89 protein-coding genes are annotated in these 108,475 nt (G+C 70.7%); 62 read left to right on the forward strand and 27 right to left on the reverse strand.

What is annotated here, in order from left to right; all coding sequences use genetic code 11:
- Window positions 1-158: 158 nt before the first annotated feature.
- The 4 genes from LHA35_RS13650 to LHA35_RS13665 are packed head-to-tail and all read right to left on the reverse strand — an operon-like array spanning window position 159 to window position 6,053.
- Window positions 159-1,010, reverse strand: a complete 852-nt coding sequence (locus LHA35_RS13650) for a UPF0280 family protein (RefSeq protein WP_226608828.1) — start codon at window positions 1,008-1,010, stop codon at window positions 159-161.
- Window positions 992-2,506: a 6-hydroxynicotinate reductase gene (locus LHA35_RS13655; protein ID WP_226608829.1), complete on the reverse strand. Its 1,515-nt coding sequence runs from the start codon at window positions 2,504-2,506 to the stop codon at window positions 992-994. The genes LHA35_RS13650 and LHA35_RS13655 overlap by 19 nt, the downstream gene beginning before the upstream one ends.
- Window positions 2,503-5,193 (reverse strand): molybdopterin-dependent oxidoreductase, encoded by a 2,691-nt coding sequence (locus LHA35_RS13660; RefSeq protein ID WP_226608830.1) that lies wholly within the window; start codon window positions 5,191-5,193, stop codon window positions 2,503-2,505. The genes LHA35_RS13655 and LHA35_RS13660 overlap by 4 nt, the downstream gene beginning before the upstream one ends.
- Window positions 5,190-6,053 carry an FAD binding domain-containing protein gene (locus LHA35_RS13665; protein WP_226608831.1) on the reverse strand — a complete coding sequence of 288 codons (864 nt, stop codon included), beginning with the start codon at window positions 6,051-6,053 and terminating at the stop codon, window positions 5,190-5,192. The genes LHA35_RS13660 and LHA35_RS13665 overlap by 4 nt, the downstream gene beginning before the upstream one ends.
- Before the next feature lie 136 nt (window positions 6,054-6,189).
- Here LHA35_RS13665 and LHA35_RS13670 point away from each other — a divergent pair, with 136 nt between their 5' ends.
- From LHA35_RS13670 to LHA35_RS13720, 11 genes are all read left to right on the forward strand, one after another.
- The gene (locus LHA35_RS13670) at window positions 6,190-7,389 is read left to right on the forward strand and encodes an amidohydrolase family protein (protein ID WP_226608832.1); all 1,200 of its coding nucleotides are present in this window, start codon (window positions 6,190-6,192) and stop codon (window positions 7,387-7,389) included.
- A gap of 188 nt (window positions 7,390-7,577) precedes the next feature.
- Entirely contained in the window at window positions 7,578-8,162 is a 585-nt protein-coding gene (locus tag LHA35_RS13675) for an amino acid synthesis family protein (RefSeq protein ID WP_226608833.1), read from the forward strand.
- Window positions 8,163-8,635: 473 nt separating this feature from the next.
- Window positions 8,636-9,412, forward strand: a complete 777-nt coding sequence (locus LHA35_RS13680) for an ABC transporter ATP-binding protein (RefSeq protein WP_226608834.1) — start codon at window positions 8,636-8,638, stop codon at window positions 9,410-9,412.
- 50 nt (window positions 9,413-9,462) lie between these two features.
- Entirely contained in the window at window positions 9,463-10,155 is a 693-nt protein-coding gene (locus LHA35_RS13685) for an ABC transporter ATP-binding protein (protein WP_226608911.1), read from the forward strand.
- 71 nt (window positions 10,156-10,226) lie between these two features.
- The gene (locus LHA35_RS13690) at window positions 10,227-11,465 is read left to right on the forward strand and encodes an ABC transporter substrate-binding protein (protein ID WP_226608835.1); all 1,239 of its coding nucleotides are present in this window, start codon (window positions 10,227-10,229) and stop codon (window positions 11,463-11,465) included.
- A gap of 19 nt (window positions 11,466-11,484) precedes the next feature.
- Window positions 11,485-12,714 carry an ABC transporter substrate-binding protein gene (locus LHA35_RS13695; protein ID WP_226608836.1) on the forward strand — a complete coding sequence of 410 codons (1,230 nt, stop codon included), beginning with the start codon at window positions 11,485-11,487 and terminating at the stop codon, window positions 12,712-12,714.
- 91 nt (window positions 12,715-12,805) lie between these two features.
- Window positions 12,806-14,035: an ABC transporter substrate-binding protein gene (locus LHA35_RS13700; RefSeq protein WP_226608837.1), complete on the forward strand. Its 1,230-nt coding sequence runs from the start codon at window positions 12,806-12,808 to the stop codon at window positions 14,033-14,035.
- A gap of 60 nt (window positions 14,036-14,095) precedes the next feature.
- Complete coding sequence (locus LHA35_RS13705; protein ID WP_226608838.1) at window positions 14,096-15,325, forward strand: ABC transporter substrate-binding protein; 1,230 nt, start codon at window positions 14,096-14,098, stop codon at window positions 15,323-15,325.
- 24 nt (window positions 15,326-15,349) lie between these two features.
- Window positions 15,350-16,576 (forward strand): ABC transporter substrate-binding protein, encoded by a 1,227-nt coding sequence (locus LHA35_RS13710; protein ID WP_226608839.1) that lies wholly within the window; start codon window positions 15,350-15,352, stop codon window positions 16,574-16,576.
- A gap of 102 nt (window positions 16,577-16,678) precedes the next feature.
- A complete protein-coding gene (locus LHA35_RS13715) occupies window positions 16,679-17,563 on the forward strand; it encodes a branched-chain amino acid ABC transporter permease (protein ID WP_226608840.1) in 885 nt (294 codons plus the stop codon).
- A gap of 2 nt (window positions 17,564-17,565) precedes the next feature.
- Window positions 17,566-18,564, forward strand: coding sequence for a branched-chain amino acid ABC transporter permease (locus LHA35_RS13720; RefSeq protein WP_226608841.1), 999 nt, complete (start codon window positions 17,566-17,568; stop codon window positions 18,562-18,564).
- A 133-nt stretch (window positions 18,565-18,697) separates the two neighbouring features.
- On the opposite strand, the gene LHA35_RS13725 is transcribed toward LHA35_RS13720, so the two are convergent.
- Together LHA35_RS13725 and LHA35_RS13730 are read right to left on the reverse strand one after the other, a co-directional pair.
- Entirely contained in the window at window positions 18,698-19,837 is a 1,140-nt protein-coding gene (locus tag LHA35_RS13725; RefSeq protein ID WP_274707790.1) for an alpha/beta fold hydrolase, read from the reverse strand.
- 66 nt (window positions 19,838-19,903) lie between these two features.
- Window positions 19,904-20,491, reverse strand: a complete 588-nt coding sequence (locus LHA35_RS13730; RefSeq protein WP_226608842.1) for a cysteine dioxygenase family protein — start codon at window positions 20,489-20,491, stop codon at window positions 19,904-19,906.
- Window positions 20,492-20,559: 68 nt separating this feature from the next.
- Between LHA35_RS13730 and LHA35_RS13735 the strand changes: the two genes are divergently transcribed.
- The 3 genes from LHA35_RS13735 to LHA35_RS13745 all read left to right on the forward strand — a co-directional run bounded on the left by LHA35_RS13735 (window position 20,560) and on the right by LHA35_RS13745 (window position 23,982).
- Complete coding sequence (locus LHA35_RS13735) at window positions 20,560-21,045, forward strand: cupin domain-containing protein (protein WP_226608843.1); 486 nt, start codon at window positions 20,560-20,562, stop codon at window positions 21,043-21,045.
- Window positions 21,046-21,788: 743 nt separating this feature from the next.
- Window positions 21,789-23,075 carry an NCS2 family permease gene (locus LHA35_RS13740; protein ID WP_226608844.1) on the forward strand — a complete coding sequence of 429 codons (1,287 nt, stop codon included), beginning with the start codon at window positions 21,789-21,791 and terminating at the stop codon, window positions 23,073-23,075.
- 241 nt (window positions 23,076-23,316) lie between these two features.
- Window positions 23,317-23,982, forward strand: a complete 666-nt coding sequence (locus tag LHA35_RS13745; protein WP_226608845.1) for a polysaccharide deacetylase family protein — start codon at window positions 23,317-23,319, stop codon at window positions 23,980-23,982.
- 36 nt (window positions 23,983-24,018) lie between these two features.
- Here the strand turns inward: LHA35_RS13745 and LHA35_RS13750 are convergent, their stop codons facing one another.
- Entirely contained in the window at window positions 24,019-24,222 is a 204-nt protein-coding gene (locus LHA35_RS13750) for a hypothetical protein (protein ID WP_226608846.1), read from the reverse strand.
- A gap of 103 nt (window positions 24,223-24,325) precedes the next feature.
- Window positions 24,326-25,390 (reverse strand): NAD(P)H-dependent flavin oxidoreductase, encoded by a 1,065-nt coding sequence (locus LHA35_RS13755; protein ID WP_226608847.1) that lies wholly within the window; start codon window positions 25,388-25,390, stop codon window positions 24,326-24,328.
- A gap of 162 nt (window positions 25,391-25,552) precedes the next feature.
- On the opposite strand from LHA35_RS13755, the gene LHA35_RS13760 reads away from it, so the two are divergent.
- Window positions 25,553-25,981, forward strand: a complete 429-nt coding sequence (locus tag LHA35_RS13760) for an organic hydroperoxide resistance protein (protein WP_226608848.1) — start codon at window positions 25,553-25,555, stop codon at window positions 25,979-25,981.
- A gap of 89 nt (window positions 25,982-26,070) precedes the next feature.
- On the opposite strand, the gene LHA35_RS13765 is transcribed toward LHA35_RS13760, so the two are convergent.
- The 3 genes from LHA35_RS13765 to LHA35_RS13775 form a co-directional block, all read right to left on the reverse strand.
- The gene (locus LHA35_RS13765) at window positions 26,071-27,246 is read right to left on the reverse strand and encodes an aminotransferase (RefSeq protein WP_226608849.1); all 1,176 of its coding nucleotides are present in this window, start codon (window positions 27,244-27,246) and stop codon (window positions 26,071-26,073) included.
- A 39-nt stretch (window positions 27,247-27,285) separates the two neighbouring features.
- Window positions 27,286-27,498, reverse strand: a complete 213-nt coding sequence (locus LHA35_RS13770; RefSeq protein WP_226608850.1) for a hypothetical protein — start codon at window positions 27,496-27,498, stop codon at window positions 27,286-27,288.
- A gap of 690 nt (window positions 27,499-28,188) precedes the next feature.
- A complete protein-coding gene (locus LHA35_RS13775) occupies window positions 28,189-29,394 on the reverse strand; it encodes a CaiB/BaiF CoA transferase family protein (RefSeq protein WP_226608851.1) in 1,206 nt (401 codons plus the stop codon).
- A 379-nt stretch (window positions 29,395-29,773) separates the two neighbouring features.
- On the opposite strand from LHA35_RS13775, the gene LHA35_RS13780 reads away from it, so the two are divergent.
- From LHA35_RS13780 to LHA35_RS13815, 8 genes are all read left to right on the forward strand, one after another.
- Entirely contained in the window at window positions 29,774-32,215 is a 2,442-nt protein-coding gene (locus LHA35_RS13780; protein WP_226608852.1) for a glycogen/starch/alpha-glucan phosphorylase, read from the forward strand.
- Between the two features lie 36 nt (window positions 32,216-32,251).
- The gene (gene glgC / locus LHA35_RS13785; protein WP_226608853.1) at window positions 32,252-33,523 is read left to right on the forward strand and encodes a glucose-1-phosphate adenylyltransferase; all 1,272 of its coding nucleotides are present in this window, start codon (window positions 32,252-32,254) and stop codon (window positions 33,521-33,523) included.
- Window positions 33,524-33,525: 2 nt separating this feature from the next.
- Window positions 33,526-34,956, forward strand: coding sequence for a glycogen synthase GlgA (gene glgA, locus LHA35_RS13790; protein ID WP_226608913.1), 1,431 nt, complete (start codon window positions 33,526-33,528; stop codon window positions 34,954-34,956).
- Window positions 34,949-36,970, forward strand: coding sequence for a glycogen debranching protein GlgX (gene glgX, locus LHA35_RS13795; RefSeq protein WP_226608854.1), 2,022 nt, complete (start codon window positions 34,949-34,951; stop codon window positions 36,968-36,970). The genes glgA and glgX overlap by 8 nt, the downstream gene beginning before the upstream one ends.
- Window positions 36,971-37,189: 219 nt before the next feature.
- The gene (locus LHA35_RS13800; protein WP_226608855.1) at window positions 37,190-37,957 is read left to right on the forward strand and encodes an ABC transporter ATP-binding protein; all 768 of its coding nucleotides are present in this window, start codon (window positions 37,190-37,192) and stop codon (window positions 37,955-37,957) included.
- A complete protein-coding gene (locus LHA35_RS13805) occupies window positions 37,954-38,820 on the forward strand; it encodes an ABC transporter permease (RefSeq protein WP_226608856.1) in 867 nt (288 codons plus the stop codon). Before LHA35_RS13800 ends, LHA35_RS13805 begins: the two co-directional genes overlap by 4 nt.
- Window positions 38,817-40,169, forward strand: a complete 1,353-nt coding sequence (locus LHA35_RS13810; RefSeq protein WP_226608857.1) for a cytosine deaminase — start codon at window positions 38,817-38,819, stop codon at window positions 40,167-40,169. Before LHA35_RS13805 ends, LHA35_RS13810 begins: the two co-directional genes overlap by 4 nt.
- A 22-nt stretch (window positions 40,170-40,191) precedes the next feature.
- Window positions 40,192-41,340, forward strand: coding sequence for an aminotransferase class V-fold PLP-dependent enzyme (locus tag LHA35_RS13815; protein ID WP_226608858.1), 1,149 nt, complete (start codon window positions 40,192-40,194; stop codon window positions 41,338-41,340).
- A gap of 58 nt (window positions 41,341-41,398) precedes the next feature.
- On the opposite strand, the gene LHA35_RS13820 is transcribed toward LHA35_RS13815, so the two are convergent.
- The 3 genes from LHA35_RS13820 to LHA35_RS13830 form a co-directional block, all read right to left on the reverse strand.
- Window positions 41,399-41,986, reverse strand: a complete 588-nt coding sequence (locus LHA35_RS13820) for an NAD(P)H-dependent oxidoreductase (protein ID WP_226608859.1) — start codon at window positions 41,984-41,986, stop codon at window positions 41,399-41,401.
- A gap of 46 nt (window positions 41,987-42,032) precedes the next feature.
- Window positions 42,033-43,052, reverse strand: coding sequence for an ABC transporter substrate-binding protein (locus tag LHA35_RS13825; RefSeq protein ID WP_226608860.1), 1,020 nt, complete (start codon window positions 43,050-43,052; stop codon window positions 42,033-42,035).
- A gap of 201 nt (window positions 43,053-43,253) precedes the next feature.
- Window positions 43,254-44,081, reverse strand: a complete 828-nt coding sequence (locus LHA35_RS13830; RefSeq protein ID WP_226608861.1) for a TauD/TfdA dioxygenase family protein — start codon at window positions 44,079-44,081, stop codon at window positions 43,254-43,256.
- A 340-nt stretch (window positions 44,082-44,421) separates the two neighbouring features.
- Between LHA35_RS13830 and LHA35_RS13835 the strand changes: the two genes are divergently transcribed.
- Entirely contained in the window at window positions 44,422-44,715 is a 294-nt protein-coding gene (locus LHA35_RS13835) for a hypothetical protein (protein WP_226608862.1), read from the forward strand.
- Between the two features lie 452 nt (window positions 44,716-45,167).
- Here the strand turns inward: LHA35_RS13835 and LHA35_RS13840 are convergent, their stop codons facing one another.
- The gene (locus LHA35_RS13840) at window positions 45,168-46,220 is read right to left on the reverse strand and encodes a glycosyltransferase family 2 protein (RefSeq protein WP_226608863.1); all 1,053 of its coding nucleotides are present in this window, start codon (window positions 46,218-46,220) and stop codon (window positions 45,168-45,170) included.
- A 355-nt stretch (window positions 46,221-46,575) separates the two neighbouring features.
- Here LHA35_RS13840 and LHA35_RS13845 point away from each other — a divergent pair, with 355 nt between their 5' ends.
- Genes LHA35_RS13845 through LHA35_RS13860 form a run of 4 tightly spaced genes read left to right on the forward strand, consistent with a single transcriptional unit; the run spans window position 46,576 to window position 51,621 of the window.
- Window positions 46,576-48,039 carry a UbiA family prenyltransferase gene (locus tag LHA35_RS13845; RefSeq protein WP_226608864.1) on the forward strand — a complete coding sequence of 488 codons (1,464 nt, stop codon included), beginning with the start codon at window positions 46,576-46,578 and terminating at the stop codon, window positions 48,037-48,039.
- Window positions 48,040-48,058: 19 nt separating this feature from the next.
- Window positions 48,059-49,426: an FAD-binding oxidoreductase gene (locus LHA35_RS13850; RefSeq protein ID WP_226608865.1), complete on the forward strand. Its 1,368-nt coding sequence runs from the start codon at window positions 48,059-48,061 to the stop codon at window positions 49,424-49,426.
- Window positions 49,423-50,175, forward strand: coding sequence for an SDR family NAD(P)-dependent oxidoreductase (locus LHA35_RS13855; RefSeq protein ID WP_226608866.1), 753 nt, complete (start codon window positions 49,423-49,425; stop codon window positions 50,173-50,175). Before LHA35_RS13850 ends, LHA35_RS13855 begins: the two co-directional genes overlap by 4 nt.
- Before the next feature lie 15 nt (window positions 50,176-50,190).
- Window positions 50,191-51,621, forward strand: a complete 1,431-nt coding sequence (locus tag LHA35_RS13860) for an oligosaccharide flippase family protein (protein WP_226608867.1) — start codon at window positions 50,191-50,193, stop codon at window positions 51,619-51,621.
- Between the two features lie 202 nt (window positions 51,622-51,823).
- Here LHA35_RS13860 and LHA35_RS13865 read toward each other — a convergent pair whose 3' ends face one another.
- Both LHA35_RS13865 and LHA35_RS13870 read right to left on the reverse strand, forming a co-directional pair.
- A complete protein-coding gene (locus LHA35_RS13865) occupies window positions 51,824-52,777 on the reverse strand; it encodes a glycosyltransferase family 2 protein (RefSeq protein WP_226608914.1) in 954 nt (317 codons plus the stop codon).
- 300 nt (window positions 52,778-53,077) lie between these two features.
- Entirely contained in the window at window positions 53,078-54,697 is a 1,620-nt protein-coding gene (locus tag LHA35_RS13870) for a hypothetical protein (RefSeq protein ID WP_226608868.1), read from the reverse strand.
- 325 nt (window positions 54,698-55,022) lie between these two features.
- On the opposite strand from LHA35_RS13870, the gene LHA35_RS13875 reads away from it, so the two are divergent.
- The gene (locus LHA35_RS13875; protein WP_226608869.1) at window positions 55,023-56,303 is read left to right on the forward strand and encodes an MmgE/PrpD family protein; all 1,281 of its coding nucleotides are present in this window, start codon (window positions 55,023-55,025) and stop codon (window positions 56,301-56,303) included.
- A gap of 85 nt (window positions 56,304-56,388) precedes the next feature.
- Here LHA35_RS13875 and LHA35_RS13880 read toward each other — a convergent pair whose 3' ends face one another.
- Window positions 56,389-57,363: a Bug family tripartite tricarboxylate transporter substrate binding protein gene (locus tag LHA35_RS13880; protein ID WP_226608870.1), complete on the reverse strand. Its 975-nt coding sequence runs from the start codon at window positions 57,361-57,363 to the stop codon at window positions 56,389-56,391.
- Window positions 57,364-57,443: 80 nt separating this feature from the next.
- Window positions 57,444-58,775: an NAD(P)H-dependent oxidoreductase gene (locus tag LHA35_RS13885; RefSeq protein ID WP_226608871.1), complete on the reverse strand. Its 1,332-nt coding sequence runs from the start codon at window positions 58,773-58,775 to the stop codon at window positions 57,444-57,446.
- Window positions 58,776-58,958: 183 nt separating this feature from the next.
- On the opposite strand from LHA35_RS13885, the gene ltnD reads away from it, so the two are divergent.
- The 16 genes from ltnD (at window position 58,959) to LHA35_RS13970 (ending at window position 78,931) form a co-directional block, all read left to right on the forward strand.
- The gene (gene ltnD, locus LHA35_RS13890) at window positions 58,959-59,855 is read left to right on the forward strand and encodes an L-threonate dehydrogenase (RefSeq protein WP_226608872.1); all 897 of its coding nucleotides are present in this window, start codon (window positions 58,959-58,961) and stop codon (window positions 59,853-59,855) included.
- A gap of 532 nt (window positions 59,856-60,387) precedes the next feature.
- Entirely contained in the window at window positions 60,388-61,806 is a 1,419-nt protein-coding gene (locus tag LHA35_RS13895) for a hypothetical protein (protein ID WP_226608873.1), read from the forward strand.
- Window positions 61,807-61,913: 107 nt separating this feature from the next.
- The gene (locus LHA35_RS13900) at window positions 61,914-62,750 is read left to right on the forward strand and encodes a flagellin (RefSeq protein WP_226608874.1); all 837 of its coding nucleotides are present in this window, start codon (window positions 61,914-61,916) and stop codon (window positions 62,748-62,750) included.
- A 133-nt stretch (window positions 62,751-62,883) separates the two neighbouring features.
- On the forward strand, window positions 62,884-63,246 hold the full coding sequence (locus LHA35_RS13905; RefSeq protein ID WP_226608875.1) for a flagellar biosynthesis regulator FlaF: 363 nt from the start codon (window positions 62,884-62,886) through the stop codon (window positions 63,244-63,246).
- Between the two features lie 4 nt (window positions 63,247-63,250).
- Window positions 63,251-64,678, forward strand: coding sequence for a tetratricopeptide repeat protein (locus tag LHA35_RS13910; RefSeq protein WP_226608876.1), 1,428 nt, complete (start codon window positions 63,251-63,253; stop codon window positions 64,676-64,678).
- 52 nt (window positions 64,679-64,730) lie between these two features.
- Window positions 64,731-67,214 (forward strand): tetratricopeptide repeat protein, encoded by a 2,484-nt coding sequence (locus tag LHA35_RS28655; RefSeq protein WP_264185538.1) that lies wholly within the window; start codon window positions 64,731-64,733, stop codon window positions 67,212-67,214.
- Window positions 67,215-67,276: 62 nt separating this feature from the next.
- A complete protein-coding gene (locus tag LHA35_RS13925) occupies window positions 67,277-68,419 on the forward strand; it encodes a methyltransferase C-terminal domain-containing protein (protein ID WP_226608877.1) in 1,143 nt (380 codons plus the stop codon).
- A 339-nt stretch (window positions 68,420-68,758) separates the two neighbouring features.
- On the forward strand, window positions 68,759-69,964 hold the full coding sequence (gene egtB / locus LHA35_RS13930) for an ergothioneine biosynthesis protein EgtB (RefSeq protein WP_226608878.1): 1,206 nt from the start codon (window positions 68,759-68,761) through the stop codon (window positions 69,962-69,964).
- Window positions 69,965-70,052: 88 nt separating this feature from the next.
- Window positions 70,053-71,009, forward strand: a complete 957-nt coding sequence (gene egtD / locus LHA35_RS13935) for an L-histidine N(alpha)-methyltransferase (protein WP_226608879.1) — start codon at window positions 70,053-70,055, stop codon at window positions 71,007-71,009.
- 91 nt (window positions 71,010-71,100) lie between these two features.
- On the forward strand, window positions 71,101-71,835 hold the full coding sequence (locus LHA35_RS13940) for a glycerophosphodiester phosphodiesterase (protein WP_226608880.1): 735 nt from the start codon (window positions 71,101-71,103) through the stop codon (window positions 71,833-71,835).
- A 274-nt stretch (window positions 71,836-72,109) separates the two neighbouring features.
- Window positions 72,110-74,449: a tetratricopeptide repeat protein gene (locus LHA35_RS13945; RefSeq protein WP_226608881.1), complete on the forward strand. Its 2,340-nt coding sequence runs from the start codon at window positions 72,110-72,112 to the stop codon at window positions 74,447-74,449.
- Window positions 74,446-75,216: a glucose-1-phosphate cytidylyltransferase gene (rfbF, locus tag LHA35_RS13950; RefSeq protein ID WP_226608882.1), complete on the forward strand. Its 771-nt coding sequence runs from the start codon at window positions 74,446-74,448 to the stop codon at window positions 75,214-75,216. The genes LHA35_RS13945 and rfbF overlap by 4 nt, the downstream gene beginning before the upstream one ends.
- Window positions 75,217-75,218: 2 nt before the next feature.
- A complete protein-coding gene (gene rfbG / locus LHA35_RS13955) occupies window positions 75,219-76,280 on the forward strand; it encodes a CDP-glucose 4,6-dehydratase (protein WP_226608916.1) in 1,062 nt (353 codons plus the stop codon).
- Window positions 76,277-77,527, forward strand: a complete 1,251-nt coding sequence (locus LHA35_RS13960; RefSeq protein ID WP_226608883.1) for a class I SAM-dependent methyltransferase — start codon at window positions 76,277-76,279, stop codon at window positions 77,525-77,527. The genes rfbG and LHA35_RS13960 overlap by 4 nt, the downstream gene beginning before the upstream one ends.
- Window positions 77,524-78,051: a dTDP-4-dehydrorhamnose 3,5-epimerase family protein gene (locus tag LHA35_RS13965; protein ID WP_226608884.1), complete on the forward strand. Its 528-nt coding sequence runs from the start codon at window positions 77,524-77,526 to the stop codon at window positions 78,049-78,051. Before LHA35_RS13960 ends, LHA35_RS13965 begins: the two co-directional genes overlap by 4 nt.
- Window positions 78,044-78,931, forward strand: a complete 888-nt coding sequence (locus LHA35_RS13970; RefSeq protein ID WP_226608885.1) for an NAD-dependent epimerase/dehydratase family protein — start codon at window positions 78,044-78,046, stop codon at window positions 78,929-78,931. The genes LHA35_RS13965 and LHA35_RS13970 overlap by 8 nt, the downstream gene beginning before the upstream one ends.
- Here LHA35_RS13970 and LHA35_RS13975 read toward each other — a convergent pair.
- The gene (locus LHA35_RS13975; protein ID WP_226608886.1) at window positions 78,918-79,529 is read right to left on the reverse strand and encodes a TetR/AcrR family transcriptional regulator; all 612 of its coding nucleotides are present in this window, start codon (window positions 79,527-79,529) and stop codon (window positions 78,918-78,920) included. The two genes, LHA35_RS13970 and LHA35_RS13975, sit on opposite strands and share 14 nt — an antisense overlap.
- A gap of 318 nt (window positions 79,530-79,847) precedes the next feature.
- Here LHA35_RS13975 and LHA35_RS13980 point away from each other — a divergent pair, with 318 nt between their 5' ends.
- From LHA35_RS13980 to LHA35_RS14030, 11 genes are read left to right on the forward strand one after another with little or no spacing between them, the layout of a single operon-like run.
- Complete coding sequence (locus LHA35_RS13980; RefSeq protein WP_226608887.1) at window positions 79,848-80,672, forward strand: ABC transporter ATP-binding protein; 825 nt, start codon at window positions 79,848-79,850, stop codon at window positions 80,670-80,672.
- On the forward strand, window positions 80,669-82,576 hold the full coding sequence (locus tag LHA35_RS13985) for a long-chain fatty acid--CoA ligase (protein ID WP_226608888.1): 1,908 nt from the start codon (window positions 80,669-80,671) through the stop codon (window positions 82,574-82,576). Before LHA35_RS13980 ends, LHA35_RS13985 begins: the two co-directional genes overlap by 4 nt.
- Window positions 82,577-82,581: 5 nt before the next feature.
- Complete coding sequence (locus tag LHA35_RS13990) at window positions 82,582-83,475, forward strand: branched-chain amino acid ABC transporter permease (protein WP_226608889.1); 894 nt, start codon at window positions 82,582-82,584, stop codon at window positions 83,473-83,475.
- A 4-nt stretch (window positions 83,476-83,479) separates the two neighbouring features.
- Complete coding sequence (locus tag LHA35_RS13995) at window positions 83,480-84,547, forward strand: branched-chain amino acid ABC transporter permease (protein WP_226608890.1); 1,068 nt, start codon at window positions 83,480-83,482, stop codon at window positions 84,545-84,547.
- A gap of 21 nt (window positions 84,548-84,568) precedes the next feature.
- Window positions 84,569-85,861, forward strand: a complete 1,293-nt coding sequence (locus tag LHA35_RS14000) for an ABC transporter substrate-binding protein (RefSeq protein ID WP_226608891.1) — start codon at window positions 84,569-84,571, stop codon at window positions 85,859-85,861.
- Window positions 85,862-85,865: 4 nt separating this feature from the next.
- Window positions 85,866-86,705, forward strand: a complete 840-nt coding sequence (locus LHA35_RS14005) for an ABC transporter ATP-binding protein (RefSeq protein ID WP_226608892.1) — start codon at window positions 85,866-85,868, stop codon at window positions 86,703-86,705.
- Window positions 86,696-87,940 carry a phenylacetate--CoA ligase family protein gene (locus LHA35_RS14010; protein ID WP_226608893.1) on the forward strand — a complete coding sequence of 415 codons (1,245 nt, stop codon included), beginning with the start codon at window positions 86,696-86,698 and terminating at the stop codon, window positions 87,938-87,940. The genes LHA35_RS14005 and LHA35_RS14010 overlap by 10 nt, the downstream gene beginning before the upstream one ends.
- Window positions 87,940-89,565, forward strand: a complete 1,626-nt coding sequence (locus LHA35_RS14015) for an acyl-CoA synthetase (RefSeq protein ID WP_226608894.1) — start codon at window positions 87,940-87,942, stop codon at window positions 89,563-89,565. The genes LHA35_RS14010 and LHA35_RS14015 overlap by 1 nt, the downstream gene beginning before the upstream one ends.
- Complete coding sequence (locus tag LHA35_RS14020) at window positions 89,565-90,740, forward strand: isovaleryl-CoA dehydrogenase (protein WP_226608895.1); 1,176 nt, start codon at window positions 89,565-89,567, stop codon at window positions 90,738-90,740. The genes LHA35_RS14015 and LHA35_RS14020 overlap by 1 nt, the downstream gene beginning before the upstream one ends.
- A complete protein-coding gene (locus tag LHA35_RS14025; RefSeq protein ID WP_226608896.1) occupies window positions 90,737-92,344 on the forward strand; it encodes a carboxyl transferase domain-containing protein in 1,608 nt (535 codons plus the stop codon). The genes LHA35_RS14020 and LHA35_RS14025 overlap by 4 nt, the downstream gene beginning before the upstream one ends.
- A gap of 5 nt (window positions 92,345-92,349) precedes the next feature.
- Window positions 92,350-94,311, forward strand: coding sequence for an acetyl/propionyl/methylcrotonyl-CoA carboxylase subunit alpha (locus LHA35_RS14030; RefSeq protein ID WP_226608897.1), 1,962 nt, complete (start codon window positions 92,350-92,352; stop codon window positions 94,309-94,311).
- Between the two features lie 220 nt (window positions 94,312-94,531).
- Here the strand turns inward: LHA35_RS14030 and LHA35_RS14035 are convergent, their stop codons facing one another.
- The 6 genes from LHA35_RS14035 to LHA35_RS14060 form a co-directional block, all read right to left on the reverse strand.
- Window positions 94,532-95,089: a DUF2585 family protein gene (locus LHA35_RS14035; protein WP_226608898.1), complete on the reverse strand. Its 558-nt coding sequence runs from the start codon at window positions 95,087-95,089 to the stop codon at window positions 94,532-94,534.
- Window positions 95,090-95,122: 33 nt separating this feature from the next.
- Entirely contained in the window at window positions 95,123-95,575 is a 453-nt protein-coding gene (locus tag LHA35_RS14040; protein WP_226608899.1) for a hypothetical protein, read from the reverse strand.
- A gap of 256 nt (window positions 95,576-95,831) precedes the next feature.
- Complete coding sequence (locus LHA35_RS14045) at window positions 95,832-96,209, reverse strand: DUF805 domain-containing protein (RefSeq protein WP_226608900.1); 378 nt, start codon at window positions 96,207-96,209, stop codon at window positions 95,832-95,834.
- Between the two features lie 109 nt (window positions 96,210-96,318).
- Window positions 96,319-99,555, reverse strand: a complete 3,237-nt coding sequence (locus LHA35_RS14050; protein WP_226608901.1) for an error-prone DNA polymerase — start codon at window positions 99,553-99,555, stop codon at window positions 96,319-96,321.
- 43 nt (window positions 99,556-99,598) lie between these two features.
- Window positions 99,599-101,125 carry a Y-family DNA polymerase gene (locus tag LHA35_RS14055; protein ID WP_226608902.1) on the reverse strand — a complete coding sequence of 509 codons (1,527 nt, stop codon included), beginning with the start codon at window positions 101,123-101,125 and terminating at the stop codon, window positions 99,599-99,601.
- A gap of 218 nt (window positions 101,126-101,343) precedes the next feature.
- Window positions 101,344-102,126, reverse strand: a complete 783-nt coding sequence (locus LHA35_RS14060; protein ID WP_226608903.1) for an ImuA family protein — start codon at window positions 102,124-102,126, stop codon at window positions 101,344-101,346.
- 158 nt (window positions 102,127-102,284) lie between these two features.
- Between LHA35_RS14060 and LHA35_RS14065 the strand changes: the two genes are divergently transcribed.
- From LHA35_RS14065 to LHA35_RS14080, 4 genes are all read left to right on the forward strand, one after another.
- Window positions 102,285-103,352, forward strand: a complete 1,068-nt coding sequence (locus LHA35_RS14065) for a cysteine synthase A (RefSeq protein WP_226608904.1) — start codon at window positions 102,285-102,287, stop codon at window positions 103,350-103,352.
- A 117-nt stretch (window positions 103,353-103,469) separates the two neighbouring features.
- Window positions 103,470-104,165 (forward strand): serine O-acetyltransferase, encoded by a 696-nt coding sequence (gene cysE, locus LHA35_RS14070; protein ID WP_226608905.1) that lies wholly within the window; start codon window positions 103,470-103,472, stop codon window positions 104,163-104,165.
- 292 nt (window positions 104,166-104,457) lie between these two features.
- The gene (locus tag LHA35_RS14075; RefSeq protein WP_226608906.1) at window positions 104,458-105,078 is read left to right on the forward strand and encodes a DUF4412 domain-containing protein; all 621 of its coding nucleotides are present in this window, start codon (window positions 104,458-104,460) and stop codon (window positions 105,076-105,078) included.
- Between the two features lie 71 nt (window positions 105,079-105,149).
- Entirely contained in the window at window positions 105,150-105,581 is a 432-nt protein-coding gene (locus tag LHA35_RS14080) for an OsmC family protein (protein ID WP_226608907.1), read from the forward strand.
- Between the two features lie 70 nt (window positions 105,582-105,651).
- Here LHA35_RS14080 and LHA35_RS14085 read toward each other — a convergent pair whose 3' ends face one another.
- Window positions 105,652-105,864: a DUF1127 domain-containing protein gene (locus LHA35_RS14085; RefSeq protein ID WP_226608908.1), complete on the reverse strand. Its 213-nt coding sequence runs from the start codon at window positions 105,862-105,864 to the stop codon at window positions 105,652-105,654.
- Window positions 105,865-105,999: 135 nt separating this feature from the next.
- On the opposite strand from LHA35_RS14085, the gene LHA35_RS14090 reads away from it, so the two are divergent.
- Window positions 106,000-106,878: a LysR substrate-binding domain-containing protein gene (locus LHA35_RS14090; protein ID WP_226608909.1), complete on the forward strand. Its 879-nt coding sequence runs from the start codon at window positions 106,000-106,002 to the stop codon at window positions 106,876-106,878.
- Window positions 106,879-106,961: 83 nt separating this feature from the next.
- Window positions 106,962-107,927 carry a tripartite tricarboxylate transporter substrate binding protein gene (locus tag LHA35_RS14095; protein WP_226608910.1) on the forward strand — a complete coding sequence of 322 codons (966 nt, stop codon included), beginning with the start codon at window positions 106,962-106,964 and terminating at the stop codon, window positions 107,925-107,927.
- Window positions 107,928-108,475: the final 548 nt, after the last annotated feature.

Raw genomic sequence — 108,475 nt, forward strand, 5'->3', positions numbered from 1 at the left:
CTTCACGGGCGGCAGCAGCGGTGCGATGGCCGCCCAGAGGTCATCAGGTACAAGGGGCTTCGCCATACCCCACACAACGCGCCAAAGCGCGTTTTGTTGGATGATCTAAGCGGGACCAATCTCCCGGACCCACCCGCCAGGCCGGAAGCCGGCCCGGGTCAGCAAGCCGGCAGGAAACACCCATCTCCCACGGCACGCATCGCATCCTTCACCACCAGCAGCGCGCCATGGATCAGGCCGCGTTGCAGCAGCGTCTCGGCCGACCTATCGCCGGCATCGAGTGCCGCCTCGATCACCGCCCGTGGTAAGAGGCCGACCTGGATGGTGACCGGCAACGCACCGAGGTCGCTATCGGGATCCAGCGAGTTCGCCGGTGCGCGGTGCACCGCCGGATGCTCGGCATCCACCGCATTGGCGATCACGGTCGCTGCCGCATCGGCCTGCGCTGCGGTTGCTGCCAGCACCGTCACCGCATCCGCGATGCCGCGCGAGAAGCTGCGGCCCGGCCAGCCCGAAGTGGCGATGCCGCGCACCGGATCCGCGGCGGCAATGCGCACCAACCCCTCTGGCACGGCCCGCACCAGGCTCGGCACCAGCCCGATGCGCAGCACCTGGCCCGGCGCCAGGAAGAGCGCGATGTCCCCGCCATTGTTCACATGCGCCGCCGCCAGCCCGGGGGTGGGGGCGATCGCCTCCAGTACCTCTTCCGCCACCGCACCGGCGACCGCTGCCATGGGCGTGATGGTGTCCCGCCGGAAAGGCCAGACGGCGGCAGCCATCCGCCGCGCGACGGGGCCGCGGACCGGCGGTGGATCGGCCTCCACGGGCTGGCGCAACAGCGGCAACTCCGCAACCAGGGCGGCGAGCAGCCCCTCGAAGGCGCTCGTGGCGCGTGCGCGGGCCTCGGCGATGGCGGCGCGCGTGCCATCCAGGCCGATGACCAGGTCGATCGGTCCTTCCTGCAGGTGCAGCCGCCCATCGGGCAGGAGGGCTATGTGGGCGTCGGCCATGGGTTCTGCAAACACCAGGGCGCCTGCCGCGCCGAATCGCCATAGGTCGCCAGCACGCGTTCCAGCGGCACGGCGTGGTCCACATGCCCACCAAGCCGGGCATAGAGGTCGGCACGCAAGGTGAATTCGATCGGGGCGACCAGAGCCGGCGTCGGCACATGGCCGAAGGCGCCTTCCGGCACGCGCAGCACATCCGCCATGATGGTGATGCCGCCGCCGGGCCAGAGGAAGCAGGGGGCGCCGCCGATGGTCACGCGAACCAGGCTGCGCTGCACCTCCCGCGTCAGCAGCACCGGATTCTCCGTGACGCCGGCGCGCAGGGACCCGCCGGCGCCCGCCATGAAGAGGATGGAGGTGAGCGCCGGCTCGCAATTCTCCCCGATACGCTCGACGGTCCTGATCACCGCCTCGGGCGCCTTCGCCGGGACCGGCCGCAGCGTCTCGTCCAACTCGGCATAGAGGAAATCCTCGCCTGTCGTGCTGGTCAGCAGCAGGCGCAGGCCCGGCCAGGCCAGTTTCGGGTCGATGCTCTCGATGACGCAGAGCGGGTCGGTGATATCGGTCCCGCCCCAGCCCGTGCCAGGATGCGCCACCTGGAAATACCGCCCAGGGGTGGAGCGGCGACCACGCACGCGGATGCCGGTGGGTGGCACGTCCAGGCACTTCCCGGCCTGGTGCTCGGACAGCACGCCGGTGATGTGGTCATCCACCACGATCACCTCGTCCACATGGCCGTGCCATTGCTGGGCGAAGATGCCGATGGCGGCGCTGCCGCAGCCGACCCGCATGCGCTGTTCCGGCACGCCGTTCACGATGGGCGCGCGGCCCGCCTGCAGCACGAGTCTTGCGCCGCCGTCGATCGCCACCTCGACCGGTTGCTTCTCGCAGAGCGCGAGCATGGCGGCGCAGGTGACGTTGCCCTCCTTCTTGCTGCCGCCGGTCAGGTGCCGCACGCCGCCTAGGCTCAGCATCTGGCTGCCGTATTCGGCCGTGGTGACATGGCCGATCTGCTCGCCATCCACGCGCACCGCCGCCGTCTCCGGCCCCAGATGCCGGTCGGTGTCGATCTTCACCTTCAGCCCGCAATAGCTGAAGATGCCTTCGGTCACGACGGTGACCGTGTCCACGCCCTCATGCCTCGAGGCGACGATGAAGGGCGCGGGCTTGTAGTCCGGATAGGTGGTGCCGGCGCCGATGGCGGTGACGAAGGTCTGCGGCGGCGGGGCGATCCCGCCATCCCAGTCCTCGGCCTTCTCCAGGAAGGGCACGGTCTCGCCGCCGGCCTCCACCGTGCGCGTCATCAGCACCAGCGGGTCGGTCCGCACCAACTCGCCGTCCCGGTTGGCGTAGCGGCTGCAGGCGCCGGCGCGGCCCGGGCGGATGCGGCAGAGCACGGGGCAGGCGTCGCAGCGGACAATGCCCTCATGGCCCTCGCGCGCGCCGAAGATCGTCGTGCGGTCACGCGCGCGGGATGATGCTTCCCGGTCGGTGCTCATCGCCCGATCGCGTCCAGCACGCGGTGGGGCAGGGCGGGAATTCGCATGATCGTGGCTCCCGTCGCGTCGCGGATGGCGGAGAAAATCGCCGGCGCCGTCGGCACCAGCGCGGGCTCCCCGATTCCCTTGGCACCGAACGGGCCGAGGGGCTCGCGCTCCTCCACCAGGATACACTCGATCTCCGGCACGTCGCCGACGGTCGGGATCAGGTAGTCGTGCAGGTTCTCCGTCCGGCCCGGCAGGTATTCCTCCATCAGCGCGAGCCCGATCCCCTGGGCGATGCCGCCATGGATCTGCCCTTCGACCAAAGTTGGGTTGATGGCGCGGCCGACGTCATGCGCCGCGACGATGCGGCGGAGGTGCACGGTGCCCAGTTCCATGTCCACCGACAGCGCCGCGACCTGGGCCGCGAAGCCATAGGTGGCATAGGGAATGCCCTGGCCGTTGGCGTCCAGCGGCACGGTCGGCGGATCGAAGCGGCCAATCCCTTCCAGCGGCGCCTCCAGCGCCAGCGGGCGGCCATCCACCAGCAATTCGCTGCCGTCCCATGCCAGCTTCGCTTCCGGTCCGGCATTGGCCCGCAGCAGAACGGCGTCGCGCAGGGCCTTGCCGGCCGCCGCCGCGGCGCGGCCACTCACGAAGGTTTGGCGGGAGGCACTGGTCTTGCCGGCATCGGCCGTCAGGTCCGTATCGCCCAGCACCAGGCGGAAACCGCCGGCCGGCAGCCCCAGCGCATCGGCCGCGATCTGCAGCAGCACCGTGGTGCTGCCCTGGCCGATATCGACCGCGCCATTGTGGAACACCAGCCCGTCCGGCCCAAGGGTGACCCGCATGGTGGAGGGGTTGGACATGCCGGTATTGCCGATGCCGTACCACATGCAGGCGATGCCGACGCCGTGCCGCCGCACGCCGCCGCGGGCATTGGCGGCCGCGGCCTCCGCGCGCAGCGCCTGCCAGCGCGGCCGCAGCGCATCGAGGCAGGCGACCAGCCCCACCGAATGCTCCAGCACCTGCCCCGTTGCCGTGGTGTCGCCGGCCCGCAGCGCGTTCAGGGCGCGGAACTCCAGCCGGTCCAGGCCGACCGAATCGGCCAGGCGGTCCCACAGCGCCTCCTGCGCGATCGCGGCCTGCGGCACGCCGAAGCCGCGAAAAGCGCCGGAGGGCGGGTTGCTGGTGAGGATCGCCCGCGCCCGGCTGGCAACGGCAGGCACGCGATAGGGCCCCATGGCATGCACCGGCACCCGCCCGGCGACGGTCGGGCCCCAGCTTGCATAGGCGCCGGTGTCATAGAGTCCCTCGAAAGCGAAGCCGGTCAGCCGCCCCGTCGCGTCGCAGCCGGCCCGCGCCGTGATCCGCGCCGGGTGGCGCTTGGTGCTGGAGACCATGCTCTCGCTTCGCGGCAATACCGCACGCACCGGCCGGTCCAGCAGCCAGGCGGCGACCGCCAGCATGGGCTGGATGGAGACATCCAGCTTGCCACCGAAGCCGCCGCCGCAGGCCGAGGGGATGATCCGGACGGCAGCCTGCGGGATACCGAGGACGCCGGCGACTTCCTCAAGGTCCATATAGGGGGCCTGGGTGCAGGCGAAGACCTCCACCCGCTGGCCGATGCGCCGGGCCCAGCCTGCCTCCGGCTCGATATAGGCGTGCTCGACGAAGCTGGTCTCGATCCCGATCGCCGCGACATGCACGCTGGCGGAAAGCGCGGCCTCGGCGTCGCCCGAGACGACACGGCCAGTGGTCAGCACATTGTCCGGCCAGCGCGCGTGCAGTGCCTCGCCGCCCGGCGCGCCGTCCAGCGTGACGGGCTCCAGCACCTCCCAGGTAATCGGCAGTTCGTCGAAGCGGATGGCATCAAGGGTCGCGCGGTCGCTTACCAGGGCGCAGAGGCAGTCGCCGCGGTACCGCGCCTCGCGCTCGCAGAAGACGGGCTGGTCCTTGATGTCCGGATAGATGCCGAAGCCGTTCCGTCCCGGGATATCGGCTGCGGTCAGCACACGGATGAGGCCCGGATGCCGGGCCAGCAGCGGCGCCCAGTCCCCGAAGGCGAAGCGCGCGCGCGGATAGGGGCTGCGCACCGCGCGCAGCCAGAGCGAACCGGCGGGCGCCGCATCCGCGCCGAAGCGGTCGGCGCCGGTCACCTTCGCCAGGCCATCCGCCCTCGGCATGCGGCTGCCCACGGCGCAGCCCGCAGCCGGCATGATCGGTGGACGCCCGTCTTCCAGGAAGCCATGCGCCGCCAGCACCGCCTCCAGGATCTTGCGGTAGCCGGTGCAGCGGCAGAGCACGCCGCCCAGCGACGCCATCGCCTCCGCCTCGGTCGGGCGCGGGTTGGCGGCCAGCAACTCGGTCGCGGCCATCAGCATGCCGGGCGTGCAGATGCCGCATTGCGCCGCGCCATGGTGCAGGAAGGCGCGCTGGAGCGCGGCGCCCATCGCCGTCGCCGCCAAGCCTTCCACCGTCGTCACGCTCCGCCCCTCCGCCTGGGCCAGCGGCACCAGACAGGCGCAGACCTGCACGCCATCCAGCAGCACCGTGCAGGCGCCGCAATCGCCGGCGTCGCACCCCACCTTGGTGCCGGTCAGGCCCAGCGCATCGCGCAGCACGCTGGTCAGCCGGGTCTCGCCCGGGGCCGTAACCGCCCGCGCCGTGCCGTTCACCGAGAGTAGGGTTGCCTGCGCCGTCATGCCGCCCTCGCCTCCGCCGGTGCCGAGAGCGCGCGCCGCAGCAGCACCAGGGCTGTATGCCGTCGGTAACCGGCCGTTGCCCGGACATCGTCGATGGGTGAGAGCGGCGCCAGGTGCTCCGGCTGCGGTATGGCAGCCGCGGCCTCCACCGGCAGTCCGGTCAGGGCCGCCTCCAGCGCCGGCAGACGCTGCGCGACCGGTGAGCAGGCGCCGATCGCGACCCGCGCCCGGGCGATGCGCCCGTCCGTCGCCTCGACCACCACGGCCACCATGACGATGGAGATGACCAGATAGGCCCGGGCACCCAGCTTCTCGAACCGCGCCCGGGCGCCGGGCGTCGCCTTCGGCACGATCACCGCCGTGGCGATCTCATCCGGCGCCCGCCCCGTCTGCCGGTTGCCGAGAATGAAGTCGCGCAGCGCCAGGCGCCGCGTGCCGCGCCGGCCCGCCAGTTCCACCTCCGCGTCCAGCGCCAGCAGAGCCGGTACGCCATCCGCGGCGGGGGAGGCGTTGCAGAGATTGCCGACCAGCGTCCCCCGGTTCTGGACCTGCGCCCCGCCCACCTGTGCCGCCGCCTGGCGCAGCGCGTCGAACCAGCAGGGCAGGGCCGCATCCCGCAGCGCGGCCCAGGTCACCAGCGCGCCGATGCGGTGATGGTCCGCCCTCTCCTCGATCCCGGCCAGTTCCGGCAGGGCCGAGAGATCCAGCAGGGGGCGGTCGCTGGGCTGCATCCAGGCCTCGCCCGCGGCGCGCGCCGGGTACACATCGGTGCCGCCCGCCAGCAGGAGGGGCGGCCTGGGCGCTTCGGCGAGCAGCGCCAGCGCCTCCTGCAGGCTGGTGGGGCGGCGGTAGGCGGTCATCCCATCAGCATGCACCGGTCCGGCCGCGAATCCAGACCTCTCTGCGGTGGGCTGCCGCAAAAACAACGGACCGTGCCGGGCTATGCCGCCGCCCGGGGCCTCGATAGGCTTCCGGCTCCCGAAGGAGGGTGCGGCGATGGCGGTGGAGCAGTCTGCGGGACCGGCGAAGGGCAGGACCCTGGTGCGGAACATCGGCCTGCTGCTCTCGGGCGACCTGGCTGCGCCGGTGCTGGAGGCGGATGCGATCCTGATCGAGGGTGGCAGGCTCGCCGGCCTTGGCCGCGGGGCCGAACTCGCCGGCCGCGGCCCCTTCGACGCCGTGATCGACGCGCATGGCTGCGCCGTCTCCCCCGGCCTGGTGGACAGCCATGTCCACCCCGTCTTCGGGGACTGGACCCCGCGGCAGAACCAGATCGGCTGGGTCGAGAGCTTCCTGAACGGCGGGGTGACCACCATGATCTCGGCCGGCGAGGTGCACCTGCCCGGCCGCCCCAGGGACATTACCGGCCTCAAGGCGCTGGCCATCACCGCGCAGCGGGCCTTCTTCAACGCCCGCCCAGCGGGGGTGAAGGTGCTGGCGGGCGCGCCGGTGCTGGAGAAGGGCATGGTCGAGAGCGACTTCGCCGAGCTCGCCGCTGCCGGCGTCACCCTGCTCGGTGAGGTCGGCCTCGGCTCGGTCAAGGCCGGCTACGAGGCGCGGGAGATGGTGGCCTGGGCCCGCAAGCACGGAATCCAGAGCACCATCCATACCGGCGGCCCCTCCATTCCCGGCAGCGGCCTCATTGACAAGGACACGGTGCTGGAGGCGGACGCCGACATCATCGGCCATATCAATGGCGGGCATACCGCGTTGCCGGAGGGGCATGTCTGCGAGCTCTGCGAGCGGAGCACGCGGGCGATCGAGATCGTCCATAACGGCAATGAGAGGGTGGCCATCGCCGCCGTGCAGGCGGCGCGCGATCTCGGCCAGCTCCACCGCGTCATCCTTGGCACCGACAGCCCGGCAGGGTCGGGCGTGCAGCCGCTCGGCATCCTGCGGATGATCGCGCTGCTGTCCTCGCTCGGCGGCATCCCGGCGGCGCAGGCCATCGCGCTTGCCACGGGCAACACCGCCCGTATCCGCAATCTGGATGCCGGGATCATCGAGCCGGGCCGCGCCGCCGACCTGGTCTTCCTCGACCGGGCGCAGCACACGGCGGGGCGGGACCTGCTGCACAGCATCGAGCTGGGCGACATTCCCGGTATCGGCGCGGTGATGATCGATGGCGCCCTGCGCTGCGGCCGCAGCCGCAATACCCCGCCGGCGGAGCGGGTGCCCGAGCTGCTCGGCCACTGAATGCGGCAGAGCCCGTGGGCCGCGCGGGCCTGCGCACCTCCGCGGCATGACACGCATGGCGGGCCAGGTGGGCCGGCCGGCGCGACCCGATGGCCGGGCGCCGCGATGCCCGGCCAGACTTGCCGCCCGGCACGGCTGGCGAGGGCCGGCCGGGCGCGGCAAGCTCGTGCATCGGAAAGGAGCCACCCATGCCCGCCGTCATCCGCAAGCTGGTCACCATCCTGGACGAGACGCGGCGCGAGATGCGCCGGGACCTCTCCCCGCCGATTCGCCGCGCCGTTGCCTGCGCGGTCATAGAGAACCCCTTCGCTGGCCGGTTCGAGGCGGATCTCTCCGAACTCATCGGGCAGGGAGAGGAACTCGGTGCCCTGTTGGCGGAGCGCGCCATCGCCGCCCTCGGCATTCCGGGCGAGCGGGTGGAGAGCTTCGGCAAGGCTGCGGTGGTGGGCGAGGCGGGAGAGCTGGAGCATGCCGCGGCGCTGCTGCACCCGAAGATGGGCGCGCCGGTGCGCGCCGCACTCGGGAAGGGGCCGGCGCTGATCCCCTCGGCCAAGAAGGCGGGCGGGCTGGGCACCGCCATCGACGTGCCGCTCGGGCACAAGGATGCCGCCTTCGTGCGCAGCCATTTCGACGCGATCGAGGCGCGGGTGCCGGACGCGCCGCGAGCGCATGAAATCCTGCTCTGCCTGGCATTGACCGATGGCGGGCGGCCGCTGCCCCGCATCGGCGGCCTCGGCAAGGACCAGATCGAAGGACGCGACGGCCTCCGCTAGGGGGCCTGGTGCGAACGGCCATGGCCGGTGCGCAACGCAACACGTCCGGCGGGGGTGCGACGGTGAGGCGTTCAGCCCCGGACGCAGGCCGCCGCCGGCCCCGCCCCGCGACCGGATGCGGGGAGCGTGACCCGCGGGACTGCCGGTCTGGGACGGACCGGCTGGTCTGCGCCACGGTCTGACGGGCGCGCGAGAGGCGGGGAGGGCCCTCGCCGGGTGGTTCCTCGCAGGGTTTCGCACGCCTGTCCCGGGCTGCTCGCCATGCCGAATCCGGGCCCCTCCCTTGCATTGCGAGCGAGGGACAGCCATACCTTGCCGCAACGACGGACGGTATTCCGCGCCTCTGCCGCACCAGGACGGTGCCGGGATTGCGGGATGCGTCAGAAACCGCTCACGCGCATTCCGGTCTTGGGACTGATCGGGCTTTCAGGCCCGGGATGCAGGGGGCTGCCGCAATTGGGAGAACGATCCGGGTGTCCGACATCCTCCTGGAAACGAACGGGCTGACCAAGGAATTCATGGGCTTCGTCGCGGTTGGCGACGTGTCCCTGAAGATCCGTCGCGGCAGCATCCATGGTCTGATCGGCCCGAATGGCGCCGGCAAGACCACATGCTTCAATCTTCTTACGAAGTTCCTGCCGCCGACGCGCGGCACCATCACCTATGATGGGCGTGACATCACCGGCATGAAGCCGGCCGAGGTGGCGCGGCTGGGCCTGGTCCGCAGCTTCCAGATCTCGGCAGTCTTCCCGCATCTGACGGTGCTGGAGAATGTTCGCATGGCGCTGCAGCGGCAGCGGGGCGGCAGCTTCGATTTCTGGCGCTCTGATTCGATACTGAGGCGCTATGATGACCGGGCGCGCGCGCTGCTCGCCGATGTCGGCCTGACCGGTTACGAGCGCCTGCCGGCCGGCGAACTGCCCTATGGCCGCAAGCGGGCGCTGGAGATCGCCACGACCCTGGCGATGGAGCCGCAGATGATGCTGCTTGATGAGCCGACGGCCGGCATGGCCCATGAGGATGTGGACCGAATCGTGGCGCTGGTAAAGCGCGTGGCGGTCGGCCGCACCGTGCTGCTGGTGGAGCACAACCTCAAGGTGGTCGCTGGTCTCTGCGACACCATTACCGTGTTGACCCGGGGTCGTGTGCTCGCAGAAGGCGACTACCAGAGCGTCGCGAGGAACCCCGAAGTCATTGCCGCCTATCTCGGCACCGAAGCTCACACCGTTACCGAGGGAGTGCCGGTCTGATGTCCGCGACCCTGGAAGCGACCCGTTCCGCCGTCGCCAGCGGCCAGGCCATGCTCGAGGTGAAGAACCTCGAGGCCTGGTATGGCGAGAGCCACGTCCTGCACGGCGTCGGCATCGATATCCGCCCGGGCGAGGTGGTAACGCTGCTTGGCCGCAATGGCGCCGGCAAGACCACCACGCTGCGCGCCATCATGGGCCTGGTCGGCAAGCGCACCGGCAGCATCATGTTCAATGGGCGCGAGATGATCAACGAGCGCTCGGACATCATCGCCCGGGCCGGCATCGGCTACTGCCCGGAGGAGCGCGGCATCTTCGCGACCCTGACGGTGACCGAGAACCTGATGCTGCCGCCGGTGGTGAAGCCGGGCGGCCTCGACCTCGACACCATCTACACGTTGTTCCCGAATTTGAAGGAGCGCGCGAACAGCCCGGGCACCAAGCTCTCGGGGGGTGAGCAGCAGATGCTGGCGATTGCCCGCATCCTGCGCACCGGCGCGAACCTGCTGCTGCTAGACGAGCCCTCGGAAGGGCTCGCCCCGGTCATCGTGCAGCAGATCGGCCGGACGATCCGCGAACTGAAGCAGCGCGGCTTCACCGTGCTGCTGGTCGAGCAGAATTTCCGCTTCGCGCAGACGGTCGCCGACCGGCACTACGTCATGGAGCATGGCCGGGTGGTGGACATGGTCGCCAATGCCGACCTCGCCGCCTCCATGGACCGGCTGCATGAATACCTGGGCGTCTGACAAGGGCGACCGGGAGACCGCACCGAATGCCGCCAGAAGAAGCGGCTTCAGATGGGAGGAGAGCAGGAGACATGACGAGCACCATTGACCGGAGATCAGTCCTGAAAGCCGCGGCGGCGCTGCCTGCCGCGGGCGGGCTGCCTTGGCGGAGCGCCAGGGCGCAGGCGGCAAACACCATCAGGATCGCGCTGCTCTGCGACTTTTCCGGCACCTATCGCGACGTGACGGGGCCGACGGAACTCGCCTGCATCCGCCAGGCCGTGGCGGAGTTCAGCAGCCGCGGCTTCAATATCGAGGTCGTCTTCGGCGACAACCAGAACAAGCCGGATGTCGGCTCCAACCTCACCCGCGGCTGGATCGACCGCGACGGGGTGGATTGCATCGTGGATGGTGGCGCGTCCTCCGTGGCGCTGGCCGTCAACGACGTGGTGCGCGAGAAGAACAAGGTCTTCCTGAATACCTCCTCGGCCACCTCGGATCTCACCGGCAGCAAGTGCTCGCCGAACACGGTGCACTGGACCTACGACACCTGGATGCTGGCGCGCTCGACCGGCGGCGCCACGGTGAAGGCAGGCGGGGACAGCTGGTACTTCATCACCGCGGACTACGCCTTCGGCCACGCGCTGGAACGCGACACGGCGGGCTTTGTCCGCGCGCAGGGCGGCAAGATCCTCGGCCAGGTGCGCACGCCCTTCCCGGGCACCACCGATTTTTCCTCCTTCCTGGTCCAGGCGGCGGCAGCGCGGCCGAAGGTGATCGGCCTGGCCAATGCCGGATCGGACACCATCAACTGCATCAAGCAGGCGGCCGAGTTCGGGGTCGGCCGGCGCGGCATCAAGCTCGCCTCGCTGCTGATGTTCCTGCCGGACGTGCATGCCATCGGTCTGCAGACGGCGCAGGGGCTGATCTGCACCGAGACATTCTATTGGGACCTGAACGACCGTACCCGCGCCTTCACCCGGCGGGTGCGGCCGAATATCAGCGTGCCGCTCTGCATGAATCACGCCGGCGGCTATGCCGCGGTGCTGCACTACCTGAAGGCCGTGGCCGATATGGGGGTGGCCCAGGCCAAGGCCAGCGGCGTCGAGGCGGTGAACCGCATGAAGGCGATGCCCTGCGACGACGACTGCTTCGGCCAGGGCACCATCCGCCCGGACGGCCGCAAGCTGCACCCCGCCTATCTCTTCGAGGTGAAGAGCCCGGCCGAGAGCCGCGGGGAGTGGGACTACTACAAGCTGCTGCAGACCACCCCGGGGGAGGAGGCCTTCCGGCCACTCAACGAGGGCGGCTGCAGCTTCGTGCGAAGCTAGCCAACCGGAGATGCCGGACATGACCCTTGACCGCCGCACCCTGATCACCGGGACCGCCGCCACCGCGGCCCTCGGTGGCCTGCCATTGCGCCCGGCGCGCGCCCAGGCCGCCACGATCAAGATCGGCGTGCTCAACGATCAGTCCGGCGTCTACCGCGACATCTCGGGTCCCACCTCCGTCGCCTGCGTGCGGCAGGCGGTGCAGGATTTCGGCAGCCGCGGCTTCAATGTGGAAGTGGTTGCCGGAGACCACCAGAACAAGCCCGATGTCGGTTCCAACATTGCCCGGCAATGGCTGGACCGGGATGGCGTGGATGTCATCGTCGATGTGCCGAACAGCGCGGTGGCGCTGGCGGTGAACGGCGTGGTGCGGGAGAGGAACAAGGTCTATCTGAACAGCACCGCGGCAACCGCCGACCTCACGGGCCCGCAGTGCAGCCCGAACACGGTGCACTGGACCTACGACACCTGGATGCTGGCGCGCAGCACCGGCGGCGCCATGGTGAAGGCGGGCGGCGACACCTGGTACTTCATCACCGCCGACTATGCCTTCGGCCATGCGCTGGAGCGGGACACCGCGAATTTCGTCAGGGCACAGAACGGCCGCGTGGTCGGCGCCGTGCGGCATCCGCTGAGCAACACCGACTACTCCTCCTTCCTGGTGCAGGCCCAGGCCTCCCGCGCCAAGGTGATCGGCCTGGCGAATGCGGGTGCGGATACCATCAACACGGTGAAGCAGGCGGCCGAGTTCGGCCTGACGCGGCGCGGCACCAAGATCGCCGTGCTGCTGATGTTCATCAACGACGTGCACGGCCTCGGCCTGCAGGCGGCGCAGGGGCTGGTCTGCACCGAGACCTTCTACTGGGATCTCAACGACCGCACCCGCGCCTTCACCAACAAGGTCAGGCCGCACCTGGCGGGCAACATGCCGGCGATGTCGCATGCCGGCTGCTATTCCGCAGTGCTGCACTACCTGAAGGCCGCGGCCGATATGGGCGTGGCGCAGGCCAAGGCCTCCGGCACCGAGGCCGTCGCGCGCATGAAGGCCATGCCGACGGATGACGACTGCTTCGGCGCCGGCTCCATCCGCGCGGATGGGCGGAAGATCCATCCCTCCTACCTCTTTGAGGTGAAGAGCCCGGCCGAGAGCAAGGGCGCCTGGGACTACTACAAGCTGCTGCAGACCACGCCGGCGGAGGAGGCCTTCCGGCCGCTGGCCGAGGGCGGCTGCCCGCTGGTCCGCAGCTGATGCGGCTTGGGGGTGGCCGACAAACGGCCGCCCCCGATCGAACGGACCGGGAATACCCGGCCGGACAACAGGGATGACGGAGACGACGAAGATGGCATTGGGACGCAGGACGCTGCTTGCCACGGGGGCCGCCGCCGGCGCGGTGACGGCCCTGCCGAGGTTGTCGCGCGCGCAGGCGGCGAACACCATCCGCATCGGCGTGATGAACGACATGTCGGGGACCTACCGGGACAATACCGGCCCTGGCTCCGTCGCCTGCGCGCAGCAGGCCATCGCCGAGTTCGGCCAGCGTGGCTTCAATGTCGAGCTCATCTTCGCCGACCACCAGAACAAGCCGGATGTCGGGGTGAACTTGGCGCGGCAGTGGTACGATCAGGGGATCGACCTGATCCTCGACATCCCGACCAGCTCGGTCGGCCTCGCCGTCAACAACGTGGCGAAGGAGAAGAACAAGGTCGCCATCAATGTCGGCTCAGCGACCAGCGACCTGACCGGCGCGCAATGCAACCCGTCCGGCATCCATTGGGCCTACGACACCTACATGCTGGCGAAGTCGACCGGCGGTGCGACGGTGAAGGCGGGCGGCGATACCTGGTTCTTCATCACCGCCGACTACGCCTTCGGCCATGCGCTGGAGCGGGACACGGCCAATTTCGTCCGCGCCGCCGGCGGCCGCGTCCTCGGCCAGGTGCGCACACCCTTCCCGGCGACGAGCGATTTTTCCTCCTTCCTCGTGCAGGCGCAGGCGACGCGGCCGAAGGTGATCGGCCTGGCGAATGCCGGTTCCGATACCATCAACTGCGTCAAGCAGGCAGCGGAGTTCGGCCTGACGCGGCGCGGCATCAAGCTCGCCTCGCTGCTGCTCTTCATCACCGATGTGCACAGCATCGGGCTGCAGACCGGGCAGGGGCTGGTCTGCTCGGAGACCTTCTACTGGGATCTCAATGACCGCACCCGGGCCTTCACGCGCCGGGTGCTGCCGAAGATGCCGAACCTCTACCCCAACATGATCCATGCCGGCTGCTACTCGGCCGTGCTGCACTATCTGAAGACGGTGGCCGATATGGGCGTCACCGCCGCCAAGGGCCCGGGCGCCGAGGTGGTGAACCGCATGAAGGCCATGCCGACGGATGACGACTGCTTCGGCGCCGGCTCCATCCGCGTGGATGGGCGGAAGATCCATCCCTCCTATCTCTTCGAGGTGAAGAAGCCGGAGGAGAGCAAGGGCCCCTGGGACTACTACAAGCTGCTGCAGACCACGGCGACAGAGGAAGCCTTCCGGCCGCTGGCCGAGGGCAACTGCCCGCTGGTCCGCAGTTGACCTGATGATTTTCGCGGCGCGGGAAATGTCTCGCGCCGCGTGTGGCGAGGAGAAGTCTGAATGTCGCTTACCCGTCGCGGCCTCATTGCCGCGTCCGTCGGTACCACCATGATGCCGGCCCTGCCGCGGCTCTCCCGCGCGCAGGCCGCCAATACGATCCGGATCGGCGTGCTCAATGACCAGTCCGGCGCTTACCGCGACATCAGCGGGCCCTATGGCGTCGAGTGCACCCGGCAGGCGGTGGCGGAGTTCGGCAACAAGGGCTTCAATATCGAGGTCATCACCGCCGACCACCAGAACAAGCCCGATGTCGGCGTGAACATCGCCCGGCAGTGGTACGATCAGGGCGTCGACATGATCCTCGACGTGCCGACCAGTTCGGTCGGCCTGGCGGTGAACAACGTCGCGCGCGAGAAGAACAAGGCCTACATCAATACCGGCTCGGCCACCTCCGACCTCACCGGCGCACAGTGCAGCCCGAACACGGTGCACTGGATGTACGACACCTACATGCTGGCGAAGTCGACCGGCGGCGCCATGGTGAAGGCGGGCGGGGATAGCTGGTTCTTCATCACCGCCGACTACGCCTTCGGCCATGCGCTTGAGCGGGACACGACGACCTTCGTCCGCGCCGCAGGCGGCCGCGTGGCGGGCAGCGTGAAGTATCCCTTCCCCGCGACCTCCGATTTCTCCTCCTTCCTCGTGCAGGCGCAGGCGTCCCGTGCGAAGGTCATCGGACTGGCCAATGCCGGCGCCGACACCATCAACAGCATCAAGCAGGCAGCCGAGTTCGGCGTCACCCGCCGCGGCGTGAAGCTGGCGGCGCTGCTGATGTTCCTGCCGGACGTCCATGCCCTCGGCCTGCAGACCGCGCAGGGCCTGGTCCTGACCGAAAGCTTCTACTGGGACCTGAACGACCGCACCCGCGCGGTGTCCGAGCGGCTGCGCCCGAGGCTGAAGGATGTCCGGCCGAACATGGCCTCGATCGCCAATTACTCGGCGACGCTGCACTACCTGAAGGCGATCGCCGATATGGGGGTTGCCGCATCCAAGACTTCGGGCGTCGAGGTCATCAACCGCATGAAGGCGATCCCCTGCGACGACGACGCCTTTGGCGCGGGCCGCATCCGTGAGGATGGCCGCAAGCTCTGCCCTTCCTACCTCTTCGAGGTGAAGAGCCCGGCCGAGAGCAAGGGCGCCTGGGACTACTACAAGCTGCTGCAGACCACCCCGGCCGAGGAAGCCTTCCGCCCGATGAATGAGGGCGGTTGCAGCCTCGTCAGGTCATAGGCCATCCATAAGGGAGGAACGGACATGTCGATCCAACGACGCGATCTGCTGGCCGCCGGCGCTGTCACCGCGCTCGGCGGGCTGCCCCGGGCCCGTGCCCAGGGCACGCAGACCATTCGCATCGGTGTGATCACGGACATGTCCGGTCCTTACCGGGATACCACCGGGCCGGGCAGCGTCGTGCTCACCCAGCAGGCGGTGCAGGACTTCCTGGGCGGCGGGCGCGGCTTTCAGGTGGAGGTGCTGCAGGCCGACCACCAGAATAAACCGGATGTCGGGGCCAATATCGCGCGGCAGTGGTTCGACCAGGGCGTCGATGCGGTGGTCGACCTGCCGACCTCCTCCGTCGCGCTCGCGGTCAACCAGATCGCGCGGGAGAAGAACAAGGTCCATCTGAACTCCGGTGCCGCGACTTCGGACCTAACCGGCGCGCAGTGCAGCCCGAACACGGTGCACTGGACCTACGACACCTACATGCTGGCGAAGTCGACCGGTGCCGCCATCGTCAAGACCGGTGGCGATAGTTGGTTCTTCATCACCGCCGATTATGCCTTTGGCCATGCGCTGGAACGCGACACGGGCAATTTCGTCCGCGCCCAGGGCGGGCGCGTGCTGGGCAATGCCCGCTATCCCTTTCCGGCGACCACGGATTTCTCCGCCTTCCTGCTGCAGGCCCAGGCCAGCCGCGCCAAGGTGCTCGGCCTCGCCAATGCCTCGACCGATACGGTGAATTGCATCAAGGGCGCGCGCGAGTTCGGCCTGCATCGCTCTATGAAGCTCGCGGCCCTGCTGATGGGCGTGGTGGATGTGAAGTCGCTCGGGCTCGAATCCGGGCAGGGCTTGCTGCTGACCGAGAGTTTCTACTGGGACCTCAACGACCGCACCCGGGCGCTGACCCAGCGCGTGCGGCCGAAGAACCAGGACCGTCCGCCGGCGATGGTGCCGGCCGGGTGCTACGGCGCCACGCTGCACTACCTGAAGTCCGTGGCCGATATGGGCGTCGCCGCGGCCAAGGCCAGCGGGGTCGAGGCGGTGAACCGCATGAAGGCCATGCCCTGCGACGACGATGCCTTCGGCCAGGGGACTATCCGCGCCGATGGCCGCAAGATCCATCCGGGCTACCTGTTCGAGGTGAAGACCCCGGGCGAGTCCCGCAATCCATGGGACCTCTACAAGGTTGTCGCCACCACCCCGGGCGAGGAAGCCTTCCGGCCGCTCGCCGAAGGTGGCTGCCCGCTGGTCCGCAGTTGAGCCGTGCCGCATGGCTGCGCCGCTGCGCCTGGATCCTTTCCCTGCGGCCGCCCATCCGGGCGGCCGTTCCCGCCTTAGCAACTGAGGACCGAGACGACCCGCATGGACGAAATATTCGGCATCCCCGCGCCGCTGCTCTTCGGGCAGCTGCTGCTCGGCCTGATCAACGGCGCCTTCTATGCGATGCTCTCGCTTGGCCTCGCGGTGATCTTCGGCCTGCTCAACATCGTCAACATGGCGCATGGCGCCCAGTTCATGATGGGCGCCTTCGCCGCCTGGATGCTGCTCGCCTGGGGCGGCATCGGCTACTGGTGGGCACTGCTTCTCTCGCCGCTCATCGTGGGCACGATCGGCGTCATCCTGGAGAAGCTGTTCATCAGTAAGCTCTACAAGCTGGACCACCTCTACGGCCTGCTGCTGACCTTCGGCCTCGCCCTGATCATCGAGGGCGTCTTCCGTAATGAGTTCGGCTCTTCCGGCCTGCCCTACCGCATTCCGGCCGAGCTTTCGGGCGCCTGGGATTTCGGCTTCATGTTCATGCCGGTCTATCGTGGCTGGGTGGTGGTGGCGGCGCTGGTGCTCTGTTTGACCACCTGGTTGCTGATCGAGAAGACCCGGCTTGGCGCCTATCTCCGCGCCGCGACCGAGAATGCCGCGCTGGTGCAGGCCTTCGGCGTCAACGTGCCGCGCATGGTCACGCTGACCTATGGCGCGGGCGTGGCGCTGGCCGCCATCGGCGGCGTGCTGGCTGCGCCGATCTACTCGGTGAACCCGCAGATGGGCTCGAACCTCATCATCGTCGTCTTCGCAGTGGTGGTCATCGGCGGCATGGGCTCGATCCTGGGCTCCATCCTCACCGGCTTCACCCTCGGCATCGTGGAGGGCCTGACCAAGGTCTTCTGGCCGGAAGCCTCCGCCACCGTCATCTTCGTCATCATGGCAATCGTGCTGCTCGCACGTCCTGCCGGCCTCTTCGGGAGGAAATGAGCATGGCCGCCGACACCACCTCCATCACCGCCAGCGCGCTGCCGGATCCTGCGCAGGAAGCCGGCGGCGCCTGGGGCTTCACCCGGGCGCAGCTCGGGGCGCTGGGTGTGCTCATCGTGTTCCTCGCGGTGGCGCCCTTCATGCTCTACCCCGTCTTTCTGATGAAGCTGCTCTGCTTCGCCCTGTTCGCCTGCGCCTTCAACCTGCTGATCGGCTATGTCGGGCTTCTGAGCTTCGGCCATGCCGCATATTTCGGCATGGGCGGCTATCTGGCAGGACATGCGGCGAAGGTCTGGGGGCTGACGCCGGAACTGGCGATCATCGTCGGGGCCGTGACGGCCGGCCTGCTGGGCACCATCGCGGGCTGGATCGCCATCCGGCGGCAGGGCATCTACTTCGCCATGATCACCCTGGCACTGGCGCAGATGGTCTACTTCTTCTGCGTGCAGGCGCCCTTCACCGGCGGCGAGGACGGTATCCAGGCCATCCCGCGCGGCAGTCTCTTCGGCGTGATTCCGCTCGACCAGGACATGACCATGTACTGGCTGGTGGCGGGGATCTTCCTGGGGGCCTTCCTGCTGATCCACCGGATCATCCACTCCCCCTACGGCCAGGTCCTGAAGTCGATCCGCGAAAACGAGCCGCGCGCCACCTCGCTCGGCTACCGGACCGATGACTACAAGCTGCTGGCCTTCATTCTCTCCGCCACGATCGCGGGCACGGCCGGCGCGACCAAATCCATCGTCTTCGGCATCGCCACGCTCACCGATGTGCATTGGTCCATGTCCGGCGAAGTGGTGCTGATGACGCTGGTCGGCGGCCTAGGCACGGTCTTCGGGCCGGTGATCGGCGCCGCGGTCATCGTGACCATGCAGAACTACCTGGCGGAGATGGGCGCCTGGGTGACGGTGATCCAGGGTGTGATCTTCGTCACCTGCGTGCTCGCCTTCCGGCGCGGCCTGGTCGGCGAAATCGCGGCCATGCTGAAGGTGAAGCTCTGATCCATGGCGGCAGGGAGGGCGAGGCCCTCCCTGCCGCGATCGGTGGAAGCATCATGAGAGGGCGGCGCACAGCCTGGATGTCGGGATGTGGCCGCCACCATGGCCCGGCGGGCCATGCGACCCGCCGGGCCGGTCAGCCCCGTGTCTTGTCCAGCCAGTCGAGCAGTAGCGCCGTCGCCCGCTCGGGCTGTTCCTGCTGCACCCAGTGCCCTGCGCCCTCCACCAGATGCACGTCGGTCATCTTCGTGCAGGCCAGTTCCCGCATGCGACGCAGCGCGCCAGGCACCTGCTCGATGCCCCAATCGCTGGCACCGGCGATGAAGACCGAAGGCACATCGATGGTGCGGCCGGCAAAGACCTGCGCCTCCGCCTCGAACCGTCCGCTGGTACGGCAGCGGTACCATTGCAGCCCGCCCTGGAAGCCAGTGCGGTCATACTCGCCGGCATAGACCGCGAGGTCGCGGTCCGGTAGCCAGCGGCAGGCGGTGATCGCCTCCGCGCTCGGCATTTCCGGCGCCACCGTCTCCGCCATGCCCTTATCCAGGTCCATGATGTAGTAGGTCGGCATCTGCGCCAGCGCTTCCGCCGTCCAGCCGGCCAGCCGGACGGGCTTGTTGGCGGGCCAGTCGGCGCTCTTCATATGGTAGTAGGCACGCAGGAAGGCATGCACGCCCTGCGGGCAGCGCCACATGTTCTCGTTCGCGCCGCGCTCCGAATAGTGCCATTGATAATGCTTGCGCGGCCGCGGCAGGGCGGCGAGCGCGGCATGGATGTCGGGCGCCGGCGGGCGGTCCGGATCCTCCTCGGGCAGGGCAGGCGGGCCGGCGAAGGGCGCGCTCATCAGCGCCACGCGGCGGAACACGTCCGGCCGGATCAGCGCGCACCAGGCGGCGACGGGGGAGCCGAAATCATGCCCGATCACCGCCTCCACATGCCCGTAGCCGAGGGACGCCACCAGGCCGAGCTGGTCGCGCACCAGGTTCAGCATGCGGAAGGGCGCCAGGTCGCCATCATAGTCGGCGCTCCATCCCGTGGTGCGGCCATAGCCGCGCTGGTCGGGCGCCACCACATGGTAGCCGGCCCCGGCCAGGGCCGGCATGACCTTCCGCCAGGACCAGGCGAGTTCGGGGAAGCCGTGCAGCAGCAGCAGGCAGGGCCGGCCCGGTTCCCCGGCCTCCAGCACATGCATCGACAGGCCGTTGATGCCGGGGATGATCCGTGCGCGGATCCCGGCCGGCAGGATGGCCGCGTCATAGGGCGGCAGCGTGGACATGGTTTCCTCCGTGCTTGGTCTTGCGGCGGAGCTTAGCAGGCCATCGTTGCCCGTGCCCCCTGCCGCCTAGCCTCCGCTGCGGTCCCAGAGATTGGGAATCACGTCATTCGTGTAGCCCGAGATGAAGCCGCGCGCCTCGCCGGTCTCGGGGTCGAAGACATGCCGCCGCAGCGCACCGATATTCGCCCCGTAGCAGTGGATGCTGATACTCGGCGCATCCGGCACGGCATTCTCCACCACATGCACGTCATAGGTGGCGGCGCTGACCTTCGCCACTTCGCCCGGCCGAAGGCGGTCGCGCCGGCCTGGCCGCGGCGGCGTGCCCGGCGGGCCAAGCACATATTCGGTCGAGAGCTCCTCGCCCCGCAATTGCCCGACTAGGCCCCAGACCAGGTGGTCATGGATGGGTGTCCGCTGCCCCGGGCCCCAGACGAAGCTGACCACCGAGAAGCGCTCGGCCGGGTCGCAGTGCAGCAGGTATTGCCGGTAGCCCGGGCCCGCGGCAGCGAAGGCCGGCGGCAGCCAGTCATCCCGCGCGACCAGATCCTCGAGCAGGGCCGCGCCCTCCGAGAGGAACGCCGCCTCCCCCGCGCCGGCATCCGCCAGCCTCGTCATGCCCTGCACGAAATCGCGCAGCCGGGCGATGCCTGCCATGCTTGTCCTCCCACTCCGTCCCGCGAACCATGGCATGCCCGGGCCGTTGCGTGCTTGCGGAGGCGCAAATGACCGAAGGACCCGAACTCCTCTTTTTCGCCGATGACGGGACCATCCCGAACAATCCGCGCCTGCCGGTGCTGCTGTTCCGGGGCGCGGTTCCGGCGGGGGACCCGACAGCGGCCGAGGCGCTCTTCGCCGCGCATGGCTGGCCGCCGGCTTGGCGGGACGGGATCTACCCCTATCACCATTACCACCCGGATGCGCATGAGGCGCTGGCCATCGCCCAGGGCAAGGTAAGGGTGATGCTGGGTGGGGAAGGGGGGCAGGCGGTCGAGCTTGCCGCCGGCGATGTGGTGGTGCTGCCCGCCGGGACCGGCCACCGCAACCTGGAGTCCAGCCCAGACCTGCTGGTGGTCGGTGCCTATCCGACGGGGCAGTCGCCCACCGAGTATCGCGGCCGGCCCGGCGAGCATGCGCAGGCCGTGCCGCAGATCACCCAGGTGCCGGATCCGGAGCGCGAGCCGGTGCGCGGGCGGGCCTGGCCGCTCTGACATCGCGGGCATCTGTCTGAATCTCCGCCCCCCCGGATGGCGTCACGGAGCCTGTCCGCCATGCCGTGCGGGCTGCGCCCTACGCTTCGGACGGGCACCGGGGCGGAGTCGGCAGCAGGGGCTCAGCCTGGCGACGTCGTCGCCCGGTCAGGCGCGCCTTCGAGAACTGTGCCCTCACGCCCTCACCGGGGCTGGACCTGGCATGGACCTCCTGGAGGCGATCGGGCCAGGCGCGGATGTCCCGACGGGCTGCAGCTCGCAAAGATCGCGGACGGGCGTGAACGCCGGGGAGCGTGGATCTGCCCAACGATCAATGACCGACCGCGGAGTGGCGTGCAGTTCCGAACGCAATCCGCCACGGTCGTCGCCATACCCTGGCGGAGGCCCGAGACCTCTGCCCGGCGCGGTGCAGGTCCCTGCCGGCTGGCCTGACCGCGACACCGATGATGACGAAAACGGTGAGCGACCGAAGGCGGCCGGAACCGCCCTGGTCCACTTCGGAGCGGCCTGACCTCGAGCTTGCCCTGAGGCAGCCGGGACCGCCGCTCGGGGCGACTGCCCCGGTGTGAGCCACCGGCCAGGAACTCCGCCGCCATGGCGTCCCCTTCCGCTTCGGGATAGAGCCGATGGCACCCCTGGCCTGAGGGCCCCCTGGACGGCAGGGCCAGGGGATACGGGGAATGCCGGGCAGGCCCGGCGCAGCACGGCCGCCAGGGGGACCGAGGGTCGAAGGGGATAGTTTCATGGAGCGTTTCTTCGCGCTGCAGGAGCGCGGGACGACCATCAGGACGGAGGTGGTGGCCGGCGCCACCACCTTCCTGACGATGGTCTATATCGTCATCGTCAACCCGGCGATCATGGCGCAGGCAGGCATCGACCAGGGCGCCGCCTTCGTCGCGACCTGCCTTGCCGCCGCGATCGGCTCCGCGCTGATGGGGGTGCTGGCGAATTTCCCGATCGCCCTGGCACCCGGCATGGGCCTCAACGCCTACTTCGCCTTCGCCGTCGTGCTGGGCATGGGCATCTCCTGGCAGGTGGCGCTTGGCGCCGTCTTCCTCTCCGGCCTGCTCTTCCTCGCCGTCTCCCTGCTGCGGGTGCGGGAATGGCTGATCAACGGCATCCCGTTCAGCCTCAAGCTCGGCATCGCCGCCGGCATCGGCTTCTTCCTCGGTCTCATTGGCCTCAAGAACATGGGCCTCGTCGTGGACCATCCGGCGACGCTGGTCGGCCTCGGCAGGCTCGGCGAGACCTCGGTGCTGCTCGGCTGCCTCGGCTTCGTCATCATCGCCGGGCTCGCGGCGCGGCGGGTGCCGGGCGCCATCGTCATCGGCATCCTGGCGACCGCCGCGCTCGGGATCCCCTTCGGCCTGACGAAGCTCGGCGGCCTGGTCAGCCTGCCGCCCTCCATCGCGCCGACCTTCCTGCAACTCGACATCGCCGGCGCGCTGCAACTCGGCGTGTTCGGAATCATCTTCACCTTCTTCCTGGTGGACCTGCTGGACAATACCGGAACGCTGATCGCCACCACCCACCGGGCCGGGCTGATGCGGCCGGACGGCACCGTGCCCAATCTCGGCCGCGCCCTCCAGGCCGATAGCGGCGGCGCCATCATCGGCGCTACGCTCGGCACCTCCACCACCGTCAGCTATATCGAGAGTGCGGCGGGCATCCAGGCCGGCGGGCGCACGGGGCTCACGGCGGTGACGGCGGCGGTGCTCTTCCTCGCCGTGCTGTTCCTCGCCCCGCTCGCCACCTCCATCCCCGGCTTCGCCACCGCGCCGGCGCTGGTCTTCGTCGCCTGCCTGATGGCGCAGGCACTACGCGACCTGGCCTGGGACGACGCCACGGAATATGTCCCGGCGGTCATCACCGCGCTGGCCACGCCCTTCACCTTCTCCATCGCAACGGGCATCGGCCTTGGTTTCGTCACCTATGCGCTGCTGAAGACGGCGGCCGGCAGGGCAGGCGAGGTGAGCGGCGCGGTCTGGATCATCGCCGCGCTCTGCGTGGTGAAATTCGCGCTGAGCTGAGCGCCTTGCAGGGCGCGTAGGCGGGTGCCGCAGGCCGGGCCCGCCAGCCGCGCCGCCCAACCGCCTCCCGGCCGCCAGCCCGGCCTGGGCCGCGGCAATCAGCGCCGCGGTCATCCCGAAGCTGAGCATTGCCCAACCCTTGGCACGGCCCTCGCTCCGCTTGTCGCCCCCGGTGCCGCCGGCCAGGATGGCGCCGGTGCCGCTCCCACCCTTGCGGGAGCGCGCGGAGGGGTGGAAGCGCATGGCTACCGCACAGCCGATCTGCCTGACCTTCGACAATGGGCCGGAGCCGGAGGTGACGCCCGGCGTCCTCACCATCCTGGCACGCCGCCGCATCCCGGCGATGTTCTTCGTCGTGGGGGAGAAGCTGCGCGACCCGGCGCGCCGGGCCCTCGCTGCGCGGGCACGAGCCGAGGGCTTCCCGATCGGCAACCACACCCTGACCCACGGCACGCCGCTCGGCCGCCGGGGCGGGGCGGAGGCGGTGGCGGAGATCAAGGCCTGCGACGCGCTGCTCGGGGACCTGCGGGAACCCGACCGGCTGTTCCGCCCGAATGGCGGCGGCGGCGCGCTCGGGCCGCATCTGCTGAACGCCTCCGCCGCGCGCCACCTGCAGGCGGGCGGTCATACCGTCGTGCTGTGGAATGCCATCCCGCGCGACTTCGATGATCCGGAGGGCTGGCCGGAGCGCGCGCTGGCGCAGCATGCGGCGGCGACCGGGCCCGTCCTGATGGTGCTGCACGACCTGCCGAACGGCGCCATGCGGCATCTCGACCGCGTGCTCGGCAGGCTGCAGGACCGGGGCGCCGAATTCCTGGCCGAGCCGCCGGCCAGTTGCGTGCCGATCCGTCGCGGCATCCCCGCGCCCGGTCTTGCCGCCTGTATCTCACAGGATCCCATGCCCTGACGCGCCGGGCCGTGTATCCCGCGCAGGGATCCGGCCCTATCGGCGGTTCCCTCTCAGCCGCCGGTCGCGCGACGGGTCCTTCACCCGGCCCTTGCCGGTCGGCTCGGAATCCTCCCGCCGCGTGGTGGTCCCCAGCGAGATGCCGCGGTCACGATTCTCCTTCAGCCTGCCGTCATGCGCCGGGTCCTTCACCCGCCCCTGGCCATTGTCCTGATGACGGCGGTCCTCGGGCTCGGTCATGCCGGCACCTCTTCTCCGGGCGCGCTCGCCGTAACAACCCCTGCGCCCGGAGTCCGTTCCGCGGCCGCACGGGTAATTCAGTGCCAGCGGAGCCGCCGGCGGCTCAGGGCAGCATCCCCGCCGCCTCCGTCCAGAGCCGCCGGACCAGCTCGCCCGCCGGCTCCGCGGAGGAAAGCGCGGCGCCCTGGCCGGCCCAGGCCTGCATGCGGGAGACATCATTCGCCGCCTCCGCCGCCGCCCGCACCTTCACCATCAGCGCCCGCTGCACCGGATAGGGGGCGGGCCGCAGCTCCCCGGCGAAGAGTTCGGTCACCTGATTGCGGATGCCGCGCGCGAGGCGGCCGGAGAAGCCGCGGGTCAGCACCGTGTCCTCCGGCGGAGTGCGGCCGATCGCCTCTGCCCAGGCCGGATGGATGCCGGCTTCCGGGCAGCGCAGGAAGCCGGTGCCCATCTGCACCGCACTGGCGCCGAGGGTCAGCGCGGCCGCGATGCCCCGCCCCTCCATGATGCCGCCGGCGGCGATGACGGGCAGGCGCACCGCATCCGCGACCTGCGGCAGAAGGGCGAAGAGCCCGACCTGGGATTGCTCCGCCGCGGCATTCTCGAAGCTGCCGCGATGCCCGCCGGCCTCGGCGCCCTGCGCCACCACCGCATCGGCGCCGGCCGCCTCGGCCGCGCGCGCCTCCGCGACGGTGGTGGCGGTGCAGAACCAGGCGATGCCGCGGGCCTTGAGCCGCGCCACCACCTCCGGCGGGAAGACGCCCATGATGGTGGAGGCGACCGGAGGCGCCGCCTCGACCAGCGCCTCGCACTGCGCGGCGAAGTCCTGGACGAAGGGGCCCGGGCCCGGATCGGGCACCTCGACACCGCCAAGCCCGCCGAGCGCTTCGCGCACCTTCGCCTCATGCGCCGCGTCCCGCAGCGGGGGCGGATCGGGCGCCCAGAGATTGATCTGGAAGGCGCCGTTGCTGGCGGCGCGGAACTGCGCCACCCAGTCCCGCATCTGCGCCGGGGAGGACATCAGCGCGCCGAATCCGCCGAGCCCGCCCGCCGAGGCGACGGCAGCGGCGAGGGCGGGCGGGTTGGAGCCGGCCATGGGCGCCTGGAGGATGGGGGCACGGAGGCCGAATCGGTCGCAGAAGGCCTGGGCGCGGCTGCGGGCGGTCATCGGACGTTTTCCTCCTGTTGGGCATGGCATGCTGCGCCGGCTGGACCCGCTCGCAAAGCGGCCTGCGGCGCAGTGCCGGCATGTGGGGCGGCGATAGGCCCGTCGTGCCGGCAACTCCGGGGGCAGCGCGCCATTGAGCCCGTGTAGAGCAGGGAGGACGCCATGCCTGTCGACGTGAAGTACACCACCAGCGCCACCGCGACCGGCGGGCGCGACGGTCGCGCCACCACCAAGGACGGCAGCCTCGATGTCGGCCTGTCCACGCCGAAGGAACTCGGCGGCGGCGGCGGGCCGGGGAACAATCCGGAGCAGCTCTTCGCGGCCGGCTATGCCGCCTGCTTCATCGGGGCGATGAAAGCCGTCGCCTCCCAGGGCGGCAGCACGAAGGTACCGGCCGACACCACTGTCACGGCGACGGTCGGCATCGGACCGCGCAGCGAGGGCGGCTTTGGTCTCGACATTCAGCTCGATGTCTCCCTCCCGGGCGTGCCGCGCGACCAGGCGGAGGCGTTGGTCGAGAAGGCGCACCAGGTCTGCCCCTACTCAAATGCGACGCGGAACAACGTACCGGTCCGGCTGACGGTGGTCTGACCCGGCGCCGCCGGCCGGGGCGCGCCGCCCCCGCCGGGCATGATCCTGGCCGGCAGGTGCAGCGCGCCCGCTCGACCGGGCGCGTCCGGCTAACGGTCGGCGAGCCGTCCCGGAACCTGGGCGATGGCTTCCAGCCCCGCATTGGCGAAGGCGAGGCGCAGGTGCCGCTCCTGCCCGGGACCGAAGAAGGGACCGGGCAGGCCGAGCAAACCCCGCTCCGCGGCCAGGCACTCGGCCACCGTCATGGCATCCGGGCCGTCTTCCGGCACGCGGAGATAGGCGAAATAGGCACCGAGCGCATCCAGCCGCCAGCCAGGCAGCTGCGCGACCACCGCCCGGAAGCCTGCCGCGCGCTCCGCCATCAGGTCGCGGTTGCCGGCCCGCCAGGTGGCGAGCGCCGGCACCGCCCAGGCCAGCGCCGCCTGCGCCGGCCTCGGCGCGCAGATCTGCCAGGTGTCGAGCGCCTTCATCAGCTCCGCCCGGAAGGCCGGGCCGGCCAGGATGGCGCCGACCCGGTGGCCCGGCACGCAATAGGCCTTCGAGAAGCTGTAGAGATGCACGAGGCCGTCCCGCCAGGCCGGATCCTGGAACAGGCGGTGCGGCGGCGTCGATGCGGCGGGCAGGAAGTCCCGGTAGGTCTCGTCCAGCACCAGCCAGGCGCCGTGCCGGCGGCAGAGTGCGGCGCAGGCCTCGATGACCTCGGGCGGGTAGATGGCCCCGGTCGGGTTGTTGGGAGAGACGAGCACCAGGGCGCGGGCGCCGGCAGCCAGCAGCGGCGCCAGCCGGGCGGGGTCGGGAATGAAGCCGTCCTCGGCGCGGCAGGGCAGGGGGATCGCAGGGATGCCCTGCATCTCCAGCGCCATGCGATGGTTGAAGTACCAGGGCGTCGGCAGGATGACCCCACCCGGGCCACCGGCGGCGATGACCGCCATGGTCATGGAGAAGGCCAGGTTGCAGCCGGCGGTGATCGCCACATCGGCCGCGCCGATCCCTGCGCCGTAGAAGGCCGCGGCGTCGGCGGCCAGGGCCTCGCGCAGCGCGGTGTCGCCGTCGATCGGCCCATAGCCGGCGGCGGCGCGGCTGCCGCCCGCCTCCGCCAGCTTCGCCAGCAGATCGTGATGCGGCGAGTAGCCAGGGACGGCCTGGGTCAGGTCGATCATCGGCCCGGCCCCGCCGGCATAGCGCGCGGCCCAGGTGCGGGCGACGGGGATGGGGGGCGAATCGGTAGCGCGGATGCGGGGCGACAGCAGTGGCAGGTCAGGCATGGCCCGACCCTTCCACCCGGCGGCCGCGCCGTCCAGGCGTTACGCCTGGCCGGCGATCCGGCGGCGGGCGGCGGCGAGGCTGCGCGAGCCCTGGGTATTGCCGCCGCGCATGTAGTGCTTCTCCGGGCGGTAGCCCTGCAGGCCGGTCCATGCGGCCAGGACGGCGAGGCCGCGACGAAGGATGGTCGGCAGGCCGGGGCGGGCAGGCGGCTGGCTGAAAATGCCAGGGGCGTGAGATAGGGCCGCGAACATGGAAGACCTCAAATCACATACAGGATACAATAAACTTCCCGTGTATCACGTCAACACGAAAATGTGAGCGACCTGGCCGGCGACCCGGCGCCGGCCGCTCTCCCGGCTGAGCCGAGGCAGGGCCGTGCTCGCCGGCCCTGCCTCATGGATAGGGTGGGCGGCACGGCAGGGCTGTGACGGGGAACACGGCGACACGAGCCGCCGGGGCAGGGCCAGGCAGGCAGTATGCGGTGCGGCACAGTCGCCGCGGCCGCGCGGCTGAATCGCGATGCGAGCGGGCGTGAACGCCCGGGGGGCGAGAATCGGGCCCTGGGCGATGGCCTGTGCCGGATCGGCCAGGGCCCGGCGGTCAACGGGCCGGGGCAGTCGTGCGGCTCTGCCGGCGGGCGGCCAGCGGTCCGGCGCAAGTCACGATGGGCCGGCTGCCATCCCGCGACCGGGGTGGCTGTCGGTCACCGGTCAGCACGTCGCACCTGCGATGAGCGGATCGCGGGAATGCCGAAGGCGCGGCACCGGAACGGCCTCAGGCACCCGCTCCGCCTGTGGCGGCCTCGCTGCGCGGCATGAACCGCGCGCCGCATTCGCCGCCTCGGCCGCCGGTGGCGACGGCGAGCGGAGACTCATGCCGGTCGGCAATCCCTGCCGCATCACACCGCGTGGCGAACACGGATCCGGCTGCGGGAGGGTTTATCAGCTGCGCCGGATCGCCTTGCGCGCCTCCAGCTGGGCGATCTCCGCCTCGCCATAGCCGAGCTCTCCCAGCACCTCCGCCGTGTGCTCGCCGAGTCGCGGCGGGTGCCGGCGGATACTGGCCGGCGTGGCGGCAAAGCGCGTGGCGGGCTTCGCCATCCGCAAGGGCCCCTCCGTCGGGTGCTCCATGGGCGGGAACATCCCGACCGCGCGCAGATGCGGGTGCTCCGGCAGGTCCTCGATGCGCGAGAAGGCGGTCGCCGGGATGTCCAGTTCCTCACACAGCGCCAGCCATTCGGCGGTGCTGCGGGAGGGCGCGATCTCCGCCACCGCGGCATAGACCCGGTCGATCTGGGCGTTGCGCTTCACCGGGTCATCCACCGAGAGCTGCTCGATCAGCTCCGGCCGGCCGGCGGCGGTGAAGAAGGCCCGCCAATGCGCTGCCGTATAGGGCAGCAGCGTCATCCAGCCATCCCTGGTCGGCACCGGCTTGCGGTGCCGGAGGCGCTTGTAGCCAGGCTCGCCGATCGGCGGCGTGAAGGCATGGCCGCCCTGGTGCTCCACCGCGACGAAGGCGGTCAGCGTCTCCAGCATCGGCACCTCGACCAGCTGCGCCTCGCCCGTCCGCTCGCGATGCAGCAGGGCCGCCAGCACGGCGGAGACCAGCGCCATGCCGGTGATCTTGTCGGCGACCAGGGAGGGGACGAAGCGGGGCCGGCCCTCCTCCTCCCCCACGATGTCGGCGAAGCCGGAGGCGGCCTGGATGATCTCGTCGAAGGCCGGGCGGGCGCGGTGCGGCCCGTCCTGGCCGAAGCCGGTGGCCACCGCGAAGACCATGCGCGGGTTCAGCGCCCGGCACTGCTCCGGCCCGAAGCCGAGCCGGGCCATGCCGGCCGGGCGGATATTGGTGACGAGGACATCGGCCGTCGGGATCAGGCGCCGCAGCACCTCCGCTCCCTCCGGCGATTTCAGGTCGAGGACGACGGAGCGCTTGTTCCGGTTCACTCCGAGGAAGACCGAGGCCATGCCGCGGTTGCGGAAGACGCCGGAGTTGCGGACAAGGTCGCCCGCGGGCGTCTCGATCTTGATCACCTCCGCCCCCCAGTCGCCCAGCGTCTGGGTGGCAAGCGGCCCGAGCACCACCGCGGTGAGGTCGAGCACGCGGATGCCGGCGAGCGGGCCGGTGGCCGGCGCCGTCTCCGTCATGGCTCGCATTCTCCTCGGTCCTGGTCGTTCGGCAGCATGCGCGTCTCGCTCCCCTTGCAGGCTGCGGCCTGCGGCCGCTTGGCCGGGAGCCTAGAGCAGATCCCCCTGGGGCGGGAACGCCGGGAGCGGAACTCTGTCGGGAAAAGGACGATCGACGGCGGAATGCTTCCAATCCCGAAGGCAATCCGTTGTGGCGGCCAGGCCGCGGCCGGGCTACCGGGGAGGTGGAGCGGCCACCGCCGGCTCCGGCATGCCGGCCCGTGCCGTACGGCACTGCTTTTGCTTCATACATGCGCAACCGTGGGGCACATAGGACGGCAGGCCGGGCGGCGGTGCCGCTCGCGAGGGAAAGGCGCGCGAAGCAGTGACGGATGCGATGATGAACCTCGATGCGGCCGGTGATGCGGCGGCGCTGCGCGATGCGATCGTCCGCAAGCTGACCTATGACCTGGGCAGGAGCCGGAGCGGCGCGCGCGACCGCGACTGGTTCCTGGCCACCGCCCTGGCGGTGCGGGACCGCGTGATCGACCGCTGGCTCGACGTGACCCGCGCCACCTATGAGCAGGGCGAGAAGCAGGTCTACTATCTCAGCCTGGAATTCCTGGTCGGCCGGCTGCTGCGCGACAGCGTCAGCAATCTCGGCCTGACCGAGACGCTGAAGGAGGCGCTGGCGCCGCTCGGCGTCGATTTCGATGCGGTGCGGCTCGCCGAATCGGATGCCGCGCTCGGCAATGGCGGCCTCGGCCGGCTGGCCGCCTGCTTCATGGAGAGCCTGGCCAGCCTCAACATCCCCGCCTTCGGCTACGGCATCCGCTATGAGCACGGGCTGTTCCGGCAGATCCTGCGGGAAGGCTGGCAGCATGAATACCCGGAGGACTGGCTGACCTTCGGCAACCCCTGGGAATTCGCCCGGCCGGAGATCGCGCACGATATCGGCTTCGGCGGCTCGGTCGAGTCCGTGCGGGTCTCGGACAACGAGGTCCGGCAGGTTTGGCACCCGGCCGAGACGGTGCAGGCGGTCGCCTATGACACGCCGGTGGTCGGCTGGCGCGGCAGGCATGTGAACACGCTGCGGCTATGGTCCGCCCGGGCGCTGGACCCGCTGAAGCTGGAGGCCTTCAATTTCGGCGACCATGTCGGCGCGCTGGCCGACCGGATGCGGCAGGAGGCGATCAGCAAGGTCCTCTATCCCTCGGACGAGACGCCGGCGGGGCAGGAACTGCGCCTGCGGCAAGAGTACTTCTTCACCTCGGCGGCGCTGCAGGACCTGGTCCGCCGGCACCTGCGCGTCTATGGCGACCTGCGTTCCCTGCCCGAGCGGGTGGCGATCCAACTCAACGACACCCATCCGGCCATCGCGATCGCCGAGCTGATGCGCATCTGCGTGGACCTGCACGGCATCCCCTGGGACGAGGCCTGGGCCATCACCCAGGGCTCGATCAGCTACACGAATCATACCCTGCTGCCCGAGGCGCTGGAGAGCTGGGCGGTGCCGCTGATGGAGCGGCTGCTGCCGCGCCACATGCAGATCATCTACCTGATCAACGCCCATCACCTGGACGCCGTGCGCGCCGCGCATCCCGGCGATGTGCGGCTGCTCGCCTCCGTCTCCCTGATCGAGGAGGGGCATGGCAGGCGGGTGCGCATGGGGCATCTGGCCTTCGTCGGATCGCACAAGGTCAACGGCGTCTCGGCGCTGCATTCCGACCTGCTGAAGAAGACCGTGTTCCGGGACTTCCACGCGCTCGCCCCGGACCGCATCGTCAACAAGACCAACGGCATCACCTTCCGCCGCTGGCTGCAGCAGGCCAATCCCGGCCTGACCGGCCTGCTGGTGGATGCGCTGGGGCCCCGCGTGCTCGACGATGCGGAGGCGCTGGACGGCCTCGCGCCGCTCGCCGAGGATGCCGGCTTCCGGGACCGCTTCGCCGCGGTGAAGCTTGCGAACAAGGAGGCGCTGGCGGCGCTGATCCGCCAGCAGCTCGACCTCCGTGTCGATCCGCACGCCATGTTCGACGTGCAGATCAAGCGCATCCACGAATACAAGCGCCAGCTGCTGAACATCCTGGAGACGGTGGCGCTCTATGACGCCATCCGGGCCCAGCCGCATCTCAACTGGGTGCCGCGCGTGAAGATCTTCGCCGGCAAGGCGGCGGCGAGCTACCATCGCGCCAAGCTGATCATCAAGCTGGCACATGACGTGGCGCGGGTGGTGAACGGCGACCCGACGGTGCGCGACCTGCTGAAGGTCGCCTTCCTGCCGAATTACAACGTCTCCCTGGCCGAGATGATCGTCCCCGCGGCCGATCTCTCGGAGCAGATCTCGACCGCTGGCATGGAGGCCTCGGGCACCGGCAACATGAAGCTGGCGCTGAACGGCGCGCTCACCATGGGAACGCTGGACGGCGCCAATGTCGAGATCCGGGAGCGGGTCGGCGACCCCAACATCTTCATCTTCGGCCTGACGACCGAGGAGGTGGAGACGCGCCGGCGCGATGGCAGCCATGGCGCTGCCGCCATCCAGGCCTCCCCCCGGCTTGGCGAGGTGCTGGAGGCGGTGGAATCCGGCGTCTTCTCGCCCGACGATCGTGGCCGCTACCGGGAGCTGATGGCTTCGATCCGAGGTCACGACTATTTCATGGTCGGCGCCGATTTCGACAGCTATTTCGAGGCACAGCGCCGCGCCGATACTCGCTGGGAGGATTCGGCGGCCTGGTGGCGGAGCGCGGTGCTGAATACGGCGCGGGTCGGCTGGTTCTCCTCCGACCGCACCATCGCCGAATATGCCGAGGAGATCTGGCGCGTGCCGGTCAGGCGGTAAGCCGGCCGGCGCGGCGACCGAGGGAGAGGGGACCGCATGGCTGACAGCCGCCCGCGCAACGAAGGGCCGCTCGCCCGTTCCGCCATGGCCTTCGTGCTGGCGGGCGGGCGGGGCAGCCGCCTGATGGAACTGACCGACAAGCGGGCCAAGCCGGCGGTCTTCTTCGGCGGCAAATCCCGCATCATCGACTTCGCGCTCTCGAATGCCATCAACTCCGGCATCCGGCGCGTGGCCGTCGCGACCCAGTACAAGGCGCACAGCCTGATCCGCCACCTCCAGCGCGGCTGGACCTTCCTGCGGCCGGAGCGGAACGAGAGCTTCGACATCCTGCCCGCCAGCCAGCGCGTCTCCGAGCATAACTGGTACCTCGGCACCGCCGATGCGGTGTTCCAGAACATCGACATCATCGAGGACCTGGCGCCGCGCCACATCGTCCTGCTGGCCGGCGACCACATCTACAAGATGGACTACGAGGTGATGCTGCAGCAGCATCTGGACCGCGGCGCCGGCGTCACGGTCTGCTGCATGACGGTCCCGCGCGCGGAGGCCCGCGGCTTCGGCGTGATGTCGGTGGATGCCTCCGGCCGCATCATCGACTTCGTCGAGAAGCCGGCCGACCCGCCCGGCCTGCCGGACCAGCCCGACCGGTCGCTCGCCAGCATGGGCATCTATGTCTTTGAGACGCGGCTGCTGATCGAGCAGTTGCGGCGTGACGCGGCGGACCCCGCCTCCTCGCATGATTTCGGCAAGGACATCATCCCCCGCATGGTCGCCGAGGGCACGGCGCAGGCCCACCGCTTCGAGGCGAGCTGCGTACGCTCGGCGGCCGAGACCGAGCCCTACTGGCGCGATGTCGGCACGGTGGACGCCTATTGGGAGGCCAATATCGACCTCACCGATGTCGTCCCGCCGCTCGACATCTTCGACCAGGACTGGCCGATCTGGACCTATGCCGAGGTCGTGCCGCCGGCCAAATTCGTCCATGACACGGATGGCAGGCGCGGCGAGGCGGTCGCCTCCCTTGTCTCCGGCGGCTGCATCGTCTCCGGCGCCTCGGCGCGGCGGTCCCTGCTCTTCACCGGGGTGCACCTGCATTCCTATGCACAGATCGAGGGTGCGGTGCTTTTGCCGCAGGTGGAGGTCGGGCGGCATGCGCGTCTGCGCAATGTCGTCGTCGATCGCGGCGTGCGCATCCCGGAGGGGCTGGTGGTGGGGGAGGATGCGGCGGAGGATGCCCGCCGCTTCCGCCGGACCGAGAAGGGCATCTGCCTGATCACCCAGCCCATGCTGGACCGGCTCGGGGCATGACGCTGCGGGTCCTGGCGGTCGCCTCGGAAGCCTTTCCGCTCATCAAGACGGGCGGCCTTGCGGATGTGGTGGGGGCGCTGCCCGGAGCGCTGGCGGGTGAGGGAATCGCCGTCACCACCCTGGTGCCGGGCTATCCGAAGGTGATGGCGGCGATCGGCGATGCGCCCATCGCACTCGATCTGCCGGACCGCTTCGGCCCGGCCCGGTTGCGCGCGGGGCGGGCCGGCGGGCTGGACCTGTTGGTGCTGGAGGCGCCGCAATTCTTCGACCGGCCCGGCAACCCCTATACCGGGCCGGCGGGCGAGGACTGGGAGGATAACGGCCTCCGCTTCGCCGCCCTCGGTTTCGCGGCGGCGGAGGCTGCGGTCGCGCTCGGCTTCCAGGCGGTGCACGCGCATGACTGGCAGGCCGGCCTCGCCGGCGCCTATCTGCGCCTCACGGCGCCGCGGCGGGTGCCCCTTGCCTTCACCATCCACAACCTCGCCTTCCAGGGGCAATTCGCACCGGGCCTCTTCCCGCGCCTCGGCCTGCCGCCGACCGCCTGGCGGGTCGATGGGCTGGAGTATTTCGGCCATGTCGGCTTCCTGAAGGCCGGGCTCTGGTATGCCGACCGGATCACCACCGTCTCCCCCACCTATGCCGAGGAGATCCGCACACCGGAGGGCGGCATGGGTCTCGACGGGCTGCTGCGCGGCCGGGCGGAGGTGGTCAGCGGCATCCTGAACGGCATCGACGAGACGGTCTGGGACCCGGCCACGGACCCGGCGCTGGTGGTCCGCTTCTCCGCCGCCGATCCATCGCCCCGCGCCGCCAACAAGCCGGCGCTGCAGTCCCGCTTCGGCTTGGCGCCGGAGCCGGAGGCGCCGCTCTTCGCCTTTGTCGGGCGGCTCGCCTGGCAGAAGGGGATGGATCTGGTGCTCGAGGCGCTGCCGGCGCTGCTCCGGGCGGGCGGGCAGCTTGCCATCCTCGGCACCGGCGATGCGGCGCTGGAAGCCCGCTGCCTCGGCGCCGCGGCGGCGCATCCCGGCCGGGTCGGCGCCTTCATCGGCTTCGATGAGGCGCTGGCCCGGCTCTGCTATGCCGGCGCGGATGCGGTGCTGGTGCCCTCACGCTTCGAGCCCTGCGGCCTCGCCCAGCTTTGCGCGCTGCGCTACGGCGCGCCGCCGGTCGTCGCCCGGACCGGGGGGCTGGCGGACACCGTCATCGACGCGAATGCGATGGCGTTGGCCGCCGGCTGCGCGACCGGCGTGCAGTTCCCCCCGAGCGATGCCGCGATGCTGGGGGCCGCCTTGCAGCGCACCGCCGGGCTGATCCGCGACAGGGCGGCCTGGGCGTGCATCCGGGCCAATGCCCTGGCCTGCGACGTCTCCTGGCATCGCTCCGCCCGGCAATATGCCGCGCTGTTCCGGGAGATCGCCTCGGCGAATGGTTGATGTGGGCGAGGGCAGGCCGGAGCCGCTCGGCGTCACCGCCGATGGGGCAGGCGTGAATGTCGCGGTCGTGGCACCGGATGCGACCGCCATCGAATTCTGCCTGTTCGATGCGATCCGCGACGTGCCGGTCGCCTGCCACCGCCTGCCGGCGCGCAGCGGCGATGTCTGGCATGGGGCCGTGCCCGGGATCGGGCCTGGCGCGCGCTACGGGCTGCGCGCGCATGGCCCCTGGGACCCGGCGGCGGGGCATCGCTTCGATCCGTCGAAGCTGCTGCTGGACCCCTGGGCGAGCCGGATGGACCGGCCCTATCGCCTGCATGAGAGCCACTTCGCCCGCGGCGTGGACAGCGCGCCTTTCGTGCCGAAGGCGGTGGTTCCGGTGCCGGCCGCCACCGTCTCGCCCCCGCCCGCCGCGCCGGGGCCGCGCGTGATCTATGAGATGCATGTGCGCGGCTTCACCCGCCTGCACCCGGCGATCCCCGAGGAGATCCGCGGCACCTTCGCCGCGCTCGGCCATCCGGCGGCCATCGCGCATCTGCGGGCGCTCGGCGTCACGCATGTGGAACTGATGCCGGTCGCCGCCGGGATCGACGAGCGCCATCTGCCGCCGCTCGGCCTCAACAACCACTGGAACTACAACCCGGTCGGCTTCCTTGCCCCCGATCCCCGCCTGGCGCCGGGCGGGATGGAGGAGGTGCGTGCCGCCATCGCCGCGCTGCGCGCCGCCGGAATCGGGGTGATCCTCGACGTGGTCTACAACCATAGCGGGGAGGGGGATGAGTTCGGCCCGACCCTTTCCCTGCGCGGCCTGGCCAATGCCGCTTTCCATCGCTTCGGGCCGGATGGCCGCTACGCCAATGATGCCGGCTGCGGCAATACCCTGGCGCTGGACCGGCCCTGGCCGCTGCGCCTCGCCATGGATGCCATGCGCCACTGGGTGCTGGCGGCGGGGGTGGAGGGATTCCGGCTCGACCTCGCCGTGACGCTGGGCCGGCGCGACAGCGGCTTCGACCCCCAGGCGCCGCTGCTGGCCGCCATGCGGCAGGACCTGCTGCTGCGGGAGCGGATCATCATCGCCGAGCCCTGGGACCTTGGCTGGGGTGGGTACCAACTGGGCGCCTTCCCGCCCGGCTGGGGCGAGTGGAACGACCGCTTCCGCGACACCCTCCGCCGCTTCTGGCGCGGCGATGCCGGGCAGGTGCCAGATCTTGCCACACGCCTCGCCGGCTCCGCCGACCTCTTCGGCCCGGCGCGGCGGCGGTTGAGCGACAGCGTCAACTACGTCACCTCGCATGACGGCTTCACCCTGGCCGACCTCGTCTCCTTCACCCGGAAGCGCAACCTGGCGAATGGCGAGCACGGCCATGACGGCCATAACGAGAACCATTCCTGGAATTGCGGGATGGAGGGGCCGACCGACGACCCGGCGGTGCTGGCGCGGCGCGCGGGCGATGTCCGGGCGCTGCTGGCGACGCTGCTGGCGGCGCGCGGCACGCCCATGCTCTCCATGGGCGATGAATGCGGCCGGACCCAGGGCGGCAACAACAACGCCTATGCGCAGGACAACCCGGTCTCCTGGCTCGACTGGGCGGGGATGGATCAGGGGCGGATGGAATTCACCGCCCGGCTGGTCGGGGCGCGGCTGGCGCATCCGGCACTGCATGCGGACCGGGCACTGACCGGCATGGCGCAGGATGAGGCCGGCCTGCCGGACGTCGCCTGGCTGCGGCCGGATGGCGCCGCCTTCGGCCCGGCGGACTGGGCGGATGCCGGGCGGCGCAGCTTGGTTGCGGTGTTCTATGAGCCAAGCCGCGGCGGACGGCCCGCCGACCGGGTGCTGGTTGCCGTCCATGGTGCGGCGGAGCCAGCCCCGCTCACTCTCCCGGCGCCCCGTCCTGGCTTCGCCTGGAAGGTGTTGGCCGACAGCGCCGATCCCGGACGGGTGGGTCAGGTGGGCGGCCCATTGGTGCTTGCCCCCCGCAGCGTGCTGCTGCTGGCGGAGGCACCGGCCTGACGCGGCGAATACATCATTACGGGTGGCTTCACCTCCGACCCGCCCCGCTCGTTCCGCCGTGACGGGTAGGGGGCGGGGGCATGCGTTCCGTTCGCGCCAGCCTTGGGGCATGCTTTCCATCCAGGATCGTGATGGCACGAGGGGGAAGGACATGCAAAGCGGGCTGCACCATCGGCACGCCCATGGCTCGGGCGCCCCGCTCAAGCGGGCCGGCCTCGCGTGAGCCTCGAACCCCTCGTCTCGCTGCGTGGCATCGCCAAGCGCTACGCGACCGGCACGCTGGCGGTCCGGGGGATCGACCTCGACATCGCGCAGGGTGAGGTCCTCGCCCTTCTCGGCCCGTCCGGCTGCGGCAAATCGACGCTGCTGCGCATGGTGGCCGGCCTGTCGGAGGCGACCGCGGGCCGCATCGACTGGCCCTCCGGCCAGCCCAGCGCGCGCGATATCGGCTTCGTTTTCCAGGAACCGACGCTGATGCCCTGGGCGACGGCGCTGGCCAATGTCGCGCTGCCCCTGGAACTCGGCGGCATGGGGCGGCGGGAGGCGGCGGAGCGCGCCGCCGCGATGCTGGCGCGGGTGGACCTGAAGGGCTTCGAGAATGCCTATCCCCGCGCCCTCTCGGGCGGGATGCGGATGCGTGTCTCGATCGCCCGCGCCCTGGTCACCAGGCCGCGGCTGCTGCTGATGGACGAGCCCTTCGCGGCGCTGGACGAGATCACGCGCTTCAGGCTGAACAACGATCTGCTGGAACTCTGGGAGGCGGAACGCTTCACCGTGGTGTTCGTGACCCATTCCGTCTTCGAGAGCGTCTACCTGGCCCGCCGCATCGCGGTGATGGCGCCGCGGCCGGGCCGCATTCATGCCGAGCTGGCAGTGGAGGCCGGTTATCCGCGGGGCGAGGAGTTCCGCACCTCCGCCGGCTATGCCGCGCATTGCCGGGAGGTGTCGCAGGCGCTCGGCGCCGCCATGGCGGGCGCGGCGGCATGAGCCAGGTGCTGGAACGGCGCGCCGAGGCGCTGGAGGCGGCGGCGGTTCCGCCACGCCCACCCTTCGGCCTGACGGCGGAGGGCTGGCTGCGCCTCCTGGCGCCGGTCGTGATTGGCCTGCTCGTGCTGGGCGGCTGGGAATGGCTGGTGCGGACGCGCGGGATCCCGCCCTATGTGCTGCCCGGCCCGGTGGCGATCGCCGAGACCCTGGTGCGGGACTGGGGCACGCTCTCGGCTTCGCTGCTCGTCACGCTGAAGATCACCCTGCTGGCGCTGCTGGTCGCCGCCTCGCTCGGCCTGGTGCTCGCGGTGCTCTTCGCCCAGTCGCGCATCGTCGAACTCTCGCTCTTTCCCTATGCGGTCATCCTGCAGGTCACGCCGATCGTCGCCATCGCGCCGCTGATCATCATCTGGGTGGACGACGTCACCCTGTCGCTGCTGATCTGCGCCTGGATCGTCGCCTTCTTCCCGATCCTCTCCAACACCACGGTCGGGCTGAACAGCACGGACCACAACCTGCTGGACCTCTTCCGCCTCTACGGCGCCAGCCGCTGGCAGGTGCTGTGGCGGCTCCGGCTGCCGACGGCGATGCCCTTCTTCCTCGCCGGGCTCCGCATTTCGGGTGGCCTGGCGCTGATCGGCGCCATCGTCGCGGAATTCGTCGCCGGGACGGGCGGGCGGGCCTCCGGCCTTGCCTACCGCATCCTGGAATCCGGCTACCAGTTGCAGATCCCGCGCATGTTTGCGGCACTGGTGCTCGTCTCCGCTACGGGCATCGCGATCTTCCTCGCGCTCAGCCTGCTGTCGCATCTGCTGCTGCGCCGCTGGCATGAGAGCGCGATGGCCCGGGGGGACCGCCGATGAGTGCCGCCATGGACAGGCTGCGGGCGGCGATTGCCGCCGGAGGCGGCGCGTACTGGCTGCGCGATGCGCGGGCGCCAGCGGCGCTGCTGGCGGGCGTGGGGCCGGGCCCCACGGATGCGCAGGGGCTGGTGCGCTTCGACCTGAAGGTCGAACAGGGACGCATTGCCGCCATCGCCCCGCTCGGCACGGCCCCAGAGGGACCGAGCCTTGATGGCGGGCAGGTCTGGCCCGGGCCGGTGGATTGCCATACCCATCTGGACAAGGGCCAGATCTGGCCTCGTCGGGCCAATCCGAGCGGCGACTTCGCGGGCGCGCTGGCCGCCGCTGCTGCCGACCGCGAGACCTGGACCGAGGAGGATATCGAGGTACGGTTCGAGTTCAGCCTGCGCGCCGCGCATGCCCATGGCGCCGTCGCCATCCGCACCCATCTGGAGAGTGTCGCGCCGCACGATCCCGTCTCCTGGCGGGTCTTCCGTCGGCTGCGGGACCGCTGGGCCGGGCGCATCACCTTGCAGGCCAGTTCCATCGCGCCGCTCGAGTGCTTCCAGGGAGAGGATGGCGAGATGCTGGCCGACATGGTGGCCGAGTCCGGTGGCGTGCTGGGCATGGTATGCCGCCTCTCCGGCGGCCTGCAGGACCCGCTGCCGGATGCCTTCCAGCCCATGCTGGACCGTTTCTTCTCGCTGGCCGAGGCGCGCGGGCTCGAACTCGACCTGCATGTGGATGAGAGCGGCGAAACCGGCGCCCGCGCGCTGCGGGAGGTCGCGGCCACCGCGCTCCGCCGCGGCTTCAGGCACCGCATCCAGTGCGGTCATTGCTGCTCCCTCTCCCTCCAGCCCGAGGCATTCGCGCGGGAGACGATCCGGCTCTGCGCCGAGGCGGGGATCGGCATCATCGTCCTGCCGATGTGCAACATGTACCTGCAGGACCGCGTGCCGGGCCGCACGCCGCGCTGGCGCGGCGTCACGCTGGTGCACGAGCTGCGGGCCGCCGGCGTGGCGGTCTCCGTCGCCTCCGACAATGCGCGTGATCCTTTCTACGCCTATGGCGATCTGGACATGCTGGAGGTCTATCGGGAGGCGACGCGCATCCTCCACCTCGACCACCCCGTGGGGGACTGGCCGCGCGCCGCCAGCGCGACCCCTGCCGCGGCGATGGGGCTGCCGGACACCGGCTGGCTGAAGCCCGGCGCGGCGGCCGATCTGCTGCTGTTCCGGGCCCGCGGCATGACGGAGCTGCTGAGCCGGCCGCAGAGCGACCGCATCGTGCTGCGCAGCGGCAAGGTGCTGGAGGCGGAGTTGCCGGACTGGCGGGAACTGGACGCGGTGCTGGGGACCGGTCCAGGCTGAGCCCCTGACCGGGAGGACCCCCATGCTCGGATCGCAACGCGACGCCTTCGACATCCCGCGGGAGATCGCCTATCTCAATGCCGCCTCCTGGAGCCCGCTGCCGAGGGCGGTGCAGGAGGCCGGGCATGCGGGCGTCGCGCGCAAGGGCCAGCCCTGGCGCTGGGGCGCCGCCGACCAGGCGGCGCAATTCGCCCGCGCCCGCAAGGCGGCCGCGGCGCTGATCGGTGCCGCGCCGGAGGACATCGCGCTCATCCCCTCGGTCGGTTATGGCTTTGCCACCGCGGCGAAGATCCTGCCGGTGCCGCAGGGCAGCCGGGTGCTGCTGCTGGCGGATGACCACAGCTCCCCAACCCTCGAATGGATGCAGCGCGCGCCGGAGGGCGGCTTCACGACCGAGGTGGTGGGGCGCCCGGCGGATGGCGACTGGACCGCGGCGCTGCTGGAGGCGATCGAGCGGTCCGGCGCGCCGCCCCTGGCGCTCGTCTCCATCTCCTCGGTCCACTGGTCGGATGGGGGGCTGGTCGACCTCGCCGCGGTCGGGGCGGCGGTGAAGCGCCAGGGCGCGGCGCTGCTGGTGGATGCCACGCACCATGCCGGCGTGCTGCCGATCGATGTCGTGGCGCTCGACCCGGATTTCCTGGTCTTCCCCACCTACAAATGGGTGCTCGGACCCTATGGCCGCGCCTTCCTCTATGTCGCCAGGCGCTGGCAGCAGGGCGTGCCGCTGGAGCAGACGAGCTACTCCCGCAAGGCGGTCGCCGCCGAGACCGCGCCCTATTTCGCTGACCTCGCCTTCGCCGAGGGCGCGCAGCGCTTCGATATGGGGGAGCGGGACCATTTCATCTCGCTGGAGATGGCCTCGCTCGGGATGGAGATGATGGCAGCCTGGGGCCATGCCGCGATCAGCGCCCGCCTCGCCATGCTGAATGAGCGGATCGCGGCGGGGCTGGCGGGACTGCCGGTGGAGGTTCCGGCGGCGCGCGTCCGGGCGCCGCATGTGCTGAGCCTCGGCTTTCCGCAGGGCATGCCGGAGCGGCTGGTGGAGCGGCTGGCCGCCGCGAAGGTCCATGTCGCCCCCCGCCTCGGCCGCCTGCGCATCAGCCCGCATGTCTATAACGACGAGGCGGATGCGGACGCCTTCCTGTCCGCCTTCCGGCGATGCATGACATAGCACGCGGCGCGGCGCCGCGCCGCTGCGCCTGGCGCCGGTCAGCCGGGCAGGGTGACCGTCAGTCGCGCCATCCCGCGAAGAAGCCATGCACGCGCCGGAGAAAGTCCTCCAGCTCCGGCCGCTGCCGGTGATCCATGCGGGTGAGGTAGAGCCAGTCCAGCCGGCAGTCGCTGGCGCAGAGCCGGCGCAAGCCGCGGCCCATCACCTTGCGGTCCGGCCAGCCGATATACCAGAGCAGCCAGAGCGGCGAGCCATAGGTGGTGACCACCGCGATGCGGCGGATATTGGTCAGCAGCGGCTCGATCGCGCCCGGGCCGATGCGGAAGGCGATGCCAGGCAGCCAGACACGGTCGAACCAGCCCTTCAGCATGGCCGGCATGCCGTACCACCAGGTTGGGTAGACCAGCACCAGCGCCTCCGCCCAGCGCAGGTCGGCGGCCTCCTGCGCGACCGCGGCCTCGTTGGCGCCAGGCGTGTTGGTAATGCGGTGCTCCTCGGCCGACATCACCGGCACGAAGCCGCTCGCATGCAGGTCGCGCAGCCGGACCTCATGCCCCGCCGCCGTCAGGGCCTCCCCCGCAGCCTGCCGCAACGCGGCGGAATAGCTGTCCGCACGCGGGTGGCAGGCGATCATCAGCACCTTCATGGGCGGCCGCGGAGGCGTCCCGGCATGCCGGGCGCATGCGCCGCCATCACGCCAGCTTCAGGTCGGCCGCCGGCGGCAGGAATTTCGGATCGTAAACCTCGGCCCAACCCATCGGCCGGGCAATGCCGAAGGCGTCGCGCACCATGTCGATGCCGCGCTGCAGCCGCGCCGTGTCCACCTGGCCGAAGCCCTTCTCCCGCACATGCGGCGTGAAGGTCAGCTCCTCCATCGCGATCTTCAACCGTGCCGTCTCCAGCGGGACATCGGTCAGCGGCTCCCGCGCCCGCAGCACCTGGATGGTGGCGTCCGGATTGGCGAGCGAATCGTAGTGGGACCGGACCAGGGCGCGGATGATGCCGGTGACGGCACGCGGATTCGCCTCCGCCCAGCGGCGCGTGGTGATCAGGGCGATGGAGTAGAAATCCGCCCCGTGCTCGCCATAACGCAGGGAGACGATGTCCTTCTCCGGGATGCCGAGGCCGCGCAGCGACAGCCCGCCGCTGGTGATGAAGCCGGTGATGCCGTTGACCCGGCCCTGCACCAGCATCGGCTCGCGGAGCTGCGGCGTCACCGTCTGCCACCGGATGCGGGCGGGGTCGATGCCGGCGGCCTTGGCGAAGGCGGGGAAGAGCTGCCGGCCGGCTTCCGTCTCGGGCGCGGCCAGAGTCTTGTCCAGCAGGTCGGCCGGCTTGGTAATCTTCTCCCGCGCCAGGGTGATCACCGCCAGTGCCGTCTGGTCGAAGACCAGGAAGGGGCTGAACAGGTCGCTCTCCGGCCGCTCCAGCTTCATCCGGATCGTCGGATTGATGTCGGCGCAGCCGATGTCATAGGCGCCGGAGGCGATCTTCACCGGGACATCACCGCTGCCGAAGCCGCGGTCCATGGTGACGTTCAGCCCCTCGCGGCGGAAGTAGCCGCGTTCCAGCGCCAGCAGGAAGACGGCCTGCGGACCCTGCAAAGCCCAGTCGAGCATGAATTTCACGTCCAGCAGCGTCTGGGCATGCACCGCCGGGGCGGCGAGCGCCGGGGCGGTGGCGAGCAGGGTCAGGGCGGTGCGGCGCTGCATCGGGCTCTCCGGGACAGGTCTTTCTCGGGGAGGCATAGCAAGGGCGGGACCAGGCACGCCACGCCGGTGAGAGCCGAATCCGGGCGGGAATCGCGCGAAGCGGAGCGCCGGTTGCCGAAAGCCTGTCTAGGCGGCCTCGCCCCATGCTGGCCGGCCTTCCGCGGCTGCTGGTCCAGCGCGCCATGCGAATGGAGGCGGGCGTCAGCCCGCGACTACCCAGGGCATCTCATCAGCGATCAGGCCGACCGGCTGGTCGCCATCTATGCGCAGTGCCTCGCAGCCGGCGCCGCCGGCCGTGTGCAGCACGCTGCGATTGTCCCAGATCAGCACGTCGCCCGCCTGCCAGCTATGCCGCCAGACCAGCGACTCGGCGGTCGCCGCGGCGAAGAGCGTCTCCAGCAAACGCCGGCTTTCGTCGGCCGGCAGGTTCAGGATGCGCGTGGTGAAGGCAGGGTTGGCGTAGAGCGACGGCTCGCCGGTCTCCGGATGTCGGCGGAGCAGCGGATGCTCGGCCCGCGCGCCAGGGTTGCGAGGGCTGGCATGCAGGGCACGGAGCGATTCCAGCCGGTTGCGCAGCCCGACCGGCAAGAGGAGCAGTGCCCGGCGCTGGTCGGCGAAGGCGATCTCGCCATCGCTGGTCGCGGCGCGCATCAGGCAAGCCAGTGCCGGCTTCGCCGCATAGCTGCGGTCGGCATGCCAGAAGGGGCCGCGCACGGCGCCGGGCGGCGGCAGATCGGGCGTCGGACCGACCTTGAGCGGCAGGCTGGGGGCCGGCTGGTGCAGTGCCTGGGCCCGCAGCGGCAGTTCCAGCGCCGCCAGGCCATGCGCGAGGCTGGCGGGCAGGGCGCGTTGGCCGCGCAGCAGCAGCACGCCGCGCTCGATCAGCGCATCGTGCAAAACCTCCAGCATCGGGCCGGTGAGCGGCCCTGCGAGATCAAGGCCCGCAACCTCGGCGCCGATGGCCGGATGGAGCGGGCGGAGCGTGATGCCAGTGGCGGAGGACGTGTGAAGGATGAGTGTCTGGGGCATGGCCAGCGGCTCCGGACGGACCGGGAAGGGAAGGGCGCGGAGCCGGGTTGGGTTCCACGACTGTGGCGCAGCATTCCTCAGATAAATGGCAAAAACAATAGTAAATTATGATCAAGCGCATGACGGATCGTGGAATGGGCGTCTTGGCTACGGCCAGCGGGAGTACGGGCGCGGCAGGGCCGCATGCCTGCATGGCTTCACCCGCCATGCGATGCCGCGCACAACCTGCTGCATGATTCGGCATTAAAGCGAATATCGGTAGTGAATTCGTTCAGGATCCTGCGCTTGCCTCCGCAGCCAAGCCTGGCCAAGACTGGCGCTTCACACTGTTGCCGGGGAGATGGCCGTGACACCGGACGCGCTTCGCCACTCGGCCCTGACTCATGTCGAGCCCCCGCCGACCCTGGCGGGTCCCGTTCTTGCCCTGTGGTGGGATGCGCACGGCGACTGGGACCGTGCCCATGCCGCCGCGCAGGCCGGCGAGGACGCGGCCAGCGCCTGGGTGCATGCCTATCTCCACCGCAAGGAGGGAGATCTGGGCAATGCCGATTACTGGTATCGCCGGGCATATCGGACCCGCCCGGATCTCACGCTGGCGGCGGAATGGTCGGCCATCGCCCACGCGCTTCTGTGAGCGGGTCGGCGGCAGTCACTGTCTTGCGCTGTGCCGGCGTGCGGAGACATCCAGGCCGCGCCTCCTCGGACTTCCGACCCGGTCCCGCCGCCCGTAGCGCCGCCGGCGCCCCGTGCAGGGGAAGCACCCAAGCCGTGGATGCAACCCCTCCCTGACAGCGGGGGCCGCGTGTGCCGCGGTCGCGAAGCCCGCCAAGCCGTGATCACGCACCTGCGACGGGTGCGGAGAGCCCGGCAGACCGTGGCACCCCTGCCGCCGCCCGGCAGGGGCGCGAGCAAGGCGGCCAGCAGGCGATCCGCGTGACGCCCGATGGGGTGGCCTGCCGGTGCGCCGGTGCGGTGATCGCTGGTGGGGCATGGCCGCTGGGCAGCGTCAGCGGGATCTCGGCCCCATCCGGCACGGGTGGCGGGCGGACTGCATGGCTGCGCGCGGCGAGGGCGGTGCTCGGCAACTCAGCGCGGCTGGTCCCCAGGGGAGGGTGGTGTGATGCCGGCACGTGCGCCGATATCGAGCACGGGGATGATCGGCGTGCCATCTCGCCAGATCAGCGCGCGCAGGGCGCGGCCGGGGAGGGTGCGCTTGCGGTGTTCGCCGGCCAGCGCCATGCGGGTGAAGCCGCGCGCATAGGCCAGGCGCCAGCGGAAGGGCAGCAGCCGGATGCTGTCCTTCGGCACGAGATCGGAAAAGATGGTCAGCAGCTCCACAAGCATTCGCCGTGGGAATTCCCGCCAGACCTGCTCCGGCTGCCCCAGCATGCGCCGTGTCGCGACCGTGGAGGCGCCCTGCCAATAAAGGCGGTTCAGCAGCCATTCCGGGTTCATGCGGTTGCCCTGGATCTGGTGCTGCACCACGATGCGGCTGTCGTACCAGGCGGAATAGCCGCGATCCTGCAGCTTCCAGCCGACCTGCACATCCTCGTCCGAGAGCAGCAGCCCGGCGAAGCGGCCAAGCCCGTCCGAGAAACCGCCGATGTCGAGCAGCGGCCTGCGCTGCACGATCATGTTCACCCCATAGGGTTCCAGGGTCACCGGCAGCGCCGGGGAGCGGTACTCGCCGCTACCCTCCCATTCGATGATGGAGAGGACCCCACGGAGCGAGTGCGGCCACCAGTCGGGCAGCGGCTGCTCCCAGACCGGCAGGACGCGCCCGCCGATGACGCCAGGCCAGGGATCATGCTCCTGGATGACCGCGCGGATCTGCTCGATCCAGTCCGGCGCCGCCATCGCATCGTCATCGAGATAGGCAAGGAAATCGCTGTTCGAATGCTCGGCACCCATGTTGCGGGCGGCACTTGCTCCAGGCCGGTCCACCCGCAGCAGACGGGCATTCGGCAGGGCCCCCGTCATGCTGCGCAGCGCAATGCCGGTTTCCGCCGTGCCGCAGCTATCCACCACAATCACGTCGAAGGCATCGAGCCCCACGGTTTGCGTCCGCAGGCTCTCGAGGCAGCTGCGCACGTAATGCGGGCGGTCATGCGTGACGAGGCAGACGGTGATGCTCGGCATTCGCCTGTCCTTGTCGTTGCGGTGCAATGCGTTCGGCGCCTGGCTTGTTGGTGCCATCACCGGCGATTCTATTTCGTGGTCGTGCATCCCGCCTCTGTGATGACCCGCATCTCGGGTGCGAAGATTAGGCAGTCAAAGCCATGGCACGGAAGGGCGGGATGGATCAGCACGACCCCGCAGCAGTCACGTTGGCTTGCGCAGCAAGTCATGCGCGCAGCTTTGTCCGGCGGGGCCTGAGCATGTCATACATATGCTGCATCTTTGTGTCAGGTTGCAGCGTCTCACGCCAATGGCACTATCGTCTTCGCAGCTGCGGTGGGATTTTCCGCCGGCGGTACCAGGAATGTAGGTGGTGATGGAGGACGCGCGAGTCGCGCCGGCGGCAGGCAGGGCGGCATCGCTCCTGCCCTTGGCCGTTGATCTGGATGGCACACTGTTGGCAACCGACACCCTGCACGAAGGGCTGGTGGCGGCGCTGCTGCGCGACCCTGCCTCCGTGCCAGGGCTGCTCATGGCGCTGCCGAAGGGGCGGGCCGCCTTCAAGCGCCGGGTCAGCCGCGCCGCGCCGGCCAATGCCGCAATTTTGCCGTTGCGTAAGCCTTTCGTCGAATGGTTGCAGGCGCAGCGCGCTGCCGGGCGCCGCCTGCACCTCGTCACCGCAGCCGACCAGTCGGTGGCCGATGCGGTGGCGCAGCATCTCGACATCTTCGACAGCGCCACGGGCAGCGACGGCACCCGCAACCTGCGCGGGCCCGAGAAGGCCGCTTGGCTGAAGCAGCGCTTCCCGGAGGGCTTCGCCTATGCCGGCGACAGCCGGCATGATCTCGATGTCTTCGCCGCGGCGGAGGAGATCGTACTGGTGAACACCAGCCCGCAGGTTGCCGCCGCCGCCCGCAAACTGGCGGATGCCGAGGTGCTGGCGGAGTTCCCACCACAGAATTCGCCCGTGCGCGATTGGTTGGGCGCCCTTCGCCTGCACCAATGGTCGAAGAATGCGCTGCTCTTCGTGCCGCTGATCCTCGGCCACAAGCTCGGCGATCCGGATGCCATCCTGAACTGCCTGCTGGGGCTGTTCCTGATGGGAATCACGGCCTCGGGCACCTACCTGCTGAACGACATTGCCGACCTGCCGTCCGACCGGCTGCACCGTACGAAGCGCAACCGCGCCATCGCGGCCGGCCGCATCGCGCCCCTGCATGCGCTGGCCGGCGCGATCGCCCTGATCCTCGCGGGCCTCATCGGCGGTGCGGTGCTCAGCACCACATTCGCCCTCGGGCTCCTCGCCTACATCGTTCTGTCCTTGACCTATTCCGCGGTGCTGAAGGGCATCCCTCTGCTGGATACGCTCACGATTGGCGGGTTGTTCACCCTGCGCCTCGCCCTGGGCGTGGAGCTGGCAGGTGTGCCCTACTCTCCCTGGCTGATGAGCTTCGCCGGATTCTTCTTCTTCTCCTGTGCGCTGGCCAAGCGGCATGGCGAGTTGATGGAGGCGAAGATCAGCCATGGCGGCAGTCTCGCCCGCCGCGGCTATGAGGCGGACGACTGGCCGCTGACCCTCGGCTTTGGTGCCGCTTCCGCAATGGCCGCGCTGCAGATCATGATCCTGTACGTGGCGAACGAGGCCGCCCCTTCGCGCCTCTATACCGATGCCGCCTGGCTTTATCTCGCGCCTGCTGCGCTCGCGATCTGGCTGGTGCGCATCTGGATGCTGTCGCATCGCCGCGCCCTGCGCGATGACCCCGTGGTTTTCGCCCTGCGCGACCCCTGGAGCTGGGGCATCGGTGCGGTCATCGCCGCCGCGATCGTCGTGGCGCTCTGAGGCCGCCATGCCGGACACCATGACCGAACAGCGCGCGGCAACGGCCGAGGCCCATCGCGCGGCCGGCTGGAAGCCGGTCTCATTGCAGGGGTGGGGGCGCAGCAGCACTGCGCCCTGCCTGGCGGCCCGCCCCGAGCGCATGCGCGAGCTGCTGGCGGCGCTCGATCCGCCGGAGGGGCGCAGCCTGCTGCCGCATGGCGGCGGCCGCAGCTATGGCGACCAGGCCCTGAATACCGGTGGCGCCGCCCTGCTGACCGGCCGGCTCGACCGCATCCTGGCCTTCGAGGCGGAAAGTGGCGAAATCGTCACCGAACCGGGCGTGACCTTCGCCGATTTGCTGGAGGTTTTCCTGCCGCGCGGCTGGCTGGCGCCGACCTCGCCCGGCACGGCCTTCGCCACCATCGGCGGGGCGGTCGCCAATGACGTGCATGGCAAGAACCACCATCGCGTCGGCAGCTTCGGCGACCATGTGCTCTGGCTCGACCTGCTGCTGCCGGATGGGCGGATCCTGCGCGTCTCGGACGACGAGGATCCGGCGCTGTTCCGCGCCACCATCGGTGGCATGGGCCTGACCGGCATCATCACCGCCATCTGCTTCCGCATGCAGCCGGTGCCCTCCAATGCGCTGAGGGTGCGCAGCCGGCGCATTCCGGACCTCAATGCCTTCCTGGCCGGCTTCGCCGAGGCGGCCGAGGCGAGCTGGTCGGTTGGCTGGATCGATGCGCTGGCCTCCGGCGGCGCCCTCGGCCGCGGGATCCTGGAAATCGCGGAGCCGAGCGATTCGGGCCTGCCTGCGCCGAAGCCGAAGGCCCGCAGCTTCCCTGTCGAGGCGCCGGGCTGGCTGCTCAACCGCTTCTCCGTGCGCGCCTTCAACGCGCTCTACTGGCGGCGTGTGCCGGCCGCGGGGCGGGAGGAATTCCAGCACTATGGGAAATTCCTCTACCCGCTGGACACCATCCACCACTGGAACCGGATGTATGGGCGCCGCGGTTTCCACCAGTTCCAGTGCGTGCTGCCCTTCGGCCCTGGCGAGACGGCGCTCCGCAAGCTGCTGGAGACCATTTCGGCGGCGGGCGATGCCTCCTTCCTCGCGGTGCTGAAGGTCATGGGACGGCCCGGGCGCGGTCTGCTCTCCTTTGCCCTGCCGGGCTATTCCCTCGCCCTCGACATTCCGGCGCGGCCCGGGGTGCGCGGCCTCTTCGCCACGCTGGAACGCATCGCGCGCGATGCCGGTGGGCGCATCTATCTGGCGAAGGACAGCCTGCTCTCGGCCGAGGGCTTCTGGGAGATGTATCCGGAAGCGCAGCGCTTCATGGAAATCCGCGGCTCGATCGATCCCGAGGGCCGCCTCTCCTCCGACATGGCGAAGCGGCTCGCCCTGGCATGAGCACGACCGTGCAACCCACCTGGCTGATGCTCGGCGCCTCCTCCGCCGTGGCACGGGCCTTCGCGCGGGAAGCCGCCGCGCATGGTGCCGGCATCCTGCTCGCCGGCCGCGACATGGACGATCTGGAGCGGCAGGCCGCCGACCTGGCCATCCGGCACGGCGTGCCGGCTGCGCCGGTGCCTTTCGATGCGCGCGACATCGATTCCCACGCCGCCTTTGTCGCGGACTGCGCGGCGCGGGCTGGCGGGCCGCTGAACGTCTTCCTCGCCTTCGGCGTCATGCCCGATCAGTCCGAACTGGACCGCGACCCGTCCATCGCAGCGGCGATGGTGGAGGCGAATTTCACCGGTGCCGCCACCGTTCTCGCCGCCCTCGCCCCGGTGCTGGAAGCGCAGCGCCAGGGCGTGGTCGTCGCCCTCGGCTCGGTCGCGGGCGATCGTGGCCGGCCGCGCAACTACACCTATGGCGCGACCAAGGCGGCACTGCTGACCTATCTGCAGGGCTATGCCGCGCGCCTCTCGCGCTCCGGCGTCCGGGTGCTCTGCCTCAAGGCCGGTCCGGTTGATACCGGCATGACTTGGCCGCTTCCGAAACTGCCTTTCATGGTCTCGCCGCGTGCCTTCGCCGCCGGCGCCTGGCGACTGGCGCAGGGCAAGGGCGGCGCGTCCTATTTGCCTCGCATCTGGTGGCCGGTGATGGGCATCATCCGCAGCCTGCCAACGCGAATTTTCAACCGCCTGGACCTCTGAGGCGTACCACCCCGCATGCAACGCCTCGTCCGGTATCTGCCCGCCCCGGCCTCGCCCGCCTGGGTCGCGGCCGAGACGCTCGGCGCGGCCATTGCCGCGCTCGTCGGGCTGCTCTTCGTCGCTCGCATCATCGGGCCGCAGGCAGCCGGCATCGGCGCCATCGCGGCCAGCGTCTTCCTGACCGTCGACCTTCCCATCTCCGCCATGTTCGGGGACAGCCTGCTGCAGCGGCGCGGGCTGGAGGACCGACACTGCTCCTCCGCCTTCTGGACGACCATGGGGGCGTCGGCCCTCGGCATTCTCCTGCTCTGGTTCGGCGCGCCCTTCATCGCGGCGGCGACCGGCGCGCCTGTCACCGGCATGATCCGCGCGCTCGCCCTGCTGCTGCCCTTCTCGGCCACTGCCGGCATGCTCTCCTCGCTGGTGCTGCGGCAGAGGCGATATCGCCTGCTCGCCTTGCGGGTGCTGCTCTGCCAGCCCATCGCAGTCGGGGCCGGGGTGCTGGCAGCCCTGGCGGGGGCGGGCCCCTGGGCCCTGGCGGCGCAGCAGGCGGCGGCCACGCTCTCGGTCTTCGTGCTGGTCGCCTTGCGCTCGGGCTGGCGGCCGCGTTGGACCCTGCAGCGCCGGGCACTGGCCGAGCTATGGCCCGTGGCGGGGCCGCAGATTCTGGCGATGGTGGTCTATAACGGCCGCTACCGGGTCTTCATTATCGGCCTCGGCATGCTGGTGGCCGAGGCGGTGGTGGCCATCACCCATATCGCCTTCCGCCTGCTGGAGGTCGCGCTCGCGGTCGTCACCGGCGCCGCCTCCCGTCTCGCCATGCCGCGGCTGGCGGCCCTGCAGCAGGACCGCGCGGCGCTGGCCGCGGCCTATGGCGATCTCGCGCAGCTGCAGGCGCTCATCGGCCTGCCGATGGCCGCCGGCCTGGCCATCACCGCGCCCTGGTTGATCGAGCTCCTCATGGGCGGGCCATGGCTCGGTGCGACCGAACCGGCGCGGCTGGTGGCGCTCGCCGCCATACCGGGCTTCCTGATCGGCCCGGCGCCGGCGCTGTGGCTGGCGATCGGGCGGACGCGCATGAACCTGCTGATGCAGCTCATCGCCTTTGTTCTGCCATTGCTCGGACTGGTGCTGCTGCGCCCGCAGGATGCCGGCGGTGCCGCGCTTTGCTGGGCGATCGGCAGCCTGGCCGTGCCACCGGTCCAGCTTGTCGTCACGCTCCGCGTGCTGCAACGTTCCGTGTTCTGGCTCGGGCGCCATCTGCTGGCACCGCTGCTCGGCACCCTCGTGATGGCGGTGCTGACCACCTGGGTGGCCCGCGCGCTGGCGGGGCAGCCGGCCCCGCTGGCGCTGCTTGGCACTGCCCTGGTTGGTGCCGTCACCTATGTGCTGGTGGTGCTGCCGGTGCTTGGCTTCCGCTGGCCGCGTGCCTTGCAGGAGGCATGAGGTCCGCGGGCTTGCCGTTGCATGAAGCACACAACAGCTCGGCTGCATTGCTGCCGCGACAGGGTGTGGTGCGGCGCGCTGCCGTCAGACGGCCGCTGCTCAAGAGCCGATTGCGTTCCTATCTGAACGCCTGTCCCCTGTAGCTCTTGGCTTTTCGAGCAGAAGCACGCTCCCGGGCGTTGATGCCCGTCCGCGATCTGCTCTAATCCTCCGGTCGCCCGCTCGGCAGATGCCGCCCAACGACGTAGAGCGGCCTGCCCTTCGTCTCATTGAAGACGCGGCCGAGATATTCGCCTATCACGCCCAGGGTGACGAGTTGCACGCCGCCCAGCAGCAGCACCACCGTCATCAGGCTCGGATAGCCCGGCACCGGATTGCCGTAGAGCAGCGCCTTCAGCACCACCCAGCCGCCGAAGACGAGCGCGAAGGCCGCCGTGGCCAGGCCCAGCCAGGTGGCGACCCGCAGCGGGAAGGTGGTGAAGCTGGTGATCCCCTCCAGCGAGAGGGTCCAGAGCCGGCGGTAGTTCCACTTCGTGCTGCCCGCCGCCCGCGGATCCCGGTCATAGAGTACGGCTCGGGAGGGGAAGCCGACCCAGGCGAAGAGGCCCTTCATGAAGCGGTGCCGTTCCCGCAGCTGCAGCAGCGCATCCACGGCCCGTCGGCTCATCAGCCGGAAGTCGCCGGTATCGGCCGGCATGCGCACCGGGCCGCCGAGCCGCTGCATCACCCGGTAGAAGGCGCTGGCTGTCGTCCGCTTCAGCCAGGTTTCCCCGGCGCGGGAGCGGCGCTGGGCATAGGCGACATCCACGCCCTCCCGCCAGGCCGCGACCAGGTCCGGAATCACCTCCGGCGGATCCTGCAGGTCGGCATCGATGACAATGATCGCGTCCGTCGCACGGGCGTGGTCGAGGCCGGCCGTCAGCGCCGCCTCCTTGCCGAAATTGCGGCTGAGCGCGACCACCGCGACCTCCGGCCTCGCTGCCTTCAGGGCCAGCAGGAGGTCGAGCGTGCCGTCAGAGGAGCCGTCATCGACATAGACCACCTCCCAGGACATGCCGAGCCGCTGCATCACCGCTTCCAACCTGCGGTGGAAGGCCTGCAGCACCGGTGCCTCGTTATAGGCCGGCACCACGACGGAAAGGGCGGGCGGCGCCATGCGCGGGGCCGGCGGCAGCGCCGCACTGGCCAATGGGTCTCGCCACTGGGGTGAATCGTCCATGGGATGACCCGCTGAAATACAAATGCCGTCGGGCATGGAACCCCCGACACTCAAGGCAACGCCATCCGGCTCCGGATGTGGCAGGCGGCAAGGCTCACAAGCCGGTCAGTCCGGGTGCAGGCAGGCGCTGGCAGCGGGCCGGACCGCCCCCTTGGAGAGCGCCTCGGGATGCTCGGGCCCGCGGTCTGCGCCATGCGGGCGCGGAAGAGATGGGGCGGGTAGCCGCCCCGGTCCCCGTCACCGACGCGCCAGATAGGCCCGCGCCTGCTCGATATCCGGCCGTCCGGGATCGGCGCGGGCCGCGATCTCCAGCAGCTGCGCATATTGCGCGCGCGCCGTCTCCTGGTGGCCGGCCAGCGCGGCGGCGCGGGCAGCGCCATGGACGGCGCGGAAGCGGCGCGGCTCGGTCTCCTGCACCGCCAGGAATTCGCGCTCCGCCTCGGCATGGCGGCCGGCGAGCAGCAGCATCTCGCCGAGTTGCTCGCGCGCCGGCATCAGCGGGCCGGGGGTCACCGGGTGCTTGTCGGTGCGCGCCTCCCGCTCCGCCGCCTCGCGCAGCAGGTTGAGGCCCTGCTCGCGCTCGCCCCGTGCCTCGGCCACCCACGCCTCGGCGCTCAGGCGGAGGATCTCCGTCTGCTCCGCCCAATAGGGATCACCCGCGCGCAGCGTCGCCGCCACCTCCTTCAGCGCCTCGATATCCGCCGCGGCATCATCCGGCCGCCCGGCACGCGCCGCGCCGATGGCGCGGGCGACATGCGTGTTGGCGCGGATCAGCGGCGCCGTCTGCTGGCCGGGCGTGAGCGCCGCCGCCTCCTCCCAGGCGCCGCGTTCCAGCGCGAAGCGCGCCGGCATCACCGTCAGCGCCCAGCCGAAGAGCGGCGTCGGCGGGGGCCAGGCCTCGAAGCGCGGCAGGTCCTCGATCACCTTCCGCGCGGCCTCGATCTGGCCGGTCTGCAGATAGCCATAGACCATGTAGTCCAGGGCATGAATCTCGTCGAAGACCGATTCCCGCGCCCGCGCCGTCTCGGCAGAGCGGCGGTTGGTCTCGATGGAATCCTCCCAGCGCCCGACCCGGGTGAAGATGTGGGAGGGCATGTGCAGCGCATGCGGCGCATCGGCCGCGATGGCGGCGTATTTCTCGGCCGCCGGGACGCCGCGCGCGGCCAGCGCGGGCACGTCGTAGGTGTGGATCAGGTAGTGGGCAACGCCGGGATGCTGCGGCTGGCGCGTCCATTCGGCTTCCAGGATCTCCGCCGCGCGGCGCTGCCGGGCGAGGCTCTTGTCGGTCGGCGACGCGGCCATGACGAGGGCGAGGGCATAGTGGATGCGCACCTCCGGGTCATCCGGGAAGCGTTCGTGCAGCCGCGTCATCGCCTCCTCGTAGCGCGTGAGGCGGGCGCGGTGGGTCGCCGGGTCCTCATTGCCGTAGAGTTCGCCGAGCGCGGCGATGAAGCCAGCCTCGCGCTCGCTCTTCGCGCCGATGCGCTGCGCCTCCGCCAGCAGGGCGCGGCCGGCGCGGAGATTGGCTGCGGAGGTGACGGTGAAGGGGTTCACCAGCAGCGCCATGGCCTCGCCCCAATAGGCCATGACGCAATCGGGGTCGTCTTCCCGGACCCGGCGGAAGGCCTCGCCGGCCGCCTGGTACCAGAAGGAGTGCTGCAGCTTCATGGCCGCGTCGAAGGCCGCCTGCGCCTCCGGCGTGCAACTGACGGGGAAATGCACCTGGCCAAGCGTGGCGGGTGCCGGGGGCGTCCCGCCATGCGCATGGCTGTGGGTCTGGGCCTGTCCGGGTGCCGGGGCGAGCGAGAGGCCGAGGGCAAGAGCCCAGAGGCTGGCGGCCGTCCGGTGAGACGTCATGGCTACCTCCCTGCCGGGCGAGCCCTGTGCCGTATCCCGGCTGGCCAACCTTAGAATTATGGAGGTCAGCAATGGAAATGACGATGCGGTCACGGGACGGTCATCCTGTCCCCCTCCCGCCGGATCGCGTTCATGCCCGGGCGCGACCTGATGGGACGCATCCTTGTGCCGGGATTCAGGAGGATAGAGGTCCGCGCCCGCCCGCGATCCGCCCCGGGCCGCGGGGAGACGGCGGCTTGCCGCTTCCGGCACCCGCCCTTGTCGGGTTCGCGCCTCGGCCAGAATGTTTCCACTCGGGACGATGGCAGGCTAAGGCTGCCGCGCCATGCAGCCCGACATCCCCGCCCATGTCCGCGACCATGCGGGCCTGATCCTCGCCGATACCCTGGCCGCGATCGTCGCGGGCCACCGCAAAGCGGAGGTGCGCGCCATCACCGCGCGCCATGCGACCGGTGGCGTGCCGCTGCTCGGCACCGCCGCCGCCGCGCCGCCGCCCATGGCCGCCTTCCTGACCGGCCTTGCCGGCACCGCTGCCGAGCTGGACGAGGGCAACTACCCCGCCGGCGGCCATCCCGCGATCCATGCCGTTGCCCCCGCGCTGGCGGAAGCGGCGGCGCGTGGCTGCTCCGGCGCGGCGCTGCTGACGGCGAGCATCCTTGGCTATGAGGCGGGCGCGCGGGTCGGGCATGCCATGCGCCTGCGGCCGGCGGCGCATCCGCACGGCACCTGGGGCGTGATCGGCGCCGCCGCCGCAGTCGCCAGCCTGCGCGGCCGCGACGCGGCGCTTGCGACGCGCGCGCTGGAGGTCGCGGCCAGCCTTGGCCTCGCGACCAGCGCCACCGCCTCGCTGCGCGGCGGGTCGGTCCGCAACGTCTATGCCGGCGGCGCCGCGCAGAACGGGCTGCTGGCGGTGGACTTGGCCGAGGCCGGCATCACAGGCGAGCCGGGTGGCATCCCGGTGGTCTTCGGCCAGGTGGTGGGGGAGGGGTGGGACCAGATGGCCTACGAAGCCTCCACCGGCCGCTGGTTCATCCTGGAGAGCTTCCTGAAGCTGCATTCCTGCTGCAGGGAGACCCAGGGGGCTCTCGAGGCGATCGAGTTGTTGCTGGCGGAAGCGCCCGTCACGCCGGAACAGGTCGCGGCCATCGAGGTCGAGACCTTCCACTCCGCCTCCCTGCTTTCGGAGCGCGCGCCGGCCGCTCCGATTGCCGGCCGTTTCTCCATCCCCTTCACGGTGGCGACGCGCATCGTGAGCGGCTGCGCCTGGATCGAAGCCTTCTCCTCCGCCGCCATCGCCGACCCGGTGGCGCGGGCGCTCGCGGCAAGGGTGACGGTGCGGGAGGATCCGGCGCTGACCGCGCGCCAGCCGGGCGAGCGCGTCTGCCGCCTGACCCTGCGTCTCGCGGATGGCACGGTCCGCCGGCGGGAGGTGGTCGGCACTCCCGGCGACCCGGACCGTCCGCATCCCGAAGCGGCGCTGCGGGAGAAATTCCGCCGCTGCGTCGAGCCCGGCTTCGGCGCCCGCTGGGCGGAACTGTGGGAAATGGCGCGGCATCCGGACCGCGTGACGCGCGCCTCGCAGCTTCTGGCCGCCTTCCGGCCGTAGCTCGCACTCCACTCCACCCCTCTTTCTGCGGGCGGGGGAGGGGGCGGTCCGGGCTGCGCGACAGCCCGGAGGCGCCACCCGCAGCCTATTGCGGCTCGATCCCCGCCGCCCGCACCACCTGGGCCCAACGCGCCACCTCGCTGCGGACCAGTGCCGCCAGCGCCTCCGGTCCCTGCTGCTCCGGCAGGGCGGGAATGGAGCCCAATTCCTCGATCCGGCGGCGAATGGCCGGGTCGGCCAGCGCCTCGCCGAGTGCCTGGGCCAGCCGTGCCTGCACCGACGGCGGTGTGCCGCGCGGGGCGAAGATCGCGTTCCAGCCCTGAAAGATGAAATCGGGCACGCCTGCCTCCCGGCTGGTCGGCACATCCGGCGCGCCGGCGCTCCGCGTGGCGCCCGCGATCAGCAGGCTATGCACCGTGCCGGCCTGGATCTGCGGCACCGCGGCCGGTGCCAGCACGCAGGCGCTGTCCACCATGCCTGCCACTAGGTCGTTCACCGCCGGTCCCTCGCCGCGGTAGGGGACCTCGTTCATGCGCAGCCCGGCCAGATGGGCGAAGAGCGAGCAGGCCAGGTGGTTGGTCGAGCCGATGCCGGCATTGGCATTGGCATTGGAGATGCAGCCCGGATTCTCCCGCACCTGCGCCGCGAATTCGGCGAAGTCGCGCGCGGGGAAGCCCTTCCGGACCAGGACATAGAGCGGCGTGCCGGCAATCAGCCCGATCGGCGTCAGTGCGCGCGGGTCATAGGCGACGTTGCGGTAGATGCTGGGTGAGGCGGAGTGGCTGCCAAGGCTGCCGACCGTCAGCGTATGGCCATCCGGCACCGCCTGCGCGCCGCGCGCGCCGCCGATCGTGCCGCCGGCGCCGGTGACGTTCTCCACCACTACCTGCTGGCCGAGCGTCCGCGCCATATGCGCGCCGACGATGCGGGCCAGCACGTCGGTCGCGCCGCCGGGCGCGAAGACGACGATCAGCGTGATCGGGCGGTTCGGGAATTCCTGCGCGCGCAACGGCGCGGCGAGGAACAGCAGCGTGGCGAGCGCGCCCATCCAGCGTCCCATCGGCGGTCCCCCCGGTTCCGGGCCCTTGCGCGGGCCTTTGCCCGCGGATGGTGCCGGGAGAACCCCGACAGACCCAGCTTCTACTCGGCGGCCCTGGCCGGGCGCGCCGCAGCCTCCATCGCCCGGCGGATGCGCACCGCCTCGGAGGCGTCGTCAAGTGTGACATCGTCATAGCCGACGATGCTGCCCGCCTTCACCGCCCGTTTCAGCGGCACGCCATGCGCGAGGCCAATCGGCAGCGCGCCCAGGGCGAGGGAGCGTTCGGCCGGGATGCACTTGCCCCAGACCATGGCGCCGCCCTCGCCATCCAGCACCTCGCCCGGCGCCAGGTCGCGCTTGGCCGTCGCCGCCACATCGCCCCGCCAGGCATCGGAACAGCCGGTCGGCTCCCTGCGCAGCGCGGCGGAGGCGACCGAGATGCCGAGCTCCAGCCCGATGAAGTGATAGGGCCGCCAGAGCGCGGCGTAGCGGCCGGAGGGATCGGTGGCGACGCCGTATTCGGAGAAGCAGCGGCGGATATAGTCCGTCTCGCCCTCGAACACCGCATAGACGCCCCAGCGCAGGTCGCCCACCACCTGCCGCCCGTCGCGCTCGACCGAGGAGATCACCTCCACCCGTCCGGTCGAGCCGGCGAAGACGCGCGGCAGGTCGTGCACGCCGCAGGGCGGGAACATCAGGCCGTCCTCGGGCGGCTGCAGCCCGGTGGCATTGGCGATCGCCGCCATCTCGATCCCGGACTTCGTGCCGTCGAGGAAGGAGTTGAACATCTGCGGGTTCATCCCGCCGAGCCGCGCCTGCTCCTCGGTCAGGCCGTAATAACCCCAGACCGTGGCCGGCGTGCTGGCGTGGTACTCCGGCAGATATTTCGTCCCCTTGCCGGCGGCGACGACGGTGAAGCCCTCGGCGCGCAGCGTGTCCACGATCTCGCAGACCAGGGCCGGCTGGTCGCCATAGGCCATGGAATAGACCGTGCCAGCGGCGCGCGCCTTCTCCGCCAGCAGCGGACCGGCCAGCACGTCGGCCTCCACATTCACCATGACGATATGCTTGCCGTGCCCGATGGCGGCGAGCGCATGAGAGATGCCAGCGGCCGGGTGGCCGGTGCATTCGATGATCACCTCGATCCGCGGATCGGCGATCAGCGCCATCGCGTCCTCGGTCAGCGCCGTCGCGCCGGTGCGGCAGGCGGCATCAAGATCCGGCGCCGCGTAGGTCGCCTCGGGCCAGCCGATGCGGGCGAGCGCGGCGCGGGCCCGCGGCAGGGCCAGGTCGGCGATGCCGACGATATGCATGCCCGGGGTCCGCTGTGCGGCGGCAAGGAACATGGAGCCGAATTTGCCGGCCCCGATCACCCCGACCGTCACCGGCCGGCCCGCCGCGGCCCTGGCCTGGAGCATCCTGTGCAGATTCATGTCCGTACCTTCCCGAAGGCGGCGGAGCCTAAAGCATGTGCCGCCTTCGGGAAGCCGGAGGCGCGGCAAAAGCGCCGCGTCGGTCCGCCGCGCCGGCCGGGCGCCTGGCGGTCCCCCCGGGCGGCTTGACGCTTCGGCGCCCTGGCCGGAGCCTCCCCCGTCAGGATAGCGAGGAGGGACGCCATGCGCGTCGCGGTGATCGGGCTGGGCAGCATGGGGATGGGCGCGGCGCTCAACCTGGTGAAGGCGCCGGGGATGCAGGTTGCGGGCTGCGACCCGCGGGAGGCGACACGCGAGGAATTCGCCGCCGCCGGCGGCACCGGCGTGGCGCGGGCCGCCGACCTGCCTGAGGGCACCGAGGCGGTGCTGGTCCTGGTGGTGAACGCCCAGCAGGCGGAGACGGCGCTGTTCGGGCCGGAGGGCGCCGCCCCGCGCCTCGCCCCCGGGGCCGTGATCATCGTCTCCTCCACCATGGCGCCCGAGGAGGCCCGCCGGCTGGCGGCACGGGCGGAGGCGGGCGGCTTCCTCTATGTCGATGCGCCGGTCTCGGGCGGCGCGGTCGGCGCCCGGGCGGGGCAGATGACCGTCATGGCCTCCGGCTCGGCCGCCGCCCTGGCCAAGGCGCAGCCGGTGCTGGAGGCCGTCTCGAAGAAGGTCTGGGTGTTGGGGGAGGCGCCCGGCCTTGGCTCCACCATGAAGGTGGTGCATCAGCTGCTGGCCGGCGTGCATATCGCGGTCGCGGCGGAGGCCATGGCGCTCGGCATCAGGTCGGGGCTCGATCCGCAGACCCTGTTCGAGATCGTCACCGGCGCGGCCGGCAGTTCCTGGATGTTCCAGAACCGCATGCCGCATGTGCTGGCGGGCGACGAGACGCCGCTCTCGGCGGTGGACATCTTCGTCAAGGATCTCGGCCTGGTTGGCGACCTGGCGCGGAGCGTCGCCTTCCCGACGCCGCTGGCGGCGCAGGCGCACCAGCTCTTCGTCTCGGCCCGGGCGCAGGGGCATGGGGGCAAGGACGATGCCTTCGTCATCCGTGCCTATCAGGCGCTGAGCGGCATCCAGCTGCCGAAGGAAGGGTAGGGAAGCCGGGCAAGGGCGCGCGGCGGGCCCGCCGGGGAGGGAAGGGGCGCCCCGCCACCGCGCGCCGTGCCGCTTGCCATCCCCCGGGGCGCGAGGCACGATCCCATGAACAGAGGGTGAACTTTTCCCTTGCGTCTAAGTTCTCTGTTTGTTCCTATAAGGGTCATGCAGACCCATGCATTTGCCGATGCCGGCTTTGCCATTCCGCCGTGCCCCGCCTGGGCCCGGCCTGTCCTCCCAGCCCGGACGACGCGTATGACATGCCGGCAGCCCGGTGGTGTGCGTCGCTGGCTGTCCGCCCTTGGCCCGGTGCAGGAGGCAAGCCTGGTCGGCATCATCGCGCTGCTCATGGCCTGGGGGCTCGCGGAACTGGCGCTGCTGCTGCAAGGGCTCTAGACCCGGCGACGCACACACCATGCGCGCGAGCAGTCGCTGAAGGAAGTACTGGTCAAAGTCTCACAAAGACGCGTTTCGGCGAACTCCTTCGGATGCCGCATCATTAGCTCTTAGCTTTTCGAATGCGAGGTACCCGGTGAATTTGAACGCCCTGTTGCGCGGCCAGTCCAATGCCTTTCTCCTTGGCGTCCTCAACGGCAAAGAAATCGTCAAGCATACCGAATCCCTGCTCGGCTTCGATGGCGTGAATGACCGGGTCACTCTCCAGTTCGCCCATGACCGCGGCAGCGCGGGGAACACGGTCTACAGCGGTACCGCTTTTCTCTCCGACTGGGTGAAACCGACCGCCGATGGCGGCTGGCAGGTGGCGGCGCTGGAGCAGGGCCTGCTGAACTACATCAACGGCCTGCCCCCTGCGCAGAAGGCGGATCCCACGGCCGTGGTCTGGCTGCACAACGAGTATGACAGCATCCGCGCCGACCTCTCGCCCGCCACCTGGGAGAGCGCCGTGCGCTTCGATGCGGCGCTGGTGCGGCAGGCCTTCGGCAAGGCCCCCGCGGAGATGCCCTACCTCTTCGTCAGCGCCATTCCCTATTCCAGCGGGACCGCTGCCGGGCATCAGGCGATCCGCATGGGAATGGAGAACCTGGCCGCCGATCCCGCCTTCAACGCCGGCATCGCTGCCCGCGTGCAGGATGTGGACATGTCCTGGGAGGATCTCGACAAGAACCCGGCCACCCCTGACTATGGCGGCCCTCACATGTCCTTCGGCGACAGCCTGCTGGCCGCCAACCGCATCGCGGTCTCGCTGGCGGAGGAATGGGCGGCCTATGCCAAGCCCGGCTCGCCGGTCGCGCTCGCCGGCGGCAATGTCGGCAATCTCGGCCCGCAGGTGGTGCAGGCCAGGTTGACGGGGCCCGACCACCTCACCCTCAATGTGGCCTTCGACGCGGCCAGCAGCCTCCGCCCGCTTGATGATGCCGCGACCCGCGGGGTGGGCTGGTCGGTCATCGCGCCGGACGGCAGTGTCGTCACCGGCGCTGCCGCCGCGCTTGCCACCGATATGCCCGACACGCTCTATGTCCGCTTCGACGGGCCTATCCCGGCGGGCGGCAAGCTCTATTATGGCCATGGCGTCGGACGCCTCGCCGCTGCCGACGGCAGCGGCGCGGGGCATGCGGTCTATGACAACCATTTCCTGCCGATGTGGGTGCCGGCCAGCGGGCTTGGCATCCTCGGTCCCCAGGCGATGGCCCTGCCCGAGGCTGCGGTCGGCAGCGTCCTGCAGGTCGGTGCCGAGGGTGGCACCTGGACCGGTACCGCGGCGGCCGAGAATTGGGTCCTCCTCCCCGAATCCGGCGCCGCGCTGATCTATGGCTTCGACTCGGCGGCCGATACGCTGAGCTTCAGCGGCATCGCGCCGAACAGCCTGATCTACTGGGATCCTGCCACGATTGGCATCCCGGGCCTTGGCCTGACCTGGGCTGGCGGGAAGGGCGGCGTGATCCTCCCGGGCCTCGACCGGCTGCCGGACAGCCAAATGATGTTCGCCTGACCCGCGGCCGGCCTGCGCCGCCTTAACGCCGCCTTCACCCTGCCTGCGGGAAGATGCTGCCGTGGTCCCGGACGAACCGGGGCCCGGCAGCCGGAGGGAAAACCCGCATGCCTTTGAACTCGGTGAACACCAATATCGGCGCCATGGTGGCGCTGCAGTCGCTGAACCGCACGTCCGATGAACTGACCGCGACGCAGAAGCGCATCTCCACCGGCTATCGCGTGGCGGATGCGAAGGATGACGGCGCCGCCTTCGCGGTGGCGGAGCGCGTGCGGGGCGAGATCGCGGCGACCGCCTCGGCCAATGAGCAGCTCGGCGGCGTCAAGGGGCTGCTCGACGTCACCCAGACCAGCCTCTCCAACGTCTCGGAGACGCTGAAGAAGCTGAAGACCATTGTCGTCAAGCTCGCCGACGGGACCATCACCTCCGACCAGCAGGAACAATACCAGGCGCAGGTGAAGCAGCTCACCGCCAACATCAAGGCCTTCATCGAGGATGCCAGCTACAACGGCAAGAACATCCTCGATGAGAGCATCAGCACCCTGGCGAATGTGGTGGTGCGCAACGGCGCTGGCGTAACCTACAGCTTCGACGGCTATTCGGCGCTGACCAACATCTTCAACGAGATCTCGACCGCCGATGGTTGGGATCGCGCCTCCGCCTCGGCTGCGCTGACTGGCGGCGGCGCGCTGACAACGGCGATCAGCAACACGCTCACGCAGCTCAACAACTTCGGCAGCTACTCCAACTACATCGACAGCCAGATCACCTATAACAAGGCGAAGATGGACGCCCAGGAAGGCGGCCTCGGCGCGCTGGTCGATGCCGACCTCGCCAAGGAATCCGCCCGGCTGCAGTCGCTGCAGATCCGCCAGCAGCTCGGCACCCAGGCGCTGGGCATCGCCAACCAGGCGCCGCAGACGCTGCTGTCCCTGTTCCGCTGATCGCCTTCGCCTACTGCGTCGTCCGCCCCGCTTCGCGCGCGGGTCAGCGGCTTGCCGGCAGGAGGCCGGCCGACCTTTCCAGCCACGCCGTCGCGGCCGAGCCCGAGCGGCACTCCAGCAAGGAATGCTGCGCATGACCCATCCGAATTCCGCGGCCGAAGCGCCGCTGCCCGCCTCCGCCGGCGCCGCCGCCTATCGCCGTCGCCTGACCGCGAAGCAGATGGAGGCCGAGATCTTCACCCGCGCGACGCGCGCCATCCGCGGCGCCGAGGGGGGAGATCCGCTCGCCCGTGCCCACGCCATCGCGGATAATCGCCGTCTCTGGGACGCCGTGCATGGCGCGGTGATCGACCCGACCAACGCCCTGCCGGCCGCGCTCCGCGCGCAGATCGCGGGCGTGGCGCTGGCGGTGCTGCGGGAATGCGACCAGCCGGCGCCCGATCTCGGCTTCATCGCCGAGATGAACGAGCACATCGCCGCCGGCCTCTGGCGCTGAGCCGATGCTGGCCGAGACCCGCTCCGCCCCTTCGGCCCTGACCGCCCGTCTTGCGGATCAGGCGCGCGCGCTTCTGCAGGAGAGCCGCGCGGCCGAGGCGCTGCCGATGCTCGATCGCCTCGGCGTCCTGGCGCCCGGGCCCGCGACCACCATGCTGCGCGCCGAGGCACTGTTGCGCCTCGGCCGCCTCGCGGAAGCCGAGGCGGCTGCCGATGTCGCACTGACCGAGGAGCCGGAAGCGCCGGCCCCGCGCCGGCTGCGCGCGCGCATCCGTCTCGCGCGCGGCCGCCATGCCGCCGCCGCCGAGGATGCTGCCGCGGCCGTGATGGCCGCGCCGGGTGAACTCGCCGGCCGCCTGCTGCTCGCTGCCGCGCTGCTGGAGGAGGGCCGCCACGACGAGGCGATCTGGTTCCTCGGCGAGGCCTGGCGCGCCGACCCCGGCAACCCCATGCTGCAGTTCCGCCTCGGCCAGGCCTTCCTGCGTGCCGGGCGCCATGCGGCGGCGGCCGAACTCCTGGCGCAGTGCGAGGCGACGGCGCCAGCCACACCCGGCCTCGCCGCGCTACGCGCCCAGGCGGCGCTGCTGGCCGGCGATGCGCCGGAGGCCGAGCGGCTGGCGCGCGCCGCGCTCGCCCGTGGCCTCGTGGATGGTGCGGTGCACGGCGTGCTGGCGCATGCGCTGGTGGGCGCTGGCCGGCTTGCGGAGGCGGCGCCGCATTTCGCCGCCGCCGCGCGCCTTGCGCCGGGGAGCGACCATCTCGCCCCTTCATCAGGCGGCACCGCGCCTAGCCGCGCGCCGGACGGCTATGTCACCGCCCTGTTCGATGGTTATGCGCCGCATTTCGAGGCAGCGCTGATCGGCCTCGGCTACCGGGTGCCCGGCCTGGTTCGGCGGGCGGTGGAGCGTTTGCTGCCCGCCGTGGCGGCCGGGGAGGCGCGGCTCGGCCCGGTGCTCGATCTCGGCTGCGGGACCGGGCTGGTGGGCGTCGCACTCTCGGACCTGTTGGGTGGGCCACTCACCGGAATCGACCTCTCGCGCCGCATGCTGGAGGAGGCGGCGGCCAAGGGGATCTATGCCGGGCTGCGGCAGGCCGAGCTGACTTCGGCGCTGCGAGAGGATGCCGGCAGCCATGCGCTGATCACCGCGGCGGATGTTTTCTGCTATTTCGGCGACTTGCGGGAGGTGCTGGCGCTCTGCCGGCAGCGCCTGGCGCCGGGCGGGCTGCTGCTGTTCAGCCTGGAGCGCGCCGCGCCCGGCGCGGGCTGGCGGCCGGGGGAGGCGGGGCGCTACGCCCATGCGCCGGATTACCTCGTCGCCTGCCTGTTGGAAGCCGGCCTGCGCATGCTGGAATGCCGGGAGGAGGCGTTGCGCCGCGACGGGGAAGCGGTCGTCCCCGGTCTCCTGGTCGCCGCCGATGCCGCCGGGCCCTGACATGTCCGGGGTACTGGCGCGCGATGCGAAAGAGGCCGGCAGCCGCGACCGCATGGTGGTGGCTGCACGTCCGGATCCGGCCTTGCCGTCCCATGGCGGCCCGGATCCGAATGTGGCGGCGGCGCAATTGCCCCGGGGCGACCGGACCTCCGCGATCGAGCCCGGCGCGCCGCCTCCTGGCGGGCCGCGCTGGCGGTCGTCCGGAGCAGGCGGGGGCGCCCCGGAGGCCGCCGAGGACACCGGAGAGGCTGGGCGTCATGGCAGTCATGCCGCCGGACCCTGGCGTGCCGGTCTCCGCGCGCTGGCCGAGGGTTCGCCGGCGGCAGCGGTTCCCCTGCTGCGTGAGGCCGTGGCGCGCGGGGATGGAGGCGGGCTCGCCGCACTCAATCTCGGCCTCGCCCTGATGCAGCTCGGCCGGCTCGCGGAAGCGGTGCCGGCGCTGGAGGACGCCGCCCGCGACCTCCCCGACCATGCCGAACCGCCCTTCCGGCTGGGCAACATCGCCGGGCTGCGCGGCGAGGCCGGGCGGGCCGAGGCGCTGTTCCGCGCCGCCCTGCTGCGCGATCCGCAGCATGTGCCGGCCCTTGCGGCCCTTGCCGCGCTCGAGGAGGCGGCCGGCCGCCTCGACGCGGCGGCGGACGGCATCGCCCGCGCCCGGGCCATCGACCCGGACGAGCCGGAACTGGACTTCGCCGCGGCGCGCCTGGCGTGGCGCCGGGACGACCTGGCCGGCGCCATCGCCGCGGCGGAAGCGGTGCTGGCACGCCGGCCGGCGCATGCAGGCGCGGCCCGGCTGCTGGCCGAGCTATTGCTGCGCCGCGAGGGACCGGAGGCCGCGCTGGCCGCGGTCGCGGCCCGTGCCGTCACCGATCCCGCCGCTGCGGGCTGGGCATTTGCCGCCGCCACGCTGCATGCCGCCGCCGGGCGGCGGGAGGCCGCGCTGGCGGAACTGCATCTGGCCGCCGCGCTCGCGCCCGAGGAGGGGGAGATCCAGGCGGCGCTCGGCTGCGCCCTCGCCGATGCCGGACGCGGGCAGGAAGCCGAGCCGCTGCTGCGTGCCGCCATCCCCGTCCGGCCCACCGATCTCGACCTGCGAAACCGGCTGGCGACCGTGCTGTGGAAGCAGCACCGCCTCGCCGCCATGCTTGAGGTGCTGGAGGAGGCGATCGCCGATTTCGGCCCGCAGCCGGTTCTGCTGATGAACCAGGCGCTGGCGCTGAACGCGATGGGCGAGCAGGAGGCCGCGCTGACGGCGGTCGAGGCGGCGGTGGCGCATCCCGCCGGCGGCGCGCCGGCGCTTATGACGCGCATGGCGGTGCTGCCCTACCACCCAGAGCGAGGCCATGCCGCGGCGCTGCTCGCCGCCGGCCGGGCGGTTGCCGCCGCGCTCGGCCCTGCCGCGCCACCGCCACCCCGGCCGCGCGACCCGGGCCGGCGGCTGCGGATCGGCCTGCTCTCGGGCGGCCTTGGCCAGCACCCGGTGGGCTGGCTGACGCTCGCGGGGCTGGAGGCGCTGCCGGAGGCCGAGTTCGAATTGGCGGCCTATTGCCTGAAGCCGCGACAGGATCCGATGGCCGCGCGCTTCCGCGCGCGCGTGGCGCTCTGGCGCGATGCCGAGCATCTGGATGTCGCCACGCTCGCCGGGCTGATGATGGCGGACGGCCTCGATATCCTGCTCGACCTCGGCGGCTATGGCGATGGTGGCCGGCCGGGCCTGCTGCAGCGCCGGCCGGCGCCGGTGCAGATCAAATGGGTTGGCATGCAGAACGCCACCATGGGCCTCGACGGGCTGGATGGCATGCTGACCGACCGCTGGGAGACGCCGCCGGGCTTCGAGCGCTTCTACACCGAGCGCCTGCTGCACCTGCCGGATGGCTATGTCTGCTATGCGCCGCCGCCCGGGGCGCCGCCGGTCGCGCCGCTGCCGGCACTGGGGCGCGGCCATGTCACCTTCGGCTGCTTCAACAACCTGGCCAAGGTGACGCCACCGGTGCTGCGGGCCTGGGGGCGCATCCTGGCCGCGCTGCCGGAGGCGCGGCTGGTGCTGCGGACCCATGCGCTGGGAGAGGCGGCGATGCGCCAGCGGCTGCGCGCGCGGCTCACGGCGCATGGCCTGCCGGAGGATCGCGTGGCGCTGGAGGGCGGGGTGCCGCACCGGGCGCTGCTCGACGCCTATGGCGGGATCGACATCGCGCTCGATCCTTTCCCCTATGCCGGCGGCCTTACCGTCTGCGAGGCGCTCTGGATGGGCGTGCCGGTAGTGGCGCTGGCCGGCGACAGCTTTTGCGCGCGGCATGCGCTCAGCCATCTCAGCAATGTCGGCCTGCCGGACTGGGTGGCGGAGTCCGAGGAGGCCTATGTCGCCCTTGCCATCGCCCGGGCGGGGGACCTGCCCGCGCTCGCCACGCTGCGGGCCGGCCTGCGGGCGCGGGTCGCGGCCTCCCCACTCACGGATGCGGCGCGCTTCGGCCGCGCGCTTGCCGCCACGCTGCGGGATGCCTGGCGACGATGGTGCGCCACGGCGACGTCCCTGTGATGCAACAGGATCCGGCCTCTCGGCCTTTTCCCTGCACGAGCACCGCGCGGGAGAGGAGCCGCTTGGAGGCGAGCGAGCCGGGGCAGGGGCCCATCTGCCGCAGTTGCGGGGCGATCCTGCGGGAAGAGGTCGCGGATCTCGGTCTGGTACCGCTCTCGGTCGATCCGGTGCGGCTCGGGACGGGAGGACGGCCGGTCGCCTGCGCGCCGCTGCGCGCGCTGGTCTGCGAGGATTGCCGGCTGGTGCAGGTGGCCGGCACCGGCGTGGCGCTGCGCGACGCGCCGCGGCCGGCCCATGGCTTCGCCGGCCTTCTCGCGGCGCGGCTCCGGCTCGGTCCCGGTACGCCGGTCGCCGCCTTCGATGCCGCGATGCTGGAGCCCTTCCGGAACCGGGACATCCCGGCACGGGCGGTGCCGACCGGGGCGCTGACCGCCCTGCAACTGCGGGAGGCGCTGCCGCCCCCGGTGCTGCTGCTGGCCGGCGCGGTCCTGGCGACGGCGCCGGATATCCAGGATGCACTGGCCGGTGTCCGTGCCCTGCTCGCCCCGGGCGGCATCGCGGTGTTCGACCTGCCGGATCTGCTGTCCTGGCTGCGGGGCAACCGCTTCGACCTGCTGAGCCATGCGCTGCCCGGCCTGCCCTCCGTACTGGTGGCTGAGATGCTGCTCGGCCTGCACGGGCTGGTGCCCTTCGAGGTGGAGCCGCTGCCCGGACCCGGCCCCTGGCTGCGGCTGCTCGTCGGGCATGCCGAGGACGCCACCAAGCCGGCCGCGGCGAGCCTGCTGGCCCGGCGCGTGGAGGAGCGGGCCGCGGAGCTGGAAGGGCCGGACGCCTATCGGCGCGCTGCCGTCGCGGTCGCCGAGGCGAGGCTCGCCGTGCTGGACCTGCTGGTGGCGGCGCGGCGGGACGGGCGGAAGGTGGCCGGCTATGGCGCCGGCACGGCCGCGGCGACCCTGGCCGCGGCCTGTGGGATCGGGCCTGGCCTGCTGGGCTACACCGTGCATCCGGACGTCGGGGCATGCGGGCTGGAACTGCCGGGAAGCCAGGTGCCCGTGCTGCCAGTCGCGGCGTTGGACCAGGGGGCGCCTGACCTCCTGCTGGTCCTGGACGGCACGCCGCCGGCGACGGTGCGGGAGGTCCTGGCGCGGCACGGCACCTGGCAGGGCCGGCTGGCCGTCCCGCTCCCCGGCTTGCACATCGTCTGACCGGAGTTCGGGGCGCCGACCGGCAGCGGCGCTCCGCCGGATGCGGTCGCCCCTGCGGTGACCGGGGTGGCCCCCCGTCACGACACCAGGTGGCTGTCGCCCGTTTTCCTGCCTAATGCCGCCTCGTCCCCGGTAACGTTCCCTCTGGCCGTGGTGAAGGCAGGCATGGCAGCCGGAACCATCCCGGCCCGGCCGCCTTTTCCTTCGCAACGGTCCGTCCCCAGGCAGGCTTGCGGCCTGGGGACGGTCTGGCGTGTCCAGGCTGCCCGCGTCTTCCCCGGCACGCCATGGCTGCGGCGCCTGGAACGCGCCAGGGCCGGCAGTATCAGGAGGGGGAATATGAACCTGATCCAGACCCGCGCCGCAGCGGGCGGCCCAATCCCGACCGAAGCGCGTTACGCCGCCGTCCGGGCGCGGACCGAGGCGCTGGCCGCGCCGCTCTCGTCCGAGGATCAGTGCATCCAATCCATGCCGGATGCCAGTCCCGCCAAGTGGCATCGGGCGCATACCACCTGGTTCTTCGAAACCTTCCTGCTGGTGCCCTGTCTCTCCGGCTACCGGCGGTTCGACGAGCGCTTCGGGTTTCTGTTCAACTCCTATTATGAGGCCGCCGGGCCGCGGCACGCCCGGCCACGGCGCGGCATGCTGACCCGGCCCTCCGCGGCCGAGGTCGCCGCCTACCGCGCGCATGTCGATGCCGGCATGGCCGCGCTGCTGCGCGATCCGCCGCCCGAGATGCTGCCGCTGGTCGAACTCGGCCTGCAGCATGAGGAGCAGCACCAGGAGTTGCTGCTGACCGATATCCTGCACGCGCTGTCACAGAATCCGCTGCTGCCGGCCTATGACCCCGATTGGCAGGAGCCCCGTGCGGCGACCGGCCCGGCCCGCTTCCTGGAGGTGCCGGAAGGACTGGCCGAGATCGGCCATGCCGGCGCCGGCTTCGCCTTCGACAACGAGGCGCCGCGGCACCGGAACTGGATCGCCGCCTGCCGGGTGGCCGACCGGCTTGTAAGCAACGGCGAGTGGATCGCCTTCATCGCCGATGGGGGCTACCGCACGCCCACGCTCTGGATGAGCGATGGCTGGGCAGCCTGCGCCACGGAGGGCTGGGAAGCGCCGATGTACTGGCACCGGCGCGAAGGCGGCTGGATGCAGTTCACCCCGGGCGGGCTGCGGCCGGTCGATCCCGCCGCGCCGGTGCGCCACATCTCCTGGTATGAGGCCGAGGCCTTCGCACGCTGGGCCGGCAGGCGGCTGCCGACCGAGGCGGAGTGGGAGGTGGCCGCGGCATTGCCCGGCTTCCGCGACGCGACCGGTATCGGCTGGCAGTGGACCAACAGCGCCTATCTCCCCTATCCCGGCTTCCGGCCCTGGGAGGGCGCAGTCGGCGAGTACAACGGCAAGTTCATGATCGGCCAGATGGTGCTGCGCGGCGGCTCTCTGGCGACGCCGCCCGGCCATGCCCGTCCGACCTACCGCAATTTCTTCCCACCCGCCTCCCGCTGGCAGTTCAGTTGCGTGCGCCTGGCCGAGGACGCGGCATGAGGGCGGCTGATTCAGGCCGGGCCCAGGGGGTGCACGGCCCCTGGCGGGCGAGCCTGAGAGGGCGGCGCCCCCTTGAAGGCTGGTTGGCATGAGCGGCGCGCTCGCCCGTGACGCGGCGGCGCAGCAGCGCGCCGCGCTGATCGCGGATGCCCTCGCCGGCTTGTCGGCGCATCCCAAGACACTGCCCTGCAAGTGGCTCTACGATGCCGAGGGCGCGCGGCTCTTCGAGGAGATCACGCGCCTTCCCGAATACTATCCGACCCGGACCGAGACGAAGATCCTGACCGAGCAGGCCGCTGCCATCGCCGCGGCGATCGGTCCCGGCGCTGCGGTGGTGGAATTCGGCCCCGGCGACGGCGCCAAGGGGGCGCTGCTGATGGCGGGGCTGCAGGACCCTGCGGCCTATGTGCCGGTCGACATCGCGCCCGAGTGGCTGGAGGGCGCTGCTTCCCGGGTGGCTGTGGCCCGGCCCGGCCTGCCGGTGCTGCCGGTGGTGGCCGATTTCACCCAGGGCTTCGCCCTGCCGAAGCGTCTTGGCGCGGCGCCGCGGCTCGGCTTCTTCCCCGGCTCCACCATCGGCAATTTCGAACCGGCCGAGGCTGTTGCCTTCCTCAGCCGGGCCCACGGCACGCTCGGGCGCGGCGCCCGGATGCTGCTGGGCGCGGACCTGGTGAAGGAGGCCGCGGTGCTGGAGGCCGCTTACGACGATGCCGCCGGCGTGACCGCCGCCTTCAACCTCAACCTGCTGCGGCGGCTGAACCGGGAGGCGGGGGCCGATTTCGCCCTCACCGCCTTCCGTCACCGGGCTGTCTGGAATGACAGGCTGGAGCGCATTGAGATGCATCTGGTCTCGCGGCAAGCCCAGCGCGCGCGGCTGGCCGGGCGGGAGATCCGCTTCGCCGAGGGCGAGACGATCCATACCGAGAGCAGCCACAAGTACCGGCCGGACCGGCTCGCGGCCCTGGCAGGGGCGGCCGGCTGGCGCGCCGCTGCGATGTGGACCGACCCGGCGGGGCTCTTCTCGGTCTGGCTGCTGGAGGGGTAGGGAGGCGGGCCGGACTCTGCCTGTCCGCTGCATGCGGCGCGCCGCCTGGCCCCTCTCCGCTCTCATGCCTGCTCCTGCTACCCTGCCGCGCATGCCTCGAACCGATATCGCCAGCCATCGCGGCGGCGCCTTCCTCTGGCCGGAGAACAGCATGCTCGCCTTCCGGCAGGCCCTTGCCCTGCCGGCCGAGCAGCTGGAACTCGATGTCCACCTCTCTGCCGATGGGGAGGTGGTGGTGATGCATGACCCGACGCTCGACCGCACCACCGATGCGCGTGGCCCCGTGCGGGCGCGCACCCTGGCCGAGCTGAGCCGGGTGCGGGTGAAGGGAACGGGTGGGGAGCCGCCGCCGAGCCTGGCCGAGGCCGTCGCGCTGACCCGTGCGGCCGGCCGTATCCTGCGGCTGGAGGTGAAGGCCGATGCCGAGGGACGGCCCTATCCCGGCATCGTCCCGGCCTGCCTCGCCGTGCTTGATGCCGCAGGCATGCGTGGCCGGACCGTGGCGATGAGCTTCCAGCCCCTCACCATGGCTGAGTTCGCCGCGGCCGGCGGGCTGCGGCGCCGGGTCCTGCTGCTGGAGGCGAAGCCCTGGCGCGGCATGGGCCTGCCCGGGGCGGTTGCGCTCGCCCGCAGCTGCAATGCGGAGGAGATCGGCCTGCCGGTCGGGGAACTGGAGGCCGAGGCGGTCACGCGGTTCCGGGCGGCCGGGCTGGCGGTCGGCGCCTGGGGCGCCAATGACGAGGCGACGATCAGGCATGGTCTCGCGCTCGGCCTCGATGCCATCGCCACCGACGATCCGCCGCTCGCGCTGCGCCTGCGCGGCTGAGGCTGCTCGGGATTGCCCCACCCTCTCCATCTCTGGGCATTTGGGTGATTTCAGTCCTGGGCATTTTGCCTTATTGGTTTGGCGCCCGGACGTCCCGCGTCTGGCGGTTGCCGTAACCTACCGGCAACCACGCTGGTTCAGATCGCTCCCAGGACCCTGCCCGGTGCCTGCGCGGCGGGAGGGCCGGCGCTGCACCATCCGCGCCCAGCCTGCGCCGCGAGACAGCCCGATGAGATCCCCACAGAGACCTGCCCCCGGCCGGACCTCCGCGACGGTGGCCACGCCGTCCCGGGTGCCGGAAGCCGAACTTCGCCGCCGCCTGGCGGAGAGGCCCGACAGCGCCATGGACTGGCAGCGGCTCGGCCTGCTCTGTGCGGAGAGCGGGCGGCCGGCAGAGGCGGCCGCGGCTTTCGAGCGCGCCATTGCTGCCGGCGCCTCGGCCGTGGCCCTTGCCGTGCCGCATGCCCTTGCGCTGAGCGCGGCGGGGCAGGCGGAGGAGGCGGTGGCAGTGGCAGCCGCCGCCCAGGCCAGGCGGCCCAGGGATTCCACCCTGGCCAATCTGCTGGGCGTCATGCTGCGCCGCGCCGGACGGCCGAAGGAAGCGCTGCCGGTGCTGGAGTCCGCCCTGCGGCTCGATCCACGCGCCGTCGCGGTGCACCAGAATCTCGGCAACCTCCATGACCAGCTCGGCCGGTTCGCGGAGGCCGCCGCGGCCTATCAGGCCGGCATCAGGCTGTCGCCGCGCGATGGCAACCTGCATCGCCTCCTCGGCCGCGCCCAGCGTTCGGGTGGCGATCTGCGCGCGGCGATGGCGAGCCTCGAGCGCGCCGTGACCCTCAACCCCACCAGTCTTGATGCGCTCACCGACCTCGTCGGGGTGCTGGTCGAACTGCGGGAGGAGGAGAGGCTGTCGGCGGTGCTCGTCCGGGCACGCCAGGCCCGGCCCGGCGACCCGAAGCTCGACATCCTGGAGGCCCGCATCGCGCTCCGCCGCGGCCAGCGGGAGGCAGCGCTGGCGCTGGCCGAGAAGGCCCTGGCGGTGGCGCCGGGGGACGAGGATGGCGCCCTGCTGCTCAGCCGGCTGCATGGCGACGGCAATCTGGAGGCGGCGAATGCGGCGCTGCGGCGGGGCCTCGCCGCCAATCCCGGCTCGAGCCGCCTGGCCACGGCGTTGATCGATAATCTCGGCCGCAGCCGCCACGGGGATGAGGCGCAGAACCTGCAGGAAGCCTATGAGCGTGCCTGCACCCTGCTGCGGACCGATCCGGCCGGTGCGCAGCGCCATGCCAAACCGCTGCGCGGCGTGTTCATGCGCTGCCTGGATCATGACCGGCTGGATGCGACCGGCACGCTGGCCGAACTGGCGCCGCACTGGATCGCCAGCGGCGAGATCGCCGCGCTGCATTACGAATTGGGCCGCGTGCAGACTCTGGAGGATCGCCGGCGGATCGTCGCCTGGCACCGGCAATGGGGGGAGCGGGAGGCGCGCGGCATCGCGCCCGTGACGCCGCTTGCCATGCCGGCGCTGGCCGGTGGGCGCAAGCTGCGCATCGGCTTCATGTCGAGCGACCTGCGCGACCACCCCGTCACCTACTTCGCCATGCCGCTGCTGGAGCGCTTCGACCGCGAGCGCGTGGAGGTGTTCTGCTACTCCTTCTACGAGCGCGGGCGCGACCCGGTGCAGGCGCATATCGAGAGCCAGGTCACCGCCTTCCGGTGGTGGCCGCGCCGGCCGGTGCCGGAGATTGCGGCGGATATCGCCGAGGACGAACTCGACATCCTGTTCGAACTGGGTGGCACCACGGCGATGAACAAGCTGCAGGTCATGGCCTACAGGCCGGCCCGCATCGGCGTGAGCTGGCTGGGCTACCCGCATTCGGCGGGGCTGGCGGCAATCGACTACATCCTGGTCGATCCTTATATCCGGCCGTCGGAGCCGGGGTTGCTGATCGAGCAGCCCTTCGAGATGCCGGAGACCTGGGTGACGCTGGGCGATATCGGCTTCAATCCGGTGCCGATCGAGGAGAACCTGCCGGAGGAACGCCGCGGCGTCCTGACCTTCGGCACCATGAACAACCCCTACAAATTCACCCGCGCCTGCCTCGATGCCTGGGCGGCGGTGCTGCGCGCGGTGCCTGGCTCGCGCTTCCTCTTCGTCCGGCCGGAGGGGCGGGTGCCGTCCTTCGTGCAGAATGTGCGGGCCGCCTTTGCGGCGCGCGACGTCGATCCCGACCGGATCGAGTATGTCGCCGTGCGCGGCACCCACCTGCAACATTACAACTCCATCGACATCGCGCTGGACAGCCTGCCGCATGTCGGCGGCACCACCACCTGCGAGACGCTGTGGATGGGCGTGCCCTGCATCTCGCTGGTCGGGCCAGGATTTCCGGAGCGGCTGAGCTATTCCAACCTCTCCAATGCCGGGCTCGGCGATCTCGCCGTGTTCAGCCAGGAGGATTACGTGAAGACCGCCGCCGCGCTCGCCGAGGACCGCAGCCGCCGACGCATGCTGCGGCACGGCCTGCGGGAGATGATCCGCCGCAATCCCCTGGGCCAGGCGGACCGGTTCGTGACGGCCTTCTATGACAAGGCGCAGGAGGTGGCGCGGCGATGAAGGCGGTGATCCTGGCCGGCGGCCGCGGCACGCGCCTGTCCGAGGAGACCTCGGTGCGGCCGAAGCCGATGGTCGAGATCGGTGGCTGGCCGATCCTCTGGCACATCATGAAGATCTACGCCGCGCATGGCGTGACCGACTTCGTCATCTGCCTCGGCTACAAGGGCTGGCAGATCAAGGAGTATTTCCTGAACTACCGGCTGCATGCCTCCGACCTCTCGATCGACCTGGCCGCCGGCCATGTGGAGGTGCTGCGGCCCTCCGCCGAGCCCTGGCGCATCGCGCTGGTGGATACGGGGGAGGACACCATGACAGGCGGGCGGCTGAAGCGCGTCGCGCCTTATGTCATCGACGAGCCGGCCTTCTGCATGACCTATGGCGACGGCGTCGGCGACATCGATATCCGCGGCCTGATTGACTTCCACATGGGGCATGGCAGGCAGGCGACGGTGACGGCGGTGGTGCCGCCCGGCCGCTTCGGCGCGCTGGCGCGCGATGGGGCCGCGGTGCAGGCCTTCATCGAGAAGCCGCCGGGCGATGGCGGCGCCATCAACGGCGGTTTCTTCGTCCTCTCGCCGAGGGTGCTGGAGCGCATCGAGGGCGACGGGACGATGTGGGAGAATGAGCCGCTGCAATCGCTGGCCCGCGATGGCGAGCTGATGGCCTATGATCACAGGGGATTCTGGCAGGCGATGGACACGCTGCGCGACCGCGACCAGCTCGAGCGCCTCTGGGCCAGCGGACGGGCGCCGTGGAGGTGCTGGTGAGCATGCGTGGCAATCCGCGGCCGGGCTTCTGGCGGGGCCGCCGCGTCCTTGTCACCGGCCATACGGGCTTCAAGGGAAGCTGGCTCGTGCTGCTGCTGCACCGGCTGGGCGCCGAGGTGACGGGCATCGCGCTCGATCCCGCTCCGGGCCCGAGCGCCTTCGCGGCGATGCAGGTCGCGCCGCTGCTGGCGGCCGACCACCGCGCCGATATCCGTGACGGCGCCGAACTGGCGGCGCTGGTGCGGGCCGCGCGGCCGGAGCTGGTGCTGCACCTGGCGGCGCAGCCTTTTGTCGGCCGCAGCTACCGCGAGCCGGCGGCGACCTTCGCCACCAACTGCACCGGCACGATCCATCTGCTGGAGGCGCTGCGCGGCCTGCCGGGCGTGGCGGCCGCGCTCTTCATCACCTCCGACAAGGTCTACCGCAATGACGGCGCGGGCCGCGCCTTCCTGGAGGAGGACCCGCTCGGCGGCGCCGATCCCTACAGCGCCTCCAAGGCCGCCGCGGAAGCGGCGGTGCAGTCCTGGCGCGCCTCCTTCGCACGGGAATTGCCGCCCATCGCCACGGCGCGGGCCGGCAACGTCATCGGCGGCGGGGATTTCGGCGAACAGCGGATCATCCCCGATCTCGTGCGCGCGCAGCTGGCGGGTGAGCCCCTGCTGCTGCGCCGTCCTGACGCCACACGGCCCTTCCAGCATGTGCTGGACGTGCTGCGCGGCTATCTGATGCTGACGGAGCACCTGGCGGAAGCTCCCGACAGATCGCCCGCCGCGCTGAATTTCGGGCCGCTCGACGGGGAGATCCGGGTGCGGGAGCTGATCGATTTCTGGGGTGCGGCAATGGGTGCCCCGGTGGACTGGCGGCAGGAGCAGGGACCGGTGATGGCGGAGGCGCCGCGTCTCGGGCTCGACTCCACCCTGGCTGGCCGTACGCTGGGCTGGTTGCCCACCCTGTCTACGCCGGAGGCGATCGCCGAAACCGCCCGCTGGTACGCGACCTGGCGTGCGGGTGGGGATGCACGGGCGCATGCGCTGGCGGCCATCGACCGGCTGGTGCCGGCATGAGCGGCGCCCGTGCCGTCACGGCCTGTCGCGCCTGCGGCGGCCGGCTCGGCCTCACCTTCTGCGATCTCGGCACGATGGCGGTCGCCAATTCCTATGTCCCGCCGGAGCGGGCTAAGGAGCCGGAGCCGGCCTTTCCGCTGCGCTGCCTGGTCTGCGAGCAATGCCGTCTCGTCCAGCTCGACACCGTGGTGGATGAGCGGGGGATCTTCACCGAGTACGCCTATTTCTCCTCCATGTCCTCCACCTGGCTTGAGCATGCGGTGCGGTTCTGCGCGGCCATGACGGCACGGCTTGGCCTGGGGCCGGACAGTTTCGTGGTCGAGGTGGCCAGCAATGATGGCTACCTCCTGCGGAATTTCGTGAGGGCGGGCATCCCCTGCCTCGGCGTGGAGCCGGCGGCGAATGTCGCGGCGATCGCCCGCGCGGCGGGCGTGCCGACGCAGGCGCGCTTCTTCGGTCGGGAGGCGGCGCGGGATATCCTGGCCGTGCGAAATGGGAAGCCGGCCGATCTGGTTGTCGCCAACAATGTCCTGGCGCATGTGCCGGACCTGGATGATTTCATCGGTGGCCTCGCGCTGATGGCGGGGGGGGCGGGTGTCGTCTCGATCGAGGCGCCACACCTGGTCGCGCTGGTGGATGGCGTGCAGTTCGACACGATCTACCACGAGCATTATGCCTACTGGTCGCTGCTTTCGATGGAAGCGGCGCTGGCGCGGCACGGCCTGAAGGTCTTCGATGTCGAGCGCCTGGCGACCCATGGTGGCTCGCTGCGCGTCCTCTCCTCCGCCGCGGACCGGTCGTCGTCCGGGGCGCTGGTGGCGCTGCGGGCGGAGGAGGCGGCGCGGGGCCTTGGCGGCGATGCCTTCTACAGCGGCTTCGGCCCGCGCGTGCAGGCAGTGTTGGAAGGGCTGCGGGGCTGGCTGGCCACCGCGCGGGCGGAGGGGCGGCGGGTCTACGCCTATGGCGCCGCCGCCAAGGGGAACACCCTGCTGAACGCGGCGGGGATCGGCGCGGCCGACATCCTGGCGGTGGCGGACCGCAGCATGGCGAAGCAAGGCAGGCTGCTGCCGGGCAGCCATATCCCCGTGGTCTCGCCGGGCGCCATGCTGGCCCTGAACCCCGATGACATTCTGATCCTGCCCTGGAATATCGAGCCGGAAGTCTCCCGCCAGTTGCGCGAGGCCGGGTACCGGGGCCGGCTGGCCGTCGCGGTGCCCCGGCTGGCCGTGCGGGACGCGCTGGCATGATCCTGCGCCCGACCGGAATCGCCGGCGTGGCCGAGGTGCTGGGGGAGCCGGTCACGGACACACGCGGCCGCTTCGTCCGCAGTTGGTGTGCCGAGGAGTTCGGCGCCGCGGGGCTGGACTTCCGGCCGTACCAGATCAGCATTTCGGAGAACCGCGCCCGCCACACGCTGCGCGGGCTGCATTTCCAGGTGGCGCCGGCCGAGGAGCGCAAGCTGATCCGCTGCCTGCGCGGCGCCGTCTTCGACGTGGCCGTGGACCTGCGGCCGGACTCGCCGACCTATCGGCGCTGGGTGGGGGTGGAACTGACGGCGGAGCGGCACAACGCGCTCTTCATCCCGCATGGCTGCGCGCATGGCTTCCTCTCCCTCACTGGGGATGCCTGGCTGGAGTACATGATCGACGCACCGTATGTGCCTGATGCGGCGCGCGGCCTGCGCTGGAACGACCCGGCCTTCGGCATCACCTGGCCGGCCGCGCCGGCGGTGATCTCGGACCGCGACCGCGACTGGCCCGATCATGGCTGAGCGCCTGCTGCTCACCGGGGCCACCGGCTTCGTGGGGCGGGCGATGCTGGCGCCGCTCGCGGCCCACGGGTTCGAGGTTCATGCCGTGGCGCGCCACGCCGGCACCGGCGCGGCCATCTGGCATGCGGCCGACCTGCTGGACGAAGGCGCGATGCGTGCGCTGCTGCGCGATGTGCGGCCGGCGGTGCTGGTCCACGCCGCCTGGTATGTCACGCCTGGCCGCTTCTGGACCGCGCCCGAGAATGCCGATTGGGTCGAGGCCTCGACCGCGTTGGCCGAGGCCTTTGCCGAGTGCGGCGGACGGCGGCTGCTGGGCCTCGGCACCTGTGCCGAATATGATTGGGAGGAGGAGGGAACGCTTTCCTGGCCGGAAACGCGGCGCATCGCGCCCGCGACGCCCTATGGGCGGGCCAAGGCGGAACTCTCCGTGCGCTGGGCGACGATGGGTCAGCGACGGAGCCTTTCCGTCGCCTGGGCCCGGCTGTTCCATCTCTTCGGCCCGGGTGAGCATCCCGATCGGCTCGTGCCGGCCGTGATGCAGGCGCTGCGAGAGGGGAGGGAGGCCGCGACCGGCTCCGGCCGCGCGGTCCGCGACTTCGTCAGCACCGGGTATCTGGGCCGCGCCATTGCGGCGCTGACGGCGAGCCGGGTCGAGGGGGCGGTGAACACAGCATCCGGCCGGCCCGTGGCGACGCGCGTGGTGATCGAGACGATCGGCCGGCTGATCGGTCGCCCGGACCTGATCCGCCTCGGCGCGCTGCGGGAGCGTGAGGGCGAGCCGCCCTTCATCGCCGCCGATACCACGCGCCTCGTGCACGAGGTCGGCTTTACCGAGCGCGCCGAGCTTGCGCGCGAACTGGCGAAGCTCATCGGGCGCTGACCGCCCGCCGCCGCACGCCGTTGAGCGCAAGCTCCGTGTGCAGCGCGACCAACTCGGCCTTCTCCAGGCGGCCGTTGGGGCGGTACCAGGTGCAGATGCCGGTGAGCATCGCCAGCATGGCGAAGGTGGTGACAGGAATGTCTGCCACCTCCAGCTCGCCCGTCGCCACGCCTTCCTCCAGTAGTGCCATCAGCCGCGCTTCATAGTTGCGACGCATCTCGACAATCTGACGGTAGTTGGGCGGGTCCAGCGCGCGCAACTCGAAATTGGCGATATAGACCTCCTGCCGCCTCTCCATATGGTAGAGGACATGATGGGCGATGAAGGCGCGCAGCCGGTCCATCAGCGCGGGGCCTGCGGCCTCCAGCGCCGCATCGGTCGCGGCCAGCAGCGTTGCCATGTGCTCCTGCATCATGTCGAAAAGCAGGGCCTGCTTGCTGGTAATGTGATTGTAGAGCGAGCTGGGCTGGATGCCGACTTCCGCCGCCAGGTCGCGCAGGTTCATCGCTGCGAAACCCTGGCGATAGATCAGCGTCAGCGCGGCGCTGCGGATCGCCGTTGCGGTGCGCGCGCCGTTGGAGCCCGAAATGCGGGCCATCTGCTCTCCTGTGCCGCTTCCTCTGCTCGCCGAGAATCCGATGAAAGAAGGCTTGCGGTCAATCTGGAAACTAACGTACCTTCGTTTCCCAGTGGGACGGCCAAGTTCCCGCGGGGAGGTTACGGATGGTGCGATATCAGGACAGCCATGTCCGGCGCCCAGGAAGTCCGGCATCGATGCCGGCTGATCGCCCTGAGCCGTTGCCCCTTTCCCGGAGCTGCAGCCGTGGCGGGTGACGCCCGATCGGGCGCTGTTGCTGCCACCGCAGGCACCCCATATCCCGATGGCGAGGAAACCAGATCCAGGGGAGCCGGGCGCATGGAGGCCACGACGCCGATCCTTGCCGCGGAGCGTGTCTCGCTGCGCTTCGGCGGCGTCCGGGCCCTGACCGATGTCTCCTTCGAGGTGCGCAAGGGCGAGGTCTTCTCAATCATCGGCCCGAACGGCGCCGGTAAGACCTCCATGGTCAACTGCATCTCCGGCCGCTATCGCCCGACCGAGGGCCGCATCCGCTTCGACGGCCAGGACATCACCCGCCTGCCCACGCGCAAGCGCGCCGCCATCGGCATTGGCCGCACCTTCCAGAACCTGGCGCTGTTCGGGCACATGACCGTGCTCGACAACATCATGGTCGGCCGGCACCACCTGCTGAAGCACGGCTTCTGGACCGGCATGCCCTTCTGGCTGTTCGGCGCGCAGCGGGAGGAGATCGCGCATCGGCGGGAGGTCGAGGAGATCATCGACTTCCTCGAGATCCAGCATGTGCGCAAGGCGGTGGCTGGCACACTCTCCTATGGCCTGCGCAAGCGCGTTGAACTGGCGCGCGCCGTCGCCCTCAGGCCCAAGCTCATCCTGCTGGATGAACCGATGGCGGGCATGAACCTCGAGGAGAAGGAGGACATGGCCCGCTTCATCCTCGACCTCAACGAGGAATGGGGCATGACCGTGCTGATGATCGAGCACGACATGGGCGTGGTGATGGACATCTCGCACCGCGTCATGGTGCTGGATTTCGGCCGGAAGATCGCCGAAGGGCGGCCGGAGGAGGTGCTCGCCGACCCGCATGTCAGGCGCGCCTATCTAGGCGAGGCGGATGAGGTGGTGAGCGAGCCGGAAGAGGCAATGGAGCCTGTGGAGTCATGAGCGACGCTGCGGATACCCTGCCGAAGCTGCTCGCCCGCAACGCCCGCGGCTTCCCGAATGACGTCGCGCTGCGGGAGAAGGAATTCGGCATCTGGCGCAGCATCACCTGGGGCGAGTACGAGGCGCGCACGCGCGCCTTCGCCCTCGGGCTGCGGAAGCTGGGGCTCGGTGCCGGCGACGTGGTCGGGCTGATCGGCGACAACCGGCCGGACTGGGTAATGGGCGAGATCGCGGCGCATGCGATCGGCGCGCGTAGCCTTGGCGTCTACCGCGACGCGCTGGAGGACGAGGTCGCCTACCTCCTCGAATTCGCCTCGGCCAAGGCGGTGATCGCGGAAGACGAGGAGCAGGTTGACAAGCTGCTCGGCGTCTCCGACCGCGTGCCAAGCCTGCGCCACATCATCTATTGCGACCCGCGCGGCATGCGCAAGCATGAGGACCCGCGGCTGCTGCCGGTCACCGAGCTGGTCGCCCTCGGCGAAGCGGCGCACAAGGCGGAGCCTGGTGCCTGGGAGGCGATGGTCGCCGCGACGCGCGGCGAGGAGGTGGCGATCCTCTGCACCACCTCCGGCACCACGGCGCGGCCGAAGCTCGCCATGCTGACGGGCGGCGCGCTGGTGCGGCACTGCCAAGCCTATCTCAAGGCCGATCCCAAGGGGCCGGAGGATGAGTATGTCTCTGTCCTGCCGCTGCCCTGGATCATGGAGCAGATCTATGCCCTCGGCTGGGGGCTGCTGGCCCGGATGAAGGTGAACTTCGTCGAGGAGCCGGAGACCATGATGGCCGATTTCCGCGAGATCGGCCCGAGTTTCGTCCTCTTCGCCCCAAGAGTGTGGGAGGCGCTGGCGGCCGAGGTGCGCGCCAAGGTCATGGATGCAAGCCCGCTCAAGCGGCGCATGTTCGATCTCGGCATGCAATGGGGGCTGGCGGCGCTCGACAAGGGCGAGCGGTCCTTCAAGGCCGACCAACTGCTGTTCCGCGCGCTGCGCGATCGCCTTGGCTTCACCAACCTGCGTTCCGCCGCGACCGGCGGCGCCGCGCTCGGGCCCGACACCTTCCGCTTCTTCCAGGCCATGGGCGTGCCGCTCCGGCAGATCTACGGCCAGACCGAGACGCTCGGCGCCTATACGGTCCATCGTGCGGACGACGTGAACCAGGACACGGTCGGCGTCGCCTTCACCGAGGAGATCGAGACGCGGATCGTGGATCCGGACCAGAACGGCCTGGGGGAGATCGTCACGCGGCATCCCAACATGTTCTCCGGCTATTTCGGCATGGCGGAGACCGGCGACCTGCGCGATGGCTGGCTGCATACCGGCGATGCCGGCTATGTCGACAGGAACGGCCATCTGGTGGTGATCGATCGCATCAAGGACATCGCGACCACCAGCAAGGGCGACCGATTCAGCCCGCAGTATATTGAGAACAAGCTGAAATTCAGCCCTTACGTGGCGGAGGCGGTGGTGCTGGGCGACGGCAGGCCGCATCTCGCGGCGATGATCTGCATCCGCTTCCCCATCGTCAGCAAATGGGCGGAGCGCAACCGGATCGCCTTCACCACCTATACCGACCTCGCCTCCAGGCCCGAGGTGACGGAGTTGCTGCGGCAGGAGGTAGAGAAGGTGAACGCGACCCTGCCCGAGCCGCAGCGCATCCGGGACTTCCTGCTGCTCTACAAGGAGCTGGACGCGGATGACGAGGAGCTGACCCGCACCCGCAAGGTCCGCCGCGGCGTCATCAACCAGAAATACGGCGAGATCATCGAGGCCATATATCGCGGCGATGCCGCCATCCCGGTGGACACTACCATCGCCTTCCAGGACGGCACGAAGCAGCGCATCCGGACGACGCTGAAGGTCGTATCGATGCGCGGCGCGCCGGTCCTGGCCCAGGCAGCGGAGTAGGGCGGATGGACTGGTCGCTGCTGCTGCAACTCACGCTCAACGGGCTGATCGTCGGCGCGCTCTATGGCGTCGTGGCCATGAGCTTCGTGCTCATCTATAAGGCCTCCCAGGTCGTCAACTTCGCACAGGGCGAGTTCCTGCTTGTCGGCGCCTGGGTCTGCTGGTGGCTGCTGACCGACTGGCAACTGCCCTTCTGGGCCGGCTTCCTCTTCACCCTCGCCTTCATGACGCTGTTCGGCATGATCCTGCAGGTGGTCGTGCTGCGACCCCTGATCGGGGAGCCGGTGATCAGCGTCATCATGGCGACCATCGGCCTAGGCATCTTCTTCCAGGCACTGATGAAGTGGATCTTCGGCGTCTTCGCCAAGCCCTTCCCGCCGATCTTCGCGGCCGAGCAGGTGAGCGTCTTCGGCCTGCAGGTGCAAACCGTCTATCTCATGTCGCTCGGTATCTCCGTGCTCATCATGGCGGGCTTCGCCTGGTTCTTCACCGCCAGCAAGCACGGCCTGGCCATGCGGGCGACGGCCTTCGACCAGCAGGTGGCGCAGTCCCTCGGCGTCTCGGTGCCCAAGGTCTTCGCCATGTCCTGGGCGATCTCGGCGGTGGTCTCCTCGGTCGCGGGCGTCGTGGTCGGCGTGGTGAACGGCGTCTCCTCGGCGCTCTCCTTCTACGGCATCAAGGTCTTCCCGGCCGTCATCCTGGGCGGGCTGGACAGCGTGGTGGGGGCGGTGCTCGGCGGGCTGATCGTCGGGCTGCTGGAGAACTGGGCACAATACATCGACGCCGAATGGCTGAATTGGGGCAACATGTACACCATCGCGCCCTTCTACGCCCTGATCCTCATCCTGCTGGTCAAGCCCTACGGCCTGTTCGGCACCAAGAATATTGAGCGGGTGTAGCGCCATGGCCGTGATGACGCCGGCGGGGGACTACCGCACCAGCTACCGGGAAGACATGACGATCTTCCCGACCAGGAACAGCCGTCTCGCGCTCTGGCTTGGCCTCGCGCTGCTCTGCGCCGCGCCGCTGGTCCTCGGGCGCTACGAACTCGGCCTGCTGGTCAATATCGGCATCATGGGCATCGCCGCGCTCGGGCTGAACATCCTGGTCGGCTTCACCGGCCAGATCAGCATCGGCCATGCCGCCTTCTTCGGCTTCGGCGCCTTCGCCAGCGCCTGGCTGCATGAGCAGTTCCACATTCCGGTCGTGCTCTGCATCCCGCTTGCCGGATTCATGACGGCGCTCATCGGCCTCGTCTTCGGCGCGCCGGCGGCGCGGCTGAAGGGGCTCTACCTGGCGATCGCAACGCTGGCGGCACAGTTCATCCTGGAAGACTTCTTCGCCCGTGCCCAGTGGTTCACCGGCGGCGTCGCCGGCCGGATCACCGAGCCCTTCGAATTGTTCGGCTGGCGCGCGGACCGGGAGGAGAGCTTCTTCTACGTCGTCCTCGCCTTCGTCATCCTCATGTTCGTCGGCGCGGCCAATCTGATGCGGACGCGGGACGGGCGGGCGCTGGTCGCGGTGCGCGACCATTACCTCTCGGCCGAGGTGATGGGCATCAACCTTGCCTATTACCGCACGCTCTCCTTCGGCATCGCCTCCTTCTACGCCGGCGTCGCCGGCGCCCTCTACGCCCACTACCTGCTTTTCGTGAGCGTGGAAGCCTTCACCATCCTGCTCTCCATCCAGTTCCTCGGGATGGTCATTATCGGCGGCCTCGGCAGCGTCATGGGGAGCCTGATGGGTGCCGCCTTCATGGTGCTGCTGCCGGAGGCGGTGCAGATGGTGGCCGATGCGCTGGCGGGGGGCGCGATCGACCGCGCGCTCAGGCTCGGCAACTCCATCTCCTTCCTGCGGGAGATGACGATCGGCGCAGCCATCATCCTCTTCCTGATCTTCGAGCCGGACGGGCTCGCAAGGCGGTGGCGCCTGATCAAGGCGTACTGGAAGCTCTACCCCTACTCACACTAGTCCAACACGGGAGGAACAAACATGACCCTGCGGAGACAGATGCTCGGCCTCGCCGCGGCGGCCGCGTTGACGCTGCCGACGGTGGCGCAGGCGCAGCCGATCCCGGTCGGCCATCTGATGGATCTCTCGGGCGCGACAAGCGATGTCGGCACGCCCTTCTCCCAGGGGGTCAACGACGCCTGGGCCTGGCTCAACCGCACCCGCAACGGCGTCAATGGCCGGCAGGTCAATGTCCTCGCCTTCGACTACGGCTACCAAGCGCCGCGCGCCGTCAGCCAGTACCAGGCCTGGAGCCGCGAGCGCGTCGTCGCCATCAATGGCTGGGGCACGGCGGATACCGAGGCGCTGGTGCGCTTCGTGACGCGCGACAAGGTGCCCTATGTCTCCGGCTCCTATTCCGCCGCGCTGACCGATGCCGGCGGCAAGTCCGGTCGGCAGGGCGTGGAGGCGGCGCCTTACAACTTCTTCTACGGCCCCTCCTATTCCGACGCGCTGCGCGCCATGCTGATCTGGGCCGCCGAGGACTGGAAGGCGAAGGGCGGGCAAGGGCGGCCGAAATACGTCCATATGGGCGCCAACCACCCCTATCCGAACTCACCCAAGGCGGCGGGCGAGGCGCTGGCAGCGGAACTCGGCTTCGAGGTGCTGCCGGCCATCGTCTTCGCCCTGACGCCCGGCGACTACACCGCGCAATGCTTGACGCTGCGCAACCAGGGCGCCAACTACGCCTATCTCGGCAACACGGCGGGCTCCAACATCTCCGTCCTGCGCGCCTGCCAGACCGCCGGCGTGAATGTGCAGTTCATGGGCAATGTCTGGGGCATGGATGAGAACGCCATGAAGGCGGCCGGCGCGGCGGCGAATGGCGTGGTCTTCCCGGTGCGCACCCAGGCGGTCTGGGGCCAGCAGGCGCCGGGCATGGCGAATGTGCAGGCGGTCAGCCGCGTCTCCGACCAGTCCGGCAATGCCTATCGCCCGGTGCACTACCTGGCCGGCATCTGCAGCGCCATGCTGGTGGCGGAGGCGATGGAGACAGCCGCGGCCAATGGCGGCCAGGTGAGCGGCGAGCGGGTGCGCGATGGCTTTTACGCGCGGCAGAACTGGGTGCCGAAGGGGTTCGAGGGCGTCTGCGCGCCGTCCACCTTCACCAAGGACGACCATCGCGGCACGCTGGCCGTCTCCATCTACCGCGCGCGTGTCAGCGGCGACACCAGCCAGGGCAGCGTGGGCGAGTTGATGCAGGCCGGCACCATGCGGCTGGAGCCGGTGAAGACCGTGACGCTCGACCGCCGCGCCGACTGGCTGGGCTGGTAGGCCGATGAGCGCGGCCCTGGAGACTGCCGTGACGGCGCCCGCGGTGGCCCCCGCGCCGCCGCTCCTCGAGGTCAACAACATCGAGGTGGTCTACAACGACGTCATCCTGGTGCTGCGCGGCCTCTCCCTCGCGGTGCCGCAGGGCAGGATCGTCGCCCTGCTCGGCGCCAACGGGGCCGGCAAGTCCACCACGCTGAAGGCGATCTCCGGCCTCCTCAAGACCGAGGAGGGCGAGGTCACCCGCGGCGAGGTACGTTTCGGCGGGGAGCGGATCGACGGCACCGATCCGCACCTCATCGTCCGCAAGGGCATCTTCCAGGTGATGGAGGGCCGGCGGCTCATCGCCGACATGACCTGCCTGGAGAATCTCCGGCTCGGCGCCTTCACCCGTTCCGACAACGAGGTGAAGCGCGACATCGACATGGTCTATTCCTACTTCCCGCGGCTGAAGGAGCGCACCGGCCTGGCCGGCTACCTCTCGGGCGGGGAGCAGCAGATGCTGGCGATCGGCCGCGCGCTGATGGCGCGGCCGAAGCTGATCCTGATGGACGAGCCCTCCATGGGCCTCAGCCCGCTGCTGGTGAAGGAGGTCTTCTCCATCATCAGGAAGCTGAACGAGGAGTTGGGCATCACCATCCTGCTGGTGGAGCAGAATGCCCGCATGGCGCTCTCCGTCGCCTCCTACGGCTATGTCATGGAGCAGGGGAAGGTGGTGCTGGACGGCACCGCCGAGGCGCTCGCGACGAATGAGGACGTGAAGGAGTTCTATCTCGGCGGCCATGGCGCCGAGCGGAAGAGCTTCAAGAACCTCAAGAGCTACAAGCGGAGGAAGCGGTGGCTCTAGGCGAATTCTACGACGCGCTTGAGACGCGCAGCGCGGATGAGCGCGAGGCGGCGTTGGCGCAGGCGCTGCCGCGGCAGGTGGCGCATGCCAGGGCCCATACGACGCATTATGCGCGGGCGCTGGCCGGGATCGATCCTGCGGCCGTGGTGTCCCGCGCGGCGCTGACGGCGCTGCCGGTCACGCGCAAATCGGCCCTGATCGGCCGCCAGGCGGAGGACCCGCCCTTCGGCGGCGTGGTCGCCACGGCCTTCGCTCAGCTTGCCCGGGTCTTCATCTCGCCCGGGCCCATCGCGGAGCCGGAGGCGGCAACCGCCGATTACTGGCGTTATGCTCGCGCGCTGCACGCCACCGGCCTGCGCACCGGAGAGCTGCTGCACAACTGCTTCGCCTACCACTTCACCCCGGCGGGCAGCATGCTGGAAGGCGGCGCCCGCGCCCTCGGCTGCCCGGTCTTCCCGGCCGGCACCGGCAATACGGAGATGCAGGCGCGCGCCGCCGCACAGCTTCGCCCGCGCTGCTACAGCGGCACGCCGGATTTCCTGAAGACGATCCTGGAGAAGGGCGACGAGCTGGGCCTCGACCTTTCCTCGCTCAGGCTCGGCCATGTCACGGGCGGGGCCTACCTGCCCTCATTGCGCGGCTGGTATGCCGATCGCGGCCTGACCGTGCTGCAGAGCTACGGCACCGCCGATCTCGGCCTGATCGCCTATGAGAGCGAGGCGCGCGAGGGACTGATCCTGGATGAGGGCGTGGTGGTCGAGATCGTCCGCCCCGGCACCGGCGACCCGGTGCCGGATGGCGAGGTGGGGGAGGTGGTGGTTACCACCCTCAACCCGCACCATCCCCTGATCCGCTTCGCCACCGGTGATCTCTCCGCCATCCTGCCCGGCGTCTCGCCCTGCGGCCGGACCAACCGCCGCATCAAGGGGTGGATGGGCCGCGCCGACCAGGCGGCTAAGGTGCGCGGCATGTTCGTCCGGCCGGAGCAGGTCGCCGAGGTGCTGCGGGCCGTGCCGGGCGTCGGCCGCGCAAGGCTGGTCGTGTCGCTCGATGGCGATCGCGACGTCATGACGCTGCGCGCCGAGGCGCCGGCGGCGGATGAGGCGCTGACCGAGAAGCTTGGTCTTGCCCTGCAATCGGCGACCAAGCTGCGCGGATTGGTGGAGCTGGTGCCGCCGGGGACCCTGCCCAATGACGGCAAGGTCATCGACGACACCCGGCCGGTGCCCGCCTGATGCTGCCTCGCGGCGCGAGCTATGAGGCGATCCGCACCGCCTTCCGGTGGAGGGTGCCGGATCACTACAACATCGGCGTCGATTGCTGCGACTGCTGGGCGGATGGCAGCGGCCGGCCCGCGCTGCTGCATCTGCATGCGGATGGAAGGCTGGAGCGGATCAGCTTCGATGCGCTGAAGGCGGACAGCAACCGGCTGGCGAATATGCTGCGGGCGCATGGCATCGCCCGCGGCGACCGCGTCGGCGTGCTGCTGCCGCAGGTGCCGGAGGCTGCGCTTGCCCACCTCGCCATCACCAAGCTCGGCGCCATCGCGGTGCCACTGTTCCAGCTCTTCCAGGAGCAGGCGCTGGAGTTCCGCCTGGCCGACAGCGGTGCGGCGGCGCTGGTGACGGATGCGGTCGGCCTCTCGAAGCTCGCCAGCCTGCGGGACAGGCTGCCGGCGCTGCGGCTGGTGCTGAGCGCCGACGGGCCGGGGGAGGGGGCGCTCGACCTGCGGGCCGAGATGGCACGCGCCTCGGACGGCTTCACGCCGGAGGACACGGCGGCGGACGATCCGGCCGTCATCATCTATACCTCTGGCACAACCGGCGCGCCGAAGGGGGCGCTGCATGCGCATCGCGTGCTGCTCGGCCATCTGCCGGGCGTCGAGATGCCGCAGGATCTCTTCCCCCAGCCCGGCGACCTGTTCTGGACCCCGGCGGACTGGGCCTGGATCGGTGGCCTCTTCGACGTGCTGCTGCCGAGCCTGCATCACGGCGTGCCGGTGCTGGCGCATCGCATGGCGAAATTCGATCCGGAATTCGCCCTGCGCCTGATGGCGGAACACGGCGTGCGCAACGCCTTCCTGCCTCCGACCGCGCTGAAGATGATGCGCGCGGTGCCGGAGTCCGCACGCTTCGGCGCCCGCCCGCGCAGCATCGGCAGCGGCGGGGAGACGCTGGGGGCGGAACTGCTGGACTGGGGCCGCAGCACCTTTGGCGTGACCATCAACGAATTCTACGGCCAGACGGAATGCAACCTGGTCGTCTCCTCCTGCGGCGCCCTCATGCCGGCGCGGCCGGGCTGGATGGGCCGAGCCGTGCCGGGGCATGAGGTGGCAGTGGTGGATGCGGCGGGGCATCCGCTGCCGCCCGGCGAGATCGGCACCATCGCGGTGCGGCGGCCGGACCCGGTCATGTTCCTGGGCTACTGGAACAACCCGGAGGCGACGGCGACCAAATTCGCCGGGGACTGGCTGCTGACCGGCGACCAGGGCGTGCAGGACGAGGAAGGGTGGTTCCGCTTCGTCGGCCGCGACGACGATGTCATTACCTCCGCTGGCTACCGCATCGGGCCCGGCGAGATCGAGGACTGTCTGCTGCGCCACTCCTCCGTCGCCATGGCGGCTGTCATCGGCCTGCCGGACCCGTTGCGGACGGAAGCGGTGACGGCCGTGGTCGTGCCGGCGCCCGGTGTCGCGGCGGATGCGGCGCTGGCCGCCGAGTTGCAGAGCCATGTGAAAACCCGCCTCGCCGCGCATTCCTACCCGCGGCAGGTCATCTTCCAGGACGCGCTGCCGCTGACCGCCACCGGCAAGGTGATGCGCGGGGAGCTGCGCAGGCGCATGACGCAGGGAAGCCACTGATGCCCGGCAATGTCACCATCCCCAGCCTTGATTTCGGCCTCGGCGACGAGATCGACATGCTGCGCGAGAGCGTGAAAGGGTTCGCCGATGCGCGCATCGCGCCCATCGCCGCCGAGATCGACCGCACCGACGAATTTCCCCGCCATCTCTGGCCGGAGATGGGCGCGCTCGGCCTGCACGGCATCACCGTGGAGGAGGAATGGGGTGGATCCAATATGGGCTACCTCGCCCATTGCGTGGCGATGGAGGAGGTGAGCCGGGCCAGCGCCTCGGTCGGCCTCTCCTACGGCGCGCATTCCAATCTCTGCGTCAACCAGATCCGCCGCAACGGCACGGAGGAGCAGAAGCGCCGCTACCTGCCGAAGCTGATCAGCGGCGAGCATCTTGGGGCGCTGGCGATGAGCGAGCCGGGCGCGGGGTCCGACGTCGTCTCCATGAAGCTGCGTGCCGAGAAGCGCGGCGACCGCTACGTCCTGAACGGCACCAAGCTCTGGATCACCAATGCGCATTACGCCGAGACGCTGGTGGTCTATGCCAAGACCGATCCGGAGGCCGGGCCGCGCGGCATCACCGCCTTCCTGATCGAGAAGGGCTTCAAGGGGTTCCGCCCGGCGCAGAAGCTGGACAAGCTCGGCATGCGCGGCTCCCCGACCTCGGAACTGGTCTTCGAGGATTGCGAGGTGCCGGAGGAGAACGTCCTCGGGAAGGTGAACGAGGGCGTGCGCGTCCTGATGTCGGGCCTCGACTACGAGCGCGCGGTGCTGGCGGCGGGTCCGCTCGGCATCATGCAGGCTGCGCTCGATGTGGTGGTGCCCTATATCCATGAACGAAAGCAGTTCGGCCAGCCGATCGGCGAGTTCCAGCTCATCCAGGGCAAGGTCGCCGACATGTACACGGCGCTGAATGCCTGCCGGGCCTATGTCTATGCCGTGGCCCGCGCCTGCGACCGCGGCCAGGCCTCGCGAAAGGACGCCGCCGGCGCCATCCTCTATGCCGCGGAGGCGGCGACGAAGATCTCGCTCGACGCCATCCAGATCCTGGGCGGTATGGGCTATATCAACGACACGCCGACGGGGCGCCTGCTGCGTGATGCCAAGCTCTACGAGATCGGCGCCGGTACCAGCGAGATCCGCCGCATGCTGATCGGCCGCGAACTGTTCCGCGAGACCGCATGAGCGCGCTCACCTCCGGCATCGACACCCGCGGTGCCGAATTCCGCGCCAATGCCGCGCAGATGCGCGGGCTGCTGGCGGAACTGGCCGAGCGCACCGCCGAGGCGGCGCAGGGCGGCCCCGAGGCCTCGCGCCAGCGCCACCTCTCGCGCGGCAAGCTGCTGCCGCGCGAGCGCGTCGAGCGCCTGCTCGACCCCGGCGCGCCCTTCCTCGAACTCTCGCCGCTGGCCGCCCATGGCATGCATGGAGGAGAGGTGCCGGCGGGCGGCATGATCACCGGCATCGGTCGCGTCGCCGGCCGCGAATGCGTCATCGTCGCCAACGACGCCACGGTGAAGGGCGGCACCTACTACCCGATCACCGTCAAGAAGCATCTGCGGGCGCAGGAGGTGGCGCTGCAGAACCGGCTGCCCTGCCTCTACCTGGTGGATAGCGGCGGGGCCAACCTGCCGAACCAGGACGAGATCTTCCCGGACCGGGACCATTTTGGCCGGATCTTCTACAATCAGGCCACCATGTCCTCGCTCGGCATCCCGCAGGTCGCGGTGGTGATGGGCAGCTGCACCGCCGGCGGCGCCTATGTGCCGGCGATGTGCGACGAGGCGATCATCGTCCGCAACCAGGGCACCATCTTCCTGGCGGGCCCGCCGCTGGTGAAGGCGGCGACGGGCGAGGTGGTGAGCGCCGAGGATCTGGGCGGCGCGGATGTTCATACCCGCCTCTCGGGCGTCGCCGACCATTTCGCCGCGGATGACATGCACGCTCTCGGCATCGCCCGGCGCATCATCGGCCATCTGGCGCCGACGCGACCGCCGGGCTCCGACCTCACCGCCCCCGTGCCGCCGCGCTACGACCCGGCGGAGCTGCACGGCATCATCCCACAGGATGTCCGCCAGCCCTATGACGTGCGGGAGGTGATCGCGCGCATCGTGGACGGCTCGGAACTGGACGAGTTCAAGGCCCGCTACGGCACCACCCTGGTCTGCGGCTTCGCCCGCATCTGGGGCCGCCCGGTCGGGATTATCGCCAACAACGGCATCCTGTTCTCGGAATCGGCGCTGAAGGGCGCGCATTTCGTCGAGCTCTGCAGCCAGCGCAACATCCCGCTGGTCTTCCTGCAGAACATCGCCGGCTTCATGGTCGGCCGGAAATACGAGACGGGCGGCATCGCCAAGGATGGCGCCAAGCTGGTCACCGCCGTCGCCACCACCAGCGTGCCGAAATTCACCGTCATCATCGGCGGCAGCTTCGGCGCGGGCAATTACGGCATGTGTGGCCGGGCCTATTCGCCGCGGCTGCTCTTCACCTGGCCGAACAGCCGCATCTCCGTCATGGGCGGGGAGCAGGCGGCGAGCGTGCTGGCGACCGTGCGGCGCGACAATCTGGAGGCCGCGGGCAGGACCTGGCCGGCGGAGGAGGAGGAGGCGTTCAAGGCCCCCATCCGTGCCCAGTACGAGGCCCAAGGGTCGCCTTATTACGCCACTGCCCGGCTCTGGGATGACGGCATCATCGACCCCGCCCTGACGCGGGACGTGCTGGGCCTTGGCCTCGCCGCCGCGGCCAATGCGCCGATCCCCGCCACGCGCTTCGGCGTCTTCCGGATGTGACGGCCATGTTCCGCACCCTCCTCATCGCCAATCGCGGCGAGATCGCCTGCCGCATCATCCGCACCGCGCGCCGGATGGGCCTCCGCACCGTCGCCGTCTTCTCCGAGGCCGACGCCGAGGCCCAGCATGTGGCGATGGCCGACGAGGCGCACCTGATCGGCCCGGCCCGCGCCGCCGAGAGCTATCTGCGGATCGACCGCATCCTCGCCGCGGCCCGCGCCAGCGGGGCGGAGGCGATCCATCCCGGCTACGGCTTCCTGTCGGAGAATGCCGATTTCGCCGAGGCCTGCGCCGAAGCCGGCATCGCCTTCGTCGGCCCGCCGCCCGCCGCCATCCGTGTCATGGGCAGCAAGGCCGAGAGCAAGCGCCTGATGGAGCAGGCCGGCGTCCCCATCGTCCCCGGCTATCACGGGGAGGAGCAGGAGGAGGCGCATCTCGCCCACCAGGCCGCGCGCATCGGCTTCCCCGTGCTGATCAAGGCCAGCGCCGGGGGCGGCGGCAAGGGCATGCGCCCGGTCCTCAAGGCCGAGGATTTCCCGGCGCAACTCGCCGGCGCGCGGCGGGAGGCCAAGGCCGCCTTCGGCGACGACCGCGTGCTGCTGGAGCGCTACCTGCAGAAGCCTCGCCATGTGGAGGTGCAGGTCTTCGCCGACACCCAGGGCCACACCATCCATCTCCACACCCGCGACTGCTCCGTGCAGCGCCGCCACCAGAAGGTGCTGGAGGAGGCGCCGGCCCCCGACCTTTCGCCCGCGCTGCGCGCCCGGTTGCATGAGGCCGCCATCGCCGCCGCCCGCGCCGTCGGCTATGTCTCGGCCGGCACTGTGGAGTTCATCGTGGAAGGCGAGGACGCCTTCTTCATGGAGATGAACACCCGCCTGCAGGTGGAGCATCCGGTGACGGAGATGGTCACCGGCCTTGACCTGGTGGAGTGGCAGCTCCGCATCGCCGCCGGCGAGCCCCTGCCGCTGCGGGAAGCACCGGCGCCGCGGGGCCACAGCGTGGAGGTCCGCCTCTATGCCGAGGATCCGGCACAGGATTTCCGCCCATCGACCGGACCTCTGCGGCGATTCGTGCTGCCGGCGCCGGCCGCCGACCTCAGGATCGAGAGCGGCGTGCAGGAGGGTGATGCCATCACCCCCTTCTACGACCCGATGATCGCCAAGCTGGTCGCCTGGGGGCCGGACCGGGAGGTGGCGCTGGCGCGACTCGGCGCGGCGCTCGGGGAGTGCCGGATCGCCGGCATCACCAGCAATCTCGGCTTCCTGCAGCGCCTCGCCGCCCATCCGGCCATGCGGGCCATGGAACTCGATACCGGCTTCGCCGCGCGCTTCGCCGCCGATCTCCAGCCGCCCGCCCGCCCCGCGCCGCCGCTCGCCCTGGCTGCAGCGGCGCTGGAGGCGCTGCTGCCCGAGGCGGACGCCGTGGCGGATCCCTGGGAGCGGCACGATGGCTGGCGGCTGCAGGGGGGCGGCTCGCAGCTCCTGCTGCTGGCGGATGGGGAGGCGAGGCACCGGCTGCGCCTGACCCATGCCGGCGCCGGCTGGCGCGTGGCGCTCGACGGCGCGGAGACCCTGCTCGCCGGTCGCCGCCTCGACGGCGCGCTGCAGGTGACGCTCGGCGATGCCGTTCACCGGATCCCGGTCCTGCGCGACGGCGATGCCGTGCAGGTCCTGCTGCCGGAGGGCGCCTGGACGCTCCGTCTGCTCGACCCCTACGCCCCGCCGGGCGGCGAGGCCGCGGCGCAGGGACGGCTCTCCGCCCCCATTCCCGGCCGCGTGGTGCAGGTGCTGGTGGCGGAAGGCGAGAGCGTCACCCGCGGCCAGGTGCTGGCGGTGCTGGAGGCGATGAAGACCGAGCTCCGCATCACCGCCCCGGCCGATGGCGTGGTGGCGCATATCGGATGCGCCGCCGGCGAGACGGTGGAGGAGGGGACGGAGATCGTGACGCTCGCGGCGGCCGAATAGGCCGCGCTGGAGCGGTTCGCGGCGCGGCGTGAAGACCCTGGAGCATTACCCGGTTCTTTAGCCAGTGACCTGCGCCGGATTGGCGTTCAAACCTGCCCGCCAATCCGCTATGGAGCGGGCGCTGCGTGAGTGGATCCACTCACACCTGGCGCGGGACATGCTGCCGCATGTCCTGCCTCGAGCGCCGGATGCCTCGTGGTGCATGCTGGCCGGCCCGGCATCAGCCACCCGCCTGCCACGCCCTGACCACCTCCAGCGGATGGAGCAGCATCAGCACATTCAGCGCCATGTTGTCCCGGATCACCGCCAGCGCCAGCAGTTCCAGCCCGAGGCCAAGGAGCACCGAGGCCCAGGCCGGCAGCCTGGCCGCCAGCCAGAAACCCAGCAGCATGGCCAGCATGTCGCTGACGGAGTTGAGGACACTGTCGCCGTAATAGTCGAGCGCGATGGTCGCGGCGCGGTAGCGCTCGATCACCGCATCGGTGTTCTCGATGAGCTCCCAGGCCACCTCGACCAGCAGGGCGATCAGCGCGCGAAGGCCGAGCGGCAGGCGCGGCAGTGTGAGCGCGAGGGCGGCGTAGAAGATCAGCCCGTGCACGATGTGCGACGGGGTGTACCAGTCGGCGATCTGCTGCGAATTCTCCGGGCTGTTCACCTCGCCCTGCCAGAGCCGGATGGTGCCGCAACGGCACCAGGGCTCCCGCCCCATGGCAAGCTCGATCGCGGCGGCGGCGAGGATGAGCAGCAGGCCGAGAATCGGCCAGGTCCGGGCGGGCATGGCCGCAGTCTGGAACGGTTTGTCCGCGTCTTGCTATCCGCGCTGCACGGGGCGCAGCGGGTTGCGCAGCAGCAGTCCGGCGCGGCCGAAGGCGAGGCCGAGATGGATGGCGGCCGGCATCACGGCATAGGCGGCGGCGGGCGGCAGGTGGTGCAGTAGCAGCGCCAATGCCTCCCGCCGCGCACCGCGCTGGATCAAGGCGCAGCCGAGCAGGAGCCTGGCCTCCTGCGGCACGACGCAGGGGCAGAGCGGGCAGGCGGGCAGCAGCGCACCGCTGAGGGCCCGCATCAGCGCATCCAGCGGCAGAAGGGCCGCTTCGGCGCCCTCCGCAATGAAGGGCAGGCGCGGGGCGGGGAGGGGCGGGTGCCCCTCTCGCGCCGCGGCGGCCCAGAGGCGGGCGCCGTCCAGCAGCAGGCGCTCAGGCGGCGGCAGGTCCTCGGCGGGGGTGCCGGCCCAGGGCCAGGCGGGAAGTCCATGGGTCGCCATCGGGGTCCTCCTGACTGCAGGCTTATCGCAAATGCGACTGACTCGCAAATGGCAATGCACCGGCCTGGCCTTGAGGCCAGGCCGCGTCCGGTCAGGCCGGGCCGGGTGCGCCGAAACCGGTGCCCGCCCTGCAGCGGCTTGCGTCCGGGACCGAACGCCTATCCGCTGCGGGCCATTGGTTGCAGGGCGGATCCACGTTCCCGGGCGAAGGGGGCCCCGCTCACCTTGCACCACCAGAGTTGCGAGGGTGCCTCGCTCACGCCCGTCCGCGGTCCGTCCTGGGGTCCGGACCGAAGCGGTTCGGCCCGGCATCGCCGGGGCGGATGAACCAGACCAGCAGCAGGATGAAGCCGACCAGCGGGACGAAGATCAGCAGCAGCCACCAGCCGCTGCGGTCGATATCGTGCAATCGGCGTGCCCCGACCGCGATGCCCGGCAGCAACACGCCCAGGCCGTAGAGGAGATTGATCAGGCCCTGCCCCTCGGCGCCGAACAGCACGGCATCGACCAGCCCGGTAGCAATCTGCATCAGCAGGTTGAAGAGAAAGAACCACCAATATTCGGAACGGCGGGCCCGGCCGGTGAAATCCGCATATTTGCGAAAACAGGTGGCGACGGCGTCCTGGAAGCCCACGGCCTTCTCCGATCGAGGCGGCTGTGCCGGAAAGGGAACCATGGGGGATCGGCCGGCGACAAGGCGAGGAGAGGACACCGGCCCGTGATGTGGCCGGGCACCGGCGGGGTCAGTGGAAGTCCCGGCTCGGCGGCAGTCTCACCCGCGGGACAGGGGCGCCGTGCGGCGCAGCCTTGCGGGATGATGGGTCGCCGCGCAGGTCCGGCCGCTCCACCTCATCGGCGCGGGCCAGCGCCTTGCGCCAGGGGGCGTGCGCCGGGTCGTCCAGGGCGGCGAGGCCGGCCAGCAATTCGGAACGGTCAATCAGCCGCCGCACGATCAGGTGGATGACGGGAACCGCGGCCTCATGCCGCTCGACGCGGCCCTCCGCCACCACCAGCCGTGCCGTCACCACCGTGGCGCGGAACTCGCGCGCCAGGTCGGGATAGAGGACCAGGTTCGCCACGCCCCATTCGTCCTCCACGGTGAAGAAGACCACGCCCCTGGCGCTGCCCGGGCGCTGGCGCACCAGCACCAGGCCGGGCAGGCGCAGCCAGGTGCCGCGCCTCGCCGTGTTCAGCATGCGGGTATCGGCCAGTTTCTCGGTCTCCAGCACGGGGCGCAGCAGGGCCAGCGGGTGGTGGCGGAGCGAGAGGCCGGTGCTGGTATAGTCCAGCACCGTCTCCTCGCCGGCCGTGGCGCCTGGCAGGCTGGGTGAGGGCTCGAACAACTCGCCCTGCAATGGGGCCGGCGCCTCCACCGCCGCCGCCTCCCACAAGGCGGCGCGGCGATCCAGCCCCAGGGAGCGGAAGGCATCGGCCTCCGCCAGCCGCTCCACCGTCCCGCGATCGATCGCGGCGCGCCGCACCAGGTCGGCCAGCGACCGCGCCGGCCGTGCCGCGGCGATCCGCTGCGCGGCGGCCTCGCCCATGCCTTGCACCTGCCGCAGGCCGAGCCGCAGCGCGAGGCCGCCGGTGCTGCGGGGATCGGGCTCCAGCGTGCAGTCCCACTCGCTGTGCAGCACATCGATCGGCAGCACAGGCACGCCATGCTCCCGTGCGTCCCGCACGATCTGCGCCGGGGCGTAGAAGCCCATGGGCTGGCTGTTCAGCAGGGCGCAGGCGAAGGCGGCCGGGTGCCAGCGCTTGATCCAGGCGGAGACATAGACGAGCTGGGCAAAGGCCGCGGCATGGCTTTCCGGGAAGCCATAGGTGCCGAAGCCCTCGATCTGGCGGAAGCAGCGGTCGGCGAATTCCCTCCTCACCCCGTTCCTTACCATGCCGGCGACGAATTCCTGCTGGAACTGCCAGATGGTCCCGACATGGCGGAAGGTGGCCATGGCGCGGCGCAACTCGTCGGCGCGGGCCGGGGTGAAGCCGGCGCCGGTGATGGCGATCTGCATCGCCTGCTCCTGGAAGAGCGGCACGCCGAGCGTCTTCCGGAGGACCGGTTCGAGGAGGGGGGAGGGATAGGTGACGTCCTCCTCCCCGTTCTTCCGCCGCAGATAGGGGTGGACCATATCGCCCTGGATCGGGCCGGGGCGGACGATCGCCACCTCGATGACCAGGTCATAGAATTTGGACGGCCGCAGCCGGGGCAGCATGTTCATCTGCGCCCGGCTCTCCACCTGGAAGACACCCAGGGAGTCGGCGCGGCGCAGCATGGCATAGGTCTCCGCGCAGTCCTGCGGCACCGCCTGCAGGGTCAGCGCCGGGCCGCCATGCCGGGCGATGAGCGCGAAGGCGCGGCGGATGCAGGTGAGCATGCCAAGGCCGAGCACATCCACCTTCAGGATCCGCAGCGCCTCGATGTCGTCCTTGTCCCATTCGATGGTGTGGCGGCCCGCCATGGCCGCCCGGGTCACCACGGCGAGCTCCGTCAGCCTCCCGCGGGTGATGACGAAGCCGCCGACATGCGTCGCGAGGTGGCGGGGGAAGCCGATCAGCTCCTCGGCCAGCTCGCAGGCCATGCGCAGCCGCGGATCGCCCCCGGGGTCCAGCCCATGGTCGGCGGCGATGGCGGCGATGGAGGCACCGCCGGCGCCCCAGACGGATTTCGCCAGCCGCCCGGTCACGTCCTCCGACAGGCCCATGGCCTTGCCGACTTCCCGGATCGCGCTGCGATCCCTGAACCGGATCACGGTGGCGGCGATGGCAGCGCGGTCGCGGCCGTAGCGGCGGTAGATGTGCTGGATCACCTCCTCCCGCCGCTCATGCTCGAAATCGACGTCGATATCGGGCGGCTCGTTGCGCGAGGCGCTGATAAAGCGCTCGAAGAGCAGGTCGTGCTTGCCGGGATCGACGGAGGTGATGCGCAGCACATAGCAGACGGCGGAATTCGCGGCCGAGCCGCGGCCCTGGCACAGGATGCCCTCCTGCTCGGCAAAGCGGACGATCTCGTGCACCGTCAGGAAATAGGGCGCGTAGCCCATCCCCTCGATCAGGCGCAGCTCGTGGCCGAGCTGGGCGGCGACCTTCGCCGGCACGCCCTCCGGCCAGCGCGCCGCGGCGGCCTCCGTCACCCGCCTCTCCAGGGTCTGCTGCGGCGTCAGGCCGGGATCGAGGATCTCGTCCGGGTATTCATAGGCGAGCTCGTGCAAGGAGAAGCGGCAGGCCCTGGCGACGCGCAGCGTGGCCTCCACCGCATCCTCATGCCCGGCGAAGAGGCGCCGCATCTCGGCGGCAGGCTTCAGATGCGCCTCGGCATTGTGCTCCGCGGCATAGCCCAGTGCATCGATGGTGGTGCGGAGGCGGATGGCGGTGAGGATATCGGCCAGACGCCGTCGCTCCGGCACATGGTAGCGCGTGGCGCCGGCGGCGAGCAGCGGCACGCCGGCAGCGCCGGCCATCGCGGCCAGGCGGTCCAGCCGCTTGCGGTCGTCGCCGCGGAAACGGTGCCGGGCGGCGCAGAAGAGCGGCAGGGCGAGGCTGCGGCGCAGGGCGGCAGCATCACGTCGCAGGCGCTGGGCGAAGACCTCATCCGGGGCATCGGGGGGGATGAGCGCGAGTACCATGCCCTCGGCCGCGGCGATCAGTGCCTCGCGCGGGATATGGCACTCGCCTTTCGGCGCCTGCATGCGGCCCTCGGAGAGCAGGCTGGCGAGCCGGCCATAGGCAGCGCGGTCCGCCGGCCAGGCGAGATACTCGGTGCCGTCCGCCAGCGCCACGCGTGCGCCCGGGACGAAGCGGATGCCTTCCTTCCTCGCGGCCACGGTCCCGCGCACCAGGCCCGCGAAGCTGTTGCGGTCGGCAATGCCGATGGCGGCATGGCCCAGCGCCCTGGCCTGCGCAACCAGCTCCTGCGGATGCGAGGCGCCTTCGAGGAAGGTGAAATTCGACACCGCGGCCAGCTCGGCGAACCCGCTCATCGCCGGGCGGCCTCAAGGGGTCCAAGGGCCTCCGGCCCTGGACTCATGCGAACCGCCCATGCAGCCACCATGTCACCGGCTCCCCCGGCACCGCGACGCCCGGGCGGCAGACCCAGAGCCGCGCGCCCGAGGCCAGTTCCACCCGGTAGTAGTCGCGGAAGGGCCGGTCCGGCCGCTCCCGCCACCATTCCGGGGCGATGCGCTCCGGCCCCTCCGCCCGCGTCACCCGCCAGGAGGTGCGGCCGAGCCGCAGCAGGGAGGGCGGCGCATCCGGCAGCAGCGCGACGGCCGAGAGCTGCAGGGGGCGGCGCAGCAGCCGCACCGGGCGCGGGCCGCTGCCGGGCCAGCCGGGCGGGATCTGCACGCTCTCGAAAGGCCCGACGCGCCAGGTGGCGCGTTCCGGCCAATGGCTGGCGCGCGGCGCAGGGCGCCAGACCTCGACCCGCTGCACCAGGCGGTCGAGCAGTTCCGCCAGCGCCTGCCGCCGCATGTCGGGTGACGCATGGCCCTCCCCGGGCAGCGAGACCTGCGCGGCGGCGAGCGGCGCGGTCGCGCGCGCCTCCAGCACCAGGCGCTCGAAGCCGAAGCCGGGTTCCAGCCGCTCCAGCCTCTCGCGGAACAGCCGCGCGACATGGCGCGGGTCGCGGGAAGGCAGGCCGGTGCCGATCGCCACCGTCTGCACCGCGCCATCCACGCGGAAGGCCCGCAGCACGAAGCGCCGCGCGCCCTGGCCGGCCTCCGCCAATTGCCGGCAGAGCGCCGGCAGCAGCAGGGCCAGGGTCGCGTCGACCGCCTCCCGCGTCACCACCGGCTCCAGGAAGTCCCGCGCAGCCAGGAAGTCCGGCGGCGGGCGCAGCGGGCGGAGCGGCCGCGGGCGGGTGCCGGTCGCGGCATCCAGCACCGCCGGCAAGGCCGCGCCGAAGCGCCTTGCCAGTGGCCCGCGCGGCTGGCGCAGCAGGTCGCCGATGCGGCGCAGTCCCAGCCGGTGCAATGCGCTGATGGTCGAGGGTGGCAGCCGCAGCGCGTGCAGGGGCAGGGGGGCGATGGCGCTTGCCTCCTCGCCCGGCGGCACGACGATCCCGATGCCCATGCGCGCCAGCCCGGACGCCGCCTCCGCCGTGCCGGCAATGGCGGCGTGGACCGTGATGCCGGCACGGGCGAAGCGTGTCACCAGCGTGCGGCGCAGTGCTTCCTCGCCGGGGTCCCCGCGAAGCGAGGCTTCGTGGGGTGCCCCGCCGCCATGCAGATGCGCGACACCGGTCACGTCCAGCAGCAGCCCGTCCGGCGGGTCAAGCGCCGGCAGCGGCGTGATGCAAAGCGCCCAATAGGCCAGCCGCCGCAGCCAGGCGGCATCCGCCTCCGGCGCATGCGGGTGCAGCACAAGCTCCGGCAGGATGGCCTGCGCATCCGCCAGCGCTTGGCCGGCGCGCAGGCCGGCGGCTGCGGCCTCCGGGCTGACCGCGATGAGCCGTCGCCGGCTGCCTTGGGTGGTCCAGACGGCGGCCGCGCCGCTCAGGCGCCGGCGCTCAATGGGCAGCAGCGGCAGGTGCAGCGCGGCGATGCGGCGCATGCCGAGGGGGGCGTTGCCTTCCTCGTCCCCCCGCCGGGGACCAAACCGGCCCCCGGGCCCCTGTATCGGTGACATCCCCGGAGAGGAGGACCCTGCCGGGGTCCTCCTCTCCGGGGATGGCTCAGGGTGGGGGTCAGGGTCAGGCTCTGGCCCCGGCGGGGAGCCTGGGGAGCAGAGCCCCCCGGTGCCGAGCCGCGGCGGTCCACAGACACGGCGCCTCATCGTGCACGGTGCCTCCCGCGCGCCGGCACCGCCTTCTGCTCAGCCTCCGTCGCATCATCCGGATCCAGCCGCTCCGCCATATCCAGATCCAGCCGCTCCGCGGCGGGGCGCCAGGTCACGTCCCAGCGCTGCGGCCTGCCGCCGCGGCAACGCAGCAATTCCAGGCTCCAGCGCGGATCACCCAGGTCGTGCGCGCTGCCGGTGCCGGCCAGCGCGCCGACGCGCCAGCGGGTCAGCGCGGCGGTTGCGCCGCCCTCTTCCTCGCTGTCCGGGCGCAGCAGCAGGCCGATGGCGCCGCCCGCCTCGGCGGCCAGTTGCAGCCGCCGTGCCGCGGTCAGGTCCAGGGCATCCACTGCCAGCAGCGCGCCGGCAACGCCGGGGCAGCGCAGGCTCTCCTCCATGGCCCAGAGCGCATCCTGCCGCCGCGGCGCCTGCACCAGGACAAGATCTGCGGGCGAGAGGCCGAAGCGCACCAGGCCGGGCGGCCAGGCATCCGGCTCGGGCGCGATCCACAGCACGCTGCCCCTGGACCGCGCCAGGATGAGCGCGCAGAACCCCGCCGCGGCGCCGGCATCGGCCGCCAGCACCTCATGCACCGCCGCACGCGCCAAGCCGCCGCCGGGCAGGTGGTGGTCGATGGCGTCGCACAGCGGCACGCCCTCGCCCCCGGCGCGTGTGCCGTCGCTGCGGTCCAGCTGGGCGAGACGGGCGCGCAGCGCTGCCAGCAGCGCGGGGCGGTCGATGGCATGGCCAGGAAGGGAATCGTCGGGGTGCATCATGGCGTGTTCATTCTATGTTCCTGTAGCGCACCGGGGCAGGTCAAGCGTTACCCGCAGGGAAGGCGCATGCGGGTTCATGGGTGCAGGGCAGGAATGCGCGGAAGACCCTTGAATCCCGGGCCCGGACAGCCGCAGATCACGGCAAGAGTGGAGGACCCATGAGCGCCCAACCGACCGCCCCGACTCCGGATGCCGCCCCGACTGCCCCCGGGAGCCATGTGGTGGACGGCTTCGCCGGCGCCGTCGGCAACACGCCGCTGATCCGGCTGCGCCGCGCCAGCGCCGCGACGGGGTGCGAGATCCTCGGCAAGGCGGAGTTCATGCAGCCCGGCGGCAGCGTGAAGGACCGCGCCGCGCTCGGGATCATCGAGGATGCCGAGGCCCGCGGGCAGCTCATCCCCGGGGAGCCGGGCATCGTGGTGGAGGGCACGGCCGGCAATACCGGCATCGGCCTGACGCTGGTGGCGAACGCCCGCGGCTACAAATCCATCATCGTCGTGCCGCATACCCAGAGCCGGGAGAAGCTCGACTTCCTCCGCATGATCGGCGCCGATCTCCGGCTGGTGGATCCGAAGCCGCTGCGCGACCCCGGCCATTACGTGAATTTCTCCCGCCGCATCGCTGAGGAGCTGGAGGCGAAGGGCGAGCGGGTGATCTGGGCGAACCAGTTCGGCAACCTTGCCAATGCCGCGATGCATGAGGCGACGACGGGGCCGGAGATCTGGACGCAGACCGGCGGCAAGGTCGATGCCTTCACCTGCGCCTGCGGCACCGGCGGCACGCTGACCGGGGTTGCCCGCGCGCTGAAGGCACGGAACCCGACGCTGCGCATCGTACTGGCGGATCCGATGGGCAGCGGGCTTTATTCCTGGGTCAAGACCGGCGAGGTGAAGGCCGAGGGCAACTCGATCACCGAGGGTATCGGCCAGGCGACCGCCGCGCCGGGCAACCTGGAGCACGGCCGCGCCTTCATCGACGACGCGTTGCAGGTGGCCGACCCGGAGGCGCTGGAGCAGATCTTCGACCTGCAGCTCCATGAGGGGATCTCGGTCGGTGGCTCCGCCGGCATCAATGTGGCGGCGGCGATCAAGCTGGCGCGGCAGATGGGGCCGGGCCACACCATCGTGACGATCCTCTGCGATGGCGGCGCGCGCTACCAGAGCAAGATCTTCAACCCGGAATTCCTGCGGGAGAAGGGGCTGCCGGTCCCGCCCTGGCTGGCCTGACCGTCGCGTGCCGCCTCTGGCCGGATCGCCGAAGGGCGGGACCGGCCGGAGGGGCGGGACTGAAAGAGTACCGTGCCCGGCGGGTATCCCGGGCGCGGCAACCCATGTGAGGCGCCCATGGAGATCATCGAGCTCGCCCGCACCATCCGGGAGCGCGACCCGGCCAGGCCCACCTGGTTCGAGGCCGTCACCTGTTATGCCGGGCTGCAGGCCGTGCTCATGCATCGCCTGGCGCATGCGCTCTATCGCCGTGGCTTCAAGGCGCTGGCGCGCGCCGTTTCCCACACCAACCGCTTCATCACCGGGATCGAGATCCATCCGGGCGCCAGGATCGGCCGGCGGCTCTTCATCGATCACGGCATGGGCGTGGTGATCGGCGAGACGGCGGAGATCGGCGACGACGTGCTGATCTATCACGGCGTCACCCTCGGTGGCCTCAGCCTGGCGAACCGTGCCGGCCCGGGCGGCAAGCGCCACCCGACGATCGGCGATGGCGTGGCGATCGGGGCCGGCGCGCAGGTGCTCGGCCCGATCCGGGTTGGTGACGGCGCACGCATCGGCGCCAATGCGGTGGTGGCGACGGAGGTGCCGGCGGGCGAGACCGTCATCGGCATCCCGGCCCGGCCGCCGCATGAGCACCGCATCATGCCCGCCCGCGCGGCGCCGGCTCCGAGCCCGGGCTACGGGTTGCTCGACCAGCCCTGCGACCCGGTGGGAGAGGAGATCGCCACGCTCCGCGCCGAGGTGGCGGCGCTGCGTGCCGAGATGGCGACGCTGAAGCGCCATCAGGCGGGCGTGCCGGCGGCGGAGTAGCGCGCCACGGATCCAACCGGATGCGGCGGCGTCACTCCCTGGCATGACCTGCGCCCGGCGGCGGTCGGGCCGGGCGCAGGTCCGGTCGCCCGATCCTCCGGAAGCCAGAGCGCCGAAGATGGACCTGACCGGTTGGCGGTGAGGCTGGGCGGGGCGTCTGCGCGCCAGCCAGGCCAAGCGGTGCTGGAGAGACTCGCATTCCTCCGGCGGGCATGCATCCGGCGGCGCCTGCGGCCATGACACCAAGGCGTGATCCGCTGCCGCTTGCCCCGATCCGCCATGCCGGCCGAGCGTGCTGCTTCCCGCCCCGCTGGAGATTGCCGGCATGCGCCTGGCCCCGCTCGTCGCCGCACTCGCCATCATGGCGCTGCCCGCCCGGGCGCAGGATGCGCCGCCCCCGCTGAAGCCGGCGCGCGACGTCGCCATCACCTACCGCATGCCGGATGCGCCGGTGCCTGGCATGGAGCACCGGCTGCGTATCCTGGTCTCCGCCGCGACGGGGCGGCAGCGGCAGGAGAATGCCGGCCTTGTCGGCATCACCGACCCGCAGGCGAAGCGGCGATACATGTTCTCGACCGATCGCCAGGATGGCCTGTTCGGCCGGGTGGTGGAGCAGCCGATCAGCGATGACGAGATGGACCTGGCCGAGGTGGCGCGCGACCCGGGTTTCCGCGTGACCCGGCATGGCACGGAAACCATTGCCGGCCTCGGCTGCACGGTCTGGCGGGTGCGGGAGGTGCAGGAGCCGGAGGAGGAGGCGACGGAGCTTTGCCTCTCGGCGGATGGGCTGATGCTGCGGAGCCGCGCGCAGCGGCAGGGCATGGTCTCGGTCATGGAGGCGGTGCGAATCGAGTACGGCCCGCTCGACCCGTCGCTCTTCATCCCGCCGGCAGGCTGGCCGGTGCAACGCTAGGCCGGCGGCGGGCTTTGGAGGATGCGCGGGATGGCGCCGCCGCCGCCCCGAGCCACCGAGAGGAGCGAGACATGGCGAGCATCAAGCGCAGCGCGACCGCGCAGTGGCAGGGCACGGGCAAGGAGGGGAAGGGGGCGCTGACGACCCAGAGCGGCACGCTGAAGGAGACCCCCTACAGCTTCACCGCGCGGTTCGGGGACGGGCAGGGGACCAACCCGGAGGAGCTGATCGCCGCAGCGCATGCCGGCTGCTTCACCATGGCGCTCGCCTTCAAGCTGCAGGGGGCGGGGCTGACGCCGGAGCGCCTCTCGACCGAGGCGCGGCTGACCATGGAGCAGGAGGGTGGCGGCTGGTCCATCAAGGCGATCGCCCTGGCGCTGAAGGCCAAGGTGCCCGGCGTTTCGGCCGAGCAGTTCCAGCAGCTCGCGGAGGATGCCAAGGCGACCTGCCCTGTCAGCCGGGTCCTGAACGCGGACATCACGCTGGACGCCGCGCTGGAATAGCCGGGTGCAAGACCCGGAGAAATAACTGGGAGCGCGGGGGAATGCCTTCCCCCGCATTCCTGCTTCCAGCTCAGCGCGGCGTCAGGTCCCAGGGCAACCGGTCCGCCTCCTGCAGCGCGTCCGCCCGGCTGATGCCGATGTCGCGCAGCATGCGGTCGTCCATGGCCGCGAGCTCACGGCGGGTGCGAATGGCGCGCCACATGGCGCGGAGGCCCGGGCGCGGCGCCTTGGCCGGCGCGGCATGCCAGAGGCCGAAGGTGAGGCTGCTGCTACGGATCGCCATGTGGGTTCTCCTCTCTCGACCCGAGGATGGGCTCCTCAGGCCGGGGAGGATGCGGAAGGGAGTGAAATAAGAAAAACGAATTGCATTGACGCCATCCATCAGCGTCCTTGATATGCAGGGGCAGGAGGTGCCGCCATGCTCGCCCTGCCGCCCGGCCTCGACCCCGACCTGCTGCGCAGCTTCGTCCTGATCGCTGAAGGCGGCAGCTTCACTCGCGCCGCCCAGGCGGTCGGCCGCACGCAGTCAGCCGTCTCCATGCAGATCCGGAGGCTGGAGGAGATGCTCGGCCAGCCGCTGCTGCTGCGTGGCGCCCGTGGGGTGGAGCCGACGACGCATGGCCAGTGGTTGCTGGAGCGGGCCCGGCGGATCCTGGCGCTGAACGACGAGATCGTGGCGAGCTTCCGTCAGCCGGAGGTGGCCGGAGAGGTCCGGCTCGGCTCGCCGGACGATTATGCCATCCGCTGGTTGCCCGGCATCCTCGCCCGCTATGCCGCGAGCCATCCGGCGGTGCAGGTGGAGGTGATCTGCGCCCCCTCCAATGAGCTGGTCGAGCGGCTGGCCGCGGGGGAGATGGACCTGACCCTGCTCTCGGAAGGCAATGAGCCGCCTGGCCAGCGGGTGCGCTGGCTCTGGCGCGGGCCGCTGCTCTGGGTGGGGATGGAGGAGGTGGCGCGGCGCCGGCCGTTGCCCGTGGCGCTGGCGCGCGGCGGCTGTTCCTGGCGGCGTGCGGCGATCGAGGCGCTGGAGGGGGCGGGGCTGCCCTGGCGCATGGCCTATACCTCGGCCTCGCTCTCGGGCTCCCTGGCGGTGGCCCTGGCCGGGCTGGCCGTCACGGTCGCCATGCCCTCCCCCCTGCCGGAGGGGGTGCGGCGCCTGGGGGCGGAGGAGGGGCTGCCCGAACTGCCCGATTTCGCCATCGGCCTGCTGCGCGGGCCCGGCACGCCCGTCGCGGAGGCGCTGGCGCGCCATATCGAGGAAAGTTTCCGCACCGGAGAGGCGCTGGAGGCGGCCTGACGGGCTTGAGCGTTGATGGAATTGGGTCCATCTGCGCGCGATCTTTCTCCAGGCCGCAAACAAGATCTTCACAAGGATCGCCCATGCACCGTCGTACCCTGCTGGCCCTTACGGCCGCGGGCCTTGCCGCCCCCTCCGTCCTGCGGGCGCAGTCCTGGCCGGACCGGCCGATCCGGCTGATCGTGCCCTGGCCGCCGGGCGGCTCGACGGACACCATCGCCCGGATCTTCCAGCCGAAACTGGCCGAGGTGCTGGGCCGACCGGTGGTGATCGACAACCGCGGCGGCGCCTCGGGCTCGATCGGTGCGATCGAGGCGGCGCGGGTGGCGGCGGACGGCACCACCTGGATGCTCGCCTATGACAACGAGGCGACCAACCAGACCCTGCTGCGGCTGCCCTACAAGACCCTGGAGGCCTTCGCGCCGGTAAGCCTCGTAGCGACCGGGCCGCTGGCCCTGGTGGCGCACAAGAGCACCCCCTGGAACTCCTTCCAGGAGGTGGTGGCGGCAGCCAAGGCGGCGCCGGACACGATCAGCTACGCGAGTTCCGGTGTGGGCGGCCTGGCCCATGTCTCGACCACGCTGCTGCAGCAGCAGGGTGGCTTCAGCCTGGTGCATGTGCCCTATCGCGGCGGCGGGCCGGCCCTGCAGGATTCGATCGCGGGGCAGGTGCCGCTCTTCATGTCGAACGTCGTCATCATCAGCCAGCACATCAAGGCGGGGACGCTGAAGCCGCTCGGTGTGACGACGGCCGGGGAGAGCCGGCATGTGCCGGGAGTGAAGAGCTTTGCCGAGCAGGGCTTCCCGGGCTTCGAGGCGCCGACCTGGTGGGCCTTCTTCGGCCGGGCCGGGACGCCGGAGCCGATCCTGAGGCGGATGCAGGAGGCGCTGGGTCAGGCGCTGGCCGATCCCGAGGTGCGCAGCAAGATCGAGGAACAGGGCGCCGATGTGAAGGCGACCGGGCCGGAGGAGTGCCGGCAGTTCCTGGCGCGCGAGATCGATCGCTGGGGGCGGGTGATCCGGGACAACAACATCCGGGTGGACAGTTGAGCAGGGGCTGACGGCCTGCGGCTGGAGCGGCGGGGCACAGGGCGGCTTCCGCGTGACCGGGCCCGCGTAGCCCTTGGGTATCCGGGGATGCGCGCTTCTGGGGCTGGCGATGCGCCTTCGGGGGGCAGGATATCTGCTCCTTGGGGGCGGTTGGCACTGGCCGGGGAGACAACCGGCCTTCTTCCGACCCGCCGGTGAAAGCATGATTCTGGGTGTTGACCCGGACCGCCAGCGGGCGTAGAGACTGCCCATCGCAGCGCAGTTGGGGCTTGACGGTGAGTGGCGAAATCGCCATTATCTTCGGCCCGCTGATGAGGCGGTACTACCGTCGGGTGTGGGGTTGACGGACTGGTCTTTCCGGCCAGGAAGCGGCTCTTGCTAGGCGGTTTCCATCCGGCGCTCGCTGGCTGGCTGTTCATTCAAAACTGCATCCGGTTTTGGAAGCGCGTTCAGTGGATGCGTTGCTGTTTGGTTATTCCTTGTTGAGGGATGGCTGGGTGGTGGGCTTTCCGTGGGTGTGTTCTGCTCTGTGGGTTCTGTTCGGTTTG

The organism is Roseicella aerolata, assembly GCF_020523605.1.
GTDB classification, from domain to species: Bacteria; Pseudomonadota; Alphaproteobacteria; order Acetobacterales; family Acetobacteraceae; genus Paracraurococcus; species Paracraurococcus aerolatus.

What these genes read in the sequence shown, in the direction of transcription:
- LHA35_RS13650 (WP_226608828.1), bottom strand. Translation starts at nt 1,010, where the DNA reads ATGGCCGACGCCCACATAGCCCTCCTGCCCGATGGGCGGCTGCACCTG.
- LHA35_RS13655 (WP_226608829.1), bottom strand. Translation starts at nt 2,506, where the DNA reads ATGAGCACCGACCGGGAAGCATCATCCCGCGCGCGTGACCGCACGACG.
- LHA35_RS13660 (WP_226608830.1), bottom strand. Translation starts at nt 5,193, where the DNA reads ATGACGGCGCAGGCAACCCTACTCTCGGTGAACGGCACGGCGCGGGCG.
- LHA35_RS13665 (WP_226608831.1), bottom strand. Translation starts at nt 6,053, where the DNA reads ATGACCGCCTACCGCCGCCCCACCAGCCTGCAGGAGGCGCTGGCGCTG.
- LHA35_RS13670 (WP_226608832.1), top strand. Translation starts at nt 6,190, where the DNA reads ATGGCGGTGGAGCAGTCTGCGGGACCGGCGAAGGGCAGGACCCTGGTG.
- LHA35_RS13675 (WP_226608833.1), top strand. Translation starts at nt 7,578, where the DNA reads ATGCCCGCCGTCATCCGCAAGCTGGTCACCATCCTGGACGAGACGCGG.
- LHA35_RS13685 (WP_226608911.1), top strand. Translation starts at nt 9,463, where the DNA reads ATGCTCGAGGTGAAGAACCTCGAGGCCTGGTATGGCGAGAGCCACGTC.
- LHA35_RS13690 (WP_226608835.1), top strand. Translation starts at nt 10,227, where the DNA reads ATGACGAGCACCATTGACCGGAGATCAGTCCTGAAAGCCGCGGCGGCG.
- LHA35_RS13695 (WP_226608836.1), top strand. Translation starts at nt 11,485, where the DNA reads ATGACCCTTGACCGCCGCACCCTGATCACCGGGACCGCCGCCACCGCG.
- LHA35_RS13700 (WP_226608837.1), top strand. Translation starts at nt 12,806, where the DNA reads ATGGCATTGGGACGCAGGACGCTGCTTGCCACGGGGGCCGCCGCCGGC.
- LHA35_RS13705 (WP_226608838.1), top strand. Translation starts at nt 14,096, where the DNA reads ATGTCGCTTACCCGTCGCGGCCTCATTGCCGCGTCCGTCGGTACCACC.
- LHA35_RS13710 (WP_226608839.1), top strand. Translation starts at nt 15,350, where the DNA reads ATGTCGATCCAACGACGCGATCTGCTGGCCGCCGGCGCTGTCACCGCG.
- LHA35_RS13715 (WP_226608840.1), top strand. Translation starts at nt 16,679, where the DNA reads ATGGACGAAATATTCGGCATCCCCGCGCCGCTGCTCTTCGGGCAGCTG.
- LHA35_RS13720 (WP_226608841.1), top strand. Translation starts at nt 17,566, where the DNA reads ATGGCCGCCGACACCACCTCCATCACCGCCAGCGCGCTGCCGGATCCT.
- LHA35_RS13725 (WP_274707790.1), bottom strand. Translation starts at nt 19,837, where the DNA reads ATGTCCACGCTGCCGCCCTATGACGCGGCCATCCTGCCGGCCGGGATC.
- LHA35_RS13730 (WP_226608842.1), bottom strand. Translation starts at nt 20,491, where the DNA reads ATGGCAGGCATCGCCCGGCTGCGCGATTTCGTGCAGGGCATGACGAGG.
- LHA35_RS13735 (WP_226608843.1), top strand. Translation starts at nt 20,560, where the DNA reads ATGACCGAAGGACCCGAACTCCTCTTTTTCGCCGATGACGGGACCATC.
- LHA35_RS13740 (WP_226608844.1), top strand. Translation starts at nt 21,789, where the DNA reads ATGGAGCGTTTCTTCGCGCTGCAGGAGCGCGGGACGACCATCAGGACG.
- LHA35_RS13745 (WP_226608845.1), top strand. Translation starts at nt 23,317, where the DNA reads ATGGCTACCGCACAGCCGATCTGCCTGACCTTCGACAATGGGCCGGAG.
- LHA35_RS13750 (WP_226608846.1), bottom strand. Translation starts at nt 24,222, where the DNA reads ATGACCGAGCCCGAGGACCGCCGTCATCAGGACAATGGCCAGGGGCGG.
- LHA35_RS13755 (WP_226608847.1), bottom strand. Translation starts at nt 25,390, where the DNA reads ATGACCGCCCGCAGCCGCGCCCAGGCCTTCTGCGACCGATTCGGCCTC.
- LHA35_RS13760 (WP_226608848.1), top strand. Translation starts at nt 25,553, where the DNA reads ATGCCTGTCGACGTGAAGTACACCACCAGCGCCACCGCGACCGGCGGG.
- LHA35_RS13765 (WP_226608849.1), bottom strand. Translation starts at nt 27,246, where the DNA reads ATGCCTGACCTGCCACTGCTGTCGCCCCGCATCCGCGCTACCGATTCG.
- LHA35_RS13770 (WP_226608850.1), bottom strand. Translation starts at nt 27,498, where the DNA reads ATGTTCGCGGCCCTATCTCACGCCCCTGGCATTTTCAGCCAGCCGCCT.
- LHA35_RS13775 (WP_226608851.1), bottom strand. Translation starts at nt 29,394, where the DNA reads ATGACGGAGACGGCGCCGGCCACCGGCCCGCTCGCCGGCATCCGCGTG.
- LHA35_RS13780 (WP_226608852.1), top strand. Translation starts at nt 29,774, where the DNA reads ATGAACCTCGATGCGGCCGGTGATGCGGCGGCGCTGCGCGATGCGATC.
- glgC (WP_226608853.1), top strand. Translation starts at nt 32,252, where the DNA reads ATGGCTGACAGCCGCCCGCGCAACGAAGGGCCGCTCGCCCGTTCCGCC.
- glgX (WP_226608854.1), top strand. Translation starts at nt 34,949, where the DNA reads ATGGTTGATGTGGGCGAGGGCAGGCCGGAGCCGCTCGGCGTCACCGCC.
- LHA35_RS13805 (WP_226608856.1), top strand. Translation starts at nt 37,954, where the DNA reads ATGAGCCAGGTGCTGGAACGGCGCGCCGAGGCGCTGGAGGCGGCGGCG.
- LHA35_RS13810 (WP_226608857.1), top strand. Translation starts at nt 38,817, where the DNA reads ATGAGTGCCGCCATGGACAGGCTGCGGGCGGCGATTGCCGCCGGAGGC.
- LHA35_RS13815 (WP_226608858.1), top strand. Translation starts at nt 40,192, where the DNA reads ATGCTCGGATCGCAACGCGACGCCTTCGACATCCCGCGGGAGATCGCC.
- LHA35_RS13820 (WP_226608859.1), bottom strand. Translation starts at nt 41,986, where the DNA reads ATGAAGGTGCTGATGATCGCCTGCCACCCGCGTGCGGACAGCTATTCC.
- LHA35_RS13825 (WP_226608860.1), bottom strand. Translation starts at nt 43,052, where the DNA reads ATGCAGCGCCGCACCGCCCTGACCCTGCTCGCCACCGCCCCGGCGCTC.
- LHA35_RS13830 (WP_226608861.1), bottom strand. Translation starts at nt 44,081, where the DNA reads ATGCCCCAGACACTCATCCTTCACACGTCCTCCGCCACTGGCATCACG.
- LHA35_RS13835 (WP_226608862.1), top strand. Translation starts at nt 44,422, where the DNA reads ATGGCCGTGACACCGGACGCGCTTCGCCACTCGGCCCTGACTCATGTC.
- LHA35_RS13840 (WP_226608863.1), bottom strand. Translation starts at nt 46,220, where the DNA reads ATGCCGAGCATCACCGTCTGCCTCGTCACGCATGACCGCCCGCATTAC.
- LHA35_RS13845 (WP_226608864.1), top strand. Translation starts at nt 46,576, where the DNA reads ATGGAGGACGCGCGAGTCGCGCCGGCGGCAGGCAGGGCGGCATCGCTC.
- LHA35_RS13850 (WP_226608865.1), top strand. Translation starts at nt 48,059, where the DNA reads ATGACCGAACAGCGCGCGGCAACGGCCGAGGCCCATCGCGCGGCCGGC.
- LHA35_RS13855 (WP_226608866.1), top strand. Translation starts at nt 49,423, where the DNA reads ATGAGCACGACCGTGCAACCCACCTGGCTGATGCTCGGCGCCTCCTCC.
- LHA35_RS13860 (WP_226608867.1), top strand. Translation starts at nt 50,191, where the DNA reads ATGCAACGCCTCGTCCGGTATCTGCCCGCCCCGGCCTCGCCCGCCTGG.
- LHA35_RS13865 (WP_226608914.1), bottom strand. Translation starts at nt 52,777, where the DNA reads ATGGCGCCGCCCGCCCTTTCCGTCGTGGTGCCGGCCTATAACGAGGCA.
- LHA35_RS13870 (WP_226608868.1), bottom strand. Translation starts at nt 54,697, where the DNA reads ATGACGTCTCACCGGACGGCCGCCAGCCTCTGGGCTCTTGCCCTCGGC.
- LHA35_RS13875 (WP_226608869.1), top strand. Translation starts at nt 55,023, where the DNA reads ATGCAGCCCGACATCCCCGCCCATGTCCGCGACCATGCGGGCCTGATC.
- LHA35_RS13880 (WP_226608870.1), bottom strand. Translation starts at nt 57,363, where the DNA reads ATGGGACGCTGGATGGGCGCGCTCGCCACGCTGCTGTTCCTCGCCGCG.
- LHA35_RS13885 (WP_226608871.1), bottom strand. Translation starts at nt 58,775, where the DNA reads ATGAATCTGCACAGGATGCTCCAGGCCAGGGCCGCGGCGGGCCGGCCG.
- ltnD (WP_226608872.1), top strand. Translation starts at nt 58,959, where the DNA reads ATGCGCGTCGCGGTGATCGGGCTGGGCAGCATGGGGATGGGCGCGGCG.
- LHA35_RS13900 (WP_226608874.1), top strand. Translation starts at nt 61,914, where the DNA reads ATGCCTTTGAACTCGGTGAACACCAATATCGGCGCCATGGTGGCGCTG.
- LHA35_RS13905 (WP_226608875.1), top strand. Translation starts at nt 62,884, where the DNA reads ATGACCCATCCGAATTCCGCGGCCGAAGCGCCGCTGCCCGCCTCCGCC.
- LHA35_RS13910 (WP_226608876.1), top strand. Translation starts at nt 63,251, where the DNA reads ATGCTGGCCGAGACCCGCTCCGCCCCTTCGGCCCTGACCGCCCGTCTT.
- LHA35_RS28655 (WP_264185538.1), top strand. Translation starts at nt 64,731, where the DNA reads ATGGTGGTGGCTGCACGTCCGGATCCGGCCTTGCCGTCCCATGGCGGC.
- egtB (WP_226608878.1), top strand. Translation starts at nt 68,759, where the DNA reads ATGAACCTGATCCAGACCCGCGCCGCAGCGGGCGGCCCAATCCCGACC.
- egtD (WP_226608879.1), top strand. Translation starts at nt 70,053, where the DNA reads ATGAGCGGCGCGCTCGCCCGTGACGCGGCGGCGCAGCAGCGCGCCGCG.
- LHA35_RS13940 (WP_226608880.1), top strand. Translation starts at nt 71,101, where the DNA reads ATGCCTCGAACCGATATCGCCAGCCATCGCGGCGGCGCCTTCCTCTGG.
- rfbF (WP_226608882.1), top strand. Translation starts at nt 74,446, where the DNA reads ATGAAGGCGGTGATCCTGGCCGGCGGCCGCGGCACGCGCCTGTCCGAG.
- rfbG (WP_226608916.1), top strand. Translation starts at nt 75,219, where the DNA reads ATGCGTGGCAATCCGCGGCCGGGCTTCTGGCGGGGCCGCCGCGTCCTT.
- LHA35_RS13960 (WP_226608883.1), top strand. Translation starts at nt 76,277, where the DNA reads ATGAGCGGCGCCCGTGCCGTCACGGCCTGTCGCGCCTGCGGCGGCCGG.
- LHA35_RS13965 (WP_226608884.1), top strand. Translation starts at nt 77,524, where the DNA reads ATGATCCTGCGCCCGACCGGAATCGCCGGCGTGGCCGAGGTGCTGGGG.
- LHA35_RS13970 (WP_226608885.1), top strand. Translation starts at nt 78,044, where the DNA reads ATGGCTGAGCGCCTGCTGCTCACCGGGGCCACCGGCTTCGTGGGGCGG.
- LHA35_RS13975 (WP_226608886.1), bottom strand. Translation starts at nt 79,529, where the DNA reads ATGGCCCGCATTTCGGGCTCCAACGGCGCGCGCACCGCAACGGCGATC.
- LHA35_RS13980 (WP_226608887.1), top strand. Translation starts at nt 79,848, where the DNA reads ATGGAGGCCACGACGCCGATCCTTGCCGCGGAGCGTGTCTCGCTGCGC.
- LHA35_RS13985 (WP_226608888.1), top strand. Translation starts at nt 80,669, where the DNA reads ATGAGCGACGCTGCGGATACCCTGCCGAAGCTGCTCGCCCGCAACGCC.
- LHA35_RS13990 (WP_226608889.1), top strand. Translation starts at nt 82,582, where the DNA reads ATGGACTGGTCGCTGCTGCTGCAACTCACGCTCAACGGGCTGATCGTC.
- LHA35_RS13995 (WP_226608890.1), top strand. Translation starts at nt 83,480, where the DNA reads ATGGCCGTGATGACGCCGGCGGGGGACTACCGCACCAGCTACCGGGAA.
- LHA35_RS14000 (WP_226608891.1), top strand. Translation starts at nt 84,569, where the DNA reads ATGACCCTGCGGAGACAGATGCTCGGCCTCGCCGCGGCGGCCGCGTTG.
- LHA35_RS14005 (WP_226608892.1), top strand. Translation starts at nt 85,866, where the DNA reads ATGAGCGCGGCCCTGGAGACTGCCGTGACGGCGCCCGCGGTGGCCCCC.
- LHA35_RS14015 (WP_226608894.1), top strand. Translation starts at nt 87,940, where the DNA reads ATGCTGCCTCGCGGCGCGAGCTATGAGGCGATCCGCACCGCCTTCCGG.
- LHA35_RS14020 (WP_226608895.1), top strand. Translation starts at nt 89,565, where the DNA reads ATGCCCGGCAATGTCACCATCCCCAGCCTTGATTTCGGCCTCGGCGAC.
- LHA35_RS14025 (WP_226608896.1), top strand. Translation starts at nt 90,737, where the DNA reads ATGAGCGCGCTCACCTCCGGCATCGACACCCGCGGTGCCGAATTCCGC.
- LHA35_RS14030 (WP_226608897.1), top strand. Translation starts at nt 92,350, where the DNA reads ATGTTCCGCACCCTCCTCATCGCCAATCGCGGCGAGATCGCCTGCCGC.
- LHA35_RS14035 (WP_226608898.1), bottom strand. Translation starts at nt 95,089, where the DNA reads ATGCCCGCCCGGACCTGGCCGATTCTCGGCCTGCTGCTCATCCTCGCC.
- LHA35_RS14040 (WP_226608899.1), bottom strand. Translation starts at nt 95,575, where the DNA reads ATGGCGACCCATGGACTTCCCGCCTGGCCCTGGGCCGGCACCCCCGCC.
- LHA35_RS14050 (WP_226608901.1), bottom strand. Translation starts at nt 99,555, where the DNA reads ATGAGCGGGTTCGCCGAGCTGGCCGCGGTGTCGAATTTCACCTTCCTC.
- LHA35_RS14055 (WP_226608902.1), bottom strand. Translation starts at nt 101,125, where the DNA reads ATGCGCCGCATCGCCGCGCTGCACCTGCCGCTGCTGCCCATTGAGCGC.
- LHA35_RS14060 (WP_226608903.1), bottom strand. Translation starts at nt 102,126, where the DNA reads ATGATGCACCCCGACGATTCCCTTCCTGGCCATGCCATCGACCGCCCC.
- LHA35_RS14065 (WP_226608904.1), top strand. Translation starts at nt 102,285, where the DNA reads ATGAGCGCCCAACCGACCGCCCCGACTCCGGATGCCGCCCCGACTGCC.
- cysE (WP_226608905.1), top strand. Translation starts at nt 103,470, where the DNA reads ATGGAGATCATCGAGCTCGCCCGCACCATCCGGGAGCGCGACCCGGCC.
- LHA35_RS14080 (WP_226608907.1), top strand. Translation starts at nt 105,150, where the DNA reads ATGGCGAGCATCAAGCGCAGCGCGACCGCGCAGTGGCAGGGCACGGGC.
- LHA35_RS14085 (WP_226608908.1), bottom strand. Translation starts at nt 105,864, where the DNA reads ATGGCGATCCGTAGCAGCAGCCTCACCTTCGGCCTCTGGCATGCCGCG.
- LHA35_RS14090 (WP_226608909.1), top strand. Translation starts at nt 106,000, where the DNA reads ATGCTCGCCCTGCCGCCCGGCCTCGACCCCGACCTGCTGCGCAGCTTC.
- LHA35_RS14095 (WP_226608910.1), top strand. Translation starts at nt 106,962, where the DNA reads ATGCACCGTCGTACCCTGCTGGCCCTTACGGCCGCGGGCCTTGCCGCC.